This window comes from Geodermatophilus sp. URMC 65 (assembly GCF_053502545.1).
In genome coordinates, this window is record NZ_CP199954.1 from 860834 (window position 1) to 976176 (window position 115343).

Below are 115343 nucleotides of genomic sequence, written 5' to 3' on the forward strand. Positions count from 1 at the left end.
CGGCATACGGAACGGCAGCGAACGGAGACGGACAGCGCCGAACTGGCCCCAATGGTGGTCAGAATGGTGGTCAAGTCCCGAGGTCCCGGCCCGCGACGGCGGCCCAAACCACTCGGAGGCCATCGTCGCCGAGCGTGACGGCGTCTCGAAGGGTCATGCGGCGGGTCACCGGACCCCTGTGCCCTGTCGGGTCCGCCTGCCTTCCGCAGTCTCCAGCCCGTGGGCCGAGGCGCGGATGCGGTGAGGAAGCGACCCTAGCTACTCCCCACCTCATGCCGCACGCAAGATCACCAACGCTGCGCTGTAAGCCTGCGATTTGATCTTGACAGTGTTGGCAGCGATTGGTCGAAGATGAACGCCCAGGTCAGCGGGGTCCGCCATCACCGGACGTCGTCAGCTGTCGCCGGCAGTTGAGGGCGATTTGTTGGTCGTAAGTTGGTCGCGTCGCTGCGGAGGCCATCCCCGATCCCCGCGACGTGCTCAACAGGAGCTATGGGGGAACGGATGGCGATCAACCGGCCCGACCGGGCGAGTTCCTCGAATCGGCACAGCGGATGCTGCGTGAGCTGTTCGGCGATCCGCGCAGCGGCCAGCCGTGGGCGGAGACGACACGTCGGCCGCGGGAGCGCTCCAGACCCCGCAGGCACCCGCGAGCCCAGCGCCGGGCGGCAGCGCGACAACCTCGCGTTCGCGACCCGCGCCGTCGAGGCGCTCGAGGATCTGGCGGGCAACGTCGCAGCGATCCGTCAGCGCCTCAAGCGCACGGACCCGCAGGCCGCGGGAGCATGGGCCCGAGGCGGAGGGGCGAGGCCCGAGCGAAGGTGACGCCGCCGGGCAGTGACTCCGACCCGGGCCGCTGCCCCGACATGGCGGACCTCGGGTCTCATCCCGGGAGCACAGACCTGGGTGAATCGGCATTTCCGTTCGCGGCGGGACGGTGGCTAGCGTCGGGGGTGCCCAACCACCGCAACGCTGCCGGGGATCGCATCGAACATGAGCACCTCGCCACCGCCCACCGCTGCCGCCGATGGACGCGCCTCGCTGCGCGGCTGGGCCATGCCCGGAAAGGCGGGGGCGGTCGGCATGGTGCTCGGCGGCATCCTCTCGGTGCAGTTCGGCGGTGCCCTGGCCGCGACAATGTTCGACCGGGCCGGCCCGGCCGGCATGGTGACTTTGCGGCTGTGCGGCGCCGCGCTCGTGCTGATGCTCCTGGTCCGTCCCCGCTGGCGGGGCCGCTCGCGGGCCGACTGGGCCGTGATCGCAGCGTTCGGAATCTTGCTGGCCGCGATGAACGGGCTGTTCTACGAGGCGCTCGCGCGGATGCCGATCGGCGCGGCGGTCACCGTGGAGTTCCTCGGGCCGCTGGGCCTGGCCGCGGTGCTGTCACGCCGGCTGCAGCACCTCGGCTGGGTGCTGATGGCCGCCGCCGGCGTGTTCCTGCTCGGGTACGGCTCCCTGACCGGACTAGACCCGGCCGGGGTCGTCTTCGCCCTCGGCGCGGGGGCGTGCTGGGCGGGCTACATCCTGCTGTCAGCCGAGACCGGGCGCCGCACCACCGGGCTGGACGGGTTGGCTCTGGCCAGCGGAGCAGCCGCTCTCATGGTGCTGCCGATGGGGGTCACCTCGGCCGGATCGGCACTGGTGGCGCCCGACGTGCTGCTGGTCGGGCTGGCGGTGGCCCTGCTGTCGTCGGTGGTGCCCTACGCCCTCGAGCTCACCGCGCTGCGCGCCTTGGCCAGCCGGGTGTTCGGCGTGCTCATGAGCCTGGAACCGGCCGCGGCGGCCCTGGCCGGGCTGGTCGTGCTCGGCCAGGTGCTCACCCCGGTGCAGCTGCTCGCGGTCGCGTTGGTCGTCGTCGCCAGCGTCGGAGCCGCCCGCTCCCGCGCCAGGACTCCCCTGCCGACCGGCGGGCCACCCCGGCCGCGACGCCCCTGGACGAGGTCACGCTCACCATCGGATCGACGAGGCGGGCCATGATGAGCGGCCACGAGGACTGACCCATGATTCGACCTCGGTCTATGGCTGACCGCGATCGATCGAGGACCCGCCGAAAGCACACAAGACCGTGCCCCCCGAACCGTCTGCGGGATCAGGAGTTCCTCGTCGGCCCACTCGCCGGCGACCACCCGGCATCGGCCGGACCCACGCCCCAACCCACGTCCTACCCCTCCTCCAGGATCAACACGTCCGCGTCGTCAACGCCGCCACCGGCGACCTCCTCCGCCAGCTCGCCCATCGACCGCGCCCGCGACCACCAGCCCACCGGACGGCCACCCGGCTCCGCCCGGAAATGACGAACGCTCGAACGCACAATCCGTGGGTCTGGGCGTCCGGGATGTCCTGAGACATCACTTGTCGGGGCTGACAGGAGTCGCAACTACGGGCTTGACCCCTAGACGTCGGACGCGAACTCATGCAGGTTCGCACAACTCGGTCCGCGCAGGTCAGAAGGACTACGGAACGACGGCGGACGATGACGATTGACGCCGGACGCAGCCCAATGGTGGTCGAGCAATGCCTCCTCGACCAGCACGGGGACCGGTCGGCGGCCCTGGCGAGCCGCAGGAGACGATGCGCCGCCGGGCCCGAGGTTCCCGCACAAGCCTCAAGGAGCTCAGGTCGCGAGCGTCTTGTTCTGCGGTCGGGGATTAGAAAAACGCGGACGTCCTCGTGGCAGCACCCCTTTGACGTGAACGAGAGACTGCGAATTGATCTTGATGCCGTTGGCGAGCGTTATCCGAGGATGAATGCGCAGGTTGACACTGGAGTAGTGCGAGGGCCCTGGCGGCAGGATGACCGTCCGCGAGGGCTTGCGTCTCGCCGAATCCACCTACAACGCGATGGAGACCGGCCCGGCGGGCGGGGAGCCGGACTCAACTCCTCATCACCCCTGGCGGGGAGGACCAGGTCGGGTCAGAGGAGCTTCGCTGCGGTAACGCCTCTGGAGGAGGAACGGGCGCCTGTGCTGCGGAGGCGGTCACTGTGGCGGCTGCTGGGCGAAGGGTGCTAGAGGAGCAGTCGCCAGCTTGGGTGGGGCTGACATCGCGACCGGAAGTCGGCTATTGCACATGGAGCCCTCAGCAAGGTGTAATACCTCACGCGGCACGCTTCCTCCCGTCGGCCGGTCGAGGAGGACCCGACAACGAGGTGGAGTGCTATGGAGACCATCACCCTCGGTCAGCGTGAGATCCGCGAGGCCGTGACGATGAACGAGGCCATCGACGCCGTCCGGCGCGGCTTCATCGACCTGGCCCGCGGAGAGTTCGAGATGCCCACGCGCACCGCACTGCGGGACGGGCAGTTCCTGGTGATGTCGGCTCATCACCGGTCTACCGCGTCCGCCATGATCAAGACGCTCAGCGTGAACTTTGAGCGCAAGCCCGCCATCGCAGGCACCGTGGTCTGGAGCGAGACCGGTCGCCTGGACCACCTGGTCGCCGACGCCGGAGCCGTGACGACCCTGCGCACGGGCGCGGCCGTCGGCGTTGCCACCGATCTCCTCGCCGCACCCGAGGCCGCTCGGCTGACCATGATCGGTGCGGGCGGACAGGCTCCCGATCAGGTCCGCGCGGTCCACGCGGTCCGGCCGCTGCGCCGGCTGACCGTGGTGGATACGGACGAGCGACGCGCCCGAGCCCTCGTCGACGCGCTCGAACCCGAGCTGGCAGGGGTAGAGCTCCGCGCGGCGACCGACCCGGAGTCGGCCGTCCGGGAGGCCGAGATCGTCTGCTGTGCGACCAACGCGACCAGCCCGCTGTTCGCGGAGTCGGCGCTGCCTGCCCACGTGCATGTCAACGCCATCGGCGCCTATCGCCCCACCATGCGAGAACTGCCTGATGAGCTGCTCGCCACGAGCACCGTCGTCATCGATGAGCTCGACGCGATCCTCGCGGAGTCCGGCGAGATCATCCACGCCCTCAAGGCCGGTGCCATCACTCAAGACGCTCTCACAGAGCTCGGCACCGCGCTGATCGCCCCCTCCACCGAGTACGGCAAGCGGACCGTGTTCAAGACCGTCGGTGTCGCCATGCAGGACTGGGCCATCGCCCACCTCCTGGCGGACAAGTTGCTCCCGTAAGTCGGCGACCAGGATCCACCGCTCGACGCGCTCGCCAGCGACGCGCCCGACATGTGGCGTGTCCGCTGCCCTCCTGGCGCGCCCGGGGACAGGGCAGCTCCTGACGAGGCGTGAGCGGCCGCGCGACCGGCCCCCCAATATCTGCGACGACCCGCGTGCGCTCCGTGCTATGTATTAGGCATGACCGCCTCCCGCCGGGCAGCACTGTCCGCCCCGAGTCCCCAGCTCAGGTCAGTGAGTCTCCGGGAGCAGGCACGGGAGGCGGTACGGACTCAGATCCTGCTGGGGCAGATCGAACCCGGGCAGGTGGAAAGCGTCATCAACGTGGCCGCAGCACTTGGCGTCTCGATCACCCCGGTTCGGGAAGCCATCATGGATCTGGCCAATCTCGGCATGGTCGAGGTCATCCGCAACCGCGGCTTCCGGGTGCCGGTGCTCACCGACCATGACCTCGACGAGATCTTCCGCATTCGGACCATGGTGGAGGTGCCGGCCATGGCTGAAGTCGCCCAGGTCGTGGACGGGGCACCCCTGCCACGGTTCCGGCAGCTCGCCGAGCAGATCACCGAGGCCGCACGCGATGGGAACCTCACCGCTTTCCTCGAACTCGACCGGCAGTTTCACCTCGGACTGCTCGACCGGTTGGGCAATCGCCGCCTCGTGGCACTTGTCGGCCAGTTGCGCGACCAGGCCCGCATGCAGGGCCTGCAGAAACTGGCAGACCGGGGCGAGCTGACCCACTCCGGCGAGGAGCACCTTGCCATCGTTGACGCCATCGAGTCTGGGAATGCCGAGTTGACCGCCGAACTCACGCGCAAGCACCTCGCCCACAGCCGTGGCATCTGGGCGGGCCGGACAGAAGGCGACGTCTGAACCGAGCGACAGCACGTCCTGGCCGCGACCACCCGGACCGGGATGCGCGGCTCGAGGCCGCCAGCCGCGAGCGCCACCGACCACGTCGCCACGCCGTAGCTCTGGGTCGCGCCCCTCGTTGGCTCCCCGCTGTTGAACGCCACCGCCCAGCGGACGCCCTGCGTGACGTGAGGTGCACGGAACCCATTTACCTCACGACCAGAGCCAGCCTCCTGACCCCATGGTCGGCCGAAAATCGACGCGACGGCGACCGCACCGTGGACGACGGTGGCGCGCTGGTCGTAACGGTCGGGGACGCCGCACCAGGCCTTGAGCTCGTCGAAGTCCCGCTCGATGACGGTGTGACGGCGGCAAGCGGCGGGGTCGCCGCTGATCGGCTGCCCCCCTCATCCGCCGCGGCAGTATCGGTGCGCGCCCTGGTCGTCAGGCTCCGGATCACTCGGATGATCCCTCGGTGGGCACGCCGGCGCGTTCGCCGCGATGAGGAGCACGCCTTGCCGGCGATCACCGCATGCAGTCCAGTGCAACGGCCGGGGAGTCCCTAGCCCGGGTACGCGGATAGCGGTCAGAGCACAGTCGCCGTGTCCGTTCGACAGGCGCACCAGCCGCAGACGGCCGCTCCGTCTGTCGACCAGGGTATCGATCGTTGAGCGGCTCTCCGGCCAACGATGAGGTCGCCACCCCAGTCCTCGCGGTAGGCACGGTGCTCGGCCACGACCGGGCGCCGACCGATCAGCCGAGCCGGAGCGAGAAACCGCGGCGTGCGCGCCATGGAGAGACGCCGGTGCTTGCGGAGCAGCCGGCGAGCCGGTGCGCAGCTTCCTGATCAATGTCCTGCTTGGGTCGCCCTCTCCCCCGCGGTGCAGCGCTTGACGGATGGCCTCGTGACACAGGTCCCAGTCGGCCGCTCCGGATGAGCTTCCCGCAAATGCGCGGCGATCTGCGCACGGCTCCACTCCTCCTCGAGCTCGCCCTGCATGATCCGCCGCAGCTCAGGCTGGCGACTCGACAGCGCCGACGTGGCCGCCGCGGTCCGCCCCGCACGCGGGCGTGAACCAGGTCGCCGTCGTAGATGCCCGGTCGTGCGGCCGCAGGTTGCGGCGCAGCTCCCGGCAAGCGGTCGACGGAGCTCGCCCCAGCCGGCGGGCGATCTCCCATACCCCCAGCCCCCGACCGCGCAGGGCGGCAATCCGTTGCCGTTCCAGCAGCGGGAGGTACCGACCGGAGCGGGAATACTTCGCCAGCCACACCGGCGGCGGCCCGCCGTCCTGGCCCGCCGTCGCTAGCCGGGTCCTGCGACCGATGCCGAGCGACTTGCAGGCGGCGACCGTCCCGATCCCCGACTGCAGCAACCTCCAATAAGAGCCAGCTGACGCTTCCGACCCCGCTGGTCAAGTCCGCTGACAGTCGGAGCGACGCGGCGATTCGTCCGTCCCCGGCACGACCGCGTTGGGCGCCGGGGCGCACTTCTACATCGCCGCGCCTCTGCAGGTCCCGAGCACCACCAACGACTCTGCCACGCCCTGCCGGCACATGGTCGTGGCCGTTCCGCGCCTCGACGTGGGGGTCAACGCGCCCGAAGAAACCTTGACAAGGGCTGTGACCCTCAACACAATATATATGACATGTAACACCTTACTTCTGGGGTGACAGCCCCACATCCGAGGACTGTCCCCATGGCGCCAGCTCCCAGGTCTCCGCCGACCACAAGATGGCGATCTCGCGGTCGTCTTGCCGCCACGGGGACCTTGTTGCACGTCGGCGTGGGAAATCTTCAATGGGCTGTCCGGCCTGTTTGTCGTGCAGGTCGGACACGGCCGGCGCGGGCTTGCCGAGGTCGCCGCCGAGCAGACCGCCGAACTGATGGAGCAGATCCTGCGCCACACCCCTCCCTGTAGCCCAGGGACTGATCTGACGATGGCCACTCAGGACGCAATGTCAGTGACCAAGTCGCGGGAGCCGACGGCCCGTCCATCCGACCTACTGTCCCGACTGCCGACCGGACTCGGGCCGCCTGCTCGACCGTCGGGGGCTGTGTGAGACCAGCTGGAGGACGCCAGACGGGCCGCGTCCACATCGACGAACAACGCCAGGCCACGAGAACCGCATAGCAGACCCATGCAGACGACAAGGGGAGCCAGCATGTCTGAAGACCTCGTTGTGGAAGGCGCGTATGAGGAAGCCGATACCCATCTCCACAGGGACATCGGCCTCTTCGGCCTGATCGCCCTGGCCGTCAGCGTCCAGGTGGGCTCCGCCTGGCTCCTGGCCACCCTCGCTGCGGTGAGCATCGCCGGGCCCGCCTCGATCATCACGTGGGTGGTCGGCGCGCTGTTCTTCGGCATCATCGGGGTCGCGTGGATGGAGCTCGGCGCGATGCTGCCGCGATCGGGCGCGGGCGTCCGCTACCCCCAGCTGACACACGGCGCCTTCCTCAGCTGGTTCAACGGCTGGGGCTACCTCATCGCGACGCTGACGCTCCCGGTGATCGAGGTCCAGGCCGTCCTGACCTACATCGGCGGCAACTGGCCGGAGCTCGGCTTCCTCGAAGAGCGGGAAGGCGCGACGGTCCTCTCGTGGCCGCTCGGCATCCTCGTCGGCTTCGTCCTGCTCTTCGTCTTCTTCGGCCTCAACGCGTTCGGGGCGAAACTGCTGAGCGAGTCGAACAAGTACGTCACCATCTGGAAGCTCGTGGTCCCCGTCACCACCGCACTGCTCATGTTCACCGCGTTCAACTCGGCGAACTTCACCATCGGCGGCGGCTTCACGCCGCTGGGCAGCGGCTCGGTCTTGGGAGCCCTCGCGGGCGGCGGCATCGTCTTCGCCTACGCGGGGCTCCGGCAGATCCTCGACTTCGGCGGCGAGGTCGTGAACCCGCAGCGCAACATCCCGATCGCGATCGTCGTCGGCGGCATCCTCATCCCGCTGGTCATCTACCTCCTGCTCCAGATCAGTTTCATCGGGGCGATCGACTGGGCGGCCGCCGGGGTCCAGCCCGGGGACTGGGCCGGGCTCCTCGAGAGCGGCTGGTCGTCGTCGCCGCTGCTCAACGCGGTCGTCGCGGCCGGCTTCACGTGGTTCTCGATCGTCCTGCTCTCCGACGCCGCCCTCTCGCCTGCGGCCACCGGTTGGGTGTTCCTCGGCATCGGCACCCGGACGGTCTACGGGATGTCGGTCAACGGCGAGCTGCCGAAGGTCTTCCAGCGGATCAACCGCTTCGGCACACCGATCGTGGCCCTTCTCGGGTGCACCGTGGTCGGTCTGCTGTTCTTCTTCCCCGCGCCGAGCTGGTACCTCTTCGTCGGGATGGTCTCCATCGCGCTCACCCTCAGCTACGTCATGGGCGGCCCGGTCATGGCGGTGCTGCGGCGCACCGCACCGGACTTCCCGCGTCCGGTCAAGATCAAGGCGGCCTACTTCTGGGGCCTGCTCGGGTACGTGGCGAGCCTGCTGCTCATCTACTTCGCGGGCTGGGTGCCCCTGATCAACCTCTTCACCCTCGTGTTCTTCGCGCTCCCGCTCTACGGCGGCTACACCAGTGTGATCAAGGGGTGGAGCCGGCCGGTCCCGAGCTGGCTGCTCTGCGCGGCGTTCACGGTCGCCTGGGTCGTCACCGCGGCCGGAGGCGGCTGGCTGTTCAGGATCGACCAGCAGCAGGCCCCGGGTGGGTGGGCGTTCCCGGCGTACTTCACCGCGATCGTGCTGATCGTCGCCGTGTTCATCGCAGGGCTCTACGCCGTGAGCACCGAGGTCGGCCGGCGACAGATCCACGGCGGGGTCTGGCTGGTCGCCACCATCCTCGTGATGCTGTTCCTCGCCTACCTCGGCCAGTTCGGGCCGCTGGACTCCCCCGTGCTCGACAACCCTGTCGACCTGATCATCATGATCGTGGTCGGTGCCGGTTCGTTCTTCTGGTCGGTGCGAGCCGGCGGTCCGACAGAGGAACTCCGGGAGATCCTCGAGGCCGAGGCGGAGTACGAACGCCGGCGCAGCGGCGCCGAGGCAACGGGACGTTGACCCATGGCGCGAGCGGTCCCGGAGCCGGGATCTGGGTCCGGACCGCTCGCGCTCGGGGGTTGCGAGCCGCAGGTCAGCGTGCCTGTCGAGCGAGGGCCGAACCGCGCGGAGGCAGCGACGACAGACAGCGCAGTGCGTCGTCGGCTCGCGCGTGATCGGGTCGGGACCGCCTACCGGGTCGCTCGGGACGGCCTGGCGGTCACAGTCGTGGCGGCAGCTCGCGACCGAACCGGGGTGCCCACCAACAAGGCCGGGTGGACCTCCCCACCATGTCAACCTGCCACTGGGCGCTGTCGGGCGACGGCACGCCTACGTCACCGCGTGATCGTCGCCGACCCGTAGGCCGCCGTCGACCCAGGTCTTGATGTATCGGTGACGGTCACAACGCGTGATCAGCCGAGACACTGAGCGTCGGGATGGTGGGGTATCACGTCCTGGGCGACAGCTGGCCGGCGGCGTGGGTGACGGGAGCGGATGTGCCGCCGGCGAGGACGTCGAGGCCGAGGTAGCGGGGCGTCCGGTCCGTTCGTCGTGCTGTTCGGCGAGTACGGCGCCGACCAGGCCGACGAGGGGGTCGACCTTGCCCTCTACGGACGATCGCCCTCCACAAACCGACGGTCTCGGGCACGGTCCGAACTGACGGTCAGGAAGTCCTTGACCTGTGATGTGTAACACCTTACGTTGTGACACAGAGCGTGCGATGAAGGGACGCAGGCTGCACCAGAGGCTGTGGCAACGCCCGTGGCCAACGTTGCGATCAGCGGTGTCGCCGGCGTGGACCCCAGCGGTTGCAGAAGGTCTGCAGCGGCGGAGGAGGCAGCATGTTCGCTCAAGTGCTCCTGAAGGTGACTGACCATCCGGCGGTCCGTGGGGTGATGACCCGCAGCCGCCTCAGCCGCTCGGTCGTGTCGCGCTTCGTCGCGGGTGAGGACGTCGATGCCGCGGAGGGCGCGGTCCGCACGCTGACCGGCACAGGGATGCGAGTCAGTCTCGACTATCTCGGCGAGGACATCACCCAGGTCGCCCAGGCCCTCGAGACCGTCGAGGCCTACCGCCTGCTCGTGGCCCGGCTGGCCGACGCCGGGCTGGCCGAGGGCAACGAGATCTCGGTGAAGCTCTCCGCCCTCGGGCAGTCGCTCGGTCCAGACGGACGGAAGGAGGCGACCGAACGCGCCCACGACCTGGTGCAGCACGCCACCGCCCACGGCGTCGACGTCACCCTCGACATGGAGGACCACACCACGATCGACGACACCTTGGAGACCCTCCGTACGCTGCGCGCGGAGTTCCCCCGGGTCGGGTGCGTCCTGCAGACCATGCTGTTCCGCACCGAGGCGGACGCGCGGGATCTCGCCTATACGGGTTCACGGGTTCGGCTGGTCAAGGGCGCCTACGCCGAGCCGGAGTCCGTCGCCTACGCGAAGAAAGCCGACACCGACCGGGCCTACGTCGAGTGCCTGCGCATCCTCGTGGAGGGCGGCGCCTACCCGATGATCGCCACACACGACCTGCACATGGTCCGACGCGCCGAGCGGCTCCTGGCCGAGCACGGCAAGGGACCGGCGGATGCTGAGTTTCAGATGCTCTACGGGATCCGCACCAGCGAGCAGCGCCGCCTCGCCGAAGCCGGCCGCACCGTTCGGGTCTACATCCCCTTCGGCACCGACTGGTACGGCTACTTCACCCGCCGCCTGGCCGAACGCCCCGCCAACCTGGCGTTCTTCCTACGAGCCCTCATCAGCCGATAGGCCACGATCCCGGAGCGTGATCCGCGATGTTCGACGCCGTCACTCAGGTCCCCCCGCCGGTCAACGAGCCGGTGCACGACTTCGCGCCCGGCAGCGCCGAGCGGGCCGCCCTCGAGGAGGAGTTGAAGCAGCGCGCCGCGGAGCGGGCCGAGCTCACCATGGCGATCGGCGGCGAACAGCGGGCCGGCGGCGGCGAGCCCATCGACGTGGTCCAGCCGCACCGCAAGGACGCCGTCCTCGGCACGATGCACAACGCGACACCGCAGGACGTCACCGCCGCCGTGGAGGCCGCGCGCGCCGCGGCGCCCGCGTGGCGGCGGATGTCCTACGACGACCGCGCCGCGGTCTTCCTCAAGGCCGCCGAACTCCTCGCCGGCCCGTGGCGGCACACGCTCAACGCGGCCACGATGCTCGGGCAGAGCAAGACCTGCTACCAGGCCGAGATCGACACCCCCTGCGAGCTGGTGGACTTCTGGCGGTTCAACGTCCACTTCGGCCGGCAGATCCTCGAGGAGCAGCCACAGAGCTCGCCCGGTGTCTGGAACCGCTTCGACCACCGGCCCCTCGAGGGCTTCGTGCTGGCCATCACCCCCTTCAACTTCACCGCGATCGCGGGCAACCTGCCCACCGCGCCGGCCCTGATGGGCAACACCGTGATCTGGAAGCCGTCGCCCACCCAGCAGCTGGCCGCGCACTACACGATGCGGGTGCTGGAGGAGGCCGGCCTGCCACCCGGGGTGATCAACATGGTCACCGGAGACGGCCGGGCGGTCAGCGAGGTCGCGCTGGTGCACCCCGACCTGGCCGGCATCCACTTCACCGGCTCCAGCGTGACCTTCGGTCACCTGTGGCGCACGGTGACCGAGAACCTGACCGGCTACCGGGCCTACCCGCGGCTGGTCGGCGAGACCGGCGGCAAGGACTTCGTGATCGCGCATCCCTCCGCCGACGTCGACGTGCTGCGCACCGCCCTGGTGCGGGGCGCGTTCGAGTTCCAGGGACAGAAGTGCTCCGCCGCCTCCCGGGCCTACATCCCCCGCTCGGTGTGGAACCGGCTCCGGGACCCGTTCCTGGAGGAGGTCGACGGCATGCCGATGGGCGACATCACCGACTTCTCGAAGTTCCTCGGCGCGGTCATCGACCAGCGGTCCTACGACCGGCTCACCGGCGTGCTGGACCGGGTCCGCGGCGAGGAGGGCGTGGACATCCTGGCCGGCGGCACCGCCGACGACAGCGAGGGCTTCTTCGTCCGTCCCACGCTGGTTCAGGCCGACAACCCCGACCACGAGGTGTTCACCACCGAGTACTTCGGCCCGATCCTCGGGGTGTTCGTCTACGACGACGCCGACTACGACCGCGTGGTCCGCGAGGCCGCCGACGCCGCACCGTACGGCCTCACCGGGTCAATCATCGCCCAGGACCGCGCCGCGATCGTCGAGGCCATGGAGGTGCTGCGGTTCTCGGCCGGCAACTTCTACGTCAACGACAAGCCGACCGGCGCGGTCGTGGGCCAGCAGCCCTTCGGCGGCGCCCGGGCCAGCGGCACCAACGACAAGGCCGGCTCGCCCCTGAACCTGCTGCGCTGGGTGTCACCCCGCTCGATCAAGGAGAGCTTCGTGCCGCCCACCGACTACCGCTACCCGCACATGGGCTGAACAGCACTGACGGCTGCCATGGTCTCCACCCCGCCGGACCGTTCGGTACCGACCCCGCAGCTGCCGTCGTCTCGGCCCGCTCCGGATCCGCCCCTCGCCCCGTCACACCGCATCCGCTGACCGCGCCGCCGTCCAGCAGGAGCCGACGATGCCTCCGACGACCGTGCCCACCGACCCCGCCACCACGCGACAGGGCACCGCTACCCCCTGGCCGCACCCTCTGCCCCCCCGCCTGCGCTCCGCGGCCACGACCGAGCTGCTGCTCCACGAGTGGTCGGCCTCGGACGCGTCGGGCGAGCTCGCGGAACGCTCGGCCGACGACCTGGCCGCCGCTGTCGCCTCGCACCTGACTGCCGGGCTCCGGCGACCGCCGGGGCGCGCCGTGGTCCGGGCGGTCGACGGGTCCTCCTCGGGCGCCGGCCCGCTGCGTACGACCGTGGAGGTGGTCACCGACGACATGCCGTTCCTGGTCGACAGCGTCACCTCCGCCCTCACCCGGCTCGGTAGGGGAATCCACTCGGTCGCCCATCCCCGACTGGCCGCGCGCCGCGACGAGGCCGGCGCGCTGCTCGACCTCGCCGCAGCCGCCTCGGCGGAGGAGCAGGACATCGTCGAGTCCTGGATCCGCGTCGAGGTCGACCGGCAGGCGGACCCGGAGGCGAGAGCCACCCTGGTGGCCGAGCTCACCGGCGTGCTCGAGGACGTGCGCGCGGCGGTCCGTGATCGGGAGGCCATCCGTGCCGCGGTGCTGCAGCTGGCCGAGGAGCTCGAGCGGCGCGGCGACGAAGGGCGGACCGGGGCCGGATTCCTCCGCTGGCTGGCCGACGATCGGTTCACGTTCCTCGGCTGGCTCGAGTACGACCGAAAGGACGGACACGACCGGCCCCGCCTGGTCCCCCGCCCGGACAGCGCGCTCGGCGTGCTGGCGGAGGAGCGGCACCGCCGCGAACCCGCTCCCCTGCCCGCCGGCCGGCTGCTGCACGTGACCAAGGCCGACGCACGCGCCACTGTGCACCGTTCCACCTACGCCGACGAGGTGCGCGTCCGCCGGTACGACGACCGGGGCGAGATCATCGGCGAGATCCGCCTGCTCGGGTTGTTCACCTCCGACGCCTACACCGAGAGCGTGCGCCGCGTCCCCGTGGTCGCCGACAAGACGGCGGAGGTGCTGCGGCGGTCGCGCTTCGCCCCGGGCAGCCACTCCGCGCGAGACCTGGTCAACGTCCTGGAGTTCTTCCCCCGCGACGAACTGCTGCAGGCCGAGGTCGAGGAGATCCTGCCGACGGCGCTGGGCGTCCTGCAGCTACAGGAGCGCCGGCGCACTCGGGTCTTCCTGCGCTCCGACGCCGCCGGAGGGTTCGTCTCCTGCCTGGTGTTCCTGCCCCGAGACCGGTACACGACCCGGGTCGGCGCCGAGGTCGAGGACCTGCTGCGGCAGGCCCTCGACGGCGGAACGGCCGAGCACACCGTGCAGGTGTCGGAATCGGCGCTGGCGCGGCTGCACGTCGTCGTGCGCCCCCAGCCCGGCGGGTCACTCCGCGAGCCCGACCAGGCCGAGCTGGAGGCCGCTGTCGCGGCCACGGTCCGGTCCTGGGACGACGACCTGCTCGACGCGGCCCGGCGGGAGCTGTCTGAGGCGGAAGGCACAGCCCTGGTCCGGCGCTGGGTGGCGGGGGTTCCCGACGGCTACCGCGCGCAGGTGCCGGCGCACCGCGCCGTCGACGACCTCCGCCGGGCCGAGGGCCTGCTGGCCACCGCCCCAACGGCGCAGCCCGCGCCGCGCGGGCCGTCGGAACCGGCCCTGGCGCTGCGTGAGGCCGCTGCGGACGAGCCCGGCACCTGGCGACTCATCCTCTACCGGGACGCCCCGGCCACGCTGTCCGAGGTGCTGCCGTTGCTCACCGACCTCGGGGTCGAGGTCACCGATGAGCGCCCGCACCTGTTGCAGCGCGTCGACGGACAGCAGGTCTGGGTGTACGACGTGGGTCTCCGGGTGCCGAGCGACGCTCGGTCCGGGCCGTCCCGAGCCGACGGCAGGCCGAGCCGTGACCGGTTCTGCGCCGCCTTCGCCGCTGCCTGGACCGGGCGCGCGGACAGCGACGCCCTGAGCCGGCTCGTGCTCGCCGCTGAGCTGACGTGGCGCCAGGTGGCTGTGGTCCGGGCCCTGGTGCGCTACCTGCGCCAGACCGGCCTGTCCTACAGCCTCGACTACGTCGCCGGCATCCTCGTGTCCGAGGCCGCGACGACCCGGTTCCTCGTGAGTCTGTTCGAGGCCCGCTTCGACCCGCGTCGGCATCCGGAGGAGCGGGAGCGCGACGTGCGGGCGGTGGAGGAGCAGACCCGGACGGCGCTGGACGCCGTCGAGGGCCTGGACGCCGATCGGATCCTGCGCGCACTCCTGTCCGCCGTCCTCGCCGTCCTGCGGACCAACGCCTTCCAGCGCGGAGCCGACGGCGAGCCCCCGGGACACCTGTCCTTCAAGCTCGAGCCCGCCAAGGTCGCCGGGATGCCCGAGCCCCGGCCGGCGTACGAGATCTGGGTGCACAGCCCCCGGGTGGAGGGCGTGCACCTGCGCTTCAGCGAGGTCGCCCGCGGCGGGCTGCGGTGGTCGGACCGACCCGAGGACTTCCGCACCGAGGTACTGGGCCTGGTCAAGGCACAGGTCGTCAAGAACGCCGTCATCGTCCCGAGCGGCGCCAAGGGCGGGTTCGTCGCCCGGCGGCTGCCCGACCCGGCCGTGGACCGCTCCGCGTGGTGGGCCGAGGGGGTGGCCTGCTACCGCACCTTCGTCAGGGGGCTGCTCGACGTCACGGACGACCTGGTCGACGAGGGCGGTCGGCAGGTGGTGGTGCCGCCGGCCGACGTCGTCCGCTACGACGGGGACGACCCCTACCTGGTCGTGGCCGCGGACAAGGGCACCGCGACCTTCTCCGACACCGCCAACGCCATCGCCACGGAACGGGGCTTCTGGCTGGGCGACGCCTTCGCCTCCGGTGGGTCGAACGGGTACGACCACAAGGCCATGGGCATCACCGCCCGCGGGGCGTGGGAGAGTGTCACACGGCACTTCCGCGAGCTGGGCGTCGACCCTCAGACCACCGACGTCACCGTGGTGGGCGTGGGCGACATGAGCGGCGACGTCTTCGGCAACGGCATGCTGCTGTCCGAGCACATCCGCCTGGTGGCGGCCTTCGACCACCGCCACGTCTTCCTCGACCCCGACCCCGACCCGGCGGTGTCCTTCCGGGAGCGGGCGCGACTGTTCGCCGTGCCGCGCTCGTCCTGGACCGACTACGACCCGGGGCTGCTCAGCCCCGGCGGGGGCGTCCACTCGCGCACGGCCAAGTCTGTGCCGGTGACACCGCAGGTCGCGGCCCGGCTCGGGCTGCCGGCGGGCACGACGGCGCTGAGCCCCGATGACCTGGTCCGGGCGATCATCACCGCGCCGGTCGATCTGTTCTGGAACGGCGGCATCGGCACCTACGTCAAGGCCTCCACGGAGCAGCACACGGAGGTCGGCGACAAGGCCAACGACGCGGTCCGGGTCAACGGCGCCGACCTGCGCGTCCGGGTGGTCGGCGAGGGCGGGAACCTCGGCCTGACCCAGCGGGGCCGGGTCGAGGCCGCATCATGTGGGGTGAAGCTCAACACCGACGCCGTGGACAACTCCGCCGGGGTCGATTGCAGCGACCACGAGGTCAACATCAAGATCCTGCTCGACCGGCTGGTTGCAGACGGCCTGCTCGACGCCGACGAGCGCAACCGCACGCTGCGGCGAATGACCGACGACGTCGCCCGGCTCGTGCTCCGCGACAACGACGAGCAGAACCGGGTGCTGTCCGTCGAGACCACCTTCGCCGGGGACGACCTGCCTGTGCACCGACGCTTCCTCGAGGCCCTGGAGTCACTCGGACGGCTCGACCGCGAGCTGGAGGCGCTGCCGACGTCGGGCGAGCTCGACCGACGCGCACGGGCAGGCGTCGGGCTCACGACGCCGGAGCTGTCCGTCCTGCTGGCCTACGCCAAGATCTCGCTCAGCGCCACCGTGCTCGCCAGTCCGCTGCCCGACGAGACGTGGGCGCAGGGGGCCCTGCGGGAGTACTTCCCCGGAGAGCTGGTCGAGCGCTACGGCGACCGGCTCGACGAACACCCGCTCCGCCGGGAGATCGTCACCACGGTCCTGGTCAACCGCGTGATCGCCTCGGCCGGGATCACGTTCGCCTTCCGGGCCGCTGAGGAGACGGGCGCCGACGCCGCCGAGGTCGTGCGGGCGCAGGCTGTCGCCACGCGGGTGTTCGACCTGGAGGTGCGGCGGGCGGCGGCCGAGGCGATGGACGGACGCGTGCCGGCGGACGTACAGGCCCGGCTGCGGCACCAGCACCAACGACTCCTCGATCGAGCCGTGCGGTGGTTCCTCCACGCCCGCCCGGAGGGGATCGACGTCCTCCGCGAGGCAGAACGGTTCGGCCCGGTCGTCCGCGAGCTGAGCGAGCAGGTCCCCGACCTGCTGCTCGGCCAGGACCTCGACTACGTCCAGGACGTGGCCGGCCGGTTCACCGCGGGTGGCGTCGACGCGGTGGAGGCGCTGCGGACGGCGAGCCTGCTCTCGGTCTTCGCACTCCTCGACATCGCCGAGGTGGCGGAGGACACGGCACAGCCTGCCGGCGACGTGGCCGCGACCTGGTTCGTCCTCTCGGAGCGGTACGGCCTCGACAGCCTGCTCACAAAGGTCTCCGCCCTCGGGCGCACGGATCGCTGGGAGGCCCTCGCACGGGCTGCGCTCCGCGACGACCTCTACGCCGTGCACCGCGAACTCACCACGGCCGTACTCGGCCACGCTCGGGGCACGCCGCCTTCCCGGGCCGGCTCGGCCGTCGACGCCACGGTCGCGCGGTGGGAGGATGCACACGCGCCGGCAGTACGACGCGCTCGCCAGACCCTGGCGGACCTGGAGGCGTCCGGGCGAACCGATCTCGTCGCACTCTCGGTGGCGCTGCGCACCCTGCGGACGGTTCTCCGCCGACGCTGACCTCGCGCCCCCTGACCGTGCTCCGGGGAACTCGCCGGCTGAACCGGTGCGCCGGTGACCCAGCCGAGGACCACGACCGGTGTCAGCACGCCACAGCCCGGCTCGGGAGCGGTCCGCGGAGACCTTCTCCTGGACGGCCGCCCTGCCACGCCCGGATGACCGCAGGCGGGAGTTCCCGGCTCACCCTGCGGACCCCGCAACGCAGTCGGGGCCTGCCCTTGACAGAGGGCTACCCCCGCGACCATCCTTTGTGAGGTATTACATATTACGCCGGGGTGAAGCGGACTCGAGCGAGGTCACGATCCGCCCGACCCAGGATCGCCGAGGGGCCGGTCGCGGAGCACCATGAGGCGTCAGACCTGCTCCTCGTCGAACCCGCGTCGGCGTTCGGGTCCCGGCTCCTGAACGGCGTCGGCAACGGGCTCCTGCCCCACGAGGAGTACAGCGATGACAGAGAACACGGTGGTCGTCGGCGCGGGGGTGGTCGGACTGGCCACCGCGTACCGGCTCGCTCGGGACGGCCTGGCAGTCACCGTCGTGGACGCGGCCCACAGCGGGGCCGGAGCCTCGGTCAACAACGCCGGGTGGGTCGTGCCGATCATGTCGACCCCCGTGCCGGCACCGGGGATGCTGGGCCAGGCGATGCGGTGGATGGTGCGAAAGGACAGTCCCCTGTACGTCCGCCCCTCCCCCCGCCCCGAGCACGTGCGCTTCATGGTCGGCATGCTGCGCCACTCCAATGCTGAGGACTTCCACCGCGGCGTCGAAGCCCTCGTATCCCTCAACGAACGAACCCTCGCGCTGTTCGACGACTACGGACGAGATGGCGTGCGATTCGAGGATCACCGCACAGGCCACCTCCTGGTCTTCCACACTCGGAGGACTCTGGACGCCTACCAGGCGGACACAGCCCTCATGCAGCGCATCGGCCACACCGCCGTCCCCCTCTCCGGCGACGAGCTCAGGGACCTCGAACCCGCGCTCGGTGCACACGTGCGGGCCGGCCTGCGCTGTTCGCAGGAACGGCACCTGGACCCGGCCAGTCTCGTCAAAGGCTTGGAGCAGCGCTGCCGCGAACTCGGTGTCCGGTTCCTGCACGACAGCCCAGTGACCGGCATCCACTTCCGGGGCCCGGTGGCGACCTCGATCCTCGCGGGAGGAGAGGAGGTCCCCGGTGACCTGTTCGTCCTCGCGGCGGGCGTTCACACCGGCCCGTTGTCACGGCTGGCCGGGTTCCCCCTGCCCATCCAGCCCGGTAAGGGATACGGGTTCGACGACGCCAGTGGCTCGGTCACGCTGCGGCACTCGGTGTACCTCGGCGAGGCGAAGGTGGCCGTCACACCGCTGTCGGACCGGCTGCGGTTCGCCGGGACGATGGAGTTCGGCAGCTGGGATGCGACCATCGACCCGTATCGACTGCGGGGGATCGTCCGCTCGGCCCACGAGTACCTGCCCGGCTTCCCGGCGACGGCACAGCCGCAGGGCTGGACCGGATTGCGTCCGATGACCCCCGACGGGCTGCCGGTCATCGGGCGACTGCCGGGTCGGGACAACGTCCTCGTCGCCAGCGGTCACGGCATGCTCGGGGTGACCCTGGCGCCCGTGACCGCGGAGGTCATCTCCGCGGAGGTCGCAGGCGGTGAGCAGGCTGCCGGGATCGCCCCCATCGCCCACCCTTTCGCCCCGCAACGCTTCGCATCACGGCGTCGTCGAGCTGTGGCGGGCGGTCGACGCGGGCGCCGCGTCCTGCCTGTCCTCGCCAAGTGACCCCGATGTCCTGAAGTGACCCCCGTCAGGCGGACACCTCATTCTGTGTCAGGTGGATCGTTTCGTAGTCGGTGGGCTGAGCCAGGGCTCGAGGCCGTCCTCCGGGCGCGATGGCGCGGTTCATCCGCAGGCCAAGCCATCACCGGTGCCCGGGTCGAGGGCTATCTCGCCGGCGCGGTCAGGGACCGGGTACGGCCGTCACTGGCGTATCAGTGTGCGGAGCTCCCCGACAGCCTCGAGCTCGACATCCCGACGCCAAGCGATCGCTCCATGAGATGTCGGCGTGTGCGCCGGTGGAGGTATCGAGCGAATGGATGGCAGCGGATGGGCAGGAGTCATTTCCGCCCTCCGCCGTCGGACCGAGACTCCGTGCGGCAGTGGCGTCGACCACCGGTGTGCGGCGCGCCAATCCTCGGGAGGGCCTGTGCTCGACGTCGCTCCACCGTCCCAGCCGTGCTCGCGGTCCTCTCCGTTCTCCCCCGCGACGCCGTCCTGCTCGCCGACCGCGGGACCGCGACACCGGCCGACATCGACATCGCCATGCGCCTCGGCGCCGGTCACCCCGCCGGGCCGTTCGAGGTCCTGGCCGGTTTGGACGCCGGCCGGCGACGTGACCTCGGACTGCCCGCCCGGTTGCCGGAGGCGTTCACGTCCGACGCCGGCCGACGCACCGGCCCGCGACTGGACCGGCCCGGTCGGCGTGCTGGCCACCGGCCACATGGCCGGCGCAATCGCCGAGGCGGTCGCCCGCAGCGGTCGGCCGGTCCGGGGGCTCGCCCGCACCGAGGGATCCGGTGGGCGGCTGCTGGCGACGCCAGGGAAGAGCCTCGATCGGGCGTTGACCCGCGGCCGGCTCGATGAGACCGGGAAGGCGGAGGTCCGGGGCCGAGTATCGGTCACGCAGGACCCGACCGACCTGGCCGGGTCCGACGTCGTGGTCGAGGCGGTCGCCGAGGACTCGGCGTCAAGGCCGCCGTCCTGGAGCGGGCCGACGCCGCCCTGCCACCGACGCTGCCCCTGGCCACCAACACCTCCTCCTTCCGCGTCGGGGACCCGCGCCCGTCGGTCCGCTCCGCGCGGCCGGTCGTGGCCCTGCACTTCGTCACCCCGGCGCAGGTCATGAAGCAGGTTGAGGGGTCGTCCCGGACGACGTGGCTGACGCCGACGTCCTGCGTGCGACGGCGAGCGCCTAGGTGCACGGCCTGGGCAGGACGCCCATCACCTGCACCGACTCCCGCGGCTTCGTCGTCAACTGGCTGCTCATCCCGTTCCTCGACGACGCGGTGCGGCTGCACGAGGGGGGCACGCCCGCCAAGAGGTCGACGAGCTGCTGCGCACCAGTGCCGGCCCCCTGATGGGCCCGCTGGCGCTCATCGACCTGCTCGGCGTCGATGTCACGGTCGCCGTCCTGGAGTCGCTGGCCGCCGTCGAGGACGACCCGCGCCTTCGCCCCGCCGCGACGCTGACCGACCTGCTCGCCGCCGGCCGGCTCGGCCGGAGGCCCGGCGCCGGCTTCCACACGTACTGAGAGGACCCGCATGGCATCCCTGGCCGACCCGCAGACGGCCGCCGACCCGGCCGCTGCCTGGACCGCGCTGATCAGCCGCTACTACGACGGCTGCAGCGCCGGCGACGTCGACCTCATGCTGTCGACGCTGCACCCGGACGTCGTCCACTGGTTCCTCGCCCCCAACACCGGGTCGAAGCCGGTCGAGGGGGCTGGGCACCTGGCCCGCTACTGGCGGAAGGTGGCGGGCATGCTGCAGGCCCGCTGGGTGGTCGACAGCATCTGCGCCACGCCGGAGCAGGCGGTCATCGAGTGGACGATGTGGTGGCTGCCTGAGGGCGCGACCGAGCGGGTCGCCACCCGGGGCGCTGAGTGGTTCACCTGCCACGACGGCCTCATCCGCGAGATCCGGTCCTACTACCAGATGCGGCCGGAGAGCACCGGGCTCGACGGCTTCCCCTACGGCGAGCGCGGCTACTCGATGCACGGCGCCGAACGCAGCACGATCCACCCCGACGCCGAGCAGTACGGACCCGGAGGAACCGCATGAGCGCCGTCGAGAAGACCCGGGACGGCGCCGTCGCGACCGTCACCCTCAACCGGCCGGACAAGCTCAACGCCTTCGACCGGACCACCCGGTGGGAGCTGGTCGGCGCGCTGCGCGAGGTCGCTACCGACGACGCCGTCCGCGCCGTGGTCCTCACCGGCAGCGGGCGGGCCTTCTGCGTCGGCCAGGACCTCGCCGCCGTCGAAGAGCTCGAGCACGCCGACGAGACCGTCGCCGGCTCCTACAACCCCATCGCCCAGGCCATCGTCGACATGCCCAAGCCCGTCGTCGCGGCGGTCAACGGCCTGGCCGTCGGCGCCGGGTTCGGCCTGGCCCTGGCCTGCGACCAGCGGCTGGCCGCCGACACCGCCTCCTTCTCCTGCGCCTTCTCCAAGGTCGGCCTCGTGCCCGACACCGCGGCCTCCTGGTACCTGGTGCGCGAGCTCGGCTACACCCGGGCGTTCCGGCTGGCCGCCACCGGCCGGACGATCCCCGCGACCGAGGCGCTGGCGCTCGGCCTGCTCGACGACGTCGTACCGGCGGACGAACTGACCGAGCGCGCCCGCGCCGTCGCCGGGGAGCTGGCGTCGGGGCCGGCGTACGCGCTGGCCCTGACCAAGCGCCAGTTCCGCGCCGTCGGCGAGCTGTCCTTCGAGGCCGCGTTGGCCATGGAGGCCCGGCACCAGGGTGCTGCGGCCGCGCACCCTGACCACGTCGAGGGGCGGACGGCGTTCGCCGAGAAGCGCGCGCCACACTGGCGGTGATGACCCATCCCGGTGCCGTCCTCGTCCACGGTCTGTGGCATGCGCCTGGTGCTGGACGCGTCCGCGCCGGGGCGTCGTCGCGGCGCTGAACTCCGGCGGCCTGATCGACGAGGTCGACCGCGCCTGCCGACCGATCAAGGACGCCGCGCAGCAGGGCGAGGACGCCGGCACGCCGGACTTCCTGCGCGCCTGGACCGCGCTGACCGACCAGCTCGTCGGCCAGGCCGAGGACGCGGAGAAGGCCGGGCACACCCGCACCGCCGGCCAGCTGTACTTCCGCGCCACCAACTACCTGTGTCAGGCCGAACGGATGCTGGCCAACTCCGACCCCGACCGCATCCCCGCCTACCGCCGGGTGCTGGGACTGGCGCAGAAGGCCTTCGAGCTGCACAGCCCGCGCGTCTCACGGGTCGAGGTGCCCTACGAGGGGACGACGCTGCCGGCCTACTTCAGCCAGGCCCCGGCCGCCGACGACGGCCCGGTGCCGGTGATCGTGCTCGTCAACGGCCTGGACTCGACCAAGGAGCACCAGTACTCCTCCGACCACTGGGCCGAGCTGGCCGCACGCGGCATCTCCTGCCTGATGCTCGACCAGCCCGGTACCGGCGAGGCGCTGCGACTGCAGGGTCTCCCGGCCCGCGTGGACACCGAGGCGTGGGGCGCGGCCGCCGTGGACTTCCTGCAGGCCCGTGATGACGTCGACGACGCCCGGATCGGGATCGTCGGCTGGTCGCTCGGCGGCTACTACGCCCCGCGCGCCGCGGCGTTCGAGAAGCGCTTCGCCCTCTGCGTGGCCTGGGGCGCCAACCACGACTGGGGCGCGGTGCAGCGCCGCCGCCTCGAGCGGGAGGGCGAGCGGCCGGTGCCGCACTACTGGGAGCACGTGCTGTGGGTGTGGGGCTTCGACAACGAGGCTGACGACCTCGACGCCTTCATCGCCTTCGCCGACCGGGTGAACCTCGAGGGCGTCGTCGAGCAGATCACCGTGCCGTTTCTCATCGCCCACGGCGCCAACGACCGGCAGATCCCCGTCGAGTACGCACACCGCTCCTACGACCAGGCGGTCAACTCCCCCAAGCGCGAACTGCGGGTGTTCACGCCGGAGGAGGGCGCGACCGAGCACATCGGCCTCGACCACCTGCCCCACGTCAGCACCTTCATCGCCGACTGGGTCGCCGGCACCTTCGCCGAGCTGGCGAGCCGGTCCGCTCGGACGGGGACGTCGTCGTGAGCATGCTGTTCATCAAGCTCCCGGTGCGTGACCTGTCGGCGGCCCGGGCGTTCTACGAGGCCCTCGGCCTCCGGATCGAGGAGCACTCCTCCGACGAGGAGAGCGCCTCGGTCGTCCTGGCCGACGACGTCGCGCTCGTCCTGCACACCCGCGACCGGTTCGGCGGCCTCGTGCCCGGCGAAGCGGGAGATCCCTCGCGCGGGCCGACGGCGGTGCACTGCCTGACCGTGGACAGTCGCGCGGCGGTCGACGACCTCGTCTCGAAGGCCGTGGCGGCTGGCGGCCGGTCCGGACCGGCCACGCGAGCGGAGGACGCCCGCTACACCGGCACCTTCTCCGACCCGGATGGCAACGTCTGGGAGGTCGTCTGGATGGACCAACTGCACGTCATCAACTGACTAGGCTCGGTCTCGGACCCGGTGGCTCACGCCCCGGAGCCCGGAGTCGGCCGTCGTCCGGCAACGGTGGACGCTCCTGGTCGGTGCGGACGGCTCGCAGGGCATCACCACGTGGGCGATCCCGCAGGAGCACCGTCGACGACTTCACCGAGTAGCCGAGGGCACCGACCGCCCCTGGCACTGATCGTGGGACGGGACATCACCGGCAGCAGCACCTTCCGCTGAGCCCTCGTGGGCGGGCCCGCTCACCGGCTCGTGACCGACGGTCGTCACGGAGCCGGTCAGAGGTCCGCGGCCGCCGCGAGTGGGGTCGAGCAGCGAGGCGCAGGGGTTCAGCGGAGAAGGGCGTGCGGCAGGCCTCGTCAGGGGACCCATGTCCGTCGTCCCGAGGCTCCGATCCGAGGGCGACGCCTGCCGGCGGCCGCATTCGCCGGACTGGGGCCGTGGACGGCGCGGCGCTGGACCTAGCGGGCCCACGAGGCCGTGTGGCGGGACGGAGTGGGTGACGTCCCCCGCTCTCGACGAGGCGCCCGACGCGGCACCTCGCGGACAGCGCCGCGCCGACGAGGGCCTTCGAGACGGCGACGGGAGTACTCCAGCCGGCGGCCCCTTTCGGTCGTCTCTCGGCACCCGGATGCGGTCTGGGCCGGGTCGCCCGAGTCGGCGTCTCGGGCCGGCACCTCGACCGATGAGTGCCGCAGATCGCCTGCGAACCACCGGTCGAGAGGCACGGCCGCACCAGGGGACGACGGGCGCCCCGGCCCCACGCGGTGCGTGACCGGGGCGCCGGTCAGCCCAGGCTGAGCGGACGAGCGCTGGGCTGGAGTGCGTCAGGACTGGGGCGGGATGAACCGGCGGAAGGCCGGCACGGCCGCCGCGGCGACACCGACGTGCATGAGCATCAGCGCAACCACGCCGGCAGTCGTGGTCCCGGGCTGCGACTCGTTGACGAGCAGCATGACGTCCGGGATCAGCGAGAGCACGAGCACCGTGGGAACGAGCACACGCAGCACCCGCGAGGCGTTGCGGCTGCGCGAGACGACGAGGTGCCAGGCGATGGCGCCGACGATCGCCCCGACGACGGTCAGGAACCCGTACACCGGCAGGGTGAGCGGCTGGAACTCGTCCGGGATGTCGAAGAGAGCCTTCGCGAGCAGGGCTATCAGGCTGTTGATGACGAGCCCCCCGACGGCGCCGATGGCGGCGGCGACGGCGGTGGACTTCCAGGACACCGCGCGGGTGTCCCGGGCCGAGGTGGTGGTCATGGCAGTTCTCCAGGTCGGGTGGTGGATCAGATGGCGGGCGGCCGGTGTCGCCCCGGTGATCACGGGACGGGCGGGAACTGCGTCGGGACCCGGTCAGTCGTCAGGCGTCCGAGTGCGCCAGCGACCCCAGCCATCGCCTTGGTGACGCAGGCGATTACTTGCTCGTGCAAGTGAAGGTAGCCGACCGGAGCTTGCCGCGTCAAGCGCCCGGAGAGATCTCCGGAAACTCCTGATGGTGGGCTCGATGACGACCGGTCGGTGTCGCCCGGTGATGACGGAGCGACACCGACCGGGAACGGGTCAGGCGTCGCGGCGCGACAAGGCGACGGCGGCCCCGGCGACGGCCACGACGTTCCAGCCGGCGAAGACCAGTACCCCCGTGCCGGCGCCGAGCAGCGACTCGGTCGGCACGGTGGACGTGAACGCCGACGCGGCGTTGGACGGCAGGTACTTCAGCAACCCGTCCCAGGCCTCCGGCAGGAGTGCGCCGGCGAGCGTCGGCAGGACCAGGACTCCGGCGAGCAGGGCACTGATGGCTCCTGCGGTGCTCCGCAGGAGCACGCCGAGTGCCAGGCCGATCAGGCCCATGCCCACGACGTAGCCGGCCGTGCCCAGCACGACCCGCGCGGTCCCCGGATCGCTCCACGAGACGGTGGCGACGCCGCCCGCGTCGAGCACGGCCATGCCCACCGCGAAGGCCACGAAGACGCCCGCGAGGACGACCGGGACGACGGCCAGCAGAAAGGCGACCACCTTGGCCCCGAGCACGGGCAGGCGCGCGGGCACCGCGGCGAGATAGCTGCGGATGAGGCCGGAGGAGTACTCCCGGGCGCCGACCAGGACACCGAGGACGCCGACCAGCACGACGGCGAGCATCGAGCCGCCGAGCACGGTGGAGAGCGGATCGCCGCCGCCCGGTCCGGCGCCGTCGCGCGGGCCCTCGACGGCGCCGGTCGCGCTCGCGGCGGCGATGGCGCCGATCCCGACGATGGTCAGCAGCACCGCGGTCAGCATGGCCCAGGTCGAGCGCAGGGTGCGCAGTTTGATCCACTCGGCGCGGATGACGCGCGCCAGGGTGATCCGGTACGCGGGCGCCGTGGTCGCGCGGTGCCGGTGGGCCGAGGACGCGGTGTGAGCGGTGGTCGTGTCCGGTGAGGTGGAGGTGGTCATCGTGGGGTCCGCCTTCGCGCGGGTCGTGGTAGGAGGGGTGTCGTCGGGCAGCGTGGCGGTCACCGGGCTGCCGCCGCGGTGGTGAGGAGCGCGCCGTCGGTGCGGCCGTGGTACTGCACGGACTCCTTCGTGAGTTCCATGAAGGCCTCCTCCAGGGAGGGGTGCAGCGGGACGAGCTCGTGGAGCGGCAGACCGTGGCGCGCGGCGAGGTCACCGATCTCCGAGGCGGGCACGCCCTCGATCTCCAGCTCCGTCGGCGAGGACGACGTCACGGTGACCCCGGGCGCGGCCAGCAGGCCGGCCAGTGCCGTGGCGTCCGGCGAGACGACCCTGACCTTGTCGCTCCACGCCGAGGCGATGAACTCCGCCATCGACACGTCCCGGATCAGCCGGCCCCGGCCGACGACGATCAGGTGGTCGGCGGTCAGCTCCATCTCGCTCATCAGGTGCGAGGACAGGAACACCGTTCGCCCCTCCTCGGCCAAGGACCGCAGGAAGCTGCGCACCCACAGGATGCCGTCGGGGTCCAGCCCGTTCACCGGCTCGTCGAGCATCACGATGGACGGGTCGGCCAGCAGCGCCGAGGCGATGCCCAGCCGCTGCCCCATGCCCAGGGAGAAGGAACCCGCCGGCTTGCGCGCGACCTCGGCCAGACCGACCGCGTCCAGCAGCTCGTCCACGCGGCGGGCTCCGACACCCACCGTGGCCCCCAGGGCCAGCAGGTGGTTGCGGGCCGAGCGCCCCTTGTCCACCGCCTTGCCGTCGAGCAGGGCGCCGATCTCGTGCAGCGGCGCCGTCGACGTCCGGTAGTCCCGCCCGTTGACGGTGACCGATCCGGAGGTCGGCCGGTCCAGGCCCAGGATCATCCGCATCGTGGTGGACTTGCCCGCCCCGTTCGGCCCGAGGAACCCGGTGACGACACCGGGACGGACGTCGAAGGTCAGGTCGTCGACGGCGACGACGTCCCCGTAGCGCTTGGTCAGGTTCTGCAGTTCCAGCATCAGTTGCTCCCCGGCTGTTGGTTGACGAAGCAACTATCCGTCGGGCAAGCGGTCCCCGTCGTCATCCGTACGCAGGCTCTTGCGGCGGCCTCCGCCTACTGCCAGCGCAGTAGAGGCGAGGCCGGCACACGCGTCAGCGCGGATACGTGTCGCCCGCCCGGACGAGCCCGGTCTGGTAGGCGAGGACCACCAGCTGGGCCCGGTCCCGCGCGCGGAGCTTGCTCATGGCCCGGTTGACGTGCGTCTTGACCGTGAGCGGCGAGAGGTGCAGGCGCGCCGCGATGTCCTCGTTGCTCAGCCCGTGCGCCACCAGCGCGACCATCTCGCGTTCCCGCTCCGTGAGGACGTCGAGCGCCGCGTCGACGGGAGCAGGTCCGGCGGGGTCCGGCCCGGACCGGCCGGGCTGGGCCAGGAAGCGGGCGATCAGGCTCCGGGTGGCCCGCGGGGACAGCAGCGCGTCACCGCGCGCGACCACCCGGATGGCGTCGAGCAACTCGTCCGGCTCGACGCTCTTGCCCAGGAACCCGCTCGCCCCCGACCGCAGGGCCTCGACGACGTACTCGTCGGCCTCGAAGGTGGTCAGCACGATGACGCGGACCTCGGAGAGGTCGGGTGACGCGGCGATCTGCCGAGCCGCCGTCAATCCGTCCACACCGGGCATGCGGATGTCCATCAGGACGACGTCCGGTCGCAGCGCGCCGGCCTGTCGCACGGCCTCGGCGCCGTCACCCGCCTCGCCGACCACCTCGAGGTCGTCGGCACTGTTGACGAGCGCCGCGAACCCCGATCGGATGAGGACCTGGTCGTCGGCGAGCAGCACGCGGACGGTCATGCCGGGTCCCGCGGGATGAGGACCGACACCCGATAGGCGCCGTCCGGCTCCGGTCCGGCCGCCAGCCGCCCGCGGACGGCGTCGACGCGTTCCCGCATGCCGATCAGACCGTGCCCGCCCCCGGACCGGTGCCGTCCGTTCCTGCCAACCTCGTTGCGCACTTCGATGCTCACACCCTCCGGCCGGCTGTCCACGACCATCGTGGCCGCGCCGGTGCCGTACCTCAGGGCGTTGGTCAGCGCCTCCCGGACGACCCGGTACGCGGTCAGGTCGTGGATCGCGGGGAGCCCCTCGAGCTCGCCGCTGACGGTCCAGGTCAGGTCCAGCCCGGCCTGGCGGATGGAGTCCGCGAGCTCGCCGACCCGGGCCATGCCCGGCGTCGGATCGGTCGGCGCCTCCTCCCCCGCGGTGCGCAGCAGACCCACGACCGTGGACATCTCCGACAGCACGGTCTTGCTGGCGTTCCGCACCAGGTCGAGCGCCGCTCGCGCCTGGTCGGGGTCGGCGTCCAGGAGATGGCGCGCCACCCCGGCCTGCACGTTGACGACCGAGATGTGGTGGGCCACGACGTCGTGGAGCTCGCGGGCGATGCGCAGCCGCTCGTCGCTGACCCGGCGCTCGGCCTCCTCCTCCCGCGTCAGCTCGGCCTGCAGGGCGCGGGCCTCCGCCGCCGCCAGCGTGGCCCGGTGACTGCGCACCGCGACCCCGACCGCCGAGGCGGCGGCCGACCACGCGAAGGTCTGCAGGCCAGGGACCCCGCGGTCGTCGAGCCAGTCGCCCTCGGCCACGACCGAGGCGAGGGTGTAGGCGACACCCGAGACGACGCTCGCGAGGACCACGCTGCGCAGGGGTAGTCGGCTGCCGACCGTGTAGAGCGCGACGCAGGTGGTGGCAGCCAGGACGATGCTCCCGTCGCTCTGCAGCACGCCGGCGACCCCCGCCACCGTCGCGAACGCCCAGACCCGCAGCGGCTGCTCCCGCCGGAAGACCAGAGCTGCCGCGGCGAGGGCGAACACGGCCAGCGACCAGCCGTCCGGGCTTCCCGGGAACTCGGGATTCCGGATGACGAGGGTCGGGAGGACGAGGAGGACCAGCAGCGCCGCCAGACACGCATCAGCCAGCCGCGGGTGGGCCGCGCTCCACCGCCGTCTTGCTGCAAGGGCCCCTCCCGCGGTCATCGCAGGCGTCCCGTCCGGTCGCGGCCCCTCACCGGCGGCGACTCTAGGGCCCTTCGAGGCCCGTGGACGAGGGGAGCGCGGATCGACGACCCGTGTCGCTCCAGCATCCGCCCCGTCCGTCGTGCCGTTGGAGCCGGCCACCGGAGGACTCGGAGCCAGTCACCGCCGGCAGGACCATCAGTGGGGTCATCACCGTCCACGCCCAGCTCACCCCGCGGCCCGCGCGCAGGGTCGGTACCGTCGCCGAGCGCGCTTCGTGCCCGCACCGAGATGCCAACCAATGGCACGAGCCGCCGCGGACACCGCTCGTTGCTGCCCCCACCCAGAGAGCAACACGAAGGAGAATCCGATGGGACTCGATGCGCAGACCGAACCGGACGCCAAGCGCCTCGTGCTCGAGTTCTTCGAACTCGCCTTCGTGCAACGCGACATCGCCCAGGCCGCCGAGCGCTACCTGGGCACGGTGTACAAGCAGCACAACCCGCTGGCCCCCGATGGACCTGAGGTCTTCATCGACTTCGTCGGTCAGTTCCTCGCACAGTCGCCGCACATGACGTTCGACCTCAAGCGGGTCATCGCCGAGGGCGACCTCGTCGTCCTGCACTACCACCTCAAGATGACCGCGGACGACCTCGGGCAGGCGGTCGTCGACATCTTCCGCGTCGAGGACGGGCGCATCGTCGAGCACTGGGACGTGCTGCAGGCGGTTCCCGCCGAGTCGGCCAACGCCAACACGATGTTCTGAGCCCGTCGCGGCCGACCCGACTCACAAGGGGGCCGAATCGGCGTTGCAGCCGGTCACTGCTCGGGTCGGCGCGAGGGACGCAGTGCGGTCGGCACGAGCGGGGAGTCGCGCACCGGCGGATCGATGCGCAGCTCGGCCGTACGAGGTCCGAGGCTCGCCGAACGCCGTCAGGTCGGCGGCCCACGTCTGCAGGGGGGACCGGGTCGCACGAGCCCGCTGGGACATCGGACGAGGTATCCCCCGACACCGCGACGTGCTCCCTGCTGACCGGGCGGGACGCAGGCCGGCCAACCGTCTTCCCCGTCACCCGGGGCGAAATCCGTCCCGGGCACGGGCCCTCACCTCTCTGGGAAGGCGAGGGCCCGTGGTCAGCGCCTGGTGTCAACAGCGGCCGGCGTCGTCCACGCCGGGAGGCCCGACGCGGTTCGCATCAGGCCCGCGGACCAGCGGCCGCTGCGGCGACGGCCTGCGCCAGCGGGGTCGGTGCGCGACCGAGGAGCTTCTCGAGGTCGTTGCCCTCGACGTGGTGTTCCCCGTCGGCCACGGCCCGGTCGAAGTCCGCGAACAGTGCCGCGGCCGGCTCGGGTAGCCCGGCACCGACGAGGATCTGGGCGTACTCCTCGACCGGCACATCGGTGTAGGCGACCTGCCGGCCCGTGACCGCGGAGACGGTCGCGGCCAACTCGGGCATGGTGAACGCCTCACCGCCGAGCTCGTACACAGCGCCGTCGTGACCGTCCTGGGTCAGGACGGCGGCGGCCGCCTCCGCGAAATCGGAGCGGGTGGCCGCGCTGACCTTGCCGGTGCCGGCGGAACCGACGATGCCGTGCTCGAGGTAGGTGGCCAGCTGGCCCGTGTAGTTCTCGATGTACCAGCCGTTGCGCAGGACGACGTGCGGCACCCCGGACTCGGCCAGGACCTGCTCGGTGGCGAGGTGCTCGGCTGCCAGCGGCAGGGTCGAGGTGTCGGCGTGGGGGAAGCTGGTGTAGGCGATCAGGCGCACACCCGCGTCCTTCGCCGCGGAGATCACGTTGCGGTGCTGTGGCAGCCGCTGGCCGACCTCGCTGCTGGAGACCAGCAGCAGCTTCTCCGCACCGGCGAACGCGGCGCGCAAGGACTCGGGGTCGGTGTAGTCGGCGCGGCGGACGGTGACGCCGCGGTCCTGCAGGTCGGCGAGCGCCTCGACGCGGCGGCCGGTGGCGACGATCTGCTCGGCGGGCACGCCGCGGGCGAGGAGGGCTTCGACGACCAGGCGGCCGAGGTGGCCGGTGGCGCCGGTGACGACGATGGACATGCGGGTGGTTCTCCTTGCTGAAGCGGGTCGGGTCGCAGGCTCAGGCGGCCTGGAAGGAGCGCCGGGAGAGGCCGAAGCTGTAGCCCTCCAGGGTGGTGACCACGGGGGCGGTGGGGTCGGTGGCCGCGCCGAGGGCGACGAACAGCGGGGTGAAGTGCTCCACGGTCGGGTGCGCGTAGGGCAGTCCCGGGGCGGCGCTGCGGTACCGGGACAGCTCGGCGACGTCCCCACGGGCCAGCGCGTCGGCGGCCCAGTCGTCGAAGTCGGTCGACCAGGCCGGCACCTCGGTTCCCTCGAGCATCCCCCGGGTGATGAACGGCAGGCCGTGGGTCATGTGGCCCGAGCCGACCACCAGCACGCCCTCCTCGCGCAGCGGGCGCAGCCGCTCACCGATGGCCAGCAGCCGGTCGGGGTCCTCGGTGGGCAGTGACAGCTGCAGCACCGGGACGTCGGCCTCCGGGTACATGATCTTCAGCGGCACCCAGGAGCCGTGGTCCAGGCCGCGGCTGGCGTGCTGGTGCACGTGCTCGGTGTCCGGCATGAGGCCGACCACGTCGCGGGCGAGCTCGCTGGCGTCGGGGGTGTCGTAGCGGAACGTGTAGTACAGCGGGTCGAAGCCGCCGAAGTCGTACACCAGCTCGGTGGGCCGGGGAGCGCTGACCGACAGCGGCGCGGACTCCCAGTGCGCCGAGACCACCAGGATCGCCTTCGGCTTGGGCAGCGCCCGGGCCCAGTCGTACAGCGGGTTCAGCCACTCCTGCCGCCAGAACGGCATCGGACCACCACCGTGGGACAGGTAGAGGCTCGGCAGCGCCCCGTCCTCCGGCGTCCAGGGCCGGTGCGGCTCCATGGCGGCGACCCGACGCAGGTGCTCGGCGAAGAGGTGGTCGGCCGGGATGCGGGCATCCGCAGCAGCGGTCGTAGCGGGACCGAGCGTGGTCATGGTGGACTCCCAGTTGGTTGTCGAAGCAACTGACACTCTGCCTCAAGTCACTTGTCACAGCAAGTATTTCGCTGAAGATGTGAGCACACGCACCTCCCGCGTCGCCGACGGCCGTCACCGGGCCGGTCGGCCACGACCCTGCGATAGTTCTCGCCTCACGTCAGCTCGCGGACCACCCCGGCCCGACCGACACGGAGGGGCACTCGTGACCAGCGACCCGGCTGAAGCGGAGCGCGCGGAGGCCGGTCCGCAGCCGCGGTACCTCCCCGTTGCCGAGCACGGACTGATCGGCGATCTGCACTCCGTGGCGCTGGTCGGCACGAACGGCACCATCGACTGGTACTGCTGCCCGTCGTTCGACTCGCCGAGCGTGTTCGGGGCTCTCCTCGACGCCGACCGCGGAGGCTCCTTCCAGCTGGTCACCGCCTCGCCGGCGCGCACCCGGCAGTTCTACGTCCCGGACACCAACGTCCTGCTGACCCGCTTCTACACCGGCGACGCCGTCGGAGAGGTCCAGGACTTCATGCCCGTCGGCCCGGCCACGGAGACGGCTGACCACCGGTTGGTCCGGCGGGTGCTCTGCGTCCGCGGGACCATGACGTTCCGCGCGCGGGTGTCCCCCCGCTTCGACTACGGCCGCCGGACGCACACCGTCGACGAGCGCGACGGTGGGGTCCTCTTCGGCTCGACGGACCTGTCGCTGTCGCTGACCGCCACGGTTCCCCTCCGCTGCGACGGGCGCGATGTCGAAGCGGAGTTCACCCTGGTCGAGGGCGACTCGGCGGTCTTCGCCCTCGACCGCGTCCGCGGCGGAGCCGAGCTTCGCGGGTGCTCCGGCACCGAGGCGGAGGCGCTCTTCGAGGCCACGGTCACCTTCTGGCGCCGCTGGCTGTCGGCGTCGCGCTACCGCGGACGGTGGCGGGAGATGGTGCACCGGTCGGCGCTGACCCTGAAGCTGCTGTCCTACGCGCCGACGGGCGCCATCGTGGCCGCGCCCACCACCAGCCTCCCCGAACAGCCCGGCGGCGAGCGGAACTGGGACTACCGCTTCGTGTGGATCCGCGACGCTGCCTTCTGCGTCTACGCGCTCCTGCGGCTGGGCTTCACCAGCGAGGCCGCCGCGTTCATGGACTTCCTCGCCCGGCACATCCCCCCACCGGGCGAGCACCCCTCCGGACCCCTGCAGATCATGTACGGCATCGACGGCCGCACGGACCTGGCGGAGGAGGAGCTACCGCACCTCGAGGGGTACGAGGGCGCGTCCCCGGTCCGGATCGGCAACGGCGCGGCCGAGCAGCTCCAACTGGACATCTACGGGGAGCTGATCGACTCCGTCTACCTGTACGACAAATGGGCGGAGCCCATCTCCAGCGATGCGTGGGAGGGCCTCTGCGGTCTGGTCGACTGGGTCTGCGACCACTGGGACCAGCCCGACGAGGGCGTCTGGGAGACCCGCGGAGGACGCAAGAAGTTCCTCTACTCGCGGCTGATGTGCTGGGTGGCCGTCGAGCGGGCCATCCGCATGGCCAACCGTCGCGGCCTGCCCGCCGACCGGCTCCGGTGGGAGCGCACCCGTGACGACATCTACCGGCGGATCATGCAGCGGGGCTGGTCGGCACGCCGGCAGGCGTTCGTGCAGCACGAGGACGACGACGTCCTGGACGCCGCCGTCCTGATGATGCCGCTGGCGAAGTTCATCGCGCCGACCGATCCCAAGTGGCTCGCCACCCTGGACGCGCTCGGCGCGGAACTGGTGTCCGACTCGCTGGTCTACCGCTACGACCCCGAGGCCAGCCCGGACGGCCTCAGCGGCGAGGAGGGCACCTTCTCGATCTGCTCGTTCTGGTACGTCGAGGCGCTGACCCGCGCGGGACGCCTCGACGACGCCCGTATGGCGTTCGAGAAGATGCTGACCTACGCCAACCACCTCGGGCTCTACGCCGAGCAGATCGGCCGCGACGGGGAGCAGCAGGGCAACTTCCCCCAGGCCTTCACGCACCTGGCGCTGATCAGCGCCGCCGTGAACCTCGACCGGGCCCTGGGCTGACGGTGCCCCCGCCGGCCCTGCCGCCCGCCGCAGGTGGGCGGAGCGGCAGGGCCCAGCGTCAGCGGGGCTGCGGCTTGCTCTCGTTGAGGCCGTAGACGCGGCCGTCGACGCCGCGGAAGTGGCGGTATGCGTAGTCCAGGTCGGGGACCCGGTTGATCTCGCCGAGCAGTTCCCCGCCCGCCGCGGCGATCTCGGCGCTGGCCGCCTCGACGTCGTCGACCCGGAAGCCGAACGCGACAGAGCCGTTGTAGCCGAAGTCCGGCGCGGTCTGGGGCGTGTAGAGCTCCAGCATCCCCCCGTCCGGGAGCGCGTACACGAAGACGCCGTACATCTCCATGGCCAGGCTGAGACCGAGGGTCTCGCTGAGGAACTTCTTCTGGGCCTCGAGGGCCTCGGGCTCGACGGTGATGGAGTGCCAGGTGATGGCGTTGACGATCATCGCGGTGTCCTCTTCTCGGTGGGTGGTGCGGTGCTACCGGGCGCGGCTCGATCCGAACCCGGCTGGGCGAGGCCCCGTGTCCTGGGACGTTCGCTGTCAGTCGGTGTCGCGGCGCCAGGTGACCGCCAGGCCCGCCCGCGCACCGAAGCGCTCCAGGTGGCTGCCGAGAGCGTGTTCGATGCGGTTCAGCGTCTCGACGTCAGGCGCCTCGGCGCGCAACGAGAGCACGTCGTCGCCGACGAGGATCCGGGCGCGGGCGTTCCCGACGATCGTCGTCCACCCGCCGTCGGCGTCCTCGGTGAAGGGGGCCTTGCGACCCAGGTGCGAGATCAGCTGCTTGGCGTAGCGGGCGGGGGCGTCGGTGCGCACGTCGGCGCGCGAGGTGAGGGTGGTCATCGGTTTCTCCTGGTCGGGTTCCGGCGGCCGGGGGTCCGGTCAGGCCGTCTGGATGGAGCGGATCGAGTTGCCCATCCACATGCCGTCGAAGGCCGTCGTCACCGACTGTCCGGGCGTGGTGCCCGCACCGAGGGTGAGCAGCAGGGGCACGAAGTGGTCGGCGGTCGGGTGGGCGATCTCCGCGCTCGGTCCCTTGGCGCGGTAGTCGAGCAGGGCGTCGACATCCCTGCGGGCGATGGCGTCGGTGGCCCACTCGTCGAAGGCCTCGGTGTGGCCCCGCAGCTCCGGCCGGCGGAAGACGGCGAAGCTGTGGGTCATGAATCCCGACCCCATGACGAGGATGCCTTCCTCGCGGAGCGAGCGCAGGCGCCTGCCGAGCGCCAGCAGCGCCTCGGGGTCGAGGCCGGGCATGCTCAGCTGGACGACGGGCACGTCCGCAGCGGGGTACATGGCCATCAGCGGGATGAAGGCGCCGTGGTCCAGGCCCCGGTCGACGTGGTGGTGCACCGGCGTGCTGTCGCGCAGGGTCGCCACGATGCGCCGGGCGAGGCCGGTGGCGTCGGGGGTGGCGTACTGGAGCGTGTAGTAGCGGGGGTGGAAGCCGCCGAAGTCGTAGTACAGCGGCGTGCCCGCGGCGGTGCCGGAGATGGCGAGCGGGGCGTTCTCCCAGTGGGCGGAGACCACGACGATGGCCCGGGGCTTGGGCATGGACTGCGACCAGGTGAACAGCGAGTCCAGCCACCGCGGGTCGTCCAGGGTGGGCGGCGCGCCGTGGCTGACGAACAGCGCCGGCAACGGCCCGTCGTCGGGCGTCCAGGCCCGCTGGGCGCGCGCCTGGGGCAGGACCCGGGCGAGCAGGTCGTCGTAGGCGCCGGCGGGAATGGCCGGGTTCAGGATGTCGTGCAGCTGCTGGTTCATCGCGGTGCTCTGTCTCTCGGGCAGTGGGTGAGCGGCTGGTCCCAGGTGTGGCTGCTGGACCTGTCGGCGGTCGGGTGCTCGTCACTCGCCGTGCAGCCGGTGCAACTTACTTGCCACGGCAAGCATTTCCGCGCTCAGTGTGGCGTGGGACACTGTGGCGAGGTCGGGTCAGAACATCCCGTTGCTGTTGGCCGACTCGGCGGGGACCGGCTGCATCACGTCCCAGTGCTCGACGATCTGCCCGTCCTGGACGCGGAAGATGTCGACGACGGCCTGCCCCAGGTCCTCCGGGAAGAACGTCAAGTTGTAGTGCAGGACGACCAGGTCGTCCTCGGCGATGGCCCGCTTGAGGTGGAACGACGCATCCGGCGCCTGTGCGAACAGGCCGCCGATGAGGTCGGGGAAGACGGCCGCGCCGTCCGGGGCGGTCGGGTTGTGCTGGGTGTATCCCGCACCCAGGTAGCGCTCGGCGGCCTGCGCGGGCTCGCGCTTGACGAAGGCGAGATCGAAGAAGTCGAGGACGACGCGCTTGGCGTCGGACCGGTTCGGCTGATCGGTGCTCATCTGAGGTCCTTTCGGGTGTTCCGACTCGGTGGCGCCTGTGCCGACCCGTTCGCCCTGTCGCCGGCGGTACGGGGTCAGCGGGTCCCCTGGGCAGGTCGTCGTGGTCGGACCATCTGCAGCGAACGGATCGAGTTGCCGAACCAGGTGCCGTCCACGCCGGAGGTGGTGGCCCGTCCGGTGGTGGTGCTCGCCCCCATCGTCAGGAGCAGGGGCACGAAGTGGTCTGGGGTGGCGTGCGCGATGGCGTCGGCGGCCCACTCGTCGAAGGCGGCGGTGTGGCCCACCGGTCAGGGCCGGCGGAAGACGGTGAAGCGGTGGGTCAAGGCCCCGAGCCGATGACCCGGAGGTGTAGTAGCGCGGGTGGAATCCCCCGACGTCATAGAGCAGCGGCGTCCCGGCCGGGGACGCGGAGATGGGGAGCAGGGCCTTCTCCCAGTGCGCGCAGACGACGACGGCGCGGGGCTCGGGCACGCTCCGCGACCAGGTGAACGGGGAGTCCAGCCACCGGGCGTCGTCCAGGGTGGGCGGAGCGCCGTGGGTGATGAACTGGGCCCGGCGTGGGTCCGTCGTCGGGGACCCAGGCACGGTGGGCACGCGCCCCGGGCAGCACCCGGGCGAGCAGGTCGTCGTAGGCACCGGCGGGGACGGTGGGGTGCCAAGGGCCGTCGCTCAGGGCGGCCATCGGCGGCCTGCTCTCGGGTGGGCGGCCGATGACGGGCCGGAGGGGATGTGCCCGCCGCCGGGCGGGGTCGGCGCGCCTTGCGTCGACCCCGGCCGGCGACGGTGGTGTCAGCCCTCGACGGTGACGACGAGCTTGCCGCCGGCGCCGCCGGTGGCAAGCCGGCCCAGGCCCTCGGTGGCCTGCTCGAGGGGCAGGACGTCGGCGACGGTGACCTTCAGGTCCCCGGCGGCGGCCTGCTGGGCCAGCGGGGCCAGCACCTCGCGGGTCGGCATCGCCATCACGGAGGTGCCGGTGAGCCCGGCGGCGGACAGCGTGGCCTCGTCGGGCACCGCCGCGACACCGGCGACCTTGCCGCCGCTGCGCACGGCGGCGATCGGGGTGCCCGAGGGGTCCATGCCGTGCAGGCTGACCAGCGCGTCGACGCCGTCGGGGTAGGCGGCGCGGACCTGGTCGGCCACCGGGCCGGCGGTGTGGTCGATGACCCGGGACGCACCCAGAGCGGTGAGCCGCTCGGCGTCCTCCGGCTTGCCGGTGGCCACCACGGTCACGCCGCGGGCGGCCAGCAGCTGTACCGCGAAGGAGCCGACGCCGCCGGAGGCGCCGTTGACCAGCACGGTCTGGCCAGGCTGGGGGTCGATCGCCTCGATGGACTGCACCGCGGCCGCGCCGGCCAGCGGGAGGGCGGCGGCGGTGGTGAAGTCCAGCCCGGCGGGCTTGGGCGTGACCGTGGCGGCCGGCAGAACCGCGTACTCAGCCAGCGTGCCGGCCGAGATCGGCGGGGCCAGCAGCACGTGACCGAGCACCTCGTCACCGACGGCGACGTGGTCGACCCCGGCGCCGACAGCCTCCACCACGCCGGCGGCGTCGCGGCCGATGACGACCGGGTACTCGTGCGGCAGGCCCATCTGGGTGAGGAAGCCGGCGGCGATGGCGTTGTCGATGGGGTTCAGGCCGGCGGCCTTCACCCGGATCAGGACGGTGCCCTCGGTGGGCTCGGGGGTGGGCAGCTCGCCGAGCTGGGGCTGCTCACCGGCGGCAGGGACGTGCAGAGCGCGCATGACGGGGACTCCGTATCAGGTGGTGAGGATGGGGTGCACTCCGGCCACGGGAGGCCGGAACGAGTGGTGGTGGCGCTCGGCGGTCACTGTTGCGGTCGGCCGCCGACCGGCTCAGAAGGCGTACGGGCCGAACCGGCCCCAGGCCACGAACGCGGCCAGGGCGAGCAGCACGATGTTGACGACGATGTTCGGCGACTCCTTGCGGCGGGCGTGGGTCACCGCGGCGCCCAGCATGAGCAGGGCCAGGCCGGTCGCGGCGATCGGCACCAGCACCGGGACGATGCCCAGCGCGGCGGGCAGGATCAGGCCCACGGCGCCGAGGACCTCCAGCGCACCGATGCCCTTGACCGCGCCGTCGCTGAAGTCCTCCGTCCAACCCATGCCGGAGTCGGCGAGCTTCTTCTTCGGCTGGGCGAGCTTCATCAGCCCCGCGGCGAGGAAGGCGACGGCCAGCAACCCGGCCACGATCCACAAGACGACGTTCACGTTCTGACTCCTCGCGTGCTTTACTTGACGACGCAAGCGACAGTAGTCGCTCGATGCTTGCACCGTCAAGTGTTCTTGCCGGTGTGTCGCAGTGCTCGACAAGCGAGGAGAGGTGTCGTGGAAGCGGTCGAGGAGCCGCGGTGGTTGACCGCGGAGGAGCAGCAGACCTGGCTCGAGCTGATCGGCGTGCTCACCTGGCTGCCCGACGCCATCGACGCCCAGCTGCAGCGCGACGCCGGCGTCAGCCACTTCGAGTACCAGGTGATGGCGATGCTCTCCATGGCCCCGCAGCGCACCCGGCGGATGAGCGAGGTCGCCGCGCTGGCCAACGGGTCGCTGACCCGGCTGTCCCGGACCGTCGACCGGCTGGACAAGCGCGGCTGGGTCACCCGCCGGCCCGACCCGGAGGACGGCCGCGCCACACTGGCCGTGCTCACCGACGCCGGCTGGAACAAGGTCGTCGCCACCGCCCCCGGCCACGTCGCCGAGGTCCGCCGCCTGGTCCTCGACCCGCTGACCAGGACCCAGGTCCGCCAGCTGCACGAGATCGCCACCCGGATCCGGCAGGTCGTCAACCCAGGCGGATGCCTCCCGACCCTGGCGACGCCGGACACCCCCTGATTCCCCGAGTGCCGACGTCCCGGTAGGGCGCCACCGTCCGCGCCGCCGTCATCCCGCCATCGGTGGCCACCGGTCCGCAGTCCCGGTCACCGCTGCTCAGTGCGTCAGCTGCCACTTGAGCACGACCGTGGCAGCGGCGACGACCGCCAGGACGAAGCCCGCCAGGAACACCCGGGTCGAACTGCGCTCCCCGGACACCCACGCCACCACCGAGCCCAGCAGGGCCAACCGGACGTCGACCAGCACGAGCGCCAGCACGAGCACCACGTCGGCGTCCACCAGGTCGGTCCACGCCAGCAGCAGCACCGTGATGGGTGCGCCGGCGGTCGTCACGATGGGCAGTGCATCCCGGATCTCCCGCCGGACAGCAGTCGTGTCCAGCGATCGGCCCTCGCGGACCCGCAGCCCCGACCGCCTCACCCACCGTGTGCGCGACGAAGGTCGAGACCCCCACCCCCAGCAGGTAGAGCACGCCAGTGGGTCCCCGCAGCTCGTCCGGGTGCAGTGCGATCAACGCCGCCATCACCAGGACGTTGCCGTACACGTAGGCGGACACGCGGCTCGCGACGTCCTCGCGGGGCAGGTCGTCCGGTCCACCTGCCCGGCCGGCGCGCCGCGGCAACCTGAGTCTGCTCACCTGGCCGGCCCGGTGACCGATCGGCGACCCCACACGTCAGACCCTCCTGGCCGCGGCAGCCACTCCCCGACCCCCGCCAGGATCGCTGCTCGTGGCTCCACGTGCACGCCCGTCCACGGACGCCCGGTCGGTACCGGTCGCTCACCCGGTTCCCGTGTCCGGTCGAGGTCACGTCGTGTCCGGTGGGTTGTGCGGCCAGTCGACCTGCCCGCCGGTCTGTTGTGGAGGGGTGCGCCGTCACATAGGCTTCGTGCGCTCAGCGAAATTCTGTGCGACATACGAGCCTGGCGCCCAGGTCGTTGCCGAGTCCCCGAGCCCCTGGGAGGGATGTCACCGATGGAGATGACGGATCCGGGAGAGGCCGGCTTCCACCCGCAGCGGCTGCAGCGGCTCGTCGAGTCGATCCAGCACGACGTCGACACCGGCTTCTACGACGGTGCCCAGATCACAGTCGGCCGAGCGGGTCACCTGGTGGTGGACGAGGCGATCGGCTTCGCCGACCGGTCGCAGGAGCGGGCGCTGCGGACCGACGACGTGCTGGTCCCCTTCTCGATCAGCAAGCAGCTCGTGGTCGCGACCGTGCTGAGCTTCGTCGAGCGGGGACTGCTCTCGCTCACCCAGCCGGTCGCGGAGGTCCTGCCCGACTTCGGAGCCCGGGGCAAGGGCTCCGTCACGCTGTTCCACCTACTCACCCACACCGGTGGCGTGCTCGCCGACGTCCCCATGCTCCCGGTCGAAGACCTGATCTCTCTCGAGCGCTTCACCGCCTACGTGTGCGCCTCCGCACCCGAGACCCCGCCCGGGCAGCGCGTCCTCTACTCGAAGCTCGGCGCCCACGCGGTAATGGCGTCCATGCTGGTGGCGGTCGATCCCGGCAAGCGCTCCTTCGACGCCATCGTCGCGGACGAGGTCCTCCGGCCGCTCGGCATGGACAGCACGACCCTCGGGCCGCCACCGGGCGATCGTTACCTGGCGCCCGTGGTGGCCCGCTACCGGCGTCCCGCGGGCATGTTCACCATCGAGGGCATCGAGGGCTCGGGCCACCTCATCACGGCGCCCGGCTCCCAGATGCCCGGTGCGGGCTACACCACGACGGCCGAGGACTTCTACAAGTTCGCCGATCTCCTGCGCGGCGGAGGGGTCCGGAACGGCTACCGGCTGCTCTCCCCCGCCATGATCGAGCTCGCCGCCCGCAACCACACCGGCGAGATGCCCAACTCCCTGCTGGACTACGCGCTCCAGATGCGCAACTGGCTGCCGTGGCCGGCATACCACGGGCTGGGGTTCTTCGTCCGCGGTGACGCTCTCACGCCCGGTCCGCTGCCCAACCTGGGCAGCAAGGGCACCTTCGGCGGCTGGGGCGCCGGCACGTCCTGCTTCTGGGTGGACCCGGCGCGGGACGTCTGCTTCACGCTCATCACCGTCGGCTCCCTGGAGGACACCGACCACCTACCCCGGACCCAGCGCCTCGGCGACATCGTCCTCGCGGCCCTCACCGACTGACCGGTCCTGATCCGAGCAGGAGGAGAAGAGATGAGACTCGAGGACAAGGTCGCCGTGGTGACCGGAGGTGGATCCGGTATCGGGCTGGCCTCGGTACGCCGGTTCGTCGCCGAGGGCGCACGCGTCGTGGCCGTCGACCGCGACGGCAATCGTCTGAAGGACTCCCTCGACGGTGTGGACGGCGCCATCGCGTTGGCAGGCGACGTGACCCGGAGCGCGGACCTCGACGCGGCGGTCGCGACCGCCGTCGAGGAGTTCGGCCGGCTGGACGTCCTGGTGACCGCGGCCGGCATCGCGCAGCCCAGCAGCCAACGGACAACCGAGTTCGGCGGTGACATCACGGAGATCAGCGACGCGGACTTCGCGGAGGTGGTCGAGGTCAACCTGTACGGGACCTTCTACGCGCTGCGCGCAGCGGTGCCGGCCATGCGGCGCAACGGGCCCGAGGGTGGTTCGATCGTGACGATCTCGAGCGTCGGTGCCCTCGCTCTCCTCCCGTTGGTCCTGCCGTACCCGGCATCGAAGGCAGGGGTCATCGGGATGACACGCGCCGCCGCGGCGCGACTGGCCGCGGAGAACATCCGGGTGAACGCCGTGGCCCCCGGGTCGACCGACACCCCGATGCTCGCGCAGAACGGGCCCGAGGCCCGCCAGGCGATCATCGACCTGGCCCCGATGAAGCGAATGGCGTCGGCCGACGAGATGGCCAACACCATCCTGTTCCTCGCCAGCGACGAGGCGGCGTTCTTCACCGGCCAGGTGCTCTCGCCCAACGGCGGGACCGCCTGACCGGCGGTCTCCCGTCCGCCGCCGTCGTCACCCGGGTCCTGCCCGGGCGGCGACGGCGCCCCGGTGCCCCACGTCGTCCGGCCGCCGCGTGCAGGACCCGTCGCATCTTCCGTCCCTGGGCGGCGGGTCCCCGCGCGCGGGGACCGCGTCGAACTGCAGCGGTCGGCCTCGGTCACCACTCGGCTCGGTAGACCTCCGCGTAGGGGAAGTCCGAGCCCAGCCGGTGCAGCGCCGACTCGCAGTGGTCATCGATGCGGCGGCGCTGCTCAGCGGTGAGCAACTCGGCCGACCCGCCGGCCGCGCCGCGGCGGACCATGCGGGTCTGCTGTGAGCCGAGGGGGGTGAACGGGCCGAGGTCGAAGCGCTCGCCCACCGCACGCATGGCCTCGAAGGTGCAGTGCGACCTGACCCGCTCCAAGGCTTGAGGGTCGAGGTCGACACCCATCAGGTCCGCGACCTGGCCGATGCCGCCGGGCAGGTCGGCCACGAGCTCCTCGTAGCGCAGGGCCAGGACGTTGGGCCGCTGGCGCTCGGCCCACCAACCGGCGACGTGCTCCGGCCACGGCCCTCCGGAGGGGGCGAACCCCTGTTCGCTGAGGAACAGCTCCACCCACGTGCTCACGCTGGGCATCAGCGGCCCCAGCGCGATGCCGCGGACGAAGTGGTAACTGGAGACCACCACGTCCTTGGGGTCGCGGATCACCACGACATAGCGCGCGGCGTCGGTCAACGGCGCCGCCTCACGAGGCAGGTGGGTCTTCACCGGGCGCAACCCGGTGGGAGCCTCGCGCCAGGTGGGCTCCTCCAGCGGGACCGCGACGGAGGTCTGGCCGCCGGGAGCGTCCGGCCACGGCGCCACGTCGTGGATGTGGTCGAACCGGCCGAGCCCGACGGTCGCGACCTGGTGGACGATCTGCAGCATCCAGTTGGTGCCGCTCTTCTCGTAGGTGGCGACTACGACGTCGTGCTCCCCGGGCAGGTACTCGCCGAAGTCGGCCGGTCGCGGGCCGAACCGACCGAGGACGGAGAGCAGCCGCACCCACAGTCCGAGGCGCTCGACCACCCGCAGGACAGGGCTGACGCCGCGAGCCACGGCCTGCGCTCGTAGGGAGGGCACCACCTCACCGTGCGGCCCGCGCCGGTTCGAGGCGGGCCGACCGCCGGCGATCAACCGGACGGAGCGGCCGCGGCCGATGGCCTGCCGTAGCCGTTCGCGCGCCGTGGCCACACCGTCTTCTGCATGGCCGTTGGGCACCGGCTCACTCCTGGGCGGACGGGATCTGCCGCAGCACTAGGCCCCGGCCGTCGTGGGGTCCCCCGCGGTGTCCTCCGGCGGAGCGGGCACGGCGGACGGGCCGGCAGCAGAGGTGACGCCCGGGCGGCCGCGGCGCGCGACCGCCATGGTGAGGAAGGACGTGGCCACCCCGGCGGCCAGCGCGGCGACTGCCACGGCCGGCCCCTTCCGCTCGATGCCCAGCACACTGTCCAAGGAGAGGTCACCGGCTCCGGTCTCGGCCAGCGCCGTCACCGCACCGATCAGGACGGCGTTGTACTCCCACCCGCCGTTGGCCGCCCACGGGCCGTTGGGCAGGTGCACCTTGCGGATGGCGGTGGTCATCACACCGGTGAGCGCGGACGCCGCGAGCGGCGTGGCCAACCCGGCGGCCAGCAGCGCGCCGCCGGCGGTCTCGGTGACCCCGGCGAGCGTGGCGTGCACCTTCGCCGGCCGCATCTCCAGCGCCTCCATCATGCCCTCGGTGCCGGCGCGTCCCGGGCCGCCGAACCAGCCGAAGAGCTTCTGTGTGCCGTGGCCGATGAACAGCCCGCCGATCAGGAGGCGTGCTCCCAGACGTCCGATGCTCATGTCTTCTCCTCGGATTTCAGTGGGGTGACCGTGCCGCGGCTGTGTCAGGAGCCGGGGCTGCCGGGCGACCGGCCGGACCAGGCCGCCTCGAGCAGTGCGGTGACGCCCTCCTGTGTCACCGGCCGCGGGTTCGCGTAGGGGTTGGCGACCGCGAGCTCCACGATGCGCGGGATGTCGTCCTCCTGCATGCCGAGCTCGGCCAAGGACCGCGGTGCGCCGAGCCGGCCGGCCAGCTCCCACAGCTCCCGGGCGGGGTCGGCGACGCCGCCGAGCGCGCGGGACAGGGCGGCGACCGCGTCGGGGGCGGCGGGCTGGTTGTAGGCCAGTGCGTGCGGCAGGACGACGGTGTGGGTCTGGGCGTGCGGGAGGTCGAGCGTGCCGCCGAGGGTGTGGCAGAGCTTGTGGTGCAGCGACATCGTCGTCGCTGCCAGCACCGCGCCGCACAGCCAGGCGCCGTACTGCGCCTCGCCGCGGGCGTCGACGTCGGATCCGTCGGCGACCACCCGGGGCAGGGCGGCGGCCAGCGCCCGGGTGCCCTCCTCGGCCATCAACGAGACGATCGGGGTCGCGTCGGGGGCGTAGAGCCCCTCGACGGCGTGGGCGATCGCATTCATCCCGCTGGTGGCCGACAGCTGCGCCGGGAGGCTCAGCGTCAGCTCCGGGTCGTAGACGACGCTCTTGGGCAGGACGCGGAGGTCGCGGCCGGTGCGCTTGGCGCCGCCTTCGGTCAGCCCCCACACCGGGGTCATCTCCGAGCCGGCGTAGGTCGTCGGGACGGCGATCACCGGCAGGCCGTGCTCCAGCGCGATGGCCTTGCCCAGGCCGACCGCCGAGCCGCCGCCGACGGCGACGCAGCCGTCGGCGCCGAGCTCGCGGGCGAGGTCCCGGGCCCGGGTGGCCACCTCGACCGGTACGTGCATGCGGGCCTCGGCCAGGACGCCGGCAGCTCGGTCACCCAGCGCGGCGGCGACCTCCTTGCCGGTCGCCTCCTGCTCGGGTGAGCACAGGACCAGGACGCGGGTCAGCCCCAGTGCCGCGACCTCGTCCGGCAGCCCGGCCAGGGAGCCAGGGCCGAACACCACGCGCATGGGCAGCGCGGAGTAGGTGAACGGCCGGATCACGACGGCGCTCCGGGAGCTCCGCGCACCACGGTCGGCTGCGCCTGCGCCGGCTGGGCGGCCGGCGGTGCCTGGTCGGCGCGCAGCAGGGAGAGGTCGAACGTGAGCGTCCGGAAGGGGTTGGGCAGCCCGAGGTCCGCGGCCCGGGCCGGGTCGTCGACCTCGGCCACGTCCCGGATCAGGCTCTCCTTGACGCCGAACACCGCGTCGGAGTCCAAGTAGGGGCTGTCGGCGACGAAGACGTGCGTGGTCACCGGCCGATAGCCCGGAGCCGCGACGATGAAGTGCAGGTGCGCCGGCCGGTTGGGGTGCCGGCCGGTGGACGACAGCAGCTGGCCGACCGGCCCGTCGTCGGGGATCGGGTAGTACCGCGGCACCACCGACCGGAACCAGAAGCGCCCGTCCTCATCGGCGGTGAACATGCCGCGCAGGTTGCCCGGCGGCTGGATGCCGGGCTGCTGGACGTCGTAGAAGCCGTCCTCGTTGGTCTGCCACACGTCCACCGATGCGCCGGCCAGCGGCTCGCCGTCCGGGCCGGTCACCTGGCCCGACACCAGGCAGGGGGTGCCCTTGCCGTCGAGCGCGATGTCCGCGCCGAGCTCCCGTACCGGGGACTCGACCATGTGGAACGGGCCCAGCACCGTCGACTCGGTCGAGGTGCCGCCGGTCCGGTGGTTGATCGTCTCCACCAGCATCGACACACCGAGGACGTCGGAGAGCAGGATGAACTCCTGCCGCACCTCGTTGCTCATGTGCCCGGTGCGAGTCAGGAAGTCGATCGCGAACCCCCACTCCTCCTCGCTCAGCTCCACGTCCTTGACGAAGGCGTGCAGGTGGTGGACCAGGGAGGTCATCACCTGCCGCAGCCGCGGGTCCGGGGTGTCGGCGAAGCTCCCCGCGACCACCTCGGCCGACCGCTCCTCGCTGAACAGCTCCCGGTCGCTCATGCCTGTGCCTCCTCGCCGTTGCGGTCCAGCACGGTCCGCAGGGCGCTCTCCAGCGCCGCCTCGGCCTCGGTTTCCGTTGCGGCGCCGGTCTGCCGGAAGGCGACGTAGTTGTCCGGGCGGGTGAGCAGTACACCGCCGTCGTCGATGCCGCGGACCCGTGCCCAGTCGCCGTACAGGTCGTCGTACTCCCGGCCGGGGCCGATGACGACGGCGGCGACGTCGATGCCCAGCCGCTCCCCCACCACCGAGGCCGCGCGCGTCCAGCTGTCGCCGCCGATGCCGGTGAACACCGTGAACCGGCCGCGCCCCCCCAGGTCCAGGGTGGAGACCTGGCGTCGGTGGTCGGTGGTCAGCCAGGCGTGCGGCAGCTTCGCACCGGGCCGCGACGAGGTGTGGGAGTACAGCTCCGGGTCCCGGACCGGCTGCTCCGGAGGGGTGCCGTCGGGTACCACCGCGGAGGACTCGTAGCGCTGGTCCATCTCCACGCCGTGGCAGTTGAACTCGTAGTCCTTGAACGCGATCGCCTCGCGCAGCGCGGCCCGCTGCTTCTCCGCCTCCGGCGTGGCGTCCTTGCGGGCGGCCATGTGCTCGACCATCCGCTCGGGGTCGGTGGTGTTCAGCAGACCGAGGGCGTCGAAGATCCGCGACGTGTCCGCGATGCTCTGGTTGGCCCGGTCGACGATCTGCCTGCCCACCGGCGCGCGCTCGGCCGAGTAGGTGTCCAGCAGCCCCGGACCGGCCTGGCCCTTGAGGACGGCGGCGAGCTTCCAGGCCAGGTTGTAGGAGTCCTGGATGGAGGTGTTGGACCCCAGGCCGTTCGACGGCGGGTGCCGGTGGACGGCGTCGCCGGCGCAGAAGACCCGGCCGGTCGAGTACCGCTCGGCGGACAGGTGGTTGACCGTCCACGCCGAGCTGGACGTGATCGTGACCTTCACCGAGTCGTCGCCGACGAGCTTGCGCACGATGGAGAGCGCGTACTCCTCGGTCAGGTCCGGTGCCGGGCCGTTGATGTCGTAGCCCCAGACGATCAGCCACTTGTGCCAGGGCCGGACCATCCGCACCAGGCCGGCACCGATGCCGCCGACGTCGGCACCGGGCTGCAGCACCCAGTAGAGGACTGACGGGCGGTCGGCGACCAGGTGGGACAGGTCGGCCTCGAAGACGATGTTGATGCTGCCGCCGACGCCCATCTGCCCCTGCAGCGGTAGGCCGATGTCGTCGGCGACCTGACTGCGCCCACCGTCGGCGCCGATGACGTACCGGGCCCGGATGTCGTACTCGTCGCCGCGCAGCCGGTCGCGCACGTGCACCGTGACGCCCTCGTCGTCCTGCTGCATCCAGAGGTACTCGGTGTCGAAGCGCACCTTCGCGCCACGGGACTGGGCGTTGTGCAGCAGCACCGGCTCCATCAGGTCCTGCGGCATGTCGCACATGCGCGAGGGGCTGGCCGCCGAGTAGTCGGCGAACCGGTCGGGACGGGTCCCCCAGCTGTGCAGGCGGCCCAGCTCCTCACCGGCGATCGAAGTGCAGTAGACGAGGTTGCCCATCAGCTCCTGCGGCACGGCCTCGGCCATCACCTCCTCCTCGACGCCGAGGTCGCGCAGCGCTTCCATCGTGCGCTGGTTCGTGATGTGCGCCCGGGGGGTGTCGGCCAGGCGGCCGTACTTCGTGATGACCGTCGTCTGCACGCCGTAGGTCGCCAGGGCCAGCGCGGCGGCGGAGCCCGCCGGTCCACTGCCGACGACGAGGACGTCGGTGTCGAGGTCTGCCATGGGTGGCTCTCCTTGTCGCTCGAGTTCCGTCCGATCCCGACCGTGGGGCTGGGCGGCCCTGCAGACAGTGACTTCTGTCGCTCCTGCGGTGAGCCGATCGGGGACCTTCCGGACCGCGGAGGCGGAGCTGCCTCCGTGGACACGGGTCAGCGGTCGTTGCCCCTCTCGGTCCCCTGGCTCCCCCAGACGCCGTAGCGCCCGGGCGAGAGGATGCCGCGTGGGTCGACCGCGTCCTTGATCTTGCCCAGGAACCGGTGGTAGGCGCCGTCGTTGAACGACAGATGGCCGGCGACGTCGTCCATGAAGTGCAGGTGGGTGCGGTAGGGCACGTAGCCCTGCTCGCCCAGCTCGTTGATCAGGTTGTGCGCCACCGACAGGGCGGCCTTCGTCATGTCCTCGTTCGTCTTGTCGAAGTTGATGCCCGTCACCACCGCCGCCGACCGGGCGCTGATCGCCAGGATCCCGATCTGCGCCAGGAAGCCGTTGGAGACCAGCGTGGTCCGGATGATGTCGACCACCTCGGTGACGACGTCGCCCTTCATGGGTGCCACCGGGGAGACCTCGACGTGCCCGACGAAGGGCGGGAACAGCTCCAGCAGGTCCAGGTGCGGGATGCCGATCTGCACCTTCTCGGTCTGGTTGGTGATCTCGCCGTACTGATCGGGGGTGTAGACGGGACCCTCGTAGACCGACGAGCCCGGGATGCGTGACCAGACCTGGAGGATCTTGGCCCGCTTGACCGCCATGACGTCAGGGTCGTCCCACAGGGCGATGCGCACCGACCAGCGGCCGAGACCGGTCTCCCGCCCGTGGTCGTCGAGCTGCTCGTCGGTCCAGGCGGTGCCCGGCTGCATCGGCAGGTCCTTGATGATGGTGCCGTTCAACGGAGCGCCGTAGAAGCAGGGAACGCCACGCACGAGGCCGGCCAGCATCAGGTCGCGGACGGCGTCGACCGCAGCGCCCAGATCGGTGTCGTGCTCGATGTTGAGCGAGAGGGTCTGGTACGCCTCGGGGGTCGGCTGGAGCCAGACGCCCATCTTGGTCACGATGCCCAGGTTGGACTGCATGAACAGCGGGTCCAGCACCGGTCCCACGCCACGCTTGTAGACGTGCCACGCCGGGTTCCCCGGCTGCGCCCCGAGGCCGGTCCGCAGCAGCTCACCGTCGGGCAGCACGACCTCCATACCGCACGCGGCGGAGAAGTCCTGGCCGTTGGCCATGTACGTGACGCCGTTGTCCAGGGAGTTGCCGACCAGGCTGCCCCAGCCGATGTCCGGCACGGACAGGCGCAGCCGGTGTCCGCCGGCTTCGAGCGCCTCGTGCAGGTCGAGCCAGCGGACGCCGGGCTCCACCACGGCATAGGCGAGCTCGTCGTCGATCTCCAGCACCCGGTCCATCCGCCGCAGGCTCAACTGGAGCGAACCCCCGACCCGGGGCGAGGCGCCGCCGTAGCCGTTGTTGCGTCCCTGTGAGCTGGTCGAGAGCGCCACGTCGTACTCGTTCGCCAGGCGCACGACCGCCTGCACCTGCTCGGTGCTCGCGGGCAGCACCACGGCCGAGCCGCGGTACGTGGAATCGCCCGGGATCCAGTAGGGGTCCTGGAACTCCTGCACCTGCTCGTCCTCGAGCAGGACGGCCTCGGTACCGAGCAGCTCCTGCAGCCGGGACACGAGCTCCGTCGGCAAGGTGACCCGGGCAGGCTCGAGCGCAGTCATTGTTGACCTCGTTTCCGGTGGTGTGCCGTCGAGGTTGGCACCGCGAGGCTGCCGTCGGTGCTGACTGGCGGATTCTGTCCGGTCCGTGGGCGGCAATGTGCTAGCCGACGTCGGGCAGCCGAGGCGGTCGCTGCGCCGACCCGCTCGCTCGGGCCGGAGGGCCGCTCACTGGTGGTCGGGGCGGCTTGGGAGCCGAGGGTCCTCGTGCGCGGGACCGCGCCGCTCAGCGTCGGATGCACGAGGGAGGGCGAGACGGCGTGGCGAAGCGCAGGGTCCCGGCCCACTGGGAGGCCACGCCTGCCTCAGCTCCTGGCCGCGCCTGAGCCCATTACCGCGCCCGGTACCCATGACGCCCTGAGCGCGCCTGGGGGAACAGGCCGGCTTCGACGCCGTGCACGTGACCGGGTTCAGGACCACGGCCTTGCTCATCGGGCGACCCGACGTCGGGCTCCCCGGTAGCGAGAGCGACGACGTGCGGCGGATCGTCTCGGCTGCGTCCCGGTGATCGCCGACGCGGACGCCGGTCACGGCGATGCGCTGGACGTGTTGCGCACCTGTAGCTCCACGAGCAGGCCGGCGTGGCCGGCCCCCGCTCCGGGTGAGTGACGTCGACGGCATTCCTGTTCGCTGACCGAACGCATTGCTAGGCTCGAGCCATGGACCCTGCACCTCCCCCTCGAAGCTCCTCGGACGGAGGCGAGCGTCTCGAGCAGCTCGAACGCGCGATGGCGGTGCTCGAGTCCTTCGACGGCGACCACCCCGCGATGACGCTGAGCGAGGTCGCGGAGCTGACCGGCATGACCCGCGCGGCGGCCCGGCGGATCCTGCTGACCCTGCGCTCCCTCGGCTTCCTGAAGTCCGACGGCCGGGAGTTCTCGCTCACGCCCAAGGTGCTCAACGTGGGCTGGAACTACTTCGCCTCCCTGGGGGTGGACGAGATCGCCCGCCCCGTGCTCGCCGACCTGGTCAAGCGGCTCAACGAGTCCTGCTCCATGTCGACGCTCGACCTGCCCAACGTCGTCTACGTCGCCCGGGTCCACCCGCAGCGGGTGATGACCATGGGTGGCGGCGTGGGCAGTCGCCTCCCGGCCTCCACCACGGCCGCCGGCCGGGTGCTGCTGGCCGCCCTCGACGACGCGGCACTGGACGAGTACCTCGCCGGCCGGCCCCTGCGGCAGTACACGCCGCGCACGATCACCGACCCCGACCGGTTCCGGGCCGCGCTCGCCGAGGTCCGCGACCAGGGCTACTGCCTGGTCGACCAGGAGCTGGAGATCGGCCTGCTGGCCCTCTCGGTCCCCGTCACCGGCCGTGACGGCCGGACCAGCGCTGCCGTGAGCGTCTCTTCGAGTGCCGCCCGGATGACACCCGCCCACTTCCGCCGTGAGTGCCTCCCCCCGCTGCGCGAGGCCGCGTCCCAGATCTCCGCCGCGCTCTCCCTCTCCGACGCACGCAGCACCATCATCTGACCGAGGCACGCTGACCCATCCAGGAGTCGGACAGCTACGCGGCGGCCGCCGACGAACAGGCAGGTGCTCACACAGCCGCCGTGCGGCCTCCCCCGTCACCGGCGCGTCCGTCAGGCCGCGGGACAGCCATCCGGACCGGTTCACCGGCCCGGCGGGTGTCCGTCCGTAGCCCCGGGAGCGCGCAGTACAGCATCGGCACCGCGATCCCCCCGACCGCAATCCGTGCCGCCCAGTGTCCGGCGCCCGTGTGGACGCCGTTGCCGAAGCGGAGATGGGACACCCGGGGCCGCCGGAGGAGAGGACCGGGGTGGTGGGTCCGCCGGGTCGGACACCAGTCCTGCCGGCGTCCTCGGGCAGGCCACCCAGCCCCTGCGCATGGGAGCACAGCGGCCCACTCCACTCCGACGTCGTCGATCGGACCGGGTCGGCCCCGACCCCGTCGGTCCCCGGTGGACCGGGGACCGACGGGGGCGAGCGTGCCGTCAGCCGACGACGGTCGTGCCGCTGAGGAGCGACTTGGCCACCACGGTGCGCAGCACGTCGTTGGTGCCTTCCCCGATGCTCATCAGCGGAGCGTCGCGATAGAGGCGCTCGATCTCGTACTCGGAGGAGTAGCCGTAGCCGCCGTGCACCTTCATCGAGTCGATGGCCGCCTCGAGCGCGACGTCGGAGCAGAAGATCTTGGCCATCCCGGTCGGACCGTCGGCCCGGCCGAGGGTCAGCCGGCTCGCCGCCCAGTACGCCATCAACCGGGCGGCTTGGACGTTGGTGGCCATCTGCGCCAGCTTCAGCTGGATGGCCTGGAACTGGGCGATCTCCTGCCCGAACGCTTTGCGCTCCTGGGAGTAGCGCAGCGCCTCGTCATAGGCGCGCTGCGCGACGCCGACCGACCGGGCGGCGATGTTGACCCGCCCCCACTCCAAGGCGGACAACACCTGCTGCATGCCGCGCCCCTCGACGCCGCCGAGGAGGTTCTCCGCCGGCACCTGCGCCCCGTCGAGCAGCACCTCGCAGGACTCCGGCCCCTTGTACCCGACCTTGGGGATGTCCTTGAGCACCGAGTAGCCGGGCGTGCCCTGCTCCACCAGCAGCACGCTCATGCCCTTGTGCGCCGGGGTGGCGGTGGGGTCGGTCTTGACCATCACCGGCAGCGGATCGGCGAACCGGGCGTTGGTGATCCAGGTCTTGGTGCCGTCGACGACGTACCCGCCGTCGGTCTTGCGGGCGACGGTCCTGATCCCCTGGACGTCGGTCCCGGCGTCGGGCTCGGTGAGCCCCAGACCGGTGCGGCGCTTCCCGGTCGCGAGGTCGGGCAGGTACCTGGCCTTCTGCTCCTCGGTCCCGTGCATGGCGATCAGCCGGCAGGACAGCGAGTGGCTCCCCAGGACGCCGGCGACGCCCATCCAGCCACGCGCCAGCTCCTCGAACACGATCGCGAAGGCCACCGGGTCCAGGTCGAGCCCGCCGTACTCCTCCGGGACGGTGATCCCGAACAGACCCATCTCCTTGAGCCCCTCGACGATCTCCGTCGGGTACCGCCCGGCCTGCTCGTACTCGCGGGCGACCGGGATGACCTCCTTGTCGACGAAGTCCCGGAGGACACTGCGGAACTGCTGCTGGTCGTCGGTCAGTTCGAAGTCCATCTGTCACTCCACGGGGACGTCGGTGGTCGGGGTGTGCGCGGGCGCCGGGCGCCCGTCCAGGTCGGGGTCCAGATCCCCGAAGGCCCCGGCCGAGGCGAGGGCGCGGATCCGCTGTTCGTCGTAGCCGGCGACGGCACGCAGGACGCGGTCGGCGTCCTCGTTGCGGGCAGGTCCCCGGCGGTACGTGAGGGCGGCCGGGTCGCCGACCCGTACCGGTGAGGCCAGCGTGCGGACCCGGCCGAACCGCGGGTGCTCGGTCTCCACCACCAGACCGCGGGCAGCGGTGTGCTCGTCGGCCAGGGCGTCGGCGACGGAGTTGATCGGGGCGACCGGGACGCCGGCCGCGCCGAGCAGCTGGAGCCACTCGTCGACCGGCCGCTGGCGGAACCTGTCCTCGAGCAGCGGCAGCAGCGCCTCGCGGTGCCGCTGCCGCCCGCCGAAGTCGCTGAACCGCGGGTCCGCGGCGACCTCGGGCAGCTCGAGCGCATCGATCAGGAGCCGCCAGAACTTCTCTTTGGGACAGGCCACGACCAGCCAGCCGTCGGCTGCCTGGAAGTTCCCGAAGGGGACCAGCGACGGGTGCGCGGAGTGCCGCGTCCGCGCGGGGACGTAGCCGGCGTTGAGGTGCCACGCCGCGGGGTAGTTCAGCATCGTGACGGCCGTGTCGAAGAGGCTGACGTCGCAGTCCAGGCCGACGCCGTCCCGCCGGGCCGCGTGCACCCCCACCACCAGGGACAGTGCGGCCACGTAACCACCGGTCCAGTCCACGAGCGACAGCCCGGTCTTGGTCGGCGGCCCCCCGGGCTCACCGGTGAGGTCCATCCACCCCGCCAGACCCTGCAGCATGTAGTCGTAGCCGGGGCCGTCGGCTCGCGGCCCGGTCATGCCGAAGCCGCTCAGCGAGCAGCAGACGATCGCGGGGTTGAGGTGCTTGAGGTCCTCGTACCGGATGCCCATCTTCGCCGGGACGTCACCGCGGAGGTTGGAGAACACCGCGTCGCTGCCGCGCACCAGGTCCTCGAAGACGGCACGCCCGGCGGGTGAGCGCAGGTCGAGGGACACACTGGACTTGTTGCGGTTCAGCGCCTCGTAGAAGAGCGAGTCCTCGCCCTCGCCGTACGGGGGCACGTACCGGCCGACGTCCCCGCCGGACGCCGGGTCCTCGATCTTGATGACCTCGGCGCCCAGGTCGGCCAGGTGCAGCGTGCCCCACGGACCGGCGCCGTACTGCTCCAGGGACACGATGCGCACGCCCTCCAGCGGCCTCGGGCGTCGTGTCGCGGGTGCCTCCTCCGCGTCGGTCGGTCGGGTCACGGCCACCGCGCTCCTCTCGATCGACTGGACTTCGCTTCACGGACAACAGGTTGGTGCGACCACGGCAGGCGGCGTGTGGGCTACAGCCGCTCCGGCTCAGGCGGTCAGCGGCTTCTTCCCGCGCGGGAAGACGCTCCGCGCGGCCTCGGCACCCCTCTTGTGGACGTAGAAGGTCCGGCGGAAGGACAGCACCTCGTCGCCGTGCTGGTTCAGCGTGCGCGTCTTGATGGTGACGATGCCCGCTCGGGGGCGGCTGCCCGACTCCCGCTTCTGGAGCACCAGCGACTCGGAGAAGAGCGTGTCGCCGGCGAACACGGGATGGGTGAGGACCAGACCGTCGAGCCCCAGGTTGGCGAACGCGTTCTGGGTGGTGTCGGTGACCGACTGCCCGATGGCGATCGCGATGGTCAGTGTGGAGACGACGAGCGGGCGGCCGAACTCCGACGCCTTGCCGACCTCGGCGTTGAAGTGCGACTGGTTGGTGTTCATGGTCAGCAACGTGAACCATGTGTTGTCCGCCTCGGAGACGGTGCGCCCCAGCGGGTGCTGGTAGACGTCCCCCGGCTGGAAGTCCTCGTAGAAGCGTCCCTCCCACCCGGGTCGGACGGTCGGGGTCACGTCAGCGTGCTGCGTCATGCGGGAACCGTTCTCCTCTTCTGCGGCGACGGGTCCGCGCAAGGACACCGAAGTTCGCTGACCGTACATTCGTGCGCTGAGGTTAGTCCCGTAGCAAGGGGGGGTCAAGGTCGGACCGTCCCGCTCGGGACGTGGCGCGGTCGGCACCCGCGCGGCACGCCGCTGTCCCAGGCGGCCACCGCACGACTCCGCGGCCGAACCGTGTTCGCTCACCGAACACGCCGCTAGGCTCTGGCCATGGACACTGCCTCCCGTCAACGCCAGGCGCCGGACGGTGGCGAGCGACTCGAGCAGCTCGAGCGGGCCGTGGCCGTGCTGGAGTGCTTCGACAGCACCCATCCGGCGATGACGCTGAGCGAGGTCGCGGAGCTGACCGGCATGACCCGCGCGGCGGCCCGGCGGATCCTGCTGACCCTGCGCTCCCTCGGCTATCTGAAGTCCGACGGCCGGGAGTTCTCGCTCACGCCCAAGGTGCTCAACGTGGGCTGGAACTACGTCGCCTCCCTGGGGGTGGACGAGATCGCCCGCCCCGTGCTCGCCGACCTGGTCAAGCGGCTCAACGAGTCCTGCTCCATGTCGACGCTCGACCTGCCCGACATCGTCTACGTCGCCCGGGTCCACCCGCAGCGGGTGATGACCATCGGTGGCGGCGTGGGCAGTCGCCTCCCGGCCTCCACCACGGCCGCCGGCCGGGTGCTGCTGGCCGCCCTCGACGACGCGGCACTGGACGAGTACCTCGCCGGCCGGCCCCTGCGGCAGTACACGCCGCGCACGATCACCGACCCCGACCGGTTCCGGGCCGCGCTCGCCGAGGTCCGCGACCAGGGCTACTGCCTGGTCGACCAGGAGCTGGAGATCGGCCTGCGCGCCATCTCGGTCCCCGTCACCGGGCGCGACCACCGGACCGGCGCTGCCCTCAGCGTCTCCTCGAACGCGGCCCGGACGACGCTCACCCATCTCCGCCGCGAGTGCCTCCCCCCGCTGCGCGAGGCCGCCGAGACGATCTCCGCCGCGCTCTCCCTCTCCGACGCACGCAGGACCGTCCTGTGACCGACGGCTGCTGACCGGACTCACGGGGCCGGCAGCTCCGCTCGACCACCACCCGTCCGTCACCGTGCGCCAGCCCGCTACACCCTGAGCACCAGGTTGCCGTACTCGTCGCAGGTGACCCACTGCCCCGGGCGGATGACGACGACCGTGTCCGGCAGCTCGACCAGCATCGGCCCGTCGAGCCGACCCTCGAGCCGCCCACCGGAGACACGCAGCACCGGCGTCTCCACGCGGGCCCGCTCCTCGGCCCAGTAGACCGGCCGGGAGGTCCGCTCGACGTCGGTGGCACTGGGCGCCCGGGCGATCCCCGGACGGTCCACGATCCCGCGCGCCCGGAGTACGAAACCGGTCAGGCTCACCCCGCCGGCCAGGTGACCGGAGCCCTCACCGTGCAGGTCGTCGTAGAGCCGGGCGAAGTCCGTCCCGATGCCCTCGACGGCCACCTCGTCGAGCGGCTCCCCCGAGATGGGCACCTCGATGGTGTGCAGCTGGGTGGTGTACTTCATCCGCACCGACCGGTCGATCGCCACTTGGCCGCCCTCGAAGCCCTCGGTGGCGAGGATGCCGCGCGCCTGCTCCTCGAGATCGGCCAGGACCGTGTTCATGCGGTCCGGGTCGACCGGCATCCGGTGCTGCTCCCAGCGCTGGACGACGTGGATGACGTCGGCCACCGTGGCACCGTAGGCCGACCATGCCGAGGCCATGTGCAGCATCGGCACGATCACCTTCCGTACCCCGACCCCACGAGCCACGGCGCCGACGTGCACCGGGCCGCCTCCGCCGTAGGCGAAGACCGTGTACTCGCGCGGGTCGAAACCGCGGAGGATGCTCATCCGCCGCAGCAGGTCGGCCATCTTGGCGTCGATGATCTGGTTGATGCCCGCCGCGGTCTCTTCGAGCGACAGGCCCAGCCGGTCCCCGAGCGCTCCGACCGCCCGCTCGGCCGCCGCGACGTCGAGCTTGCGCCGCCCGTGCAGGAAGTTGTCGGGGTCGATGACGCCGAGGACGACGTCGGCATCGGTCACGGTCGCCTCGATGCCCCCGTTGCCGTAGCACGCCGGCCCCGGCATCGCCCCGGCCGAGTGCGGCCCGACCTGCAGCCCCCCGGCCGCGTCGAGCCAGGCGATGCTGCCCCCGCCGGCGCCGACGGTGTCGACGTAGACCATCGGCAGCGACACCTCGAAGCGCTCCAGCAGCGAGACGTCGCGGACGTCCGGCGTGAGCCCGCGGATGACGCTGACGTCGAAGGACGTGCCGCCCATGTCGGCCACCATGAGGTCCGGCTCCCCGAGGGCCGCCGCCACGTGGGCACTGCCCAGCAGACCGCTGACCGGCCCGGAGTGCACCGTGCGCACCGGCGCGACCTGCGCCTCGGCCTCGGTGATGGCACCGCCGGCGCACTGGGCGTAGAGGATCCGCCCGGCGTAGCCGCGCCGCCCGGCCTCCTGCTCGATCCGCTGCACGTAGTCCTTCATCAGCGGGCCGATGTAGGCATTGACGACGCCGGTCATGGTCCGCTCGTACTCCCCCACGAAGGAGGACACGGAGCTGGCCGCGGTGACGAAGATCTGTGGATGACGGTCGCTGATCAGCTGGACGGCCCTGTCCTCGTGGGCGCTGTTGCGGACCGACCACAGGAAGCTGACGGCGATGGCCTCGACGCCAGCGGCCACCAGCTCGTCGGCGGCGGCGGCGACCTGGGATTCGTTGAGCGGCACCACCACCTCGCCGAGGTAGTCGATCCGCTCGTCCACCTCCCGGATCAGGGCGCGGGGCACGACGGGCTCCGGCTTGTCGCTCCGCGGGAGGTCCCAGATGTGCGCGCCGTCGACGCCGGCCAGCCGGCCTTCGGCCTTCATGATGAGGGTGACGTCACCGTGGCCCGACGTGGTGATCAGGCCGACCTTGGCACCGCGGCGCTCGATGAGGGCGTTCGTGCCCGTCGTGGTGCCGTGGACCAGGAGCCGGCACCGGGCGAGCGCGTCGTCGAGCGACAGACCGAGCCCCGTCGCGGCGTCCTCGATGGAGTCGAAGAACCCACGCGCGCGGTTGTCCGGGGTCGTGGGCGACTTGCCGGGCCGCGCGGTCCCGTCGGGGAGGACGATCGCGCAGTCGGTGAAGGTGCCCCCGATGTCGACGCCGATCACGAGGTCCTGATCGTCGGCGGACTGCGTCGCGGTCATGCGTGACCCTCCTGGGCGGTCGAGAGCGTCGTGAGGTCGATGCGGACGTCGTCGCGCGGCGGATCCTCGGCCCGGCAGAAGTCCTGACCGAGGAGCCCGGCGCACGAGGGGCAGAAGTACTGGCGCAGCAAGATGGTGTCGTCCCCGAACAGGGCCGGGTCCACGTACATCCGGCCGTCCACCTCGTGCGGCGGCCGCTGGCTGCTCGCCGCCCCTGACAGGTAGGGGGCCTCGGCCGGTGCGAGCCAGGCCCTACAGTCCGAGCAGGTCCAGCAGAACGCGCCCTCGACGGACGAGAGGTCGATGCCTCCTGCCGCGCCCGTGAGGACGGGCACGACGTCGCCCACCGGCACCTCGCGCGGCGGCACCGTGGCACCGGCCAGCCGCTCCGACCTGATCTCGGCTCTGCGGCGATCGGTTGCCGCCGTATCGAGCGAGCCGGCCGCGTCGACCACGACGCCGTAGAACCGGCGCGCGGCCTCGACGCTGGTGCGCCCTCCGGCGACGTCGCGCGCCACCCGCTCGGGTTCCCGCAGCAGCGGATCGCCGTATCCCCCACCGCCGTTGTACTCGATCAGGACCGCGTCACCCTGTGGGAGAGGCATCAGCGTGGCCTGGGGGTGCAGCCGCTCGAACGCGTCGATCTCGGCCCGGATCTGCTCGCGGTCACCAGGGAGACGGCCGGCGGCCATCGCCTGACCGACGGCGCCCCCCGTCGTCCGGAAGAAGTTGCCGGCGAGCGCGAAGTACCCACCTGCCAGGCCGCTGGCGAGGTTGGCGCTGGGCTCCACGAACACCATCTGCGCATTGCTCATGAACGACTGCTGGTGCGGCACCCACGCCGCGCCGACCCCGTTGCCTCCACGCCAGCGGCCGGGCCCGCCGCTGTCCTGGACCTCGCGCCGGTACAGGACCAGGCCCACGCCCTCCTGCTCGCTGGACTCCACGTTGCCGGCGGAGGTGCCGAGCATGAACCAGGACCCTGCCGAGTCGACCCCGTCCTTGTGGGGGAAGGCTCCGATCGCACCGGCGAGGAGCGCCCCGTGCGTCGAGGCCGGCGGCGCCACCAGGGAGAAGTCGGGATTGAGCCCGAAGCCGATGTCGGCCATGGCGACCGAGAGGCCCCCGGACGCCGTCGCGCGCTGACGGAGCTCCGGTGGCGCGGCGAGGACCATGGAGCTCGCGCACAGCCCGGCCAGGTTCATCGTCACGAACACGCTGTGCAGTGCCGAGGTGGCGGCCGGCGGGTTGGCGCAGTTGCGGGTCCCGAACGTCGGCTGCATGAGGACGTGGTCCGCGATGCCGGCGAAACAGCCTTGCTGGTCCCAGGCCAGGGCGGCGGCGAGCGCGGAAACCGCCGCGGAGCGCAGTACCGAGTACGTCGAGTTCCCCGGTCCCGACTGCGGCGAGGTGCCCTCGTTGCTGCAGATGACGTGCCGGCCCCGCTTGGTGAGGGTGAAGACCTCCTGGTGGCTCTCGCGGTCGACGCCGAGCGCCCCCGTGACATAGAGGCGGCGCGACCACGTCCCGTCGGGGATCCTCTCGAGCCGGTCGCCGACCACACGGGAGGCCTCCGCGATCATCTTGCGCATCACGCCCTTGACCGTGGCAGCGCCGCGCTCCTCCACCAGCCCGGCCACACGGGCGACCATCGCGCGCACGCCGGCGATCCCGCTCTTGACGTTGAGACGCAGCGTCTCGGGGTCCCGACCGTGGTGCACCCAGAGGTCCAGGACGTCGGAGCGGAGCGTCCCGGCATCCACGATCTTCACGGGCGGCGTGGCGGCGCCGTCCTCGTACATGTCTCGTGCGTGCACCGCCCACCCGCCGGGATCCACTCCCCCGAGGTCGCCCATGTGCAGGGCGTTGTAGACCCAGGCGAAGAGCTTCCCGTCGACGAACACCGGGCCGAAGACCGCGGTGTCCGGCTGCTGGCCTGCCGCCACGTAGGGGCTGTTCTGCAGGAAGACGTCTCCCTCGGCGATCCCGGGCGACTCACTGCGGTTCTCCAGCGTCCACTTGACGACCAGATCGGCCAGGGTCGAGAAGAACTGGATGGTCGGGCTGACGACCACCGCTTCCCCGTCCTCGGTGAGCAACGCCGTGGCGAAGTCCTTCGAGTAGATGACCGGGGCGGAGCCGGTGGTCCGCTGGATGATGTCGCCGTGCTCGAGGTTCTGGTGCCACATCCGCGACCGGAGCACCTGGTAGGTGATCGGGTCGACGTCGAGGTCGGCCTCGGTGTGCAGTGCGAGCGCGGGATCGATGGTCAGCTCGGGGCGCGGGATGTAGGACCGGCGGAGCCCGTCCCACGGCCCGTCCCCGAGCCGGTCGAAGTCGGCCTGGGGGTTGCGGACGACGCCGTCGTCGGTCGCGTAGCGGAAGGCGCTCAGGAGTTCCGTCATGTCGGTGTCCTCGTCGCAGGTCGCGCTCGGTCAGGAAGTGTGGTCGAGGCTCCGTGGGACCGACGAGCCCGCGTACTCCACGGCCTCCTCCCACGACGCCCGCCGGGCGATCAGTGGCGGTACTTCGTGATCTCCGTCGGCCGGTCGACCGTCAGCGTGCCGACGAGCCGGTCGTCCTCGCGGTGGGGAGCGAGCAGGCCCCGCTCGTGCCGGTCCTCCACGACGACGATCTCGTCGGCATGGGGCGGCGCTCAGGCGCCGGCGGGGGTGGGTGCGGGCAGGGCCTCGCCACGTTCGACGGCGGCGAGCGCCTCGAGGACGGCGTCCCCGGGCTGGGGCTGGACGTACCGGGTGGAGGGCGCGATGGCGTAGCCGCGGTCGTTCCGGTCGACGTCGGACAGCGCGGCGGACAGGCTCTCGATCGTCCACTGCTCGCCGTCGTTGTTCAGGTGCGTGCTGGCGCTGAAGCCGCTGAACACGAACAGGTCGTCACCCTCCACGCCGAAGACCCGACCGGTGAACGAGCACGCCGGCGAGGCCAGGTAGGTGACCACCGCGGACACGTGCTCGGGGGCGATGCGGTCGAAGCCCTCGTGCACGGGTGCCACGACGTCCGCGAACATCGGCACGGCCTCGGTGAGCCGGGTCCGCGCGATGGGGGCGATCGCGTTGACCCGGACGCCCAGCTCGGCGAGGTCCCCGGCGGAGGTGAAGGTCAGCGCGAGCACGCCGGCCTTCGAGACGCAGTAGGCAGGGGTACCGGGCATCGGGTTGGTCCCGGCCGGGGAGCTGGTGTTGACGATGGCCCGTCCGGCCTCGGCGCCGGCCTGACGCCAGTGCGCGGCGGCCCAGTGCGTGACCGCCGCGGTCCCGGTCAGGTTGATGCCGATGACCCTGTTCCAGTCCTCGCCGGTCTCCTGGTCGATCGGGGCGAACCGGCTGATGCCCGCGTTGTTGACGACGATGTCCAGACGCCCGAAGGCGGACAGCGCGGTCTCCACGACGCCCTTGGCCCCGTCCCAGTCCGAGACGTCGGTCGCGTCCTGGACCGCCTGCCCGCCGGCTGCCTCGATCTCCGCCACGACGGACGCGGCGAGCTGGGTGTCGCGCCCGGCGCCGTCCATGCTGACACCGATGTCGTTCACCACGACGGCGGCCCCGGCCCGGGCCAGGGCCAGGGCGTGGGTCCGCCCCAGGCCGCGCCCGGCCCCGGTCACGATGGCCACCTTGCCCTGCAGAACTCCGCTCACGTCTTCTCCTCGTCCGGTCCGGTCCGGGTTCCGAGCCCGGTGTCAGCCGTTCGCGCCGGCCGGTACCGGAACGTCCCACGCGACCACCAGCCCGCTGAGGACGCTCTGGACCGCTGTGCCCCACATGCGCTGGACCTCGTGCCCCGGGACTCTCCGGGCGTTCGGCAGCTGGTCGAGCAGGGCCTCGATGGCCTGCCGGGTCTCGACCCGGGCCAGCATGGCCCCCATGCAGGAGTGGCTCCCCTTGCCGAAGCCCAGGTGCCTGAGGGCGTCGCGACGGCGCGGGTCGTACTCCTCGGCGCGCTCCCACACCGACTCGTCGCGCCCGGTGGACCACACGTGCACGGCCAGCAGCGAGTCCTTCGGGATGGCGACGCCGTCGAGCTCCGTGTCGGGGACCACTCGGCGGTAGGTCATCCGGCCGACGTGGTCGTGCCGGAGCTCCTCCTCGATCATCGTGTCGAGCATCGTGCGGTCGGCATCGGCCTCGCGCCACAGCGCGCCCCCGTCGTCGAGCATCCGCATGACCATCTGCGCGATGAGGTTCACCGTGGTGTCGCCACCGGCGATGATGGACAGCAGCACGACACCGAAGACCTCGGTGTCGGTGAGGGCCTGCTCACCGTCGACCGTCGCGGTGATGAGGTCGGTGAGGAAGTCCCCCTGACCCCTCGGGTTCCGGCGCCGGTCGTCGATCATGTCGAGCGCAAAGCGGCGGAACTCCGCCTGCTCCCGGCCGAGCTCGACCAGCTCGGCATCGGTGACGGTCGGGTCGCCGAACACCCGCATGCACTCCGCGACCCACCGGTGCAGGTCGTCCTCGTGGGCCCTGTCGATCCCGAGGATGGAGAGCATCAGCCGCATGGGGATCTTGCGCGCGTAGGCGGGGATGAGGTCCGCCTCACCGGACGCCTGGAACTCGGCGATGGTCTCGTCCGCGACCCGGCGGCACAGGTCGGTCGCGCCGAGGGCGTTCCGGCGCATGAACGGCACCTGCGCGAGCTTCCGCACCCGCGGGTGGGTGGTCGAGTTCTGGAACGGGGCGATGGCGTCGGTGGCGAACCCGTCCGGGAGCAGCTCCCGGAGCTCGTCGGGCATCGGCCGGTTGATGAAGGGGATCTGCGCGAAGGTCTCCTGGTCCATGAAGACCTTCGCGACGTCCGCGTGCCTGGTCACGATGTATGCCCCGAGCTGGGGGTTGAAGAAGACCGGCGCCTCGCGGCGGGAGAACGCCATCACCGCGGACGGGTCCGCGATCTGGGCGGGCTCGAGGGGCTCGAAGCCGTGCAGCACCGGGCAACCGCCGGGGCCGTCGTGGGTGATCCTCAGTTCAGGCTCTGCCCCTGCGGCTGCCTGGGTGTCGGTCATCGGTCGCTCCTCGTCTCGCTCGGCTGGGTCGGTGGACGTCGCTGCGGCCGGTCGTCCGGGCTCATCAGGACGCCGGCATGACGCGTTCGAACAGCATTGCCATGTGCTGGGTGTCCATGTACTCGCGATCGGTCCGGACCAGCCCGTCGACGACCTCGTACACGTGCACGTAGCGGTTCTCGTACTCCGTTCCCTCGTGGAACCTGCCGCTGCCACGCACCTCGGCCACGACCCAGTCGCCCTGGGCCACCACGTGGGTGACCTCCAACTGCGGGCTGTCGGCGTCGAACACCGTGGCCACCAGACCCGGCAGCGCGGCCAGGGTGGTCGCCTTGTCCATCGGGGCGGCACCGGGCAGGTGGTAGCTCTGCAGCTCGTAGGTCAGGTCGGGGTGCAGCAGCTCGCCGAAGCGGTTCCAGTCCTTCTGGTTGAGGGCCTCGATCAAGGCGCGGACCGTCTCCTCGTTGCCACCGGCCATCACTGACGTACTCCTCACTCGTGGTCTCGTCCGGGTGGTGCGACGACGCTCGACGAGCCGAACCCGGCCAAGAACCGACGGCATGCACCCGAGACGTCCCCGGCACCACCGTGGACGGGGACCACGGCCGCTGCGGGCGGTCACGATGCCCGCGCGCTCTGGTCGCTGACGGAACAACTCTTCGCTCAGCGCACATTATGTGGGCGACACCACTCGGTCAAGGGTCCGCGACGCGCGCTGCTCCCGCGTGGAGCGGGCACCTCCTGTCGCACCGGAGGTGCATCCGTGGGCGGTCGGCGACGGGTCACGAACCCGCGGCCGCCCAGGGTCTTGCTGTGACCGTTGCAACGCCCCGGCGCCCGGTATACGTTGACAGCACAACTGGGCGGCTAGCGAACGGAGCCGGTGTGGGCACGCAATCCGAGCGACTCAGCGACTTCGTCGCACAGCTGAAGATCGAGCAGATCCCCGAGGCCACCGTGCAGCACGCGCAGCTGCACGCGCTGGACGCCCTCGGCTGCGGCGTCGCGGCGTACGCCTTTGGGGAGGCGTCGTACACCCTGGGCGCCGTGCGCGAGATCGGCGGACACGGCACGGCCACCGCGATCGGTGCCACGGACCTCACTCCGGCCGACGCTGCGTTCGTCACCGGCACGCTGTGCCACGCGCTGGACTTCGACGACACCCACCCCAACTCAGTGGTGCACGTCAGCGCCGGCGTCGTCCCGGCCGCCATCGTCGCCGCGCGCGTGGCTGGCGCGACCGGTGCCGACCTGCTGGCTGCGATCGTCGCCGGCAACGAGGTCTCGATCCGTGTCGGCAACGCGGCGGGCGGCACGTTCCACGCCCGCGGCTTCCACCCGACCGGGGTGTGCGGCGTCTTCGGGGCCACCGCAGCGGCATCCCGCGCCCGTGGCCTGGACGCCGTCCAGACGGCCAATGCGCTCGGGATCGCCGGGAGCATGGCATCGGGGCTGCTGGAGTTCCTCTCCGACGGGTCCGAGACCAAGCGGCTGCACGCGGGCTGGGCGGCGCGCTCCGGACTGACGGCCGCGGCGCTCGCGGCACACGGGGCGACCGGACCCGCGACCGTCTTCGAGGGCGCGCGCGGCTACTACGCAACCTACGTGCACGGTGCGGACAGCGACCTGGGCAACCAGGTGGGCGACCTGGGCAACCACTGGGTCACCGACGAGATCGCCTACAAGCCCTACCCGGCCTGTCACTACACCCACGCCGCGGTCGACGCGCTGGCCGAGGTGCTCGCCGCGAACCCCCTGCGAGCAGACGAGGTCACGTCGATCGTGGGGTTCTCCACCGAGACCGGAGTCGCGCTGGTCAGCGAGCCCGTCGCCGACAAGGTGCACCCCCGCACGGCCTACGACGCCAAGTTCAGCCTGCCCTACTGCCTGGCCACCCGCCTGGTCACCGGCAGGCTCGACGTCGGCTCCTTCACGGAGGACGCCATCGCCGACCCGGAGGTGGCCGCGCTCACGCCGCGGATCGGCTACGAACTGCGGCAGTACAGCGCGAAACCCGACTCCTTCGGCGGGGGCGTCCGCGTCGAGACGGTCGACGGCCGGGTCCTCGAGCACGAGTTCCGCTACCAGCGAGGCGGTGCGGAGAACCCCTTGAGCACCGACGACGTCCTGACGAAGTTCCGCACGAACGCCGGGTACGGCCTCCCGTCCGAGCACGTGGCGACCCTCGAGCGGTCGACGCTCCAGCTGGCCGGGCTGCGCGACGTCTCCTACCTCGACGTCCTCGCCTCGGCGACCGAGCGAAAGTGAGTTCCCCCGTGCAGCACAGCGACGTCGTCATCGTGGGCGCCGGTCCGGTCGGCGTCCTCAACGCCCTGGGCCTGGCCCGGACCGGGCTGAGCGTCACGCTGCTCGACGCCGAGCCGGCCATCGGTCAGGCGCCGCGGGCGATGGTCTACCACTGGTCGGTCCTGGAGGGCATCGAGCGGCTGGGCCTGCTGGAGGCCGCCAAGCGGGTCGGGTTCACCAAGCAGGACTACTCCTGGTACGTCTACGCGACCGGCGAGAAGATCGACCTGAGCGTCGGCGTGCTCGAGGGGCTCGTCCCGCACCCCTACAACCTGCACATGGGCCAGCACAAGCTCGCCGACATCGCGCTGCAGGAGCTCGGCAGGTTCGACAACGCCTCCGTCAGGTTCGGCACGAGGGTCACCGGCATCACCCAGGACGACGACGGCGTCACGGTCACCGCCGAGGGCGCCCAGGGCACCGAGCAGCTCCGCGCCTCCTACCTGGTCGGAGCCGACGGTGCCAGCAGCACGGTGCGCAAGTCCCAGGGGCTGGCGTTCGAGGGGATGACCTGGCCGGAGGTCTTCGTCGCCACCAACGTCCGCTACGACTTCGAGGCGCACGGCTACGCGCGGTCCACGCTGCAGATCGACCCGACCTACGGCGCGATCATCGCCAAGATCGACAACACCGGTCTGTGGCGGGTCACCTATGCCGAGCACCCGGACACGCCCGAGGACCAGATGGGCGACCGCATCCCCCAGTGGTACGAGAAGCTGCTGCCGGGCGACGAGGGTTACGAGCTCGACGCCTACCGCCCCTACCGCATGCACCAGCGCGCCGCCTCCAGCATGCGCGCGGGACGGGTCCTGCTCGCCGGTGACGCCGCCCACGCCACCAACCCGACCGGCGGTCTGGGCCTGACCTCGGGGCTCTTCGACACCTTCGTCCTCTACGACGCCCTCGCCGCGGTCGTCAAGGGGACCGCGGACGAGTCGGTGCTCGACCGCTATGCCGAGGAGCGTCGGCGCACCTTCCTGGAGATCGCCTCACCGCGCGCCAGCGCCAACAAGCAGCTCCTCTACCACACCAGCGACCCCGTCCGGCTGGAAGCCGAGCTGTCGAAGTTGCGGGCGATGGCCGCCGACGAGGACGCCCAGCGCACCAACTTCATGTTCACCAAGCAGCTGGAGACGGCACCGCTGGTGCAGCCGGTCGCGACGGTCTGAGGGGGACGCGCCGTGGCCACCCTGCAGGACAAGGTCGTCGTCATCACCGGCGCCGGCCGGGGCCAGGGGCTGGCGGAGCTGCACAAGGTCGCTGCGGAGGGCGGCGTGCCGATCGCGGTCGACCTGGAACTCGGGGACGAGGCCAGGTCGGTCGCGGCGCTCTGCCGGGAGGCCGACGTCAGCGACCCGCACACCTGGGCCGAGCTCGCCGGCAGCCTCGCGGAGACCCACGGCCGCGTGCACGGCCTGGTGAACAACGCCGCCATCGGTGCGCGCCAGCGGCTGCTCGAGGTCTCGGCCGAGCAGTGGGACCGGGCCCTGGCCGTCAACCTGACCGCGCCGTTGCTGGCCATGCAGGCCCTCGTGCCACTGATGACCGACGGTGGCTCGGTGGTCAACGTCAGCTCGGTCGCCGGCCTGACCGGCATGCGCACGACGGCGTACACCGTCAGCAAGTGGGGGCTCCGCGGCCTCTCCGCACTGGCCGCGAACGAGCTGGGCGACCGCGCGGTGCGCGTGAACACCGTCTTCCCCGGCTACATCGACACTCCGTTGGTGCGGCAGAACCCGGAGAGCTTCCGGCTCGCCTCACTGGCGCAGATCCCGCTCGGACGGGTCGGCGAGGTCACCGACGTCGCACCCCTGGTGGCCTTCCTGCTCAGTGACGACGCCAGCTGGATCACCGGCGCGGAGATCGTCGTCGACGGCGGCCAGACCTCGCACGGCGGGACGCGCCTGCTCGTCGGCCCCTTTCCCGCGGCCGGGGACACCGTGACCGGGCACGGGGCCGAGTGAACGCCCCGCTCCCCCGGTCCCACCTCTACGTGCCCGGCAACGCCGGCACACGGCTCGGCAAGGCCTGGGCCAGCGACGCGGACGCCGTCATCGTCGACCTCGAGGACGCGGTACCCGTGGCCGCGAAGCCGTCAGCACGGCTGGACGTCGCCGAGTGGCTGGCCGCGACCGCAGCCGAGCGCGTGGGCACCAGCCGTGAGCTGTGGATCCGGGTCAACGCCGGCGCGGAGGGGCTCACCGACCTCGACGCCTTGGCCGGCGCAGCCGGGGTGACCGGGCTGGTGCCGGCCAAGGCGACCGTGGCCGACCTGCAGACCCTCGCCACCGAGCTGGACCGGCGCCGCCTGGACTGGCGGCTGAGCCCGCTGCTCGAGACACCCGGCGCCGTGCTGGACGCTCGCGTCATCGCAGCGCTCCCGCGCGTCCTCCGGCTCCATCTGGGCGAGTACGACCTCTGCGCGTCCACCGGCACCCGGCCCGGGGCGGACGAGGCCGAGACGGCCTGGGCACGGTCCTGGGTCGTCTTCGCGAGCAGCGAGGCCGGCATCCACCCTCCGGTCGCCCCGGTGTCGACGGTGGTGCGGAACGAGGAGGTCTTCGCCGCGTCCACCGAACGAGCGGCGCGCCAGGGCTTCGTCGGCCGGGCCTGCATCCACCCGGCGCAGCTGCCGACCGTCCACGCGGTCTTCACCCCGAGCCCCGAGGCGGTCGCCCGGGCAACGGCGCTGCTCACGGCGTACGACGCGGCGATCGCCGCCGGCTCCGGGGCGTACGTCGACCAGGACGGTCGCATGGTCGACGAGGCCGTGGCCCGAGCCGCACGGCGCACGGTCGCGCTCTCGCGCAGCTGACCCGGACACCAGGAGGAACGGTGTGATCAAGGAATTCCGGAACCGCGTGGCGGTCGTCACCGGCGGCGCCAGCGGCATCGGCTTCGCGCTCGCCCAGCGGTTCACCGCCGAGGGGATGAAGGTCGTGATCGCCGACATCGAGGAGCGGCCGCTGCAGGAGGCGGTCGCCGCCCTGGGTGCGGACGGCGCGCAGGTGCACGGCGTGCGCACCGACGTCTCCCGACTCGAGGACGTCGAGGCGCTGGCCCAGGCCACCCTCGACCGCTTCGGCGGCGTCCACATCGTCTGCAACAACGCCGGGGTCGAGAGCGGCGCACCGTTCCTGGACATCCCGCTCGCGACCTGGGAATGGGTGCTGCGGGTCAACTTCTGGGGGGTTCTCTACGGCTGCCGCACGTTCCTGCCGCTGCTGCGGGAGCAGGGCGAGGGGCACATCGTCAACACCGCCTCGACATCGGCGTTCGCCACCGGCCTCCCGACGTTCGGGCCGTACTCGGTCTCGAAGTTCGCCATCCTCTCCCTGTCGGAGAACCTGGCGATCGAGTTGCGCAGCGCCGGCGAGCCGATCGGGGTGTCGCTCCTGGTGCCCGGCATGACGAAGTCCCGCATGCCCGACGCCGAGCGGAACCGGCCGGAGGGGACCACCATCTCCGAGTCCCCTGAGCGACGCAGGGTCCTGGACATGATCCGCGGCGCGATGGAGGGCAACGCGCTGGACCCCTCGGTCACTGCGGACCAGGTCGTCGAGGCGATCCTGCACGACCGGTTCTTCATCCTCACCCACCCGGAGGAGAGCCTCGCAGCGCTTCGGGCCCGCCTGCGCGCGATGGAGACCGGCGAGCCGCTGGCGGTGCGCAAGCCCTCGGGCGCGCAGTGACCCGCCGCTCCCCCCGGTTATCCTGACCCCAGATCCGCGGTCGCCGGCCCGAGCCGCGCCCTCATCCCGCCGCGCGCTCCCAGCCGTCGCACGCGCCGCCGTCGAGCACGTCCCGCGGCGAGACGCCGAAGCGCTGCTTGAAGACGCGCGCGAAGTACGACTGCGAGCCGAAGCCACACTCCCGGGCGACCTGGCCCACGGAGCGCCGGCCCGGGGAGGTCAGGCTGGCCTGGGCCCGCTCGAGACGCTCGTCGGTGATCCAGCGAGCCACTCCCCCGTGCCGGCTGAAGATGCGCGAGATCTGCCGTTCGCTGACCCCCAGGGCGGCGGCGACCCGGCTCGCCGACAACGTCGGGTCCGCCAGGTGCTGACGGATGAAGATGCCTGCTGCCTCGAACTGAGACTCCGGGTCGCCGGCGCGCGGCCCGATGACCATCTGGCCGAGGAGACGGAGGGCGTCGTCCTCGAGGCCGCGGAGGTCCGTGGGGTTCGTCCTGTGCAGCGCCTCCTGCATCAACCGCACGAGAGCGGAACCGGCGGCATGACCGCTCGCGCGCACGGAGAGGTCGAAGACCTGGCGCGCCGGTGGCACCCCGGCGTGCACGACGTCCCGGTAGAGGGGTTTCGGGATCGTCAGCAGCAGTTGCTCGCCCTTCGAGTACCCGCGCATGGACGGGACGTCGGTGTCGGTGAGGACTGCCTGCTCCGGCCGCAGCGTGACCACACCGTTGCCGTCGTAGATGCAGATCTCCCCCGACACCACCACGGTGAGCAGCATCGCTCCTGCCGGGCGGCGCCGGATCTCCCGCAGCGTCCGCTCGACCACGTGGGCTCCCGCCGTGATCCGCGCCAGCCGCAGGCCACGCGTCTGCACGTTCCACTCACTGGCCTCGAGGCCCTCGTCCGTGAACGTCCGGCAGGTCATCGCCACGAGAGCGCGCGCGTTGTGTTCCTCCCACAACTCCAGGCGACGCGACGCGGGCACACCGAGGGTGGTGAACGACGCCCGCGGTGCCCGGCGAGCTGCCAGGCGGTCCCCGGGCAGCGCCTCAACCGCGGTCATGGGTCTGCCCCTCGTCCAGGCGGGCGACCCCGACGGTGAGGCACCGGAGCTGGCTGGCCCCTTCGTTGCGTGCGGGCGACGAACAGGACAAGACCGCCTCCGTTGGCTGAGACTCGAACCGTCACGGCAAGACCAAACGCGTACGCAGAGAGCACCGATGTGCGTTCAGCGACCAAAAGCTAGCTCGGCCGGGGCTGTGACGTCAACCGCAGCCGGGCCGGTCGACGGAGTCCCCGAGGACGCCCGATCGCCGAGCGGCCCGTCGGGTCGGCCTTCGATCACGGCGCGGACCGTCCCCCGGCGTCAGCGGCCACGACGCCCATGCCTCCATGCCTCCCCGTGCGCTGTCGCTCGGGGGCCCGCCGGGTCACCGGGACGCCGCCGCTCGTGTGGCCGTCTGACAGTGAGGATGTGGGCGAGCCCCGCGGCGGTCGTTCCTGACCCACCGTCTGACTGACCTCGGGTCCTCAACGGGATCTGTCGGTTCGGTCTGCTGCGGGGCTCGCTGCACTCGCCGGTCGAGGGTGCGTGACCTCATAGGAGCTTGTGCCAGCAAGCACCCGTCACTGTCTTGTCCGCTCGCTCGGCGGTGCGTGCCGCCCTTACCGGTCGAGTGAGAAGGACGGCGATGACCACGATCGCAGACCCCCACGCCACTGCCCAGATCGCCGCCGAGGACCGGCCGGTGTTCGGCGGGGTGGACACCCACGCCGACACCCACACCGCCGCGGTGATCGACGCCGCGGGACGGCTACTGGCCTCTGGGTCGTTCCCGGCCACTCCGGCCGGCTATGCGGAGCTGGCCGACTGGCTGGCCGGCCACGGCCGGATCCGGGTCGTGGGGGTGGAGGGAACCGGGGTCTACGGCGCCGGGCTGGCCCGTCACCTCGCCGGCCGGGGTCTGCGGCTGGTCGAGGTCGACCGCCCGGATCGCAAGACGCGCCGGTTCGCCGGCAAGTCCGATCCGATCGACGCCGAGGCCGCCGCCTCCGCCGCACTGGCTGGCCGATCCACCGGGACGCCGAAGGCCCGCACCGGACCGGTCGAGGCCGTGCGTGTCCTGCGGGTCGCCCGGCGCAGCGCCATCGCCGCCCGCGCCGAAGCTCAGACCCAGCTCAAAGCCCTGCTGGTGACCGCTCCGGAGCCGCTGCGCGGCCAGCTACGCGGGCTGACCACCCGCCGGCTCCTGACCGCCTGCGCCGCCCTGCGGCCCGATCCGGTCCAGCCCAGCGATCCCGTCCAGGCCACCAAGACCGCGCTGCGCACCCTGGCCCGCCGCCACGCCCGGCTGACCGAGGAGATCGACGACCTCGACGCCCAGCTCGGCCCCCTCGTCGAGCAGGTCAATCCGGCGCTGGCCGCCGCGAACGGCGTGGGCCCCGACGTCGCCGGCCAGTTGCTGGTCACCGCCGGAGACAATCCCCAGCGGCTGCGCTCCGAGGCCGCCTTCGCCGCCCTCTGCGGCGCCTCTCCGATCCCGGCATCGTCCGGACGCACCCACCGTCACCGACTCAACCGCGGCGGCGACCGACAAGCCAACGCCGCCCTCTACCGCGTCGTCCTCTGCCGCCTGCGCTGGGATCACCGCACTCAGGCATATGTGCAACGACGCACCGCAGAGGGCCTGTCCAAGAAGGACATCATCCGCTGCCTCAAGCGATACATCGCCCGTGAGCTCTACTTTCTACTACTCAGCTCGTCCGCCTCAGCAGCTTGACGATCCATAGGAGCATCCTGGACGGTGACGGGACAGAGCACGGCGGTGCCGAGTGGGCCGCCGGCCGACCCGTCGCGGGCGGGAGCGGTCCGGTGGTCCCGCCGGGCTCCGGAGCTCAGAGGTCGAGGACCAGCCGAGGGCCGGCCGCCCGGGACACGCAGATGAACATGGTGTCGTTGGCCGCCTGCTCGGCCGGGGTCAGCAGCGAGTCCCGGTGGTCGACCGCGCCGTCGAGGACCGGGGTCTCGCAGGTGCCGCACGTCCCCTCCTGGCAGGACGAGAGCACGCCCACACCGGCCTCCTCGACCACGTCGAGGATCGATCGCTCCGGCGGCACGGTCAGCGTCATCCCCGACCGCGCCAGCTCGACCTCGAACGCGCCAGCGAGCACCGGCGCACCGACGTCCTTCGGCGCGAACCGCTCGACGTGGAGCGCTCCCGTGGGCCACGTAGAGCAGTGCTGCTCGACGGCGGTCAGCAGCGGCTCGGGCCCGCAGCAGTAGACGAGCGTGTCCGGCCGGGGACTGCCGAGGATGCTCTCGAGGTCGATGAGCCCCACCTCGTCCTGTGGGTGCAGGGACACCTGGTTGCCAGTGGCCTCCTCGAGCGAGTCGAGGAAGGCCATCGAGCGGCGGCTGCGCCCTCCGTAGTGCAGCTCCCACACCGCCCCGGCTCGCTCAGCAGCGGTGAGCATGGGCAGGATGGGCGTGATGCCGATGCCGCCGGCGATGAACAGGTACCGCGGACTCGGCAGCAGCTCGAAGTGGTTGCGGGGTCCCCGGACCTCGACGGTCGCCCCCTCGTGCAGGGCCTGGTGGACGTGCTCGGAGCCCCCGCGGCTCACCGGCTCGCGCAGGACGCCGATCCGCCACACCGAGCGGTCGGCGGGGTCGCCGCACAGTGAGTACTGGCGGGTGAGACCGCCGGGCAGCCGCAGGTCGATGTGTGCCCCCGGCGACCATGCCGGCAGCTCCCCGCCGTCCGGCTCCCGGAGGTCGAGGACGACGACGCCCTCGGCGAGGGTCCGGCGCAGCCCGACCTGGAGGCGCAGGTCGACCTCGTCGTGTGTGTTCTGCATTGCAGCCCTCCTGGCCAGCTAGCCCGCTACGCCGTCGTACCGGCCCGCTCGGCCACGTCCCACGCGACGACGAGACCGTCGAGCACACTCTGGATCGCCGTGGAGAAGACGCGCCTGACCTCGTGGCCGGGCACCTTCCGGGCGTTCGGCAGCCCGTCCAGCAGGGCCTCGATGGCGTGGCGGGTCTCGACCCTCGCCAGAGCCGAGCCCATGCAGGAGTAGGCGCCCCGGCCGAAACCGAGGTGTCTGGCGACGTCCGGACGGCGCGGGTCGAACACCTCCGCGGACTCGAACACGGCCTCGTCGCGGCCGGTGGACCACAGGTGGACTGCGACGACCGCGCCCGCCGGGATGGCGACGCCACCGATCTCGGTTGCCACGTTGCACGTTCGGTAGACGAGGCGCCCGACGTGGTCGTACCGGAGTTCTTCCTCGATCATGCCGTCGATCAGCGTGCGGTCGGCGTCCGCCTCGCGCCAGAGTGCGCCGTCGCGGTCGAGCATCCGCGTGACCAGTTGCGCGATGAGGTTCACGGTGGTGTCGCCGCCCGCGATGATCGACAGCAGTACGGCGGCGAAGATCTCGTCGTCGGAGAGGCTCGGTTCGCCGTCGTCACTCGTCGCCGTGATGAGGTCGGTGAGGAAGTCCCCCTCGCCCCGCGGGTTCCGTCGCCGCTCCGCGATCGCGCCCAGGGTGAAGCGGCGGAAGTCCGCCTGGTCCCGGCCCATCGCGACCATGTCGGCGTCGGTGACGGTCGGGTCGCCCATCATGCGCATGACGCCGACCACCCACCGGTGGAGGTCGTGCTCACGGGCCCGATCGAGGCCGAGGATCGCCAGGATCAAGCGCATCGGGACCTTGCGGGCGAACGCGGGGATGAGGTCCGCCTCGCCGGCGGACCGGAACTCCTCGATGGTCTCGTCGGCGACGCGGCGGCACAGCTCCGCGGCGTCCCGGGCGTTCTGACGGACGAACGGGACCTGCGCCAGCTTGCGCAACCGCGTGTGGTTCGCCGGGTCGTTCCAGTTCGTGATGGCGGCGGTCACGAACCCCTCGGGCAGCACGTCCCGGAGCTCCTCGGGCATCTCCCTGTCGATGAACGGGGCCCGGCCGAACGCCTTCCAGTCCGTGACGACCTTCACCGCGTGCGCGTAGCTGGTGACGATGTACGCCCCCAGCGCAGGGCTGAAGAAGACCGGCACCTCGCGTCGGGAGAACGCCGTCACGGCGGCCGGGTTGGCGATCTGCGCGGGCTCGAGGGGCTCGAAGCCGTGCAGGACCGGACAGCCCCCAGGGCCGTCGTGGGTGATCGTCAGCGATGGCTCCGTCGCTGGTGCGTTCGAGGTCTCCATTACTTGCTCACTCCTGGCTCGGCTGTACGAGAGCTGGCAGTCGGCCCGGCTCGTCAGGACTCCGACACGTGGGCGGATGCGACGTCGTCGACCGGTGCCGCGGAGCGGCCGGTCATGACGACACGCGCTTCCCGAGCCAGTCGAGGACGACCTGGAGGACCTCACGGTTGTTGAGCTCGAGCATCATGCCGTGCCCGTTGCCCAGCACACCGTGGTCCTCCAGCCGCACCGAGTCGGCCTGACAACCGGCCTGCTGGAGGAAGGCGAGGAGGTGGTCGTCGAACTGGCGGAACACGGAGTTCGGCGACGTCACCACACCGATCGGCACCTGCGCCAGGGAGGAGAGCCGGCGGGCCGGCTCGGCCTGCAGCGTGCGCGGAGGTCCCCCCGCCACGTCCTCGGTCACGAGCTGGAGCTCCGTGGGGTCGGCGGCCGGCGGGTCGTAGGTCAGCGGCGCGCTGGCCAGTCCCCACGACAGCGTGGCACCCGACGGGTGGGGAGCGAAGGGCGGGCCGACGGTCTCGATCGCGACCAGTGCCTTCACGAGGGCCGGACGGGCGTCCGCTGCCAGGTACCCGGCCGGGCCGCCGGCCGAGTGGCAGACGACGATCGCCGGCCCGATCTGGTCCAGCAGCGTCGCCAGCCGCTGCTGCTCGACCTCGTGCATGACGGCCCAGTCGGCCAGCATCGGGCCGAAGGAGGCGGTGACCTGCTGCACCCCGGGGTCGTCCGGAGTGCGGCCGACCGGCCACTGGGTGTGCGTTTCCGCGTGGGCATCCGGGGCGAAGATCGACAAGAACATCTCCGCCGTCAGTGCGGGGATCGTGGGACCGAACACCGCTGGGTCGTGCGGCGAGCGACCGTGACCGGGCCGGTCCACCACGTAGACGGTGAACCCCTCCTCCACCAGCTGCTGGGCCCACCCCGGGCGGCCGTCCGGCGTGGCCAGGTAGTCGGTGGCCTGACCGCCCCCACCGTGGACGAGGAGGACCGGGTAGGGCTGGGTCGTCGTCTCGGGCGCGAGCCGCTCGACGTACATCGGCCCGAAGCTGGCCGTGCCCATCGGCGTCTGACGGGGCTCCCCCGGGATCCAGAAGCCGTCTCGCGTCACCGTGCGCTGGGGCGGGGTCATGATCGGTCGCCTCTCGTCTCTGTCACTGGCACGGGCGGGTCATCTCATCGCCCGCTGGTTGCCGCGGCGGGCCGGTCGACCAGCGAGGGCGTCTGGCACGGCTGGCTGACCCGGAGCGCCTGCAGGGCGATCGCCGGGTCGGCTGCCGCTGCGCGCAGCGTCCCCAGCGTCTGGTCCAGCCGGTCCCTGTCCGTGGAGTTGAAGACCAGGGTCTTGAAGTCGCTCGCGCGGGGGGATGCGTAGTCGAGGAACACCTGTCGCCGCTGGGCGGCGTACTCGTCGAGCACCGTGTCCTCGACGGTCCCGGCAAGCACCGCGGCCAGGGCCTCGGACAGCACGTACGAGTCGAACAACCCGCTCGTCAGCCCCAGGCCGCCGATCGGGTTGGTGATGTGGGCGGCGTCCCCGGCGAGGAGCAGCCGCCCGTGACGGAAGCTGCGGGCGGCCCGTTGGTGCATCGTGTACGGCGAGTACTGGACCATCTCGTAGTCGGCGCCGGCCGGCAGCAGCTTCGTGAAGAACTCTGCGATCCGGGCGGGGACGGTCTCGGCCGGCAGGCCACTGTCCTCGTGGAAGGTGATCCGCCACAGGTCGTCCGTGTCGATCCTGGCTATGATGCCGCCCATCACGGGGTCGACCACCATGTTCGAGCCGGCGTACCCGAGGCTGGCGAAGTCGTAGCGCACGTTCACGGCGATGAACCGCTCCGGCCACGTCGTCCCCTCGAAGCCCAGGCCCGCCATCGTCCGCATCGGGCTCGCGGCCCCCTCGGTGCCGATGACGTAGTCGGCGCGGTACGTCGTCAGACGGCCCTCGACGAATGCGGTGACCTCGATGCCGGTGTCGTTCTGGGTGAACCCGGTCACCAGCGCGCCGAACACCACCCGGGAGTCCGCGTGCCGGCCCAGGTGGTCCAGCGCGATGTCGGCCAGCCGGTCCTGGCCGAGGTGCACGTTGTAGGCGAACGGCTCGTGCCCCTCGAAGTTCCCCAGGTCGAACCGGATCGCCTCCTGGTTCGCGTAGTCCCAGAAGGCCAGGTCGGCCACCCGGACCCCGGCCGCCTCGACGTCGTCGAGGAGGCCGAGCTCGGCGAGGCCAGGGAGGACGCCGTTGTGGTAGACCATCGCGCGCGGCGAGCGGACGATGGCCTGCTCCCGCTCGAGCACCGTGACGGCGACACCGCGCCGGGCCAGTCCCAGCGCCGTGACGAGGCCGATCGGCCCCGCCCCCACGACGATCACCTGCGGCTGCTGCACGACCGCACCTCCCACTTCCTCGGATCGGTCACGCGAGGGCGGGACCGGACTGCGGGACGACTCTCTCCCGCCGTCGCGCCTGCGCCGGCCCGGTGGCGGAATTGGACAAGTCGCTGGCGGGAAGTGACGCAGGACACGTGGACGGGCCGGCGAGGTGTGGCTGGCAGGCCCCGGTTGACGGGCCGGAGTGGCGCCTCCTACGTTCAGCGAACAATCGAGCGCTGACCGAACATCGGTCGGGCGACTGTTCGACCCCTCAGACAGGAGACGACCGTTGAGCGGCATGAAGGACCTCGAGGAGAAGGTCGCGGTCGTGACCGGGGGCGCCTCCGGCATCGGGCTGGGGATCTCCCGGCAGTTCCGCGCCGCCGGGATGCAGGTGGTGATCGCCGACATCGAGGAGGCCGCCCTCCAGCGTGCGGCAGCCGAGATCGGTGCGCTGGGCGTGCGGACCGACGTCCGCGACCCGGCCAGCGTGCAGGCGCTGGCCGACGCGACCATCGCCGAGCACGGCGCCGTCCACGTCGTCGTGAACAACGCGGGGGTCGGGCCGATGGCGCCCATCGCGGACCTGCAGTTGTCCGACTGGCAGTGGATGCTCCAGGTCAACCTGTGGGGCGTCATCCACGGCGTCCACGTGTTCCTGCCCCTGCTGAAGGCGAACGCGGAGGGCGGGCACATCGTGAACACCGCCTCGATCGGCGGCCTCGTGCCCGGGCCCGGCCTGGGCGCCTACAACGTCTCCAAGTACGGGATCGTCGCCCTCACCGAGACCCTGGCGATGGAACTGGCAGCCGAGGGCTCCGCGGTCGGCGCTTCGGTCCTCGTGCCGGGGACCGTCCGCACCGCGATCTCCAACAGCACGCGCAACCGCCCGGGGGACGCGACCGGCGGAGCGCTGGCCGATGTCGACCTCGCGGCGGGTCCCGACCTCGGGATGACGTGGCTGGAACCCGACGACGTGGGCCGCATCGTGATCGACGGCATCGCTGCAGGCGATCTCTACATCGTCACCCACCCGGAAGGCTGGCCGATGGTGGCCGGTCGGCACCAGGCGATCGCGGATGCGTTCGCCGCGGCCGCCGCTGCCCGCGGCTGAGTCCTCCACCGGAGTCGCCGTCGGTGTGACCGCCGGCGTTGACCGACACCAGGAGCCGCCGTACGGTGAGCGCACTTGCGCTCGGTGAGCGCACTACTTGGCCGACGACGGGTTCATGGTCGTCGACGGCGACGCTGCTGCCCCGCTCCCAGGAGAACACCGATGTCGACCGATCTCGCCCCTCAGGGCGCCACGCCGGCCCGCCACCTGCCGCCGGGCGTCGAGCCTGAGCAGTTCGACCGTTTCCTCGCCCAGCTCGCCGACGTGCTCCCGCCCGAGCGGGTGCTCACCGGCGAGGCGGAACTGCGGGAGTACCGCGACCCCTACGCCTACGCCGACTGGGACGACTACACGGCTTCGGTCGCCGTCCTGCCGACGAGCACCGAGGAGGTGCAGGCGGTGGTCCGGGCGGCCAACGAGCACCGCATCCCCCTCTACACGCACAGTCAGGGCCGCAACAACGGATACGGGGGTCCTGCTCCGCGCGTCCGCGGCTCGGCCGTGATCAGCCTGCGCGAGATGAACAAGGTCTTGGAGATCAACGAGGACCTGGCCTACGCGGTCGTCGAGCCCGGCGTCCGGTGGTTCGACCTCTACGACGCCCTCGACGCAGGGGGCCACCAGCTGTTCGCCTCGATCGCGGACCTCGGCTGGGGCAGCGTGGTCGGCAACTCCATGGACAACGGCATCACGTACGGGCCGCAGGGTCAGGACTTCGGTGCGCCGTGCGGGATGGAGGTCGTCCTCGCCGATGGCTCGCTGCTGCGGACCGGCATGGGGGCGATGGAGGACAACAAGACCTGGCACCTCTACAAGCGTGGTCTCGGGCCGGTCCTCGACCCGCTGTTCATCCAGTCGAACTACGGCATCGTGACCCGGATGGGCGTCTGGCTCCACCCGAAGCCGCAGGTGATGCACCCGTGGTTCGTGAAGGCGGACCGCGAGGAGGCCCTCGGCCCGCTGCTGGACACCCTCCGGCGGCTGCGCCTCGACGGCACGATCCAGGGCATCCCCTCCATCCGCAACACCCTGCTCCTGGCGTCGGTGCTGACCCGCCGCAGCGAGTGGACCGACTCCGGGGCACCGCTGGACGACGCGACGATCGACCGCATCGCCGAGGAGACGGGGATCGGGCGCTGGTCCGGCCGCGGCTCGCTGTGGGGCGACCGGGTGGTGGTGGAGTACAACTTCGCGAAGGTGAAGGCCGCCTTCGAGCAGATCCCCGGGGTCGAGGTGACCGGTGAGCTCATCGAGTTCGCCGACGTCGCGGACCGGAAGCACTACGCCGAGCGCATCGTCGGCGGCGTGCCGAACATGGACATCTACAACGTCGTGGGCTGGTACGGCGGCAGCGACAACGGCGGGCACATCTCCTTCTCCCCCGTTGTCGCGCTCACCAGCGAGGACGGCGTGGAGGCCAACCGCTTCCTGCGCGACCTCATCGAGCGCGAGGCCGGCCTGGACTACCAGGTGGCCATGTTCAACGTCAGCGCTCGTTCCATGGTCAACGTCGTCATGATGATCTTCGATGCGTCGGACGAGGCCCAGACCCGACGGGCGTACGACGCCTGCAAGCTCATGGTCCGGGAAGCGGGCAAGCGCGGCATGGGTGAGTACCGGGCACACCTGGACTTCATGGACCTCGCGTCCGACCAGTTCGCCTTCAACGACCACGCCTACCGCCGCTTCGTTGAGAAGATCAAGGACGCGGTCGACCCCAACGGCATCCTCGCCCCCGGTCGGCACGGCATCTGGCCGGCGTCCATGCGCCTGCGCACGGACGCCTGAACCGCTCGCGCTGGCCGGCCGTTCCGGTGGTGACGTCGGTCATCGCCGGGGCGGCCGGCCGTTCGGCCTCCGCCCCGGGTGCCCGGGACCGGGGACGCCCCCCACCACACCCGACCGAGAGGCACGTCGCCATGAGCTCTCACCTGACCAAGGTCACCGACGCACTCCAGGCTCGCTTCCTCTCCACGGTCGCCACCCGACTGGTCAGGGCGCCCTCCATCTCTCTAACGAGTCGCGACGTCGCCGCGCCGGAGACCGTCATGGTGCCGACCCGGCACGGTGACGTGCGGTGCTTCGTCACCAGGGCGGCCGCGGACGCACCCCTCGCCGCCGGCGGCACGGCCCCGCCGGTGCACGTCCACCTCCACGGCGGCGCCTTCCTGGTCGGGGCGCCGCGACAGGACGACCACCTGGTCCGCGGCATCGCCGGCGAGGTCGGCGCCACGGTGGTCAACGTCGACTACTCCACCTGGCCCAAGGCGCGCTACCCGCAGGCCCACGAGGAGTGCTACGACGTCCTCCGGTGGGTGCAGAGCTCCGGGACCGCCATGGGCTGGGACGGCGAACGGGTCTCGATCAGCGGTGTCAGCGCCGGCGGCAACCTCGCCCTCGGCGCACTCGAGCTGGCCCGGCGCAGTGGTGACCCAGCGCTTCGCGCGGGCGTCCTCATCGTGCCCGCCGTCGACCAGACCGTCCCGCCCGAGCAGTACACCTCGCCGCTCCCGCCGTCTGCCGGCAAGGCCCACACCCCGTTCGTGAGCCCGCGCCTGGTCCGCATGGTGCGGAACTACTACTTCGCCGACGCCTCGCGCCGCGCGGAGCCCCTGGCCTCCCCGTTGCGGAACGACGAGGGGATCGCCGCCCTCCCTCCGCTGCTGGTGGTCACTGCGGAGCAGGACTCGGTACGTCCGCAGGACGAGCGCTTCGTCGACAAGACCCGCGCCAAGGGCGTGCCCATGACGTACCACTGCGCCAGCGGTGTCGACCACGGCTTCCCGCAGAGCTCGAAGAAGCAAGACGAGCCCGCCGTGAGAGAGCTCGCGGAGCTCATGCGGGTCCACCTGACCGAGAACCTCGCCTGAGCGGTCGGCGCACAGACGTCCTGGGCCAGGCGCTGACGTCAGTGGCGGACGGACGGCTGCTCGCCCGCCACCGTCGCCGCCGTGTTCGACCACCCGGACGGGGCGTCCTTCGCCGCCACCTCGGCGGCGAGCTGGTCGACCCTCGCGCCGAGGCGAGTGAACGGGGACATCCGGGCCCGTCCGTTGCGGCACGAGGACGACCCCCAGGTCGGGCCGGCGTCGGCAACTCGCCGCCCGGCACCTGTCGGGGAGCATCCCCCGCGCCAGGCGCTCGTCGAGCCCGGCCGGGTCAGGGGGTGTCCGGTACCGGCAGGGTGGGGCGGGAGCCGTCGGGCTGGGCGACCTGCCGGATCCGGGTGGCGATCTCGTCCAGCTGACGCACCTGGGTCCTGGTCAGCGGGTCGAGGACCAGGCGGCGGACCTCGGCGACGTGGCCGGGGGCGGTGGCGACCAGCTCGTCCCAGCCGGCGTCGGTGAGCACGGCCAGTGTGGAGCGGCCGTCCTCCGGGTCGGGTCGGCGGGTGACCCAGCCGTGCCTGTCCAGCCGGTCGACGGTCCGGGACAGCCGGGTCAGCGACCCGTTGGCCAGGGCGGCGACCTCCTTCATCCGCCGGGTGCGCTGCGGGGCCATGGACAGCATCGCCATCACCTGGTACTCGAAGTGGCTGATGCCCGCGTCATGCTGCAGCTGGGCGTCGATCGCGTCGGGCAGCCAGGTGACCATCGCGCCGACGGCCAGCCAGGTCTGCTGCTCCTCCGCGGTCAGCCACCGCGGCTCCTCGACCGCTTCCACGGCACCTCTTCTCATGTGACGGTGCAGACCTCTCGGCCACCGATCCGGCGGTGTGGTCGATGACAGCCCACGAGCATGATCGAGCGCTGGCTGCTTCGGGGTCGACTGCGGCTCCGGGCGGGCCTGCCCGACCACCCGGCCCGCCCGCGTCGGATCAGTCGGTGGCGGGCAGGAACCGCTGGTAGGCGGGGACGGCGACCGCTGCGGTGGCGACGTGCATGGCCATGAGGGCGAACACGGCGGGAACGCTGGTGCCGGGCATCGAGTCGGCGGCGAGCAGCAGGAGGTCCGGGATGAGGGAGACGACGACCACCGTGGGGACCAGCCGGTGCATCAGCCGCGCCGGGTGGGCACTGCGCCGCGTGATGAGCCGCCACCCGATCGCGCCGACGACGGTGCCGACGACCGTCCACATCAGGACGACAGGCGCGATGAGCGGCTGGAAGTCCGGTGAGGCGGCCAGCGGACCGCGGGCGATGGCGGCGATCACGGAGTTGACGACCGCGGAGCCGACCGCGGCCACCGCGATCGCGGCGGCGAGCGGGTGCCGAGCTCCGGAGGGTGCGGTCGACTCCGGGGCGCTGGGCGTGGTGACGGCGGGGCTGCTGGTCATGGCGTGCTCCCTCGAACAGGGACGGGCGGATCCGGACAGCGGGATCGCGTCCGGCGGTGGGTCGGGAGTGGCGGTGCGTCAGGAGTGGCGGCGGGCTCAGGCCAGGGCCAGGGCCGGGGCGGACGGCCGGAACAACCAGCGCAGTGCGGCGAACCGGACGAGCCCGATCGCTGCGGTGACGGTGGCGATGACCGCCAGGTCGGTGAGCGCACTGCCCGGACCGGCCACGGCGTCCCACCCGTACAGCGCGAGGCCGGTCAGGACCATCCCGGCGACGACGAGCGCGCCGCCCTCCGCCTGCGCGGCCTGCCAGGTCACCCGCTCGCCGGCGTGGAAGGTCAGCCGGCGGTGCAACTCGTTGGCCAGCACCGAGGAGGCGATCGATCCGGCGACCATGGCCGGCTGCTCGCCGAACCCGGCCAGGGCCAGGAACAGGAGGGCGTACACCGCGCTCGAGAGGCCGCCGACGACGACGAACCGGGCGAACTGGGCCGACCCCGCATCGCTGCGCAGCCGGTCGACGAGCGATCGGCTGCTGTGGACGACGTTCACGAAAGGCACCCCTCGAGCAGTAACTTGAAGATGCAAGTAAACCTAGACGGCTTTTACTTGCTGTGTCAAGCATCTACGGGTCGGTGCCACGTTGTCTCCGCTTCGGGCCGTGTCGACGAGGGGCCGTGTCGACGAGGGACGGTGTCGACGAGGGACGGTGTCGACGAGGGACGGTGTCGACGAGGGGCGGTCGGCGCGGGATTCACGGAAGGCCCGACGGACTCGAGGCCCCGTGCTCCCAGCCCGTGCGTGCCGCTGCAGCGGGCGGAGCCTGCCGCTCGTCCTCGGGGGTCACCCGTCAGGCGTCAGGGTCAGCTTCGGCACGTGCTGAGATGCGTGTGCCGGGCGCCCAGATGGTCGACGCCCGTCATCCGGCGACCGAGCCAGCGGCCCCGACCAGCATCGACGTGAACCACTCCTGCCGTGTTGCTGTTCGGGACGGCACCGCTCGCCGGCCGACTCGTGCACGTCTGGCAGCCCTCGTCGTGCTCGAGCGGAGCAGGAGTTCGAAGCTTGCCGAGCCGGTCCCCGTCCGTCCGGTCGTCCCGGAGCCGGACGAAGGCTTCGACCGTAGGGTGACCCAGTGCGTCGCCCGTGCTCGCCTGGTGAGACCGGCCGGTGGCCGCCACGAGCGCCGACGTCGTGACCTACGTCGTGGTGTTCGTCACCGTGGCGATCGGTGCGCTGCTGCCCGTCGTCCCCACCGGAGCTGCTGTCGGGGCCGCTGCGGCGCTGGCGGTGACCGACGGCTCCCTCGTCGGATTGCTGCTCGTGCTCGTCGCCGCGGCGGGCGGCGCGCTGCTGGGCGACGCCGCGCTGTTGGCCGTGCTCCGCTGGGGCAGCGGGCCGATCCGCCGGTGGTACGCCCGCCGGGTTCCCCCGGAGAAGCAGCAGACGGAGGAACAGCGCCTGCGCCAGCGGCCGGTGTTGGCGCTCGTCCTCTCGCGCCTGGTCCCCGGCGGCCGGATCCCGGTCATGCTCGCTGCGGTGGTGACCCGGCAGTCGTGGCCCTGGTTCCTCGCCGGTGACGGGATCGCCGTGGTCGCCTGGGCGGTCCTGTACGCCGGCCTCGGTGCCGTCGGGGGCGCCGTCTTCGACGAGGAGTGGCAGGCCGTCGCACTGGCGGTCATCCTCGTGCTGGTCATCGGAGTCGGACCGGACCTCGTCAAGCGGACGGTCCGCAGCCTGCGGTAGGGCTTCGGCTCGCTGCGGGCGAGGCAGCCCCCTTGCACGATCGGCGTCGCGCTGCCGGGGCCGGGACGCCGCACCAGGAACGCCCGGCCGAGCGAAAGGGACCTCGTCATCGCCACAGCCGCCTCGCTGGAGGAACTGGCACGGCGTTACCTGCCGCCGTCCACGCCCGACAACCCGGTCTTCACCGGCGACTCGACCTGGGACGCGGTCGTGGACGGAGTGGAGTACTTCAGCCAACTGCACGCCGGCCTGTCGGCCGCGGGCCCTGGAGACTCCGTGTTCCTCTCCGGCCTGCACATGGATGCGGACACGGATCTCACGGGACGAGCGGTGGGAGAACCGGGTCACCAGGCGATCGCGGATCTGCTGGCGGAGAAGGCGGCCGACGGAGTCGACGTGCGGGTGCTGCTGACCGGAGCGGTCTTCAGCGGCTCGCTGCCCTGGCCGCGCGTCGGCCCCTTCCGGGACAATGTCTTCACCGCACGTGCGATGCGCGGGTGGCTCCCGGCCGATCGGCCCGAGGTGCTCGCCCCGCCGCTGCGGGATCGCGTGCTGCTCGACTGGTCCGGAGCCGGCATCGGCTCCAACCACCAGAAGCTGGTGCTGCTGCACGTCGGCGGACAGCTCAGCGCGTTCGTCGGTGGCATCGACCTGGTCAGCAGCCGCTACGACGCGACGCCGCACGACCGGTTGCGGAGCGAGGGACAGCGGTGGGGGTGGCACGACGGTGCTGCTCGCATCACGGGCCCTGCGGCCGCGAGGGTGTGGGAGAACTACCGGCTGCGGTGGCAGGAGACCGCCACGCTGCCGCGGCGGTACATGTACCTGCCGCCGGCGTCACTCGTGGTGCTCAACCCGCCGCTGCACCCGATGCAGGTGCCACCGGCGCCCGCGACCCCGCCGCGCTCGGCGGAGGGCAACGCCGTCCAGGTCCTGCGCTCGTTCAGTCCGTGGAAGATCGACGAGTGGTTCGGCCTGAACAGGGTGCGCTGGACGACGCTGCCGCACGGGGGCGTCCAGGAGGTCTACCGGACCCTCGCCACGGCCATCGCGGGGGCTCGCCGCTACGTGTACCTGGAGGACCAGTACTTCCACGAGATGCCCGGGGGCCGACGGCGGCTGGAGCTCTACGAGCCGTTGCGGCAGGCCGCCGCTCGTGGGGTGAAGGTGATCCTGGTCGGTTCCGGTCGGAAGGACCCAGCCGACGGCGGTGTCGACCAGCTCAAGCGCACGGTGACCCGCGATCTGCGGCACAAGGTCATCCGGCGGCTCCCGCCTGCGCAGCGGAGCAACGTCGTCATGCACCGCGTGCAGCACCTCACCGTGCACACGAAGCTGGTGCTGGTCGACGACGCCTTCGCCTGTGTCGGGTCGGCCAACTTCTTCAGCCGCTCCATGGCCGGCACGGACAGCGAACTGAGCTGTGCCCTGGTGACCGACGGGACCGCCGTCCGCGACCTCCGTGTCCGCCTGTGGGCCGAGCACCTGCGCACCTCGGTCCCCGCGCACCTGCGCCCGGCGCTGGAGGACCTGGACGTCGCCCTCGGCATCTGGCGCTCGCAGTGGTTGCCGCCCGGTGCCGATCCGGAGACCTGGCAGCGAGCCGGGAGACCTGTGGGCTTCGCGCCCGCCGAGCAGGTTTTGGTGCCGGTGACCCCGTACCACCGCTCCGAGGAGACCTCGTGACCGTGCCCGTCGGACGCCCGCACGTGGATGACGGCGGGCCGGCGCCCAGGACCGCAGCGTTCCTGGTCCTGGACCGGACGCTGATCAGCGGGTCCTCGCTGTCCCTGTTGTTCCGTGACCTGAGGGACCGGGACGTGTACTCCATCGGAGAGGCCCTGACCCTCACCGCCCGTCATGTGGCGGAGGTCTTCTTCGGTGGACGGGAGCAGCAGAGCGCCCGGCTGCGCCGAGAGACGATGGCTGCCGTCACCGGCCTCAGGAGCGCCGACCTCGAGGACTGGAGCCGGCGCCTGGCGACGCAGGAGGTGCTCCCGAGGGTGTATCCCGACGTGGCCCGCATCATCGCCACGCATCGCGCCGCCGGCGACCTGGTCTACCTGGTGACCGCCAGCCCCATCGAGCTGGCGCGGCCGGTCGCCGCGGCCCTGGAACTCGACGGCGCCCTCGGCACACGGGCCGAGACGGACGGGAACGGCTATTTCACCGGTCGACTCCCGGACGGCTTGATGCACGGCCCAGTGTCGCTGGCCGCCGTTCGGGTACTCGCGGCCGAGCAGGGCATCGGGCTGGAACGCAGCCACGCGTACTCCGACTCCTATGACGATCGGGACCTGCTCGCCGCGGTCGGGCATCCCCACGCGGTCAATCCCGAGCCGCGGCTGCTCGAAGGGGCGGTACGACGAGGCTGGGCCGTGCACGAACTCAGGCCCGCCCGCCGGCAACTCCTCGTCGGTGTCCCGCCCGTCGTCCCGGTCGGCGGCCTGATCAGCTGTGGCGTCGCCATCGGCTTGTCGCTCGGCCGACGCCGCCGGCAGTGACCGAACGCGGCTGACAGCCGCGGGAACCCGCGCACGGCCGCGCCTGGAAGCCGAGCAGCCCCGCCCGGCCACCCCCCGGCCGATGCCTGAGACCAGCGTGCCGGACGGCTCAGCGCTCGAAGAGCGTGCCGACCGACGGTTGGTAGGCGATCAGGCTACGAGGGAGTTTCTTGTAGACGACCTCGGCGGGGCCGAGGGCGATCTCGCCGTCACTGGCCAGCAGGCCGGGGCCGTCCGGTCGGGTGATGTGTACATCGACCGGGTCGTCCTCGATGTAGAGGCGGCTGTAGCCGAGTCGGCCGGTGAGGATGGACAGGGCCAGCCGCAGCAGCGGCGCGCGGCCGGCCACGGTGACCATGCGCAGGTCCAGCCGCCCGTCGTCGAGTCGGGGACGCCAACTGGGGGCGAACCCCTGCGGCTGGTACCGGCCGTTGCCGATGAACATCATGGCCACGTCGTGCTCTTGCCCGTCGACCGCCAGCCGCAGCGGTCGTTGCTGCCGAACGGCGGACCACAGTGCGATGACCGCGGCCGCGGGCTTGCCGACCCGGGCCTCCCAGCGTTCGCGGGTGGCGACGAACGCGGGATAGCTGCCCAGGCTGGAGGTGTTGAGGAACAGCCGCTCTCCAGCCAGGCCGACGTCGATCCGGACCGCCGTGCCACGGCGCAGCGCCGCCAGCGCGTCGGCCATCCGGTCGATCCCGAGATCGGCGGCGAAGTGGTTGAACGTGCCGCCGGGAAGTACCAGCAGGGGCAGGGCCGCATCGATGGCGACCTGCGCCGCGGCGCCCACGGTGCCGTCCCCGCCACAGACACCGAGCACCTCGGCTCGTCGGGCGGCCTCACGGAACTCGCCGGGCACGTCGGCCCCTGGCTGCAGCGTCACGATGTCGGCAGCGGGTAGCGCGCTGCGCACGGCCTCGCCCAGTCGGCCGCCACGGCCGCTGCCGGAACGTGGATTCACGAGGATGACGACACCAGCGCCGTCCGGACGGGGCGGCTGCGGCGCCGGGCGGGGCCGGACCGTGCGGACGGGGCTGGGTGTCCGGGAGGGGAAGAGTCGGCTGCCGGTCATGGCGACCGCGCCGCCCAGTGCGCCACCCGCGAGAACCTCGCCTACGTCGCCGGCACGCAGCCGGCGCCGCAGGAGGGTCACCGCGAGGCCGGTCGTCGGCAGCCCGAGCACCGGCTCGGTCGTCCCGACCCCGACGACGAAGGCGGCAGCCGCGGCAGCGTGCCGGGACGGGGACCCGGCGACGGTCCGGGTGTGCGAGAGCAGTGCCCTACCGAACCGGCGTGGCCGGCGCTCGGCGCCCGAGCCGGACCGCTGGAGCAACGCGTCCGTGGCCACCACCGAGGCCAGGCCGCGCATCGCCGCTCGGCGGCCCCGGCGCCTACCTGTGGCCGCCAGCAAGGCCGAGATCAGCCACCATGCAGCCGACGGCCCGAGCCGGCCGTGGAAGAGCGCCGCAGGGGCCTGCCGCGCGGCCGCCTCCCGGACGGACTTCACTGTGACCCCAGCAGGGTGAGGACGACTTGCGACGCGGTGTCACTGCTGCGCCCAGCTGGGCCAACGGCCCTGGTTGATCTCACTGCGCTGATCCGGCAGTTCTCCGTCCTCGCAGCTCGTCGCATCGTTCCTGACCACGCTCCTATACCTTCGGCCGCCGACCTCCTGACCGACATCCGGAGGATCATGACGCTAGGTCGACGTCCTCACCGGGACAAGCGCACCCCGCGATCACCACACCACGGAGTCTCGGGACCCTGTAGCCCCGAACGTGCGAAGTCAGTTCGTCGACGGTCGCTGCTGTGCATCCTGCGCAGGTCAAGTCATCTGCGGGGCGCCCACGAACGGAGGCGACCTGTCCCGGACGAGGAGCAATGGCGGTCAAGCGCGCCCCGTTGGACTCCCGCGGCGACAGGCCGGAGGCTGCCTTCAAGTTGGAGCCGTAACCCGTGCGTGAGGTCGTTGAAGTCCTACTCGCACAGGTGTTCACCCGCGGGACCCTTCAGGTCAAGAGCCCCAGGTGTCCTGTTGTCGGGGCCTGTGGTGCCGTCCCGATACCCGTCTGATACTTCGCCGCGCTCGCACCGGCCCGGCCGCCGCCTGGCCGCCAATGCCGGGGTGGACGTACTGGTAGACGGTGATCGTGATCAGGGCGTACTCGGTGGAGAACACACACGGCCCGTCGAAGGCTCGTGCTGCGACGGTTGAGCCGCCAGGTAGCACAACCACTTCTCAAAGAGACCGGTGACGGCGCAGTGGCGGGTGGCTGAGTGGGCCAGGACCCAGACCCGGGTTCCCCCTAGCGGATGCTGCCGCCCCGCGTCATGCCCCCACCGGCCGTGTGCTGCCCTTCTCCTCCGGCCCGGGCGCTCAGGAAAGCCTCCAAGGTCGCTGTGCGGTGCCGCCGCGCAGTGAGCTCGATCTCCACCGCGTCTGCTCCCCGCTCGATCACCTCGAGGATCTCCTCGTGTTCAGCCACGCTGGCGGGTGGCCTTCCGGGGACGAAGCCGAAGATGGAGTCACGCAGCGCAGCCAACCTGCTCCAGCCACGCCCGACGAGATCCTGCACATGCGGATTCGGACAGTGATCGAACAGCAATGAGTGAAACGCCCGGTTCATCTCCGTGAAGCGATGCGGGTCGAAGTCATCGAGGCATGCCCGCATCTGGTCGTTGACCTCGCGCGCTGCAGCGATGGTGTCCGGGGACAGCAGTGGGGCGGCCAATGCAGTGGCGTACCCCTCGACGAGGGCCAGCGTCTGCATCGTGTGGATGTACTCCGCCTCATCGACGAGGGCGACCTGTGCTCCGACGTTCTTCACGAAGGTGACCAGGCCCTCGGCCTCGAGTAGCCGGACCGCCTCACGGACGGGCACCACGCTCACTCCCAGCTCGCCGGCGATCTGAGCCAGCACGAGCCGATACCCCGGCGTGAAGTGACCGCTCGTGATCTGCTCACGGATCCACTGATACGAGAGCTGGACCTTGCTCGGCGGCACATCCGCGACAGCGTTCACCATCACCCAGGAACGTCCTCACGGACGACGATCGCGGCCACGACGTAATGATATACGAAATTCACCGCGGGCAGTTCGCCCCGTACGCGTCTCCGGGGAGTGCTCTAGCAGCCCTTCGCGCTGATCGGCGAGTGCCGTCGCGCGGCGGCTGCCGCTGTCGTGAGACCGAACACCATCGCGGTCGCTCCCGACCGGCTCCGGCTCGCCGACGTGTCCCAACTGCGCACCGGGCCTCGCTCTCCATGGCCAGCGCGCCCTGCGGGGTCCTGGATGAGCCGACTGGTCACCGGCCGGCGGAGAGGAGAGCACCGGTGCCCAGTGCCCAGCGAGGTCGCGATTGGGTGCGAAGAGACCCGAGCATGGCCGCCGAGTACGCCGTCCGGTCGTAGCGGCGACGGACGGTCAGTTCCGCCATCCGCCGCCGCTGTGACCGCCCCACTCAGGCGAAGGGGTCTCCGGTCAGCGTGTACTTCGTCTGGAGGTACTCCTTGATGCCTTCCGCGCCGCCCTCGCGGCCGAGGCCGGAGAGCTTCCACCCACCGAAGGGAGCGGCGGCGTTGGACAGGACTCCGACATTGAGGCCCATCATCCCCGTCTCGAGGCGATCGATCATTCGCTGCCCGCGGGCGAGGCTCTCGGTGTAGACGTAGGAGACGAGGCCGTACTCCGTGTCGTTGGCGAGGCGCACCGCCTCGTCCTCGTCGTCGAAGGGAACGATCGCGAGCACCGGGCCGAAGATCTCCTCGCGGAGGAGGTCCGATCCGAACGTGACGTCGGAGACGACGGTGGGCTCGTAGAAGGTGCCGGGACCGGCGACCGACTTCCCTACGGTCCGCAGTGTCGCGCCCCGCTCGACCGCATCGGTGACGAGCGCGTCGGCCTTCGCCACGGCCCGGTCATCGATGAGCGGCCCGATGACAACGCCGTCTTCCGTGCCCCGACCGATGCGCATGGCCTTGACACGCTCGGTCACCCTGGCCGCGAACTCGTCGGCGACGGAGCGATGCACGAGGAAGCGGTTGGCGGCCGTGCACGCCTGGCCGATGTTTCGGAACTTCGCCGCGAGGGCCCCGTCGACAGCCTTGTCGAGGTCGGCGTCGTCGAAGACCACGAACGGCGCGTTGCCACCCAGTTCCATCGAGGTGCGCAGCACGCCCTCGGCGGCTTGCGCCAACAGTTTCTGGCCGACCGGGGTGGAGCCGGTGAACGACAGCTTCCGCAGCCGCGGGTCGCGGATGATCGGCTCCGACACCTGGCCGGAGTTGCTCGTCGTGATCACGTTGACCACGCCCTTCGGTAGCCCGGCGTCCTGGAGCAGCTTGACCAAGTAGAGCGTCGTGAGCGGCGTCAGCTCCGCCGGCTTGATCACGACGGTGCAGCCCGCTGCGAGCGCCGGGGCGATCTTGCGGGTGGCCATCGCCAGGGGGAAGTTCCACGGGGTGATCAGGTAACACGGACCCAGCGCGTGCTGCGAGACGATCATTCGGCCGGTGCCTTCGGGGTTCGGCCCGTAGCGGCCCTGGATCCGCGCCGCCTCCTCGCTGAACCACCGGACGAACTCGCCCCCGTAGGCGACCTCGCCCCGGGCCTCGCCGAGCGGTTTGCCCATCTCGATCGTCATCAGCAGCGCGAAGTCCTCCTTGCGCTCCTGCAGCAGGTCGAAGGTGCGGCGGAGCAGCTCCGCCCGCTCCCGGAGGGGTGTGCGCGACCATGCGGGGAAGGCTGCGTGGGCAGCATCGAGCGCCGACTTGCCGTCGGCGACGGACGCGTCCGCGATCTCCTTCACGACTTCGCCCGTAGCAGGGTCGAACACCTTCAGCGTCCTGCCGCCCTCGGCAGCACGCCACTCGCCTCCGATGAACAGTCCATCGGGCACATCGGCCAGCAGAACGGATTCGCGGCTCTCGCTCATGGCAGCGTTCCTTCGTCGTCGGACTTCCCTGTCGTGAAGTCGCTGGGGGTGGCTTGACCGGTCCGAGGGGACCATATACGATTTCAGATACGATCCAAGGGGAGCGAATGACGACTCACATCAGCAACGAGGCGCACGCTGTGGACCCACGTTTCGCGGGCCTTCCCAGTCGGCCAGGGAAGATCATCGCCGTCCATCTCAGCTATCCGTCACGCGCCGACCAACGCGGCCGGCGGCCGGCTCATCCTTCGTACTTCCTCAAGCCGTCGAGCTCGGTGGCGGCATCCGGCGGCTCGATCGAGCGTCCCGAGGGAACCGAACTCCTTGCCTTCGAGGGCGAGGTCGCGCTGGTCATCGGCGAGCCGGCCCGCCGGGTGTCGGCCGGTGACGCGTGGTCGCACGTCGCGTGGGTGACCGCGAGCAACGACTTCGGCCTGTACGACCTGCGCGCGAACGACCGTGGGTCGAACGTCCGGTCCAAGGGCGGCGACGGCTTCACCCCGATCGGTCCCGAGCTCATCGACGCGCGGATCGTGCCCCCTGATGCGCTCCGCGTGCGCGTGTGGGTGAACGGCGAGATCGCCCAGGACGACACCACCGCCGGGCTGCTCTTCACGTTCCCGCAGATGGTCGCCGACCTGTCGCAGCACTTCACCTTGGAGAGCGGGGACGTCATCCTCACCGGCACGCCCGCGGGTTCCTCCGTCGTGGCTCCCGGGGACGTCGTCGAGGTCGAGGTCGACGCGCCGGGCGTGGCCGGTGCACCGAGCTCAGGACGGCTCGTCACCACGGTGGTCCAGGGCACGGCGTCGTTCGACGCCTCACTCGGGTCGCTTCCCGCGGTGGACGACACACAGCGCGCCGAGGCGTGGGGGTCGCGCGAGGCCGCCGGACTCCCCGCTGAGCCGATCGCCTCCTCGGCGGCCTCAGCCCCCGGCGTCCTGACCCCGGAGCTGCGGGCGAAGCTGGAGAAGGCACCCGTCGCCGGCCTGTCCCAGCAGCTGCGCAAGCGGGGTCTGAACGACGTCACGATCGACGGTGTCCGCCCGATGCACCCGGACCGGAAGGTCGTCGGGACCGCCCGCACGCTGCGCTTCGTCCCCCACCGGGAGGACCTGTTCGCCTCCCACGGAGGCGGCTACAACGCACAGAAGCGCGCCTTCGACGCGGTGGGCGAAGGTGAGGTCATCGTCATCGAGGCACGCGGGGAGACCCGCTCCGGAACGCTCGGGGACATCCTCGCCATCCGTGCCCACGCCCGCGGGGCAGCCGCCATCGTGACCGACGGCGGAGTGCGCGACTACGAGGCCGTCGCCGCGGTCGGCATCCCGGTCTACACCAGCGGCGCGCATCCCGCCGTCCTCGGCCGACGTCATGTGCCGTGGGACGTCGACGTCACGATCGGCTGTGGCGGCACGACCGTCCAGCCCGGCGACGTCGTCGTGGGTGACGCCGACGGGGTGATCGTCATCCCGCCCACGCTCGTCGAGGAGGTCGTCGACGCGGCCCTCGCCCAGGAGGACGAAGACGCCTGGGTTGCCGCCCGGGTCGCGGAGGGACACCCGGTGGACGGGCTGTTTCCCATGAACGCCCACTGGCGCGCCCGCTACGACGAGGCCCTCCAGCAGGTTCACACACCGACGCCATGAGGCCGTCCAGCGGCCCGAACAGGTCGCACGCAGACCCCGGTCGGTGACGCCCCGCAGTTCCATGCCGCACGAACACCCCGATGAGGCCTGCAGCCTCTTCACCCATATCCGGGAGACCCCATGACCAACATCGCCACGCTCGGCGCGGAACGCCACGTCCCCGCCGACCTGCCCACCCGCATCCAGCACTACATCGACGGCGAGTTCGTCGACTCGGCGGACGGCGACACGTTCGACGTGCTGGACCCTGTCTCGAACCAGGTGTACTTGCAGGCCGCCGCCGGCAAGAAAGCCGACATCGACAGGGCTGTCGCCGCCGCCCGCCGAGCCTTCGCCGAGGGACCGTGGCCCCGGATGCTCCCCCGCGACCGCTCGCGAGTCCTGCACCGCGTCGCCGACATCGTCGAGTCCCGCGACGCCCGGCTCGCGGAGCTCGAGTCGTTCGACTCCGGCCTCCCGATCACCCAGGCGCTCGGGCAGGCACGCCGGGCGGCCGAGAACTTCCGGTTCTTCGCCGACCTGATCGTGGCCCAGGCGGACGACACCTTCAAGGTGCCCGGCCGCCAGATCAACTACGTCAACCGCAAGCCGATCGGCGTCGCGGGGCTGATCACGCCGTGGAACACGCCGTTCATGCTCTCGTCGTGGAAGCTCGGTCCGGCGCTCGCGACCGGCAACACCGTCGTGCTGAAGCCCGCCGAGTTCACGCCGCTGTCCGCGTCGCTGTGGGCGGGGATCTTCGAGGAGGCCGGGGTACCGAAGGGCGTCTTCAACCTCGTGAACGGCCTCGGCGAGGACGCCGGCGACGCGCTGGTGAAGCACCCCGACGTGCCGCTGATCTCCTTCACCGGCGAGAGCCGCACCGGGCAGATCATCTTCGGCAACGCCGCGCCGTTCCTCAAGGGCCTGTCGATGGAGCTCGGCGGCAAGTCGCCGGCGGTCGTCTTCGCCGACGCCGACCTGGACGCCGCGATCGACGCGACCATCTTCGGCGTCTTCTCGCTCAACGGTGAGCGCTGCACCGCCGGCAGCCGGATCATCGTGCAGCGGGACGTGTACGACGAGTTCGTCGAGCGCTACGCCGCGCAGGCCAAGCGGGTCAAGGTCGGCTACCCGCACGACCCGGACACCGAGGTCGGCGCCCTCGTGCACCCCGAGCACTACGACAAGGTGATGAGCTACGTCGGGATCGGCAAGACCGAGGCTCGCCTCGTCGCCGGCGGTGGGCGTCCAGAGGGTTTCGACGCGGGCAACTTCGTGGCCCCGACGGTGTTCGCCGACGTCGCCCCGGACGCCCGCATCTTCCAGGAGGAGATCTTCGGCCCGGTCGTCGCGATCACGCCGTTCGACACCGACGAGGAGGCGCTCGCCCTGGCGAACAACACCAGGTACGGCCTCGCCGCCTACATCTGGACGAACGACCTCAAGCGCGCGCACAACTTCGCCCAGTCCGTCGAGGCCGGCATGGTGTGGCTCAACTCGAACAACGTGCGCGACCTGCGCACCCCGTTCGGTGGCGTCAAGGCCTCGGGGCTCGGTCACGAAGGCGGCTACCGCTCGATCGACTTCTACACCGACCAGCAGGCGGTGCACATCACGCTCGGCAAGGTGCACAACCCGACCTTCGGCAAGCAAGAGCACCCCGAGCCGTCGCTGGACGACCCGGAACTCCGCTGAGCTGAACCCGGACCTCCGAACCCCCTACTCGAGCAAGGACGCCGACATGACCCGCGCCAACGACCGCACCCTCACGTCCTCGGGCTTCTACGTCTCGCAGGAAGCGCCCATCCACAGCGACAACCCCATCGCCACGCCGCAGGCGGCGCCGCCGGACGTCCTGCGCTGTGCCTACATGGAGCTCGTGGTGACCGACCTGGCGGCCTCGCGTCAGTTCTACGTCGACGTGCTCGACCTGGTGGTCACCGAGGAGGACGAGGACAGCGTCTACCTCCGCTCGATGGAGGAGTTCATCCACCACAACCTCGTGCTGCGCAAGGGTCCGGTGGCCGCGGTCGCCGCGTTCTCCTACCGCGTGCGCACGCCCGAGGACCTGGACAAGGCCGTCGCGTTCTACACCGAGCTCGGTTGCCGGGTCGAACGTCGCGCCGAGGGCTGGACCAAGGGCATCGGCGACTCGGTGCGCGTCGAGGACCCGCTCGGGTTCCCGTACGAGTTCTTCCACGACGTGGAGCACGTCGAGCGGCTCGCGTGGCGCTACGACCTGTACACGCCGGGCGCGCTCGTCCGCCTCGACCACTTCAACCAGGTGACCCCCGACGTGCCGCGTGCCGTGGCCTACATGCAGACCCTCGGGTTCCGCGTGACCGAGGACATCCAGGACGACGAGGGCACCGTGTACGCGGCGTGGATGCGGCGCAAGCCCACCGTGCACGACACCGCCATGACCGGCGGCGATGGACCGCGCATGCACCACGTCGCGTTCTCCACGCACGAGAAGCACAACATCCTCGCGATCTGCGACAAGCTCGGCGCACTGCGGCGCTCTGACGCCATCGAGCGGGGCCCTGGCCGTCACGGCGTCTCCAACGCGTTCTACCTCTACCTCCGCGACCCCGACGGTCACCGCGTCGAGATCTACACGCAGGACTACTACACCGGCGACCCCGACAACCCGGTGGTCACCTGGGACGTCCACGACAACCAGCGCCGCGACTGGTGGGGCAACCCGGTCGTGCCCTCCTGGTACACCGAGGCCTCCCTCGTGCTCGACCTCGACGGCAATCCCCAGCCTGTCGTCGCCCGCACCGAGAACTCGGAGATGGCGGTGACGATCGGCGCCGACGGGTTCTCCTACACGCGTCCGAGCGAGGGTGAGGAGTCGATGCCGACCTGGAAGCAGGGCGAGTACAAGCTGGGCAACCAGCTCTGACCCGTTCCACCAGGAGGAGTCGACGCATGCTCGAAGCCGAGGTGATCGCCGCGATCGCCGATGAACTGGCCGACGCGGATCGTGAACGCCGCGTCATCCCGCGGATCACGGCGAGGTACCCCGACGCCACCGTCGAGGACTCGTATGCCATCCAGGGGGTCTGGCGCGACAAGAGCCTGGCGGCCGGCCGCCGGCTGGTGGGACGCAAGATCGGTCTCACCTCCCGTGCGATGCAGCAGGCGACGGGCATCACGGAGCCGGACTACGGCGTCATGTTCGACGACACGGTGTGGGAGAGCGGCGCACAGATCCCGTTCGACGCGTACTCGAACGTGCGCATCGAGGTCGAGCTCGCGTTCGTGCTGAGCGAGCCGCTCGAGGGGCCGCACTGCACCCTGTTCGACGTGCTGCGGGCGACGGAGTACGTCACGCCCGCGCTCGAGGTGCTGAACTCGCACATCGAGCTCGAGGGTCGCACCATCGTCGACACCATCAGCGACAACGCCGCCTACGGCGGGATGGTGCTGGGGGGCACGCCCAAACGCCCCGACGACGTCGACCTGCGGTGGATCTCCGCGCTGCTCTACCGCAACGAGACCATCGAGGAGACCGGTGTCGCGGCCGGCGTCCTCGGCCACCCCGGCGTCGGTGTGGCATGGCTGGCGAACAAGCTCGCACAGCACGGGGCCGGCCTCGGTGCGGGGGAGATCGTCCTCGCCGGGTCGTTCACCCGACCGATGTGGGTCTCCCGCGGCGACAGCGTCGTGTGCGACTACGGGACGATGGGGTCGATCGCATGCCGCTTCGTCTGAGTCCGACGTTCCGTGATCGACTCGGCCGGTCGGACCGGCCGCTCGCGGGCATGTGGGTGAGCTCGGGTTCACCGCTCGTCGCGGAGATCTGCGCCGGTGCCGGCCTCGACTGGGTCCTCATCGACATGGAGCACTCCCCCAACGGGCTCGAGGCGGTGCTGGCGCAGCTGCAGGCGGTGGCGGCCTATCCGGTCACGCCGGTGGTGCGCGTGCCGATCGGCGACGTGGTCACGATCAAGCAGGTGCTGGATCTCGGCGCGCAGAACATCCTCGTGCCGATGATCTCCTCGGCTGCCGAAGCCCAGGCGGTCGTCGACGCCGTGCGCTACCCACCCCGCGGCCGCCGCGGCGTGGGGTCGGCGCTCGCCCGCTCGGCCCGGTGGAACCGCGTGGACGGCTATCTCGCCGACGCTGACGCCTACGTCTCGGTGTTCGTCCAGGTGGAGACCGCGGGCGGCGTCGACAACGCGGCGGCGATCGCGGCGGTCGACGGCATCGACGGCGTGTTCGTCGGGCCCTCCGACCTGGCCGCATCGATGGGCCTGCTCGGTCAGCAGACGCATCCGGACGTCACCGCCGCCGTGCTACGGGCGTTGGAGGCGATCCGCTCCACGAGCACCCCCGCCGGTGTGAACGCCTTCGACCCGACCTTCGCTCAGTCCTACCTGGACGCAGGAGCGTCGTTCGTCCTCGTCGGCGCCGACGTCGCGCTCCTGGCGCGCGGCTCGGAAGCCCTGGCCGCACGCTGGGTGCCCGCGGCAGACGGGATCGAGCGCGCCTCGTACTGAGCCGGGTGTGCTGACCGGACGGACAGGTGGACGAGCGGCTGGTGCGGGGGCCCCGCCGGCCTCCGGTCGCACATCGTGCGCGCGAAGCGGACTCCTGACGACCCGGCCGGGGTCAGCGAGTTCCCCCACCTGATCGTCAACCAGGCGCGCGTGCAGGACTACTTCGCCGAGTTCATGGCCAACTCCCCGGCCCGGCTGAGGCCCGACTTCGGCCTGGAGTTCGTCGGCGTGGAGGTCGCCGACGGCGGCGAGCACCCCGTCACGGTCACCCTGCGCCACAGCAGCGGCCCGCGGGAGGGACAGACGCGCACCGTGCGCGCGAAGTACGTGGTCGGCTGCGACGGCGCGCGCAGCGCCGTGCGCCAGGCGATCGGGGGCACGCTCGCCGGTGACTAGGCGCTGCACGCGTGGGGCGTGATGGACGTCCTCACCGTCACCGACTTCCCCGACATCCGCACCAAGTGCGCCATCCAGTCCCGAGGACGGCGGCAGCATCCTGCTGATCCCGCGCGAGGGCGGTCACCTCGACCGCTTCTACGTCGACCTGGGCGAGGTGTCCCCGGACGACAACGGCGCGGTCCGCAGGACGACGATCGAGCAGATCATCGCCAGGGCGAACCAGATCCTGCACCCTTACACGGTGGACGTGAAGCACGTCGCCTGGCACAGCGTCTACGAGGTCGGCCACCGCCTCGCCGACAGGTTCGACGACCCACCGCTGGGCGACACCCTCTCCCGCGCGCCGCGTGTGTTCATCACCGGCGATGCCTGCCACACGCACAGCGCCAAGGCCGGGCAGGGGATGAACGTGTCCATGCAGGACGGCTTCAACCTGGCCTGGAAGCTCGGCCACGTGCTCGACGGCCGCAGCCCCGCATCGCTGCTGAGCACCTACGCCGCGGAGCGCCGGGTGGTCGCCAAGGACCTCATCGACTTCGACAAGCAGTGGTCGACGCTGATGGCGACGAAGCCCGAAGCGCTCGCCGACCCCTCCGAGCTCGAGGACTTCTACGTGAAGACCTTCGAGTTCCCGGCGGGCTTCATGACCCAGTACGAGCCCTCGGTCATCGTCGCCGACCCGGAGCACCAGGCCCGCGCCACCGGGTTCACGCTCGGCAAGCGCTTCCGGTCGGCGCCGGTCGTCCGGGTCTGCGACGCCAACCCCGCGCAGCTCGGCCACCACGCCCGCGCCGACGGGCGGTGGCGCATCTACGCGTTCGCGGACGCGGCCGCGCCCGGACAGCCATCAGCGCTGACCGACTTCGCGGAGTGGCTCGCGCACTCCCCCGAGTCGCCCGTCGTCATGCACACCCCGGACGGCGCGGACGTCGATGCCTGGTTCCACGTCAAGGTGGTCTACCAGCAGCCCTTCGAGGACGTGGACATGCGCTCGGTGCCCGAGGCGTTCCTCCCGCGCGTCGGCCCGTTCGGCCTCCGCGACTACGAGAAGGTCTACGCCGTCGACCCCCAGCAGGACATCTTCGAGCTCCGGGGCGTCGACCGGGATGGCGCCGTGGTGGTCGTCCGGCCGGACCAGTACGTCGCTGACGTGCTGCCGTTGCCGGCGACGGACCGGCTGGGCGCGTTCTTCGAGTCCGTCTTCCTGGCGCGGAGCACCGCGAGCTGACGTGCGGATCGTTCGTGGTGCGAGGTGACCGGCTCGCCGTCGTCACACCCGCGCCACGGACGAGCTGCTCGAGGACGTGGACGCCGTCGCACTCGGAGCGGGCCCAGCCGGCCAACCGGTCGAGAGGGCGGACCACCGTCGACCGGCCCCGCCCGCGGGCCGGCTCGGCTGCTCAGCCCTGCGGCGGGAAGACCTTGCCTGGGTTCAGGATCCCGGCGGGGTCGAAGGCGGCCTTGATCTGCCGCTGGATCGCCATCTGGGCGTCACCGAGCTCGTCCTTCAGCCACTGGCGCTTGAGCAGGCCTATCCCGTGCTCCCCGGACAGGGTCCCGCCGAGCTCCAACGCGTACTCGAACAGCGCCTCCGCTGCCTTCCAGACCACCTCCGGTACCTCGTCGCCGGGGAAGGCGAAGGCAGGGTGCAAGTTGCCGTCCCCCGCGTGGCAGGCCGTCGGGATGATCACGTCGTAGCGGTCCTCGAGCTCCCGGATCCGCTTGAACATGGCGCTCATCCGGTCCATCGGGACGGCGACGTCCTCCACCAGCAGCGTGCCCAGGCTCTCGATGGCGGGGAACGCCTCGCGGCGCACGGCCATCAGCCGTGCGGATTCCTCAGGGTCCGTCGTGACCTCCGCCACCGCTCCGGCGGCCATTACGAGCGCGTGCACCGCCTCCGCCTCCGCGACCGCTCCCGTGCCGTCGGTCTGCACCAGGAGCAGGGAGTCGCCGCGCGCCAGGAGGTCGAGGCCGTTGTAGCGGCTCACGCACTCCAGCGTCCGACGATCCAGCAGCTCCATCACCGCCGGGGTCAGGCCCGCCGCGACGACCGCAGCGGCGGCCCGTGCAGCCTGCTCGACCGAGGAGAAGTAGGCGCTGATGGTCGCCACCGGGCCGCGGACGAGGGGCCGCAACTTCAGCGTGCACTCCGCGATCACCCCCAGCGTCCCCTCGGACCCGATCATGAGCGCACACAGGTCCAGCCCGGTGACGCCCTTGACGGTGTCGTGACCGACGCTGATCAGCCGCCCGTCGGCCAGGACGACCTTGAGCGAGAGGACGGATTCGCGGGTCACGCCGTACTTGGCGCAGAGCAGGCCGCCGGCGTTGGTGGCGACGTTTCCGCCGACGGTGGAGATCCCCCGGCTGGCCGGATCGGGGGCCCACCACAGCCCTCGCTCCGCCAGCTGCCTGTTGAGCTCGGCGTTGATGACCCCCGGCTCGACGACGGCGAGACGGTTCTCCACGGAGATCCGCAGGACGCGGTCCATGGCCCGGGTGGACAACACGATCTCGCCGACCCCGGCGATCCCACCGCCGACCAGGCCGGTGCCTGCCCCTCGTGTCACGACCGGGACGCCGTGTGCGCTGGCGATCCGGCAGGTCTCCTGGATGTCCTCTACCGATCTGGCGGTCACCACGCAGAGGGGAAGGCCCGGGCTGACCTGACCCGACCGGTCCCGCCGGTACTGCTCCAACACGCCCGGAGATGTCTCCACCCGGCCGGGGAGCTTCCCGAGCAGGGCAGCGACGACAGGGCCGGCGCCGTGGCTCTCGCTGGGCACAGTCACCTGACGGGTCACCGCCGGTCAGGCACGCGCCGTGTCAGCGTGGCGCAGACCGTAGATCGGATTCTGGGCCTGCTCCTCCTCGTTCTCCGGCCCGAGCGCGATCCCGCGGCGGTCGCGGATGAGCGCCGTGGCACACATGGCCACCAGCGTGATCCCGATGAGGTACCACCCGACGGAGTAGACCGTGCCGGTGCGCTGGACGAGAGCGGTGCCGATGAGCGGCGCGAAGGCACCGCCCAGGATAGACCCCAGGGCGTAGGAGATGGACACACCCGAGTAGCGGATGGACGCGGGGAACAACTCCGAGAAGAACGCCGCCTGCGGCCCGTAGCTGAGACCGGTCCCGATGCTGAAGAGCGCCAGGCCGAGCGCGAGGAGCCCGACGCGCCCCGTGTTGACGAGCGCGAACAGCGGAAAGACCGCGAGGAGCTGGCAGGAGAACCCGAGAAGGTAGGTGTTCCGCCGGCCGATCCGGTCGGAGATGAGACCACCCGCCCACGTGGTGCCGAGCCACACGACAGCTGAGAAGGCCACGGCGACGAGGACCGGGGTCCGTTCGAGCCCGACCGGTCCTGTGGGGTCGGTGGCGTAGTTCTGGATGAACCCCCCGGTGGTCATGTACCCGGCCGCGTTGTTCCCCGCGAACGTGAGCGCGGCGAGGATGACCAGCGGGAAGTGGCGGCGGAAGAGCCGCACGGCCGGAACGCGGGTCGTCGCACCCCTCGCGGCGATCTCCTTGAACACCGGACTCTCGTCGACCTTGCGGCGGATCATCACGCCGACGAACAGCAGGACGATGCTCAGCAGGAACGGCACCCGCCAACCCCAGTCGAGGAACGCCTGACCCGGAGCGATCACCCCGCTCATCAGGGCGAGCATGCCGGAGGCGAGCAGCATGCCGATGGGCACACCGATCTGCGGGAATGCGCCGTACATGCCCCGCTTCTTGGCTGGTGCGTTCTCGACCGCCATGAGCACGGCTCCACCCCACTCCCCGCCCGCCGAGATCCCCTGGACGATGCGCAGGAGGAGCAACAGGACGGGGGCGGCAACGCCGATCTGGGCGTAGGTCGGCACCAGCCCGATCAGGGTCGTCGACCCGCCCATGAGGAGGAGCGTGAGCACCAGCATGCGCTTGCGCCCGATCTTGTCCCCGAAGTGCCCGGCGAGGGCCGCGCCGAGCGGCCGGAAGAGGAAGCTCAGGCCCACGGTCGCGAACGACAGCAGAATGGCCGTCGACTCCCCGGCGGGCGCGAAGTAGGTCTGCGCGAACACCAGACCGGCGGCATTCGCGTAGATGAAGAAGTCGTACCACTCGATCGTCGTACCGACGACGGTCGCGGTGGCCACCCGCCTGCGTTCAGCAGCTGTCGTGGGGTTGAGCGTGGTCACTGCGGAGTCGGACACTGATGACCTCTTCGTCGTAGTCGTGACATCGTCGTCATGTCGGGGCAGCCCCCACGGCGCTGGACGGCACTCGCGTCCCGGCACGCTGGGCCCTCTGGGTCGCGCCCAGGTTGCGTCCCCCGGCGTTCACTCCGGCACCTCGCGGTTGCCGTCTTATTGCTGCACCGGCCGGTGCGCGTCCCCGCGGACAGCGGGGACGTCGTGGTGGTGACCATCGCGGACCACGGCCTAGCGCGACTGCTGATCGAGCTGCTGCCCGGGGGGACGGTCGTCTCCAGCGACGGCTGAAGAGAGGAGGCCGACCTCGGCGCCGATCGTGGTGTCGTCGCCGTGGCCGGTCTTGACCACGGTGGCGCCGTCCAGGGTGAACAGCCGGGTCCGGATGGAGCTGAGGATGGTCGGCTCGTCGCTGTAGGAACGGCCGGTCGCCCCCGGCCCGCCGCAGAAGAGCGTGTCGCCGGTGAAGACGGTGCCCAGGTCGGCCGCGTGCAGGCAGGTGCTGCCCGGCGAGTGGCCCGGGGTGTGCAGTGCGTCCAGGTGGATGCCGCCAACGGTGAGCCGGGTGCGGTCGACCAGATCGCGGTCCGGTGCGGTGTCGGGGTAGACGACGTCCCACAGCATCCGGTCGTCCGGGTGCAGCCAGATCGGTGCCCCGGTGGCCTCGCGCAGCCGGACGGCTGCGGTGATGTGGTCGTTGTGGCCGTGGGTGAGCACGATCCCGGTCACCGTCCGGCCGGCCACCGCCGCGAAGATCGGCGCGGCATCGTGCGGGGCGTCGACGACGATCACCTCGTCGTCGTCCCCGACCAGCCAGACGTTGTTGTCGACGTCGAAGTCCTGCCCGTCGAGGCTGAACACCCCGGAGACGACGGCCTTGTCGATGCGCGGGACGGTCATCGGGACACCATCACCGAGCGCAGCGCCTCGCCGTCGTGCAGGTTCTCGAAGCCCGACTCGACCGCGGCCAGGCTGACCGAAGTGCGGTCGCCGTGCCAGGAGGACGTCGGCGCCCCACCCCGGCCGACCAGTTCGATCATCGGCGAGGTGATCGACATCGGCGGATCCGGGACGCCGACCGGCGCCACGGAGCGGGCCAGGAACCGGAAGGCGTCGTCACGCGGGTCTGGGACGGTCACCCAACCAGCGGGAGGGACCGGCCGGACTTCGCTGGCTCGCACGGTCATGTTGGGCAGCCCCCTCGTCGACGTCTGCACACCTCGGACCACTGTGGCGGCGATCACCTGTCCAGGTAAAGCTCATAAGTGTTGCCTAACAGACAACCTCTTTTGGGGAATGCAGCCGGCCAAGGCCGCGCGCAGGCACCCGTGAGGGCATCGACGCCACTCGTCGGCGTGCTTCGCGCGTGAGTCGCACCGGACCACCCGGCCAGCGGCGACCGAAGCCACCACTGACCGCACACGAAACGGGGGGAACCTCGCCGCCCTGACGAGAGAATCGCATTCGTCATCGCTGTGACGACGATCCATCAGCCGTCGGCTCAGGGGCTCGGTCGTCGGGGATGACCCGACGACGGGCTTCCGCCCTGGGGACGTGGACCAGGTGGCGATCGCCGCCGCCGTGGGCGCTGCGACGTTCACCGTCACCGCCGGCGCGCCCTTCGCCATCACGACGCGTGCTGTCGCGCACGCTCTTGAGCAGCGGACCGCCGTCGTCCTCGCGAACCCGTACGACCTGGCCACGGCGGAGGCGGGCGACGGCGAGGAGACCGGGTCCGCCCCGTCCACGGCGATGACGCCTACGAAACCGTCAGCCGACCCGGCCGTGGTCGAGCAGGTGGTCCGGCGACTGGCCGCCGCCCGTCGGCCACTGGTCCTGGCCGGTCGCGACGCCTGGCTCTCCGGTGCCGGCAGCACCCCTGGCCGAGCTGGCCGACGAGCTCGGCGCCCTGGTCGCCACGACGGCGCAGGGGGTCAACGTCGTCCCCGATCACCCCTTCAGCCTGGGCATCGCAGGAGGGTTCGCGCACGAGCGGGCCGCGGAGCTGATTCACCAGGCCGATGTCGTCCTGGTCGTCGGCGCCCGGCTGAACCAGTTCACCATGCGGTTCGGGGACTCCTTCGGCGCCGACGCCGACGTCGTGCAGATCGACGTCGCCGACGCCGCCACCCACCCGCGGGTGGACCTGTACCTGCGTGGCGATGCCGCCACGGCGAGCGCCGACATCCTGAGTGGGCTCCGCCTCGCCAGGGGCGACGGCGCCGTTGCCCGCAGATGGCGCGCGGGCCTGCCGGACCTCCCCGGGTTCGATCCCCGTGATCGGGACCCGGGCACGGGCCTGGCCGCCGACGGCGCCTCGACCCACGGTCCGTGGTGCCGCCCTGGACCGACTGCTGCCGGCCAACCGCCTCGTCGTCGAGGACGGCGGCCACTTCCTCGGCTGGGCGCCCACCTACCTGGCGCTCCCCGCACCGAACCACTTCCTGATGACGGGCACGGCGTTCCAGGTCATCGGCCTCGGCCTACCCGCTGCCGTGGGCGCCGCCCGCGCCCGCCCCGACGCGACGGTCGTGCTGTGCACCGGCGACGGCGGGATGCTGATGGCCCTGGCCGATCTCGACACCGTTGCCCGCACCGTCGAGCACGGAGTCGTCGTGGTGTTCAACGACGCCGCCTACGGTGCCGAGATCCACCAGTACGGCTCCCAGGGACTCGACACGGCCCCCATGCTCATCGACGAAGTGGACTTCGCGGCATACGCCGAGGCCGCCGGCATGACCGGCGCGCGGGTCCAGTCCCCCGCGGACCTGGACTCCCTGCAGCAGTGGCAGCAGGACGGCTCCCCCGGCGTGCTGCTGGAGGAGATCATCGCCGCCACCGCCCGGGCACGCGCCCAGCGGTCGTGAGGCGCACGCGCGCCGCCTCCTGCCGGGCGAAGACGGCAGCGCCGGGTGCGGGCTGCCCGACCGCTCCGGCGGAGTGGAGCGACCGGTGCGTCCGCACCGACGGCGAGATCTGATCTCGGCACGTCCCCCCACCCGGGTCCGCCCATCACGTGCCTCCGGCCGACCGGTTGCGGTCGACACCGGCCCGTGAAAGATGAGGGCGTGGACATCGACGTGCAGTGGAGCCCGAACGAGCTGGAGATGCTGCGTGCGCGAGCCGAAGCGGAGCACCGCTCCGTGGAGCAGGTGGTGCACAACGCGGTGTCCGAGTACCTCAGCCGACACAACACGCACGACCTCTTCGCACACGCGCACAACCGTGATCTGGGGGATCTCTCAGGTCTGGACAACGGCTGAGTCTCCACGCCGGACGGGCCGAGCGGACGACGGCGGCCACGTGCAGCCGCCGATGGTGGCCCCACGACAGCCCATGGCCGGCCGGTCCGCACGGCGGCGGGCCGTTCAGCGCTGACTGTTGCCCGATGGTGGAGCGCCCGCGGGGTGGGGGCCGCACCCGGTCGACGCGGCATCAGCCAGAGCGTGCCGGGCGGCCTGGCGCGGCAGGGTGGGTGGTCGGCGCAGGCCCAGCGCCGACCACCCCCGTGCCGGCGAGGGGTCAGACAGCCCGCGCCGGCAGCCGAACGAGGTCCCCGTCGAGGTCCGCGAGGCGGGGAGCCCCGAGCAGCCTCATGGTGCGCTCGAGTTCTGTCGACAGGATCCCGGCTGCCCGGTCGACCCCGGCCTCTCCCGCGGCCATGAGCCCGTAAAGGTACGCCCGGCCGATCAGCACGAAGCTCGCTCCCGAGGCGAGCGCGGCGGCGATGTCGGCCCCCGACATGACCCCGGAGTCGATGCCGAGCACGACGCGATCACCGACGGCCTCGCGGACCTCGGACAGCATCATGAGCGGGGTCACGGCGCGGTCCAGCTGCCTCCCCCCGTGGTTGGACAGCACGATGCCGTCGACGCCGACCTCGGCCAGCTTGCGCGCGTCGGCCACGGACTGCACGCCCTTGACGATGAGCGGTCCGTCCCATTCCCGTCGGATCCAGGCGAGGTCGTCGATCGTCATCTTCGGGTCGAAGAGGCGGGACATGTGGCCCGCGAGGTCCCCGGCGGTCCCGCCCATGGAGGCGAACCCGAGCGGGGGTGTCGTCAGGAAGTTGTAGCTCCACGCCGGGTGTCGCAGGCCGTCGGCGTAGCTGCGCAGTGCCAGGCGCGGAGGGAACGAGAAGCCGTGACGGGCGTCGCGCAGTCGCGAGCCTCCCGTCGGGACGTCGACGGTCAGCATGAGTGCCGAGTAGCCGGCCTCGCGTGCCCGGTGCATCAGGGACGTGCTCAGCTCGCGGTCCCGCGAGACGTACAACTGGAACCAGCGGGTCGCGTCCGGAGCCGCGGCCGCGACGTCCTCGATCGCCGTGGTGCCCATCGTCGAGAGCGTGTAGGCGATCCGGCGGCGTTCGGCGACGCGCACCACGGCGGGCTCGCCCGCGTGGTGCATCATGCGGGTGAACCCCGTCGGGGCGAACACGAACGGCTGGTCCAACGTCGTACCGAACAGCGTGCACGACGTGTCGACGCTCGAGACGTCCTGCAGCACGCGGGGCATGAACTCCACGGCGTCGAAGGCGGCACGCGCCCGCCGGTAGCTGATCTCCTGGTCCGCAGCGCCGTCGGTGTAGTCGAAGACGGCGCGCGGGACCCGGCGGCGGGCCTCGCTGCGCAGGTCCTCGATGGTGAGCGCGCGGGTGAGCCGCCTTCGCGTCGCCTGGAGCGGCGGCACGCGCGGCAGGAGGAAGTGCCGGAGCTCCCGTGGGTCGGGGAGCACCCTGCGCACCGCTCCGGCACCGGTCGATCGGGTTCTCGCCGACATGCTCACAGTGCTCCGGTCCGGTCGGCCGCGAGCTCGGCCAGCACGCTGTCGGTGTCGGCACCCAGCATCGGGCCGGCGTGCCCCCGGACGGTCGGGGTCCGGCTGAAGCGCATGGGGGAACCGATCTGCCGCACCTCGCCCATGCGGGGGTGGGGTGCGTCCCAGAAGAACCTCCGTTGCTGGAGGTGGTCGTCGGTGAAGACCTGGTCGTACTCGAGGATCGGTGCTGCCGGGACCCCGGCGCCGGACACCCGCGAGACGACGTCGTCGACGGTCAGGGTCGACGTCCTCTGCTCGATCTGCTCGATGAGGGCTTCCCGGTTGCGCACCCGCTCGGGGCCTGAGGAGAACCGCGGGTCCTCGGGCAGGTGACCCAGGTCGAGTGCGGTGGCGAGGTTCCGCCACAACTTCTCGGTGATCGCCCCGACCGTGGCCCAACCGTCCGAGCATCGCACTGCCTGGTAGGGGGCCTGGTGAGCGTGGGCCGACCCGAGGCGGCGAGTGACCGTGCCGTCGCCGAAGTACGCGCCGGCTTCCCACACGGCGAACGAGACCCCCGACTCCAGGAGCGAGACGTCGATGTGCTGGCCCAGGCCCGACCGATCGCGCTCGTGGAGGGCGGCGGTCACCGCGAGGGCGAGGTACAGCCCGTTCGTGAGGTCGCAGATGGGCACGCCCACCTTGACCGGTGGCATCCCGGGGTAGCCGGTGACGCTCATGATCCCGCTGCGCGCCTGGGCCATGATGTCCAGGCCCGGCAGGTCGGCGAGCGGGCCGTCCTGCCCCCAGCCGGAGCCGGATGCGTACACGAGCTCGGGGAAGCGCTCATGGACGGTCTCGTAGCCGAAGCCCAGGCGTGAGAGCGCCTTGGGCCGGAGGTTCTGGATCAGCACATCGGCGGATCCGAGGAGCGACCACAGAGCGCTGCGCCCCTCCTCCGACTTGAGGTCGAGAGCGACCGACTCCTTGTTGCGGTTGAGTCGCGCGAAGGAGGCGCTCTCCCCCTCCACGAACGGGCCGGCTGCGCGCACCGGGTCACCGTCGACCGGGTTCTCGATCTTGATCACTCTGGCACCCAGATCGGCCAGCTGCATCGTGGCGAACGGTCCTGCCATGAAGACGCCGATCTCGACGACGGTGATGCCGGTCAGGGGTGCGTGTACGGGGGTGGACATGTCAGTTCCTCCGGTCGGAGACGTCGCTCAGGGCGCCCGTCGGGGCGGTGACTGCGGCATGGCGAGGCGGGCTGTCCTGCCGGGAGTCCGCCTGCTCGTGTGCCGGGGGCGGCGCGACGGCGGTGCCGGACGCAGACGCGGTCGCCTCACCGTCCGGCGCGGGGCTCGCGGACACCGAAGCGCGAGGAGCCGCCACGGGCCCCCGCCGGCGCCGGCGGAGCAGCCCCGTGGCGCTGGGGGCGACGAACAGCACGGCGGCGAGCACGAAGATGCCCAGGGCGATGGGCTTCTGGAAGACGATCGCGAAGCTGCCCTCGCCGAGCGACATGGTCTGGGCGAGCGACTTCTCCAGCAGCGGGCCGAGCACCAGTCCCATGACGAGGGGCGCGAGGGGCACGTCCAGTGTCTTCAGCAGGTACCCGATGATCCCGAAGACCACGACGACCCACACACTGAACATCGTGTTGGTCATCGAGTAGGCGCCGACGAAACACGTCAGGAGGATCGTCGGGTACATGTAGCCGTACGGGACCCGCAGCAGCTGGGCGAAGACGGGAGCCAGCGGCAGGTTCAGCACCAGCAGCATGACGTTCCCGACGAAGAACGAAGCGAGCAGACCCCAGGTGAGCACCGGCTGCTGCTCGAACAGCAGCGGACCGGGCTGGATGCCGTAGAGCGTGAAGGCGCCCAGCAGGATGGCCGTCGTCGCGCCGCCCGGGATGCCCAGCGTCAGCGTCGGGATGAAGTTGGCGTTCGCGGCAGCGTTGTTCGCGCTCTCCGGAGCGGCAACTCCCTCGATGGCGCCCCGGCCGAACTCGTCGCGGTTCTTCGACACCTTCTTCTCGGCCGCGTACGCCATGAACGACGCGAGCGTCGTCCCCGCTCCCGGCAGGGTGCCGAAGACGAACCCGAGGAAGCTGCCGCGGAGGATCGGCGCACTCGATCGCCTCAGGTCGTCCCGGGTGAGCATGAGGTCGCGGAACCGCGCCCGGATCGGCCGGGCGGCACCGTTGCGGATCTGGTAGAGGACCTCCCCCACCGCGAACAGACCGATCATCATCTCGACGAGCGGCACCCCACTGAGGAGGTTCACGCTGCCGAACGTGTACCGGGCGGCGCCGGAGGTGCTGGACAGCCCGACGGTGGCCAGCGCGATGCCCAGCGCTGCCATGGTGACCCCGAGCATCTTCTGCGTGCCCGAGAAGGCGACGATCGTCAGCAGCCCCAGCAGCACGACGGCGAGCATCTCGACCGGACCGAACTGCACCGCGATGCGCGCCAGGGGCGGGGCGAGCGTCATCAGGAGTGCCAGGCTGATGATCGCGGCGATGAACGAACCGATCGCCGCGATCGCCAGTGCGGCACCCGCTCGGCCCTTCTGGGCCATCGGGTAGCCGTCGAAGGTGGTGGTGATGCTCGCCGCCTCACCCGGCGTGGAGATGAGGACGGAGGTGATCGTGCCGCCGTACTGCGCGCCGTAGTAGATGCCGGCGAGCATGATCAGCGCGGTGACCGGCTCCATGGCGAGGGTGAGCGGCAGCAGCAGCGCGACACCCGTCGTCGAGCCCAGTCCGGGCAGGAGCCCGATGACCGTGCCGAGGAGCACGCCGAGGAAGCAGAAGAGGAGGTTCTCCGGCGTCAGCGCCGTCTCGAACCCCACCAGCAGGTTGTCGAGCACATCAGCCTCCGAAGACGGCGTCGCCGAGCAGGCCGCCCGGCAGCGGGAGGGCCAGCAGGACGTCGAAGATCAGGTAGACCAGGCCCACGCTGGCGGCGGAGACCAGCAACGACGCCCACCACCCGCGCCGTTCCACCGCCGCGGAGATGAAGAGCGAGAGCAGCAGCAGGGACAGCAGCAGGCCGAGGAGTGGCACGAGCGCGACGCTCACGACGATCGCGAGGACCACCGTGCCCAGCTGGCCCATCCGCTGCGCCGTCGTGCGGCCGAAGATGTCGCGTTCTGCGGCCTCGCTCCGGCGCCGCGCCTCGGCCACCTCGAGCGCCTGGCTGTCGCGGGCCAGACGACGAACCCGCATCGCAGCTGCGACGAACTGGGTGCCGCCGAGCAGCGCCAGCACGACGCCGGCCGCCAGCGGCAGGAAGCCGCCGCCGAGCTCCCCGTCGTCGGAGATCACGGTGTACTGACCCGCCGTCGCGATCAGGAAGACGCCGACACCGGTGACCACCGCGAACAGGATGGCCTGGCCGAACGTCTCCTCCCTCGCGATCGGAGGGATGCGCAGCTGCGTCACTTCACCACCTCGTTGATGACGGCGTCCTGCTCGGTCACGTAGTCGGAGAAGGCGTCTCCGCTGACCAGCGTGGGGACCATGAGGTTGGTGGCCAGGAACTCCTGGACCCCGTCCGTCTCGTACGCGCGCTCGAGCACGTCGATCCAGTACTGGGTCTGCTGGTCGGTGATGCCGGGAGGGGCGATCGCCGCCCGGATCTGCGCCATCGACACGTCCAGGCCGTTCTCCTCGGCAGTCGGGAGGTCCTCGAAGCCGGCGTAGGGCAGGCGCTCGGAGCCGAGGTGGCAGAGCGCCTTGAGGTCCCCGGACTCGAGCTGCCCGGCGACCTCGCCGGGGTTGAGGAACCCGACGTCGATCTGGTCGCCGAGGAGGGCGGCGATGATCTCGCCGCCGGAGTCGAAGGCGACCTTGTCGAAGTCGCCGCCCGACTGGTCGGCCATGAGCTGCTGGGCGACGCCGTCGATCGTGAGGTCGCCGGACGTCCCGCCCACGATGCGCTCGGACGTCGTGGCTTCGATCATCTGCGCGCAGTCGTCGTAGGGGGCATCCGCCCGGGCCACGACGAAGTTCACGTCCTCCGCGAAGATGGACAGCGGCGTGAACTGGTTGAGGGAGAAGTCCTCGAACGCGCTGCCGGGAACGGCGATGTAGTTCGAGGCGGCGAGCAGCATCTGCGCATCACCCTCGCGGGACCGGAAGTACTCCACGCCGACCGCGCCGGAGCCGCCCTCCCGGTTCTCCACGGTGACGACCAGGTCGGGCTCGACCTCCTCGATCGCGGAGGCCATCACGCGACCGAACGCGTCGCTGCCGCCGCCGGCGGCGAACGGCACCACCATCGTGACGTCGCGCTCCGGCTCCCAGCTGGCGTCGGACGCCGAGGACGTGCTGTCGCCGGAGCACCCGGCGAGGGCGACCGCCGCCAGGGCTGCCACGGGCAGCATGGCGGTGCGATGAGTGAGGTTCACCTGTGAACTCCTTGGGACGGCGGACACCGCGAGTGCTACTCTGTTCCAGATAAGGAACAACAGTCCTGATGTGGAATACCGTAACGGCACTGAGGGGTAGGTCACAAGACATGGCGCGCAACTCGGTCCTCGTCCTGCAGATCATCGAGACGCTGGGGCGCGGGACGTCGATGGGACTGAGCGAACTCAGCCAGGCCCTCCACTCCCCCAAGACGTCGGTGCACCGAGCGGTGGCAGACCTGATCGACGAAGGGTGGCTGCGCTCGACCGGGCAGTCCCCGCCCCGCTACTTCCTGAGCGGGAAGGTGCTCCGTGCGGCGCAGGGGGTCAACGGCATGGCGGAGCTGTCCGTCGTCGCCGAGCCGCTGATCGACGAGCTGCACGAGAGCACCGGCGAGAACGTGCAGCTCTCGACGCTCGAGGACGGGTACATCCTCGTCTCCGCGCGCCGGGAGAGCTCGCACGCCCTACGCGTGCACCTCCCGATCGGCGAGCGTGTGCCCTGGCATGCGACCGCCGCGGGGCGCGCCATCGCCGGCCACCTGCCCCCCGAGCGACTGGAGCACCTGCTGGCCGGGGACCTGCCCGCGATGACGCCGGACACCATCACCGACCGGGAAGCCCTCCGCCGGGACATCGAGCGCGGAGTCGACCAGGGCTACGTGGTCAACCGGAACGGCTGGCGTGCCGGCGTGGTGTCCATCGGCGCCGCCATCCTCGACGCCCGGGGGTTCGGCGTCGCGGGCCTGTCGGTGAACGGCGTCGACTCACGCATGACGCCGGACGTCGTCGCTACCGTGGCGTCGAGCGTCCGCGACGCGGCGCAGCGGATCACCTCGGAGCTGACCGGGAGATAGGCCCGCGCGCAGCCCTACGCACCTCGACTCCTCCTCGTCCGGGATCCCGATCCGGGCTCCGGCATGGGAGCGAGCTACGAGGGCATGCGCGAGGCGGGGCCCCGACGCCGGCGCGCGACCCGTCCTCGCGCTCCAGCCCTACGGGGCGCCAGGGCAGACGACGGGCGTCGAGGTGAGAGGGCCGCTCATCCTCCCTCGAGAACCGGCCCCCGCGCGCGGTCGGCCGGGTCATCCCAGCCGCGGTAGACGGGGGGGCGCTTCTCGGCGAAAGCGCGGCGCGACTCGACCAGATCGGACGCCGCTCCGTGCTGGTGCAAGGCGTCGGCGAAGGCTGCGAGCCGACCGTCGAGGCGTGGGCGCATCGCCCGGAGCATGCGCGTGGTGTTCACCCGGGCAGCAGGCGGAAGCGACAGCAGGTGGTCGGCCATCGCGCGGGCCGTGCCCATGAGGTCGCCGACGGTGGGGACCAAGCGGTTGATGAAGCCGAGCTGGTGCAGGCGTTCGGCATCGAAGCGGAGGCCGAAGGCCATCTCCGCCGTCACCGCCATCGGCAGACCCGCTGAGTGGCCGTGGCTGACCCCTCCCAGCAGCCATCGCTTGGCCTCGGAGACCTCGAAGACCGCGTCCGAGACACTCACCCGCAGGTCCGAGTTGGCGACGAGCATGAATCCGCCTCCCATCGCGAACCCGTTCACGGCGGCGATGAAGGGCTTCTCTATCTCGAGCATCCCGTAGAGGTCCCCGGCGTGGACGGCGTCGACGGCATCCCCGGCCGGCACCCCACGAACGGCGGTCTCCTTCAGGTCCTCGCCTGCACAGAACCCGCGGCCCGTGCCGGTGAGGATCGCGACCTCGGCGCTGTTGGTCGCGAAGTCCTGCAACGCGGCGCGTAGCTGCTGGTCCATCTCGACGCCGAGCGCATTGAGGCGCTCCGGCCGGTTGAGGCGGATGACGAAGACCTCGCCGCTCTGCTCGGTCTCGATGAAGGCCATCCTGACGTCCTTTGCTCGATAGCCGACGGAAGGATCCCTACCATACCGTATGTAGACCATCGTTCTGTATAAGGAACGTCAGGTGGTGTGGATCTCCCACGAGCGCCCGGCATCCGAGCAGACCTCGATCGACCGCGGGCGCGGCAGGAGGTGCGCGCGCCGAGTAGGCGCAAACCGCATGGTGGCAGCGCCGGCTGGACGAGCCGAAGCGGATCGAGGACCAGGAGCACTTCGTGAGCATCGCCGGGGTGGTCCCGGGCAGGTTCGTTCGTGATACCCGCCGCTGTTCCTGGGCCGGGACGCCGCTCGTCGGGGGCCATGGCCTCGTCCCAGTCGGTGGTGCGCCGGGCTAAGAGCCGCTCACTCCTCGAGGCGCTGGGCGATGTCGGCAGCAGCGGCGAGGACGTGCTTGCCGAAGGTCTGTCCTGGCGACCTGGTCATGCGCAGCAGCGGGGCGACGACGCACACCGCCGCGACCGGCTCGCCACCCAGCACGACGGGGGCGCTGACCGATGCAAGTCCTGGCGTCCGGCTCCCATGGGACTCCGCCCATCCTTCCGGCCGGACGTCGCCCGTGAGCGCCAAGGCCGCGGAGCCCCCGTCGGCGAGCGGCAGCCGGGCCCCGGGGGCCATGACCACGCGCAGTTCGGCGTCCGTGACGACGCTCGCAATGCACAGGCGGTCCTCGCCGCGGAGCACCCACAGCTGACTGCTCTCCCGGGTGTCCTGGGTCAGCCGCTCGAGGACCGGTTGGGCGATGTCGCCGACCCGCGAGGAGAGGAACCGGTGACCGAGGCGGTAGACACCCGAGGGGTCGCGCTGCAGCAGGCCGTGGGCGGTCAGGGCCGCAGCGAGGCGGTGCGCCGTCGACACGGTCAGGTCCAGTTCGCGTGCGATCTCGCTGGCGGAGGCCGGTTGGCGCTCACACAGGTCGACGATTGCCATGCTCTTGTCGAGCACCCCGACGCCGGTGCTGCGGACAGAGCTCATGGGACGAACTTATCGGCCCGTCGGCAGCGGGCCGCACGTGGACCGACGCGACGGACCCCGGCCGCTGCGCCCGTGGGGGGCGAGGCGACCGGGGTCCGAGTTGAAGCGTTCGTCACAGGCTGGTCGGCAGGATCAGGATGAGCCAGGCCAGCACGGGTGCAACCAGGACGATGTAGCCGCAGTACGTCAGCATCTGCTTCTGGAACCGTTGCCGGTCGTCCACCTGGGCCGTGGCCAGCACGATGACGCCGTTGGTGGAGAAGGGGCTGACATCGACGACGGTGGCACAGAAGGCCAGGGCCATGATGAACGCCGCGATGGAGAAGTGGCCGGCCTCCAGCAGCGGCATCGCCAACGGCAGGGCGATCAGGATGATGCCGAAGGACGACCCGACGGCGGAGATGATGCCGACCGCCAGGAGCAACACGAACGCGGTGAGGAGGGGCCAGGGCAGCTCGGTGGCCTTCTCGCCGAGGTAGTCGATCGTGCCGTTGGCGTTGAGAACACCCATGTAGGTCACGACGCCGCAGACGAGGACCACCGCAGACCAGGCGATGGACTTCATGGTGGCCTCGACGCGGCCGGGGAAGGCGAGCAGCAGGACGGCACCGATGCAGGTGGCGGCAACGCCGACGTCGATGCCGAACAGGGCGGCTGCGAGCAGGGCGGCGATCGCGGCGAAGGTTATCCACTGCTCGAAGGTGACCCTGATGGAGGGCGCGAGGTGCAGGGCGTTCGGGTCGACCGCACCGGGGCCGACACCGATCGGGCGGTCGGGCCCGTCGGCGCTCCCACCGCCGACGGCGCTGCCGCCACCGACGGCGCCGCCGCCCGCGGCCGTGCCCGTGGTGCTGCCGGCTCCCACCGCCACGAGGTCCTCCTCGACCACGACCTGCTCGCGGAAGAGGTCGCGGCCGAGAGCCACGAAGGCGATCGCAGCGAAGAGCAGGTTGAGCAGGAAGGGCACGACGAAGAGGGCGACCGGCGAGACGGAGAAGCTCGCCTCGTCGAGCAGCTGCTGGATGCCCACCGAGTAGACGGTGATGGGCGAGAACGCCGCGCCCAGCGCACCGTGACTGAGCATCATGCCCATGAGCAGCGGGTTGATCCTGTAGCGCTTGGCGATCGGCATCGCGATGGGAGCGAGCATCGCCACGGCCAGGACCGAGCCGAGCGCCATGAGGACGGCGGCGAGAAGGAACATCATCCAGACGATCGCCCAGCGCTTGCCCCGGACCAGCTTCAGCGATCGCTGCATGACCACGTCGAGGGTGCCGTTGGCCCGGGCCAGCCCGAACAGCAGCGTGATGCCGAACGCCACGAAGAACATGTCGCCCGGGAAGAAGGACTGCACGTCTTCCACCGAGATCCCGGAAACGAGGCCCCCGACGGCAAAGGCCGCCAGGAACGCGAGTACGCCCATGTTGATGGGCCGCACGGTCGCGATGGCGAAGACCGCCACCAGCGCCGCGACGGAGATCAGATAAACCACGCCAGGTCCTCCTCCGAGATGTGGC

97 protein-coding genes and 4 pseudogenes are annotated in these 115343 nt (G+C 71.4%); 46 read left to right on the forward strand and 55 right to left on the reverse strand.

Going from position 1 to position 115343, the window contains the following annotated elements; genetic code table 11:
• The first annotated feature begins 993 nt into the window (after positions 1–993).
• The 3 genes from ACWIX7_RS03990 (at position 994) to ACWIX7_RS04000 (ending at position 4951) form a co-directional block, all read left to right on the forward strand.
• Positions 994–1977, forward strand: coding sequence for an EamA family transporter (locus ACWIX7_RS03990; RefSeq protein WP_448620323.1), 984 nt, complete (start codon positions 994–996; stop codon positions 1975–1977).
• Positions 1978–3157: 1180 nt separating this feature from the next.
• Positions 3158–4078, forward strand: coding sequence for an ornithine cyclodeaminase family protein (locus ACWIX7_RS03995; RefSeq protein ID WP_448620324.1), 921 nt, complete (start codon positions 3158–3160; stop codon positions 4076–4078).
• A 234-nt stretch (positions 4079–4312) separates the two neighbouring features.
• Positions 4313–4951, forward strand: coding sequence for a GntR family transcriptional regulator (locus ACWIX7_RS04000; protein WP_446766016.1), 639 nt, complete (start codon positions 4313–4315; stop codon positions 4949–4951).
• A 992-nt stretch (positions 4952–5943) separates the two neighbouring features.
• On the opposite strand, the gene ACWIX7_RS04005 is transcribed toward ACWIX7_RS04000, so the two are convergent.
• Both ACWIX7_RS04005 and ACWIX7_RS04010 read right to left on the reverse strand, forming a co-directional pair.
• Entirely contained in the window at positions 5944–6201 is a 258-nt protein-coding gene (locus ACWIX7_RS04005) for a helix-turn-helix domain-containing protein (protein WP_448622129.1), read from the reverse strand.
• Between the two features lie 385 nt (positions 6202–6586).
• Positions 6587–6835: a hypothetical protein gene (locus ACWIX7_RS04010; RefSeq protein WP_448620325.1), complete on the reverse strand. Its 249-nt coding sequence runs from the start codon at positions 6833–6835 to the stop codon at positions 6587–6589.
• 258 nt (positions 6836–7093) lie between these two features.
• Here ACWIX7_RS04010 and ACWIX7_RS04015 point away from each other — a divergent pair, with 258 nt between their 5' ends.
• From ACWIX7_RS04015 to ACWIX7_RS04075, 13 genes and pseudogenes are all read left to right on the forward strand, one after another.
• Entirely contained in the window at positions 7094–8968 is a 1875-nt protein-coding gene (locus ACWIX7_RS04015; protein ID WP_448620326.1) for an APC family permease, read from the forward strand.
• Positions 8969–9843: 875 nt separating this feature from the next.
• The gene (locus ACWIX7_RS04020; RefSeq protein ID WP_448620327.1) at positions 9844–10716 is read left to right on the forward strand and encodes a proline dehydrogenase family protein; all 873 of its coding nucleotides are present in this window, start codon (positions 9844–9846) and stop codon (positions 10714–10716) included.
• Positions 10717–10742: 26 nt separating this feature from the next.
• On the forward strand, positions 10743–12371 hold the full coding sequence (gene pruA, locus ACWIX7_RS04025; protein WP_448620328.1) for an L-glutamate gamma-semialdehyde dehydrogenase: 1629 nt from the start codon (positions 10743–10745) through the stop codon (positions 12369–12371).
• Between the two features lie 148 nt (positions 12372–12519).
• On the forward strand, positions 12520–17400 hold the full coding sequence (locus tag ACWIX7_RS04030) for an NAD-glutamate dehydrogenase (protein ID WP_448620329.1): 4881 nt from the start codon (positions 12520–12522) through the stop codon (positions 17398–17400).
• 447 nt (positions 17401–17847) lie between these two features.
• Complete coding sequence (locus tag ACWIX7_RS04035; protein ID WP_448620330.1) at positions 17848–19167, forward strand: NAD(P)/FAD-dependent oxidoreductase; 1320 nt, start codon at positions 17848–17850, stop codon at positions 19165–19167.
• Between the two features lie 324 nt (positions 19168–19491).
• A pseudogene (locus ACWIX7_RS04040) lies at positions 19492–19755 on the forward strand (3-hydroxyacyl-CoA dehydrogenase family protein); the annotation flags it as partial.
• Between the two features lie 112 nt (positions 19756–19867).
• A pseudogene (locus ACWIX7_RS04045) lies at positions 19868–20289 on the forward strand (3-hydroxyacyl-CoA dehydrogenase NAD-binding domain-containing protein); the annotation flags it as partial.
• A gap of 71 nt (positions 20290–20360) precedes the next feature.
• Positions 20361–20522 carry a hypothetical protein gene (locus ACWIX7_RS04050; protein ID WP_448620331.1) on the forward strand — a complete coding sequence of 54 codons (162 nt, stop codon included), beginning with the start codon at positions 20361–20363 and terminating at the stop codon, positions 20520–20522.
• Positions 20522–20695: a 3-hydroxyacyl-CoA dehydrogenase family protein gene (locus ACWIX7_RS04055; protein ID WP_448620332.1), complete on the forward strand. Its 174-nt coding sequence runs from the start codon at positions 20522–20524 to the stop codon at positions 20693–20695. The genes ACWIX7_RS04050 and ACWIX7_RS04055 overlap by 1 nt, the downstream gene beginning before the upstream one ends.
• A 10-nt stretch (positions 20696–20705) precedes the next feature.
• Positions 20706–21224 carry a nuclear transport factor 2 family protein gene (locus ACWIX7_RS04060; RefSeq protein ID WP_448620333.1) on the forward strand — a complete coding sequence of 173 codons (519 nt, stop codon included), beginning with the start codon at positions 20706–20708 and terminating at the stop codon, positions 21222–21224.
• A complete protein-coding gene (locus ACWIX7_RS04065; protein WP_448620334.1) occupies positions 21221–21985 on the forward strand; it encodes an enoyl-CoA hydratase/isomerase family protein in 765 nt (254 codons plus the stop codon). Before ACWIX7_RS04060 ends, ACWIX7_RS04065 begins: the two co-directional genes overlap by 4 nt.
• A gap of 34 nt (positions 21986–22019) precedes the next feature.
• Positions 22020–23216, forward strand: a complete 1197-nt coding sequence (locus ACWIX7_RS04070; RefSeq protein ID WP_448620335.1) for an alpha/beta hydrolase family protein — start codon at positions 22020–22022, stop codon at positions 23214–23216.
• Positions 23217–23218: 2 nt separating this feature from the next.
• On the forward strand, positions 23219–23614 hold the full coding sequence (locus ACWIX7_RS04075; RefSeq protein ID WP_448622130.1) for a VOC family protein: 396 nt from the start codon (positions 23219–23221) through the stop codon (positions 23612–23614).
• Between the two features lie 830 nt (positions 23615–24444).
• Here the strand turns inward: ACWIX7_RS04075 and ACWIX7_RS04080 are convergent.
• From ACWIX7_RS04080 to ACWIX7_RS04100, 5 genes are all read right to left on the reverse strand, one after another.
• Entirely contained in the window at positions 24445–24879 is a 435-nt protein-coding gene (locus ACWIX7_RS04080) for a DUF6069 family protein (RefSeq protein WP_012948146.1), read from the reverse strand.
• A 300-nt stretch (positions 24880–25179) separates the two neighbouring features.
• Positions 25180–26049: a hypothetical protein gene (locus ACWIX7_RS04085; RefSeq protein ID WP_448620336.1), complete on the reverse strand. Its 870-nt coding sequence runs from the start codon at positions 26047–26049 to the stop codon at positions 25180–25182.
• Positions 26050–26108: 59 nt separating this feature from the next.
• A complete protein-coding gene (locus tag ACWIX7_RS04090) occupies positions 26109–27050 on the reverse strand; it encodes an ABC transporter ATP-binding protein (RefSeq protein ID WP_446766007.1) in 942 nt (313 codons plus the stop codon).
• 133 nt (positions 27051–27183) lie between these two features.
• The gene (locus ACWIX7_RS04095; protein WP_448620337.1) at positions 27184–27882 is read right to left on the reverse strand and encodes a response regulator; all 699 of its coding nucleotides are present in this window, start codon (positions 27880–27882) and stop codon (positions 27184–27186) included.
• Entirely contained in the window at positions 27879–29060 is a 1182-nt protein-coding gene (locus ACWIX7_RS04100) for a sensor histidine kinase (RefSeq protein WP_448620338.1), read from the reverse strand. The genes ACWIX7_RS04095 and ACWIX7_RS04100 overlap by 4 nt, the downstream gene beginning before the upstream one ends.
• A gap of 349 nt (positions 29061–29409) precedes the next feature.
• Between ACWIX7_RS04100 and ACWIX7_RS04105 the strand changes: the two genes are divergently transcribed.
• Positions 29410–29805 (forward strand): nuclear transport factor 2 family protein, encoded by a 396-nt coding sequence (locus ACWIX7_RS04105; RefSeq protein ID WP_448620339.1) that lies wholly within the window; start codon positions 29410–29412, stop codon positions 29803–29805.
• Between the two features lie 430 nt (positions 29806–30235).
• Here the strand turns inward: ACWIX7_RS04105 and ACWIX7_RS04110 are convergent, their stop codons facing one another.
• Together ACWIX7_RS04110 and ACWIX7_RS04115 are read right to left on the reverse strand one after the other, a co-directional pair.
• The gene (locus ACWIX7_RS04110) at positions 30236–31099 is read right to left on the reverse strand and encodes an SDR family oxidoreductase (protein WP_448620340.1); all 864 of its coding nucleotides are present in this window, start codon (positions 31097–31099) and stop codon (positions 30236–30238) included.
• Positions 31100–31139: 40 nt separating this feature from the next.
• Positions 31140–32042, reverse strand: coding sequence for a DODA-type extradiol aromatic ring-opening family dioxygenase (locus tag ACWIX7_RS04115; RefSeq protein ID WP_448620341.1), 903 nt, complete (start codon positions 32040–32042; stop codon positions 31140–31142).
• Between the two features lie 205 nt (positions 32043–32247).
• On the opposite strand from ACWIX7_RS04115, the gene ACWIX7_RS04120 reads away from it, so the two are divergent.
• Entirely contained in the window at positions 32248–34089 is a 1842-nt protein-coding gene (locus ACWIX7_RS04120) for a glycoside hydrolase family 15 protein (protein WP_448620342.1), read from the forward strand.
• Positions 34090–34147: 58 nt separating this feature from the next.
• Here the strand turns inward: ACWIX7_RS04120 and ACWIX7_RS04125 are convergent, their stop codons facing one another.
• The 7 genes from ACWIX7_RS04125 to ACWIX7_RS04155 all read right to left on the reverse strand — a co-directional run bounded on the left by ACWIX7_RS04125 (position 34148) and on the right by ACWIX7_RS04155 (position 38632).
• Positions 34148–34528 (reverse strand): VOC family protein, encoded by a 381-nt coding sequence (locus ACWIX7_RS04125; RefSeq protein ID WP_448620343.1) that lies wholly within the window; start codon positions 34526–34528, stop codon positions 34148–34150.
• Positions 34529–34624: 96 nt separating this feature from the next.
• Positions 34625–34924, reverse strand: a complete 300-nt coding sequence (locus ACWIX7_RS04130; protein ID WP_446765999.1) for a DUF2218 domain-containing protein — start codon at positions 34922–34924, stop codon at positions 34625–34627.
• 39 nt (positions 34925–34963) lie between these two features.
• The gene (locus ACWIX7_RS04135; RefSeq protein WP_446765998.1) at positions 34964–35842 is read right to left on the reverse strand and encodes a DODA-type extradiol aromatic ring-opening family dioxygenase; all 879 of its coding nucleotides are present in this window, start codon (positions 35840–35842) and stop codon (positions 34964–34966) included.
• Positions 35843–36010: 168 nt separating this feature from the next.
• Positions 36011–36406, reverse strand: a complete 396-nt coding sequence (locus tag ACWIX7_RS04140) for a nuclear transport factor 2 family protein (protein WP_448620344.1) — start codon at positions 36404–36406, stop codon at positions 36011–36013.
• Between the two features lie 74 nt (positions 36407–36480).
• Positions 36481–36690, reverse strand: a complete 210-nt coding sequence (locus ACWIX7_RS04145) for a hypothetical protein (RefSeq protein ID WP_446765996.1) — start codon at positions 36688–36690, stop codon at positions 36481–36483.
• Positions 36691–37195: 505 nt separating this feature from the next.
• Positions 37196–38146, reverse strand: a complete 951-nt coding sequence (locus ACWIX7_RS04150) for an NADP-dependent oxidoreductase (RefSeq protein ID WP_446765995.1) — start codon at positions 38144–38146, stop codon at positions 37196–37198.
• Between the two features lie 111 nt (positions 38147–38257).
• On the reverse strand, positions 38258–38632 hold the full coding sequence (locus ACWIX7_RS04155; RefSeq protein WP_446765994.1) for a DoxX family protein: 375 nt from the start codon (positions 38630–38632) through the stop codon (positions 38258–38260).
• Between the two features lie 117 nt (positions 38633–38749).
• On the opposite strand from ACWIX7_RS04155, the gene ACWIX7_RS04160 reads away from it, so the two are divergent.
• Complete coding sequence (locus ACWIX7_RS04160; RefSeq protein ID WP_448620345.1) at positions 38750–39253, forward strand: MarR family winged helix-turn-helix transcriptional regulator; 504 nt, start codon at positions 38750–38752, stop codon at positions 39251–39253.
• Positions 39254–39349: 96 nt separating this feature from the next.
• Here ACWIX7_RS04160 and ACWIX7_RS04165 read toward each other — a convergent pair whose 3' ends face one another.
• Positions 39350–39586: a hypothetical protein gene (locus ACWIX7_RS04165; protein WP_448620346.1), complete on the reverse strand. Its 237-nt coding sequence runs from the start codon at positions 39584–39586 to the stop codon at positions 39350–39352.
• A gap of 640 nt (positions 39587–40226) precedes the next feature.
• Here ACWIX7_RS04165 and ACWIX7_RS04170 point away from each other — a divergent pair.
• Both ACWIX7_RS04170 and ACWIX7_RS04175 read left to right on the forward strand, forming a co-directional pair.
• Complete coding sequence (locus tag ACWIX7_RS04170) at positions 40227–41393, forward strand: serine hydrolase domain-containing protein (RefSeq protein WP_448620347.1); 1167 nt, start codon at positions 40227–40229, stop codon at positions 41391–41393.
• A 30-nt stretch (positions 41394–41423) separates the two neighbouring features.
• On the forward strand, positions 41424–42182 hold the full coding sequence (locus ACWIX7_RS04175) for an SDR family NAD(P)-dependent oxidoreductase (RefSeq protein ID WP_446765990.1): 759 nt from the start codon (positions 41424–41426) through the stop codon (positions 42180–42182).
• A gap of 172 nt (positions 42183–42354) precedes the next feature.
• Here ACWIX7_RS04175 and ACWIX7_RS04180 read toward each other — a convergent pair whose 3' ends face one another.
• The 6 genes from ACWIX7_RS04180 to ACWIX7_RS04205 form a co-directional block, all read right to left on the reverse strand.
• A complete protein-coding gene (locus ACWIX7_RS04180) occupies positions 42355–43299 on the reverse strand; it encodes a sulfotransferase domain-containing protein (RefSeq protein ID WP_448620348.1) in 945 nt (314 codons plus the stop codon).
• Positions 43300–43473: 174 nt separating this feature from the next.
• Positions 43474–44046, reverse strand: a complete 573-nt coding sequence (locus tag ACWIX7_RS04185; RefSeq protein WP_446765988.1) for a DoxX family protein — start codon at positions 44044–44046, stop codon at positions 43474–43476.
• 44 nt (positions 44047–44090) lie between these two features.
• The gene (locus ACWIX7_RS04190) at positions 44091–45167 is read right to left on the reverse strand and encodes a maleylacetate reductase (RefSeq protein ID WP_446765987.1); all 1077 of its coding nucleotides are present in this window, start codon (positions 45165–45167) and stop codon (positions 44091–44093) included.
• Positions 45164–46111, reverse strand: a complete 948-nt coding sequence (locus ACWIX7_RS04195) for an intradiol ring-cleavage dioxygenase (protein WP_446765986.1) — start codon at positions 46109–46111, stop codon at positions 45164–45166. Before ACWIX7_RS04195 ends, ACWIX7_RS04190 begins: the two co-directional genes overlap by 4 nt.
• Positions 46108–47883 (reverse strand): FAD-dependent oxidoreductase, encoded by a 1776-nt coding sequence (locus ACWIX7_RS04200; protein WP_446765985.1) that lies wholly within the window; start codon positions 47881–47883, stop codon positions 46108–46110. Before ACWIX7_RS04200 ends, ACWIX7_RS04195 begins: the two co-directional genes overlap by 4 nt.
• A gap of 146 nt (positions 47884–48029) precedes the next feature.
• Positions 48030–49598: an FAD-binding oxidoreductase gene (locus ACWIX7_RS04205; protein WP_446765984.1), complete on the reverse strand. Its 1569-nt coding sequence runs from the start codon at positions 49596–49598 to the stop codon at positions 48030–48032.
• 656 nt (positions 49599–50254) lie between these two features.
• Here ACWIX7_RS04205 and ACWIX7_RS04210 point away from each other — a divergent pair.
• Positions 50255–51067 (forward strand): IclR family transcriptional regulator domain-containing protein, encoded by an 813-nt coding sequence (locus ACWIX7_RS04210; protein WP_448620349.1) that lies wholly within the window; start codon positions 50255–50257, stop codon positions 51065–51067.
• 482 nt (positions 51068–51549) lie between these two features.
• Here the strand turns inward: ACWIX7_RS04210 and ACWIX7_RS04215 are convergent, their stop codons facing one another.
• From ACWIX7_RS04215 to ACWIX7_RS04225, 3 genes are all read right to left on the reverse strand, one after another.
• A complete protein-coding gene (locus ACWIX7_RS04215; RefSeq protein ID WP_446765982.1) occupies positions 51550–52710 on the reverse strand; it encodes an acyl-CoA dehydrogenase family protein in 1161 nt (386 codons plus the stop codon).
• 3 nt (positions 52711–52713) lie between these two features.
• The gene (locus ACWIX7_RS04220; RefSeq protein ID WP_446765981.1) at positions 52714–54024 is read right to left on the reverse strand and encodes a CaiB/BaiF CoA transferase family protein; all 1311 of its coding nucleotides are present in this window, start codon (positions 54022–54024) and stop codon (positions 52714–52716) included.
• A 96-nt stretch (positions 54025–54120) separates the two neighbouring features.
• A complete protein-coding gene (locus ACWIX7_RS04225) occupies positions 54121–54660 on the reverse strand; it encodes a MaoC family dehydratase (protein ID WP_446765980.1) in 540 nt (179 codons plus the stop codon).
• Positions 54661–54897: 237 nt separating this feature from the next.
• Here ACWIX7_RS04225 and ACWIX7_RS04230 point away from each other — a divergent pair, with 237 nt between their 5' ends.
• Positions 54898–55710 (forward strand): IclR family transcriptional regulator domain-containing protein, encoded by an 813-nt coding sequence (locus ACWIX7_RS04230; protein ID WP_446765979.1) that lies wholly within the window; start codon positions 54898–54900, stop codon positions 55708–55710.
• Between the two features lie 77 nt (positions 55711–55787).
• Here ACWIX7_RS04230 and ACWIX7_RS04235 read toward each other — a convergent pair whose 3' ends face one another.
• The 5 genes from ACWIX7_RS04235 to ACWIX7_RS04255 all read right to left on the reverse strand — a co-directional run bounded on the left by ACWIX7_RS04235 (position 55788) and on the right by ACWIX7_RS04255 (position 63394).
• Complete coding sequence (locus ACWIX7_RS04235; protein ID WP_448620350.1) at positions 55788–57893, reverse strand: hydantoinase/oxoprolinase family protein; 2106 nt, start codon at positions 57891–57893, stop codon at positions 55788–55790.
• Entirely contained in the window at positions 57890–60298 is a 2409-nt protein-coding gene (locus ACWIX7_RS04240; protein ID WP_448620351.1) for a hydantoinase B/oxoprolinase family protein, read from the reverse strand. The genes ACWIX7_RS04235 and ACWIX7_RS04240 overlap by 4 nt, the downstream gene beginning before the upstream one ends.
• Positions 60299–60549: 251 nt before the next feature.
• Positions 60550–61548 (reverse strand): SDR family NAD(P)-dependent oxidoreductase, encoded by a 999-nt coding sequence (locus ACWIX7_RS04245; protein WP_446765976.1) that lies wholly within the window; start codon positions 61546–61548, stop codon positions 60550–60552.
• 42 nt (positions 61549–61590) lie between these two features.
• Positions 61591–62916, reverse strand: a complete 1326-nt coding sequence (locus ACWIX7_RS04250) for a cytochrome P450 (protein WP_446765975.1) — start codon at positions 62914–62916, stop codon at positions 61591–61593.
• Between the two features lie 64 nt (positions 62917–62980).
• Positions 62981–63394: a nuclear transport factor 2 family protein gene (locus ACWIX7_RS04255; RefSeq protein WP_446765974.1), complete on the reverse strand. Its 414-nt coding sequence runs from the start codon at positions 63392–63394 to the stop codon at positions 62981–62983.
• A gap of 407 nt (positions 63395–63801) precedes the next feature.
• On the opposite strand from ACWIX7_RS04255, the gene ACWIX7_RS04260 reads away from it, so the two are divergent.
• From ACWIX7_RS04260 to ACWIX7_RS04280, 5 genes are read left to right on the forward strand one after another with little or no spacing between them, the layout of a single operon-like run.
• Positions 63802–65184 (forward strand): MmgE/PrpD family protein, encoded by a 1383-nt coding sequence (locus ACWIX7_RS04260; protein WP_448620352.1) that lies wholly within the window; start codon positions 63802–63804, stop codon positions 65182–65184.
• On the forward strand, positions 65181–66392 hold the full coding sequence (locus ACWIX7_RS04265) for an FAD-dependent oxidoreductase (protein WP_448620353.1): 1212 nt from the start codon (positions 65181–65183) through the stop codon (positions 66390–66392). Before ACWIX7_RS04260 ends, ACWIX7_RS04265 begins: the two co-directional genes overlap by 4 nt.
• A 12-nt stretch (positions 66393–66404) precedes the next feature.
• On the forward strand, positions 66405–67187 hold the full coding sequence (locus ACWIX7_RS04270; RefSeq protein WP_446765971.1) for an SDR family NAD(P)-dependent oxidoreductase: 783 nt from the start codon (positions 66405–66407) through the stop codon (positions 67185–67187).
• The gene (locus tag ACWIX7_RS04275; protein ID WP_448620354.1) at positions 67184–68038 is read left to right on the forward strand and encodes an HpcH/HpaI aldolase/citrate lyase family protein; all 855 of its coding nucleotides are present in this window, start codon (positions 67184–67186) and stop codon (positions 68036–68038) included. The genes ACWIX7_RS04270 and ACWIX7_RS04275 overlap by 4 nt, the downstream gene beginning before the upstream one ends.
• A 22-nt stretch (positions 68039–68060) precedes the next feature.
• Complete coding sequence (locus ACWIX7_RS04280; RefSeq protein ID WP_446765969.1) at positions 68061–68915, forward strand: SDR family NAD(P)-dependent oxidoreductase; 855 nt, start codon at positions 68061–68063, stop codon at positions 68913–68915.
• A gap of 61 nt (positions 68916–68976) precedes the next feature.
• On the opposite strand, the gene ACWIX7_RS04285 is transcribed toward ACWIX7_RS04280, so the two are convergent.
• Positions 68977–69978 (reverse strand): helix-turn-helix domain-containing protein, encoded by a 1002-nt coding sequence (locus ACWIX7_RS04285; protein WP_446765968.1) that lies wholly within the window; start codon positions 69976–69978, stop codon positions 68977–68979.
• 628 nt (positions 69979–70606) lie between these two features.
• Between ACWIX7_RS04285 and ACWIX7_RS04290 the strand changes: the two genes are divergently transcribed.
• The gene (locus tag ACWIX7_RS04290) at positions 70607–71695 is read left to right on the forward strand and encodes an IS110 family transposase (RefSeq protein WP_446765967.1); all 1089 of its coding nucleotides are present in this window, start codon (positions 70607–70609) and stop codon (positions 71693–71695) included.
• 115 nt (positions 71696–71810) lie between these two features.
• Here the strand turns inward: ACWIX7_RS04290 and ACWIX7_RS04295 are convergent, their stop codons facing one another.
• The 4 genes from ACWIX7_RS04295 to ACWIX7_RS04310 all read right to left on the reverse strand — a co-directional run bounded on the left by ACWIX7_RS04295 (position 71811) and on the right by ACWIX7_RS04310 (position 76513).
• Entirely contained in the window at positions 71811–72773 is a 963-nt protein-coding gene (locus ACWIX7_RS04295; protein ID WP_446765966.1) for a PDR/VanB family oxidoreductase, read from the reverse strand.
• Positions 72774–72799: 26 nt separating this feature from the next.
• Positions 72800–74125, reverse strand: a complete 1326-nt coding sequence (locus ACWIX7_RS04300; protein ID WP_446765965.1) for a cytochrome P450 — start codon at positions 74123–74125, stop codon at positions 72800–72802.
• A gap of 112 nt (positions 74126–74237) precedes the next feature.
• The gene (locus ACWIX7_RS04305; protein WP_446765964.1) at positions 74238–75257 is read right to left on the reverse strand and encodes an alpha/beta fold hydrolase; all 1020 of its coding nucleotides are present in this window, start codon (positions 75255–75257) and stop codon (positions 74238–74240) included.
• Positions 75258–75301: 44 nt separating this feature from the next.
• A complete protein-coding gene (locus tag ACWIX7_RS04310; protein WP_446765963.1) occupies positions 75302–76513 on the reverse strand; it encodes an FAD-dependent oxidoreductase in 1212 nt (403 codons plus the stop codon).
• A gap of 283 nt (positions 76514–76796) precedes the next feature.
• Here ACWIX7_RS04310 and ACWIX7_RS04315 point away from each other — a divergent pair, with 283 nt between their 5' ends.
• The 3 genes from ACWIX7_RS04315 to ACWIX7_RS04325 all read left to right on the forward strand — a co-directional run bounded on the left by ACWIX7_RS04315 (position 76797) and on the right by ACWIX7_RS04325 (position 80482).
• The gene (locus ACWIX7_RS04315; RefSeq protein ID WP_446770682.1) at positions 76797–77612 is read left to right on the forward strand and encodes an SDR family NAD(P)-dependent oxidoreductase; all 816 of its coding nucleotides are present in this window, start codon (positions 76797–76799) and stop codon (positions 77610–77612) included.
• A gap of 162 nt (positions 77613–77774) precedes the next feature.
• Positions 77775–79400 (forward strand): FAD-binding oxidoreductase, encoded by a 1626-nt coding sequence (locus tag ACWIX7_RS04320; RefSeq protein WP_446765962.1) that lies wholly within the window; start codon positions 77775–77777, stop codon positions 79398–79400.
• A gap of 131 nt (positions 79401–79531) precedes the next feature.
• A complete protein-coding gene (locus ACWIX7_RS04325; protein ID WP_448620355.1) occupies positions 79532–80482 on the forward strand; it encodes an alpha/beta hydrolase in 951 nt (316 codons plus the stop codon).
• Between the two features lie 38 nt (positions 80483–80520).
• On the opposite strand, the gene ACWIX7_RS04330 is transcribed toward ACWIX7_RS04325, so the two are convergent.
• The 4 genes from ACWIX7_RS04330 to ACWIX7_RS04345 all read right to left on the reverse strand — a co-directional run bounded on the left by ACWIX7_RS04330 (position 80521) and on the right by ACWIX7_RS04345 (position 82440).
• The gene (locus tag ACWIX7_RS04330) at positions 80521–80652 is read right to left on the reverse strand and encodes a hypothetical protein (protein ID WP_446765960.1); all 132 of its coding nucleotides are present in this window, start codon (positions 80650–80652) and stop codon (positions 80521–80523) included.
• Between the two features lie 119 nt (positions 80653–80771).
• Positions 80772–81275: a MarR family winged helix-turn-helix transcriptional regulator gene (locus ACWIX7_RS04335; protein WP_448620356.1), complete on the reverse strand. Its 504-nt coding sequence runs from the start codon at positions 81273–81275 to the stop codon at positions 80772–80774.
• 154 nt (positions 81276–81429) lie between these two features.
• Positions 81430–81888 carry a DUF6069 family protein gene (locus ACWIX7_RS04340; RefSeq protein ID WP_448620357.1) on the reverse strand — a complete coding sequence of 153 codons (459 nt, stop codon included), beginning with the start codon at positions 81886–81888 and terminating at the stop codon, positions 81430–81432.
• A gap of 96 nt (positions 81889–81984) precedes the next feature.
• A complete protein-coding gene (locus ACWIX7_RS04345; protein ID WP_448620358.1) occupies positions 81985–82440 on the reverse strand; it encodes a GtrA family protein in 456 nt (151 codons plus the stop codon).
• A gap of 618 nt (positions 82441–83058) precedes the next feature.
• Between ACWIX7_RS04345 and ACWIX7_RS04350 the strand changes: the two genes are divergently transcribed.
• The 3 genes from ACWIX7_RS04350 (at position 83059) to ACWIX7_RS04360 (ending at position 86138) form a co-directional block, all read left to right on the forward strand.
• The gene (locus ACWIX7_RS04350; RefSeq protein ID WP_446765956.1) at positions 83059–83634 is read left to right on the forward strand and encodes a DedA family protein; all 576 of its coding nucleotides are present in this window, start codon (positions 83059–83061) and stop codon (positions 83632–83634) included.
• A 210-nt stretch (positions 83635–83844) separates the two neighbouring features.
• Positions 83845–85320 (forward strand): phospholipase D-like domain-containing protein, encoded by a 1476-nt coding sequence (locus tag ACWIX7_RS04355; protein ID WP_446765955.1) that lies wholly within the window; start codon positions 83845–83847, stop codon positions 85318–85320.
• 23 nt (positions 85321–85343) lie between these two features.
• On the forward strand, positions 85344–86138 hold the full coding sequence (locus ACWIX7_RS04360; RefSeq protein ID WP_448622131.1) for an HAD family hydrolase: 795 nt from the start codon (positions 85344–85346) through the stop codon (positions 86136–86138).
• Positions 86139–86247: 109 nt separating this feature from the next.
• On the opposite strand, the gene ACWIX7_RS04365 is transcribed toward ACWIX7_RS04360, so the two are convergent.
• The 3 genes from ACWIX7_RS04365 to ACWIX7_RS04375 all read right to left on the reverse strand — a co-directional run bounded on the left by ACWIX7_RS04365 (position 86248) and on the right by ACWIX7_RS04375 (position 91076).
• A complete protein-coding gene (locus ACWIX7_RS04365) occupies positions 86248–87510 on the reverse strand; it encodes a diacylglycerol/lipid kinase family protein (protein ID WP_446765953.1) in 1263 nt (420 codons plus the stop codon).
• A 937-nt stretch (positions 87511–88447) separates the two neighbouring features.
• Positions 88448–89167: a GntR family transcriptional regulator gene (locus ACWIX7_RS04370; protein WP_446770681.1), complete on the reverse strand. Its 720-nt coding sequence runs from the start codon at positions 89165–89167 to the stop codon at positions 88448–88450.
• Between the two features lie 436 nt (positions 89168–89603).
• Complete coding sequence (locus tag ACWIX7_RS04375; protein WP_448620359.1) at positions 89604–91076, reverse strand: NAD-dependent succinate-semialdehyde dehydrogenase; 1473 nt, start codon at positions 91074–91076, stop codon at positions 89604–89606.
• A gap of 53 nt (positions 91077–91129) precedes the next feature.
• On the opposite strand from ACWIX7_RS04375, the gene ACWIX7_RS04380 reads away from it, so the two are divergent.
• The 7 genes and pseudogenes from ACWIX7_RS04380 to ACWIX7_RS04410 all read left to right on the forward strand — a co-directional run.
• Positions 91130–92725, forward strand: coding sequence for a fumarylacetoacetate hydrolase family protein (locus ACWIX7_RS04380; RefSeq protein ID WP_448620360.1), 1596 nt, complete (start codon positions 91130–91132; stop codon positions 92723–92725).
• A 120-nt stretch (positions 92726–92845) separates the two neighbouring features.
• Complete coding sequence (gene hpaE / locus ACWIX7_RS04385) at positions 92846–94402, forward strand: 5-carboxymethyl-2-hydroxymuconate semialdehyde dehydrogenase (protein ID WP_448620361.1); 1557 nt, start codon at positions 92846–92848, stop codon at positions 94400–94402.
• Positions 94403–94448: 46 nt separating this feature from the next.
• Positions 94449–95615 carry a 3,4-dihydroxyphenylacetate 2,3-dioxygenase gene (gene hpaD / locus ACWIX7_RS04390; RefSeq protein WP_446765949.1) on the forward strand — a complete coding sequence of 389 codons (1167 nt, stop codon included), beginning with the start codon at positions 94449–94451 and terminating at the stop codon, positions 95613–95615.
• A gap of 26 nt (positions 95616–95641) precedes the next feature.
• Positions 95642–96427, forward strand: coding sequence for a fumarylacetoacetate hydrolase family protein (locus ACWIX7_RS04395; RefSeq protein WP_448620362.1), 786 nt, complete (start codon positions 95642–95644; stop codon positions 96425–96427).
• 56 nt (positions 96428–96483) lie between these two features.
• Entirely contained in the window at positions 96484–97215 is a 732-nt protein-coding gene (locus ACWIX7_RS04400) for an HpcH/HpaI aldolase family protein (protein ID WP_446765947.1), read from the forward strand.
• A 75-nt stretch (positions 97216–97290) separates the two neighbouring features.
• Entirely contained in the window at positions 97291–97611 is a 321-nt protein-coding gene (locus tag ACWIX7_RS04405) for an FAD-dependent monooxygenase (RefSeq protein WP_446765946.1), read from the forward strand.
• A gap of 94 nt (positions 97612–97705) precedes the next feature.
• Positions 97706–98842, forward strand: a pseudogene (locus ACWIX7_RS04410) (FAD-dependent monooxygenase); the annotation flags it as partial.
• Between the two features lie 172 nt (positions 98843–99014).
• On the opposite strand, the gene ACWIX7_RS04415 reads toward ACWIX7_RS04410, so the two are convergent.
• The 4 genes from ACWIX7_RS04415 to ACWIX7_RS04430 all read right to left on the reverse strand — a co-directional run bounded on the left by ACWIX7_RS04415 (position 99015) and on the right by ACWIX7_RS04430 (position 102952).
• Positions 99015–100256 (reverse strand): FAD-binding oxidoreductase, encoded by a 1242-nt coding sequence (locus tag ACWIX7_RS04415; RefSeq protein WP_448620363.1) that lies wholly within the window; start codon positions 100254–100256, stop codon positions 99015–99017.
• Between the two features lie 171 nt (positions 100257–100427).
• Entirely contained in the window at positions 100428–101816 is a 1389-nt protein-coding gene (locus ACWIX7_RS04420; protein ID WP_446765944.1) for an MFS transporter, read from the reverse strand.
• 228 nt (positions 101817–102044) lie between these two features.
• On the reverse strand, positions 102045–102713 hold the full coding sequence (locus ACWIX7_RS04425) for an MBL fold metallo-hydrolase (protein WP_448620364.1): 669 nt from the start codon (positions 102711–102713) through the stop codon (positions 102045–102047).
• Complete coding sequence (locus ACWIX7_RS04430) at positions 102710–102952, reverse strand: hypothetical protein (protein WP_448620365.1); 243 nt, start codon at positions 102950–102952, stop codon at positions 102710–102712. The genes ACWIX7_RS04425 and ACWIX7_RS04430 overlap by 4 nt, the downstream gene beginning before the upstream one ends.
• A 725-nt stretch (positions 102953–103677) precedes the next feature.
• On the opposite strand from ACWIX7_RS04430, the pseudogene ACWIX7_RS04435 reads away from it, so the two are divergent.
• The 3 genes and pseudogenes from ACWIX7_RS04435 to ACWIX7_RS04445 all read left to right on the forward strand — a co-directional run.
• A pseudogene (locus tag ACWIX7_RS04435) lies at positions 103678–103974 on the forward strand (hypothetical protein); the annotation flags it as partial.
• A 115-nt stretch (positions 103975–104089) separates the two neighbouring features.
• The gene (locus ACWIX7_RS04440) at positions 104090–104680 is read left to right on the forward strand and encodes a thiamine pyrophosphate-dependent enzyme (RefSeq protein ID WP_448620366.1); all 591 of its coding nucleotides are present in this window, start codon (positions 104090–104092) and stop codon (positions 104678–104680) included.
• A 201-nt stretch (positions 104681–104881) separates the two neighbouring features.
• On the forward strand, positions 104882–105076 hold the full coding sequence (locus ACWIX7_RS04445; RefSeq protein ID WP_446765940.1) for a hypothetical protein: 195 nt from the start codon (positions 104882–104884) through the stop codon (positions 105074–105076).
• Positions 105077–105335: 259 nt separating this feature from the next.
• Here the strand turns inward: ACWIX7_RS04445 and ACWIX7_RS04450 are convergent, their stop codons facing one another.
• The 5 genes from ACWIX7_RS04450 to ACWIX7_RS04470 are packed head-to-tail and all read right to left on the reverse strand — an operon-like array spanning position 105336 to position 110987.
• Positions 105336–106547, reverse strand: coding sequence for an alpha-hydroxy acid oxidase (locus tag ACWIX7_RS04450; RefSeq protein ID WP_448620367.1), 1212 nt, complete (start codon positions 106545–106547; stop codon positions 105336–105338).
• 47 nt (positions 106548–106594) lie between these two features.
• Positions 106595–107767: a CaiB/BaiF CoA transferase family protein gene (locus ACWIX7_RS04455; RefSeq protein ID WP_448620368.1), complete on the reverse strand. Its 1173-nt coding sequence runs from the start codon at positions 107765–107767 to the stop codon at positions 106595–106597.
• A 1-nt stretch (position 107768) separates the two neighbouring features.
• The gene (locus ACWIX7_RS04460) at positions 107769–109445 is read right to left on the reverse strand and encodes a tripartite tricarboxylate transporter permease (protein ID WP_448620369.1); all 1677 of its coding nucleotides are present in this window, start codon (positions 109443–109445) and stop codon (positions 107769–107771) included.
• Between the two features lies 1 nt (position 109446).
• Entirely contained in the window at positions 109447–110019 is a 573-nt protein-coding gene (locus ACWIX7_RS04465; protein WP_448620370.1) for a tripartite tricarboxylate transporter TctB family protein, read from the reverse strand.
• The gene (locus ACWIX7_RS04470; RefSeq protein ID WP_448620371.1) at positions 110016–110987 is read right to left on the reverse strand and encodes a tripartite tricarboxylate transporter substrate binding protein; all 972 of its coding nucleotides are present in this window, start codon (positions 110985–110987) and stop codon (positions 110016–110018) included. Before ACWIX7_RS04470 ends, ACWIX7_RS04465 begins: the two co-directional genes overlap by 4 nt.
• A 110-nt stretch (positions 110988–111097) precedes the next feature.
• Between ACWIX7_RS04470 and ACWIX7_RS04475 the strand changes: the two genes are divergently transcribed.
• Entirely contained in the window at positions 111098–111844 is a 747-nt protein-coding gene (locus ACWIX7_RS04475; RefSeq protein ID WP_446765934.1) for an IclR family transcriptional regulator, read from the forward strand.
• 185 nt (positions 111845–112029) lie between these two features.
• Here ACWIX7_RS04475 and ACWIX7_RS04480 read toward each other — a convergent pair whose 3' ends face one another.
• From ACWIX7_RS04480 to ACWIX7_RS04490, 3 genes are all read right to left on the reverse strand, one after another.
• Positions 112030–112836 carry an enoyl-CoA hydratase/isomerase family protein gene (locus ACWIX7_RS04480; RefSeq protein ID WP_446765933.1) on the reverse strand — a complete coding sequence of 269 codons (807 nt, stop codon included), beginning with the start codon at positions 112834–112836 and terminating at the stop codon, positions 112030–112032.
• Positions 112837–113196: 360 nt separating this feature from the next.
• Positions 113197–113826 carry an IclR family transcriptional regulator gene (locus tag ACWIX7_RS04485; RefSeq protein WP_446765932.1) on the reverse strand — a complete coding sequence of 210 codons (630 nt, stop codon included), beginning with the start codon at positions 113824–113826 and terminating at the stop codon, positions 113197–113199.
• A 112-nt stretch (positions 113827–113938) separates the two neighbouring features.
• Positions 113939–115318, reverse strand: a complete 1380-nt coding sequence (locus ACWIX7_RS04490) for an SLC13 family permease (protein WP_446765931.1) — start codon at positions 115316–115318, stop codon at positions 113939–113941.
• Between the last annotated feature and the right edge of the window lie 25 nt (positions 115319–115343).

Excerpts from the sequence above, each read along its gene's own strand:
- ACWIX7_RS04200 (WP_446765985.1), bottom strand. The coding sequence starts at position 47,883 with ATGGCAGACCTCGACACCGACGTCCTCGTCGTCGGCAGTGGACCGGCG.
- ACWIX7_RS04195 (WP_446765986.1), bottom strand. The coding sequence starts at position 46,111 with ATGAGCGACCGGGAGCTGTTCAGCGAGGAGCGGTCGGCCGAGGTGGTC.
- ACWIX7_RS04175 (WP_446765990.1), top strand. The coding sequence starts at position 41,424 with ATGAGACTCGAGGACAAGGTCGCCGTGGTGACCGGAGGTGGATCCGGT.
- ACWIX7_RS04075 (WP_448622130.1), top strand. The coding sequence starts at position 23,219 with ATGCTGTTCATCAAGCTCCCGGTGCGTGACCTGTCGGCGGCCCGGGCG.
- ACWIX7_RS04130 (WP_446765999.1), bottom strand. The coding sequence starts at position 34,924 with ATGACCACCCTCACCTCGCGCGCCGACGTGCGCACCGACGCCCCCGCC.
- ACWIX7_RS04375 (WP_448620359.1), bottom strand. The coding sequence starts at position 91,076 with ATGAGCGAGAGCCGCGAATCCGTTCTGCTGGCCGATGTGCCCGATGGA.
- ACWIX7_RS04250 (WP_446765975.1), bottom strand. The coding sequence starts at position 62,916 with ATGACCGACACCCAGGCAGCCGCAGGGGCAGAGCCTGAACTGAGGATC.
- ACWIX7_RS04020 (WP_448620327.1), top strand. The coding sequence starts at position 9,844 with ATGACCCGCAGCCGCCTCAGCCGCTCGGTCGTGTCGCGCTTCGTCGCG.
- ACWIX7_RS04395 (WP_448620362.1), top strand. The coding sequence starts at position 95,642 with ATGCTCGAAGCCGAGGTGATCGCCGCGATCGCCGATGAACTGGCCGAC.
- ACWIX7_RS04370 (WP_446770681.1), bottom strand. The coding sequence starts at position 89,167 with ATGGTGAACGCTGTCGCGGATGTGCCGCCGAGCAAGGTCCAGCTCTCG.
- ACWIX7_RS04305 (WP_446765964.1), bottom strand. The coding sequence starts at position 75,257 with ATGACCCCGCCCCAGCGCACGGTGACGCGAGACGGCTTCTGGATCCCG.
- ACWIX7_RS04215 (WP_446765982.1), bottom strand. The coding sequence starts at position 52,710 with ATGGACTTCGAACTGACCGACGACCAGCAGCAGTTCCGCAGTGTCCTC.
- ACWIX7_RS04100 (WP_448620338.1), bottom strand. The coding sequence starts at position 29,060 with ATGACCGCGGGAGGGGCCCTTGCAGCAAGACGGCGGTGGAGCGCGGCC.
- ACWIX7_RS04030 (WP_448620329.1), top strand. The coding sequence starts at position 12,520 with ATGCCTCCGACGACCGTGCCCACCGACCCCGCCACCACGCGACAGGGC.
- ACWIX7_RS04065 (WP_448620334.1), top strand. The coding sequence starts at position 21,221 with ATGAGCGCCGTCGAGAAGACCCGGGACGGCGCCGTCGCGACCGTCACC.
- ACWIX7_RS04340 (WP_448620357.1), bottom strand. The coding sequence starts at position 81,888 with ATGACCAGCAGCCCCGCCGTCACCACGCCCAGCGCCCCGGAGTCGACC.
- ACWIX7_RS04295 (WP_446765966.1), bottom strand. The coding sequence starts at position 72,773 with ATGCAGAACACACACGACGAGGTCGACCTGCGCCTCCAGGTCGGGCTG.
- ACWIX7_RS04110 (WP_448620340.1), bottom strand. The coding sequence starts at position 31,099 with ATGTCCATCGTCGTCACCGGCGCCACCGGCCACCTCGGCCGCCTGGTC.
- ACWIX7_RS04235 (WP_448620350.1), bottom strand. The coding sequence starts at position 57,893 with ATGACCGCGACGCAGTCCGCCGACGATCAGGACCTCGTGATCGGCGTC.
- ACWIX7_RS04015 (WP_448620326.1), top strand. The coding sequence starts at position 7,094 with ATGTCTGAAGACCTCGTTGTGGAAGGCGCGTATGAGGAAGCCGATACC.
- ACWIX7_RS04125 (WP_448620343.1), bottom strand. The coding sequence starts at position 34,528 with ATGATCGTCAACGCCATCACCTGGCACTCCATCACCGTCGAGCCCGAG.
- ACWIX7_RS04105 (WP_448620339.1), top strand. The coding sequence starts at position 29,410 with ATGGGACTCGATGCGCAGACCGAACCGGACGCCAAGCGCCTCGTGCTC.
- ACWIX7_RS04095 (WP_448620337.1), bottom strand. The coding sequence starts at position 27,882 with ATGACCGTCCGCGTGCTGCTCGCCGACGACCAGGTCCTCATCCGATCG.
- ACWIX7_RS04135 (WP_446765998.1), bottom strand. The coding sequence starts at position 35,842 with ATGAACCAGCAGCTGCACGACATCCTGAACCCGGCCATTCCCGCCGGC.
- ACWIX7_RS04080 (WP_012948146.1), bottom strand. The coding sequence starts at position 24,879 with ATGACCACCACCTCGGCCCGGGACACCCGCGCGGTGTCCTGGAAGTCC.
- ACWIX7_RS04140 (WP_448620344.1), bottom strand. The coding sequence starts at position 36,406 with ATGAGCACCGATCAGCCGAACCGGTCCGACGCCAAGCGCGTCGTCCTC.
- ACWIX7_RS04455 (WP_448620368.1), bottom strand. The coding sequence starts at position 107,767 with ATGTCCACCCCCGTACACGCACCCCTGACCGGCATCACCGTCGTCGAG.
- hpaE (WP_448620361.1), top strand. The coding sequence starts at position 92,846 with ATGACCAACATCGCCACGCTCGGCGCGGAACGCCACGTCCCCGCCGAC.
- ACWIX7_RS04170 (WP_448620347.1), top strand. The coding sequence starts at position 40,227 with ATGGAGATGACGGATCCGGGAGAGGCCGGCTTCCACCCGCAGCGGCTG.
- ACWIX7_RS04330 (WP_446765960.1), bottom strand. The coding sequence starts at position 80,652 with ATGTCCCCGTTCACTCGCCTCGGCGCGAGGGTCGACCAGCTCGCCGCC.
- ACWIX7_RS04325 (WP_448620355.1), top strand. The coding sequence starts at position 79,532 with ATGAGCTCTCACCTGACCAAGGTCACCGACGCACTCCAGGCTCGCTTC.
- ACWIX7_RS04090 (WP_446766007.1), bottom strand. The coding sequence starts at position 27,050 with ATGCTGGAACTGCAGAACCTGACCAAGCGCTACGGGGACGTCGTCGCC.
- ACWIX7_RS04185 (WP_446765988.1), bottom strand. The coding sequence starts at position 44,046 with ATGAGCATCGGACGTCTGGGAGCACGCCTCCTGATCGGCGGGCTGTTC.
- ACWIX7_RS04485 (WP_446765932.1), bottom strand. The coding sequence starts at position 113,826 with ATGAGCTCTGTCCGCAGCACCGGCGTCGGGGTGCTCGACAAGAGCATG.
- ACWIX7_RS04300 (WP_446765965.1), bottom strand. The coding sequence starts at position 74,125 with ATGGAGACCTCGAACGCACCAGCGACGGAGCCATCGCTGACGATCACC.
- ACWIX7_RS04150 (WP_446765995.1), bottom strand. The coding sequence starts at position 38,146 with ATGCGCGCTCTGCACGTCCCTGCCGCCGGTGAGCAGCCCCAGCTCGGC.
- ACWIX7_RS04425 (WP_448620364.1), bottom strand. The coding sequence starts at position 102,713 with ATGACCGTCCCGCGCATCGACAAGGCCGTCGTCTCCGGGGTGTTCAGC.
- ACWIX7_RS04480 (WP_446765933.1), bottom strand. The coding sequence starts at position 112,836 with ATGGCCTTCATCGAGACCGAGCAGAGCGGCGAGGTCTTCGTCATCCGC.
- ACWIX7_RS04475 (WP_446765934.1), top strand. The coding sequence starts at position 111,098 with ATGGCGCGCAACTCGGTCCTCGTCCTGCAGATCATCGAGACGCTGGGG.
- ACWIX7_RS04315 (WP_446770682.1), top strand. The coding sequence starts at position 76,797 with ATGAAGGACCTCGAGGAGAAGGTCGCGGTCGTGACCGGGGGCGCCTCC.
- ACWIX7_RS04285 (WP_446765968.1), bottom strand. The coding sequence starts at position 69,978 with ATGACCGCGGTTGAGGCGCTGCCCGGGGACCGCCTGGCAGCTCGCCGG.
- ACWIX7_RS04365 (WP_446765953.1), bottom strand. The coding sequence starts at position 87,510 with ATGCGCGGCCTGGCCTCGGTGGTGGCCACGGACGCGTTGCTCCAGCGG.
- ACWIX7_RS03990 (WP_448620323.1), top strand. The coding sequence starts at position 994 with ATGAGCACCTCGCCACCGCCCACCGCTGCCGCCGATGGACGCGCCTCG.
- ACWIX7_RS04320 (WP_446765962.1), top strand. The coding sequence starts at position 77,775 with ATGTCGACCGATCTCGCCCCTCAGGGCGCCACGCCGGCCCGCCACCTG.
- ACWIX7_RS04085 (WP_448620336.1), bottom strand. The coding sequence starts at position 26,049 with ATGACCACCTCCACCTCACCGGACACGACCACCGCTCACACCGCGTCC.
- ACWIX7_RS04240 (WP_448620351.1), bottom strand. The coding sequence starts at position 60,298 with ATGACGGAACTCCTGAGCGCCTTCCGCTACGCGACCGACGACGGCGTC.
- ACWIX7_RS04115 (WP_448620341.1), bottom strand. The coding sequence starts at position 32,042 with ATGACCACGCTCGGTCCCGCTACGACCGCTGCTGCGGATGCCCGCATC.
- ACWIX7_RS04055 (WP_448620332.1), top strand. The coding sequence starts at position 20,522 with ATGGGCCCGCTGGCGCTCATCGACCTGCTCGGCGTCGATGTCACGGTC.
- ACWIX7_RS04255 (WP_446765974.1), bottom strand. The coding sequence starts at position 63,394 with ATGGCCGGTGGCAACGAGGAGACGGTCCGCGCCTTGATCGAGGCCCTC.
- ACWIX7_RS04290 (WP_446765967.1), top strand. The coding sequence starts at position 70,607 with ATGACCACGATCGCAGACCCCCACGCCACTGCCCAGATCGCCGCCGAG.
- ACWIX7_RS04230 (WP_446765979.1), top strand. The coding sequence starts at position 54,898 with ATGGACACTGCCTCCCGTCAACGCCAGGCGCCGGACGGTGGCGAGCGA.
- ACWIX7_RS04210 (WP_448620349.1), top strand. The coding sequence starts at position 50,255 with ATGGACCCTGCACCTCCCCCTCGAAGCTCCTCGGACGGAGGCGAGCGT.
- ACWIX7_RS03995 (WP_448620324.1), top strand. The coding sequence starts at position 3,158 with ATGGAGACCATCACCCTCGGTCAGCGTGAGATCCGCGAGGCCGTGACG.
- ACWIX7_RS04205 (WP_446765984.1), bottom strand. The coding sequence starts at position 49,598 with ATGACTGCGCTCGAGCCTGCCCGGGTCACCTTGCCGACGGAGCTCGTG.
- pruA (WP_448620328.1), top strand. The coding sequence starts at position 10,743 with ATGTTCGACGCCGTCACTCAGGTCCCCCCGCCGGTCAACGAGCCGGTG.
- ACWIX7_RS04035 (WP_448620330.1), top strand. The coding sequence starts at position 17,848 with ATGACAGAGAACACGGTGGTCGTCGGCGCGGGGGTGGTCGGACTGGCC.
- hpaD (WP_446765949.1), top strand. The coding sequence starts at position 94,449 with ATGACCCGCGCCAACGACCGCACCCTCACGTCCTCGGGCTTCTACGTC.
- ACWIX7_RS04060 (WP_448620333.1), top strand. The coding sequence starts at position 20,706 with ATGGCATCCCTGGCCGACCCGCAGACGGCCGCCGACCCGGCCGCTGCC.
- ACWIX7_RS04225 (WP_446765980.1), bottom strand. The coding sequence starts at position 54,660 with ATGACGCAGCACGCTGACGTGACCCCGACCGTCCGACCCGGGTGGGAG.